We start from the raw sequence: 110,969 nt of genomic DNA on the forward strand, positions 1-110,969 counted from the left end.
GAGAACCCTCCCCCGGCTGGGGAGCCGTGCGCGCCGCCGGACTGTTCAGCCCCCTGACCAACATCGTGCACGGGATCGACCTGCCCGAGGACTGGATCAAGATGCTCGTCGCGGCAGGCGTCACCTTCACCAGCACCCCGGAGAACGAACTGGGCCAAGGACACGGCACACCCATCACCGGGTCACTGCTACGCCTGGACGCGGCGCCCTCCCTGGGTACCGACATCGACATCGCCGTACCCGGCGAGCTCCTCACGGCCGCCCGCATCGCCCTGGCCCACCAGCGCAGCCTGGACCACGCCCAGCACCGACAGACCACAGGCATGCACGCCAACACCGCTTCGGTCACGGCCAAGCAGGCACTGGCCTGGGCCACGGTGGAAGGGGCGAAGGCCCTGGGCCTCGCCGACCGGGTTGGCCGGATCGAGGTGGGCATGCAGGCCGACCTGGTCGCCGTCGACGCCCGGGCCCTCAACCTGTGGCCGGCACACGATCCGGTCGCCACGGCGCTGCACGCCGACATCGCCAACATCGAAGCCGTGATGGTCGCCGGCACCTGGCGCAAACGCGATCACGCCCTGCTCATGTCGCGACTCGATGAGGTCAAGGACCAGCTCCGCGAGTCCGGAGAGCGGCTGTTGCGCAGCATCGGGACCGCAGGCAACGACGGCTGACACCCGCGGCAGCCTTCGAGCAGGAACCAAGCGCCGACAGGCACGGCACGCCGTACTCCTCGGCGCGACGGTCCCCTCCCGGCCCTCTGGACGAGGGGGGCATCGAGAACCTGAGCATGCGCAGGGTCGGCAGTCGCCTCAGGCCTCGTCTCGCAGGTGGGCAAGCCCGCTGAGAAGAAGCTCGAGACCGAAGGAGAACTCGTCCTCGATCGGCACGGGCAACACCCCGGCAACGGTGGCGGTGGCCGGGAACAGGTCCGGATCCACGCTCTGAAAGACGGCCGCCGGCTGTGCATCGTCGGGCTGTCCTGCGCCGCCGTGCCCGTTGACCTGTACGGCGAACCCGAGGACATAGCGGGCCAGGGTCGCGAACGCGTACGCGGCGACTTGCGGCGGGAAGCCGCAGTCGAGCAACACCGCGACGCAGCGCTCCCGCAGTGCCATGGCGTTGGGTCCCAGGGGAATCTGCTCGACCAGCAGGCGCGCCGCGTTCCGGTGCCGGGCCAAGGCGTCGAACATGGTGTGCGCGACCGTCCGCAGCGCCCGCTCCCAGCCCAGAGCGGTGAGTTCGTCGCCGTTCAGCTCCACGCCGCCGAACATGCGGTCCACGACATGGGCGACCAGCGCTGCCCGGTTGTCGAAGTGCCGGTACAGCGTCGCCGTGCCCGAGCCCAGCCGTTGAGCCAGCGTCCGCATCGAGAGGGCCTCCGAGCCCTCCTCGTCCACGATCTGCAGTGCTGTGGCGACGATGCGCTCCAACGGCACCGGCGGCCGCCCCGGAGAACGCCGAGCCGCTGCCGAGTCCGCTCGCGCAGGCACAGGGTCCACCATGGAACGTTCCACCTCCTTGGTCAGCACCATAACAGTAACGCCGTAGCCGATATAGAGGTCGCGGCACGTGGTGGAGAAATGCGCTACACGGGCAGCTGTCGCCTCGACTGCCGTGGACAGGACGCTGACGTTCAGGTGGCCTTCGCAACGCCACGGCCGAATTTCCGCCTGTACAGATCTTGACACCTACTCACCGAGCGGCAAAGAATTCCCGCTGCAAACACAGGAATGAAACGATTCAAAAACGTGGCGTCGCCGCCGCGTCCCCTCCTCCCCGGTGTCCAGGACGCCCCCACCCCCCTCACCGCACCTCGACAGTAGGAGCCCGCATGTCCTCTGTAACGCGCCGGTCCGTCCTGCGCTCGGCCATAGCCGTGGCACTCGCGCCCACCCTCGGCTCGGTGCTGCTGCCGGACCTCACTCCCCCGGCCTCGGCCGCCGTCTCCTGGACCGCGAAGTGGATCTGGGCTCCGTCCAGTTCGACGAACCAGTGGGTGGCGTTCCGCAGATCGTTCACCCTGGGTTCCGCGCCGTCCAAGGCGGTGACGCAGATCGCGGCGGACTCCAAGTACTGGCTGTGGGTCAACGGCACGCTCGTCGTCTTCGACGGACAGCTCAAGCGCGGCCCCGACCGCACCGGCACCTACTACGACGAGATCGACCTCGCCCCGTACCTCACGAGCGGTCGCAACACGGTGGCGCTGCTGGTGTGGTACTTCGGCAAGCAGGGCTTCTCACACAGCAGCAGCGGCAAGGGCGGTCTGCTCTTCCAGTCCGACATCACCACTGGTTCCACCACCACCCGGCTGGTCAGCGACACCAGTTGGAAGCACATCGTCCACCCGGGCTACTCCAACAACACCAGCGGCACCCAGGTCAACTTCCGTCTGCCCGAGTCGAACGTCTCCTACGACGCCCGCAACGCCACCGCCATGACCGCCTGGGAGTCGGCCGGTTTCGACGACAGCGCCTGGAATGCCCCCACCGACTTCGGAGCCGCTGGAGCCGCGCCCTGGAACGATCTCGTCCGTCGGCCGGTCCCTCAGTTCCGGTACTCGGGCCTGAAGTCCTACGGCAACGCGTCGTCGCTGCCGACCACGGGACAGGGCGCCACCGCCATCACGGCCACCTTGCCGTCGAACCTCCAGGTCACGCCCTATCTGAAGGTGGACTCTCCGGCCGGCGCGGTGATCGGCATGCAGACCGACCACTACGCCGACGGCGATGGCCTGACCGGCCTCACGCCCGGGGCGGAGAACAACGTTCGCGCCACCTACGTCTGCACGGGCGGGGTCCAGGATTTCGAGGCGCTGGCCTGGATGAGCGGCACGGCGGTGAAGTACACGATCCCCGCGGGCGTCACCATCCTGGACCTGAAGTACCGGGAATCCGGTTACGACACCGACTTCGCCGGATCGTTCAGCAGCAGTGAGGCGTTCTTCGACACCCTGTGGGGCAAGGCCGCGCGCACGATGTACGTCAACATGCGCGACAACTACATGGACTGCCCCACCCGCGAGCGCGCCCAGTGGTGGGGCGACGTGGTCAACCAGCTCAAAGAAGGCTTCTACACCTTCGACACCCGCTCCCATGCCCTCGGCGCCAAGGCGATCGCCCAGCTGACCGCCTGGCAGAAGCCCGGCGGCGTGCTCTACTCCCCCATCCCCTCCACCATCTGGACCGCTGAGCTGCCCGTCCAGATGCTCGCCTCGGTATGGGCCTTCGGCACGTACCACCTCTACACGGGCAACTCCGACGCCGTCGCCGGCACCTACCCCGCGGTGAAGGCGTACCTGAACCTGTGGAGCCTGGACTCGGCCGGGCTGGTCAGCCACCGCGCCGGGGACTGGGACTGGGAGGACTGGGGCAGCAACATCGACGCCCGTGTCCTGGACAACTGCTGGTACTACCTGGCCCTCGACACGGCGATCACTCTCGCCGGCCTCAGCGGCAACAGCAGCGACGTCGCCGCCTGGCAGGCCAAGCGCGACAGCATCAAGGCCAACTTCGACCGCGTTCTGTGGGACACGTCCAGGAACGAGTACCGCTCACCCGGTTACACCGGCGACACCGACGACCGCGCCAACGGCCTCGCTGTCGTCGCCGGCCTCGCGCCTGCCTCCCGCTACCGGGCGATCACCGAGGTGCTGCGCACTCACCTCAACGCCAGCCCCTACATGGAGTTCTACGTCCTGGAAGCTCTTTACCTCATGGGAGCGGCCACTGTCGCCGAGGAGCGGATGCGCAACCGCTACGCCGCCCAGGTCGCCGACCCCACCTGCTACACCCTGTGGGAGATCTGGGACAAGTCGGGTGGTACCGACAACCATGCCTGGAACGGCGGCCCCCTGTACACCATGTCCGCCTACGCCGCCGGGGTCCGTCCCACCAAGCCCGGCTGGGAGACTTACGACGTCATCCCGCAGACCGGCACCCTCACGAAAATCAACACGGTCACGCCGACCGTCAAGGGTGACATCCGCTTCGGCATCACGCGCGACGGCGACCAGGTCACTCTGACCCTGACCTCCCCGACTGCAACGAGCGCGCGGGTGGGTGTTCCGACGTACCGCGGCTCATCCCCGGTCATCATGGCCAACGGAACCACCGTCTTCACGGGGGGCTCCGCCACCGGCAGCGTCTCGGGCCTCAGCTATGCGAGCAAGGACTCCTCGTACGTCTACTTCACCCTCCAGCCGGGCAGCTGGACGTTCACGGTCACGGGCGCCGGCCGCCTGGACAACCTCGCCCTCGGCCGGCCGGTCTCCAGCAACAGCAGCCTGGAGAACAGCGACTGGGGCCGCAGCCGGCTCACCGACGGCAAGCTCACCAGCGCGGCCGGTGCCAAGGGGTACACCAGCAACGACTTCCCCTCTCCCGACGTCAGCGCGAGCCCCGTCTGGGTGGAGATCGACCTCGGTGCCGACACCGACCTCGACGCCGTACGACTCTTTCCCCGCACCGACACCCCGGCGGTCGGCGGCGGGACAGCGGGCTTCCCCGTCGACTTCACCATCCAGACCCGCCCCGACGGGTCGAACACCTACACCACCGTCCGCACCATCACCGCCGAGCCCAACCCGGGCGGGCTGGTGCAGACGTACGGCTTCACCACCACGACCGCCCGCTACGTCCGTCTGCAAGCCACCAAGCTCGGTGCCCCTCCCGTCGACGAGACCACCAAGTACCGCCTCCAGCTCGCCGAACTGACCGTTCCCACCGCCGCGACCACCGTCACCGCCAACTACACGCTGGAGAACGGTGACTGGGGAAAGACACGCGTCCTCGACGGCAAGCTCACCAGCGTGACCGGCGCCAAGGGCTTCACCAGCATCGACTTCCCCTCCGCCGACGTCAGCGCCACCCCCGTATGGATCGAGATCGACCTCGGCGCCGACCGGGCCATCGGCTCCGTCACTCTTCACCCCCGCACGGACACCGGCGCGGCGGGCGGCGGCACAGCGGGCTTCCCCGTCGACTTCACCATCCAGACCCGCCCCGACGGGTCGAACACCTACGCCACCGCCCGCACCATCACCGCCGAGCCGAACCCGGGCGGAGCCGCTCAGACGTACACCCTCACGTCCGCCGTCGGCCGCTACGTACGCCTGAAGGTCTCGAAGCTCGGCAAGCCCGCCTCGGACGAGACCACCAGGTACCGTCTCCAGCTCGCCGAGATCCGCATCAAGTAGCAGGCCATCCGAACACGGGCGGCGGTCTCCGCCGCCCACCACAGATGGTCACTCACCGTAGCGCGCTCTGCCCTGCAACAGGTGCTGCGCCGCCGCCCCACCCTGACAGACTCCGTAAAGTCAAAGTCGGGGCAGCTCAACACAGACGCCGATACAGCCGGGAATCAGTGCCGATCTTCTCAACGGCCCCTGCCCTTCAGTTCCCTCGTGCCAGAGAGCATCATTGCGGTCGCTGATCGACTACACCGGCACGAGCGGCAGGACTCGGCGGGTAACGTCCAGGAGGACCTGGCAGCGTTCCGCATGTGCGGTGCGTTCTCGGCAGGGCGACGCACCCCTGCCAGCCGGGCCGCCCTGCTGCTGGACAGTGAACCGATCTGGGCCGCTCGACCGCGAATCCCGAGCCCTGACTAGGTCTCCAAGGGCGACCGGGTGGTGTGCGGCACTCCCAGCTTGGCAGCGGAACCGCCTTCGACCCCGCCCTCGGCCACGTCCGCCTGATCGACGGCCTCGTCCCGGCCGATGGCGAGCGGCGGTCACCAAGACCTCTTACAACGTCTTTACCACGCCCAACTTGCAACAGCTGCTGACCGAGCGCGGCATCCGCGAGGTCGTCGTATTCGGCATCCGCACCGAGCAGTGCTGCGAGACGAGCTCGCCCGGCGGTATCCCCGGGCGAGCGTTGTACGGGACGTGCTGTACGTGGTTGACGATCGCGTGGTGACCTCGGGGGCATCGCCATCTGCGATGTACAGAAAACTTGACATCATGTCGCGGCTGTTTGACACTGCCCGTGTCAAGCTTTCTTTACATCGGGAGCGGCAGTGGCATTCGAAGAGAAACGTGCCTGGATCATGGTCCTGGTCACGGTCGCGTCATACGCGGCGTACCTGGGCATCGTCCTGCGGCGGCACGAAGGAGCGGCGCCGCTGGCGCAGACGTCCTATGCGTCCCCGCTGCTGTGGACCGTCGGTGCGGCGATCGTCACGCAGATCGCGCTGAACATCACGGTGGCGATCGTGTCTCCCGAGGGCGCCAACACCAAGGACCAGCGCGACCGGGAGATCCACCGCTTCGGCATGTACATCGGGCAGTCGTTCATCGTGATCGGCGGCGTGGCCGGACTCGTCCTCGCGATGGTCCGCGCCGATCAGTTCTGGATCGCCAACGCCGTCTACCTGGCGTTCGTCCTGTCGGCGATCCTGTCATCCACGGCGAAGATCGTCGCCTACCGGCTGGGCTTCCACCCGTGGTGAGGCCGACCAGGGTCACCAACACGATCCGGGCGCTGCGCTTCGCCCACGGCGAGATGACCCAGGCCGAACTCGCCCGCCGCATCGGCGTGACCCGCCAGACCGTCATCGCCATCGAACAGGGCCGCTACTCGCCCACTCTGGAGATGGCCTTCCAGATCGCCCGAGTGTTCGGCGTCCCACTCGAAGAGGCTTTCCAGTACCCCGGAACCGACGAAACCGGCGAAACCGAGGGAGAGAGCAAGTGAAGGCCATCGTCCAAGACGCTTACGGACCGCCCGAGGACCTGCGTGTCGAAGAGATCGCACAGCCGGATCCCGGTAGCGGCGAGGTGCTCATCCAGGTCCGGGCGGCATCCGTGGACCCGGGCGTCTGGCACCTCACCACGGGCCAGCCGTATCTGCTGCGCGCCCTCGGTTTCGGGCTGCGGGCGCCCAAGGCACGCGTCCGGGGCATGGATGTCGCCGGACGGGTCAAAGCCGTCGGCCCGGACGTCACCCGCTTCCAGCCGGGCGACGAGGTGTACGGCACCTGCGACGGATCGTTCGCCGAGTACGCCTGCGCCAAGCAGGACAGGCTCGCCCGCAAGCCCGGCAACGTCGGCTTCGAGCAGGCGGCCGTCGTCCCGGTTTCCGGCTGCACAGCCCTCCAGGCGCTGCGCGATGTGGGGCGACTGCGGTCCGGGCAGAGTGTCCTCGTCATCGGCGCCGGGGGCGGCGTGGGCACCTTCGCGGTGCAACTGGCCAAGGCCCTCGGGGCCGGCCATGTCACCGGTGTCTGCAGCGACGCCACAGCAGAGCTGGTCCGCTCCCTCGGCGCCGACGAGGTGATCGACTACTCGCGTCAGGACCTCACCGACGGCACCCGCCGCTACGATCTCGTTCTCGACATCGCCGGCAACCGCCCCCTGGCCCGGCTGCGCCGCGTCCTCAGCCCCGGCGGGACGCTGGTCCTGGTCGGCGGTGAGGACGGCGGGAAGTGGTTCGGCGGCATGGGCCGGCTCCTGCGAGCCCTGCTGCTGTCTCCGCTCACCGGCCAGCGCCTCCGCGGCCTCTTCTCCACTCAGAGCCACGACGACCTGCGGCTCCTCGCGGAGCTCATCGAGGCGGGCGCGATGACCCCCGTCATCGACCGGACCTACCCGCTGGCTAACGTCCCCGAGGCCATCGGCTATCTGAGGAGTGGCCGTGCACGCGGGAAAATAGCCGTCAGCGTCTGACAGGAGTCCGGCGCAAACCGCGTGCCCGGCACGAGCGCCTGGCATCCCGCGTCGCGACGTTGCCATCAGGGACTTTGCTGCTCATCTCAGTCGGCCGCGCGGCCCCACGCCACCGGCTCCTTCAGTACCGCCATGCCTCCGAGAGGGAACGACATGCCAGTGTTGCGACAGGCCCGCGTCTCCGACCACGGCACGATCGTCGCATGTGTACAGCAGTGGTGGGGGGATTCGCGTGCCCCCGCGCAGGCCCGCGAGCTATCACTGCTGCTGCCCAAGCTGTTCTTGCAGTTCTTCTCAGGCACCAGCCTGGTCCTGGAGAACGAAGCCGGCGTCAGGGCGTTCCTCATTGGTTTCCACTCCGCCGACAACGACGAAGAGGCGTACATCCACTTCGTGGGAGTGGATCCCAAGCTTCGTGGGCAGGGGGTTGCCCGGCGTCTGTACACCACCTTCTTCCAGCATGCTGCCGACGTCGGCCGCACAGAGGTGCGTGCGATCACCTCGCCGGGAAACAAGGGATCCATCGCCTTTCACCGCGCTATGGGATTCACCCTGGAAAGCGGCGACCGAGAGGTCGATGGTCTGCCCGTACACAGTGACTACGACGGTCCTGGGCAGGACCGGGTGTGCTTTCACAAAAAGTTGGCCCTCTGATCCACGATCACCACTTCCGCACGAGGCAACGACATATAGATACGTATGGATAGGGGCCTGCTGATGAGACTCCCCACGACGGCGCACACGTCCCGCCCCTGGCGGATTCACGAGATCGCCGGTGACTTCCGCGTCGAGGACGTCTGGGCGCTGCCGACACCGGGCGGTCCCCACGACTTCCCGCACCTGGTCCGCCAGATCGCGAACGGGCCGAGAGACGGGGCCACCGCATCCTCCCCCTCCCTCGTGTACCGCCTGCTCTTCGAGGTTCGCTGGAAGCTCGGGAGGGTGTTCGGCTGGGACAAAGCCGACTCCGGCATCGGCACCCGGGTGCCGACGCTGCGCGACCGGTTGCCGGCGGACCTCCGCGAGGGTCCGCGGGGGCCCGATGTCCGTTCGGATCCGTTCACCTCCCTCTACCAACTGCACGACGAGTGGGCGGCCGAGACGGCGAACCGGACCGTGCACGCCGTTTTGCACATCGGCTGGGTCCCGGACGAGGCCGGTGGCCACCGCGGCCAGATGGCCATCCTGGTGAAGCCGAACGGGCTGTTCGGCAGCGCATACATGGCCGCTATCAAGCCCTTCCGGTACATGTTGGTGTATCCGGCGCTGCTTCGAGCAATGGGACGCACATGGCAGGCGAGTGCCGAAGAAAGACGCGCAAAACGTGCGTGAACAGAGCAACTCGGACAGCGCTCTTCACGGCCTCATTGCCGCCGTCACCGAGGCCCCCGCAGCGCCTCCATGGTGTTCGCACGCACTCCCACGCCCAGAACTATGGTGTCCCACCACATACGCCTCTGACCTGCACCTTCCTACGGTGTGGCGACACGCAAACGTCCCCGTCGAACGTCAGGAAGTGGTGCCGATGTCCTCCCCCGCGACCGCTCCACCAGCCCCGTCCAGCCTCCCCCGCATCGTCGCCGCCAGCCTCATCGGCACCACCATCGAGTGGTACGACTTCTTTCTCTACGGCTCTGCCGCCGCGCTGGTGTTCAACAAGCTGTTCTTTCCGGGCTCCGATCCTCTCGTCGGGACGCTGCTGTCGTTCCTGACGTATGCCGTCGGGTTCGCGGCCCGGCCGATCGGGGCGCTGGTGTTCGGGCACTACGGTGACCGGCTGGGGCGCAAGAAGCTGCTGGTGCTGAGTCTGGTGATGATGGGCGGGGCGACCTTCGCGATCGGCCTGCTGCCCACGCACGCGACCGTCGGGAGCGCCGCGCCGGTGCTGCTGACCACGCTGCGTCTGATCCAGGGGTTCGCGCTCGGCGGCGAGTGGGGCGGCGCCGTTCTGCTGGTGTCCGAGCACGGGGACGCGGGGCGGCGTGGCTTCTGGGCCGCGTGGCCGCAGACGGGGGCGCCGGCCGGGCAGTTGCTGGCGACCGGTGTGCTGTCGCTGCTCACCGCCGTGCTCTCGGACGACGCCTTCGGTTCCTGGGGCTGGCGCATTCCGTTCCTGCTCTCCGGTCTGCTGGTGATCGTCGGTCTGTGGATTCGTCTCTCTGTCGATGAATCACCTGTCTTCAAGGAGGCACTGGAGCGGGCCGAGTCCCGGCGGGCCGGTGAGGCGGAGAAGCTTCCGGTCGTGGCCGTGCTGCGGCACCACTGGCGGGACGTGCTCGTCGCCATGGGCGCCCGCATGGCCGAGAACATCAGCTACTACGTCATCACCGCCTTCATCCTGGTGTACGCCACCACGTCGGCCGGTGTGTCGAAGCAGACCGCTCTGAACGCCGTCCTCATCGGCTCGGCCGTGCACTTCGCGGTGATCCCCGCCTGGGGCGCACTGTCCGACCGGGTGGGGCGCCGGCCGGTGTACCTGTTCGGGGCGGCCGGCGTGGGGCTGTGGATGTTCCCGTTCTTCTCGCTCGTCGACACCGGCTCCTTCGGGAACCTGGTGGCGGCCGTGACCGTCGGGCTCGTGCTGCACGGTGCCATGTACGCGCCGCAGGCGGCCTTCTTCGCCGAGATGTTCGCCACCCGGATGCGGTACTCCGGTGCGTCCATCGGCGCCCAGTTCGCCTCGGTGGCGGCCGGCGCGCCCGCGCCGCTCATCGCCACCGCGCTGCTCTCCGACTACGGCAGCTCCACGCCGATCGCCCTCTACGTGATCGCGGCCGCCGTCCTGACGCTGGTCGCCGTGGCGGTGGCCCGGGAGACACGGCACCGGGATCTCGCGGAGGTGGCGGCGGGCGACGGCGAACGCGACTCGGCGAGTGCGGCGGCCGAGGCCCGCACGGTGTGACCTGCGAGAGCACTCGATGACTGCCGACCGGCTCCCCGCGGGGCCGGTCAGCGGCGTTCCGGGGCCGCCAACCGGTGCAGGCGCAGAGCGAGTTGGATCTCCAGGGCACGGGCCGGGGTCTGCCAGTCCTCGCCGAGGAGGCGGCCCACCCGCTCCAGCCGCTGGGCGACCGTGTTCACGTGCACGTGGAGCGCGTCCTTGGTACGGGCCGGGCTCGCCCCGGACGCGAAGTAGGCCTCCAGGGTCTGCAGCAGGTCCGTGCCGCGGCGCCGGTCGTAGGCCACGACGGGGCCGAGGGTGCGCTCGACGAAGCCGCCGATGTCCCGTTCGCCGGCGAGGAGCAGGCCGAGGAAACCGAAGTCCTCGGCTGCCGCGCCCTCTCCGTCCCGGCCCAGCAGGTGCAGCGTCTCCAGGCAGCGGCGGCCCTCGGTGTAGGCGGCGGCCACGGCGTCGGGGCGGGCCGCGAGGTCGGTGACGGGGGCGGAGGCGCCGACGGTGACGGGCTGATGGACGGCCGTGCCGAGGTGCCGGGCGGTGCGGCGGGCCATGTCCGTGGCGGTGTCGCGGGCGGTGAGCGGGAGCAGCAGGACCGTGCCGCCGTCACGGGCTGCGGCCAGGCCGTGCCGGGTGGCGGCGAGGTGGGAGGCGGCGGACCACAGGCGCCGGCGGGCTGCGGCCTCCTCGTCGGCGTCGGCCGCGGGGCCGTCGAGGCGGGCGGCGAGGACGACATGGGTGGCGTCCAGGTCGGCGTGCAGGCGGGCGGCGCGCTCGCGCAGCAGGCGCGGGTCCCGGTCGCGGGCGTCCAGGAGGTCGTCCAGCAGTTCGCCGCGCACGCGCTGTTCCGCCTCGGCCGCCGAGCGGCGGGCCAGCAGGAGCAGCGAGGTGACCATGGCCGCGCGCTCCAGGGTGCGCTGGTCGACGGGGTCGAGGCCGGGATGGCCGCGCAGCACCAGCGCGCCGAGGAGTTCACCGCCCGCGGCCACCGCCGCGATCCAGTCGCTGCCGTGCCGTACGGCGTGCCCCTCGGCGCGGGAGGCCTCCAGCGCCTCGGCGGGTGCCGTGGCGGCCTCGGTGAACTCGACCGTGCCGTCGAGGACTTCGGAGACGGCCGCGGCCACGTCGTGGACCCCGCCGCCGCGCAGGACGAGTTCGGCGAGCCGGTCGTGCACGTCCGAGGCGCGCTCGATGACGGCGCTGCGGTCCCGGATGATCTCGTTGGCCTGCTCCAGGCCGGCCAGGGCCGAGCGGGTCTCGGTGAGCAGGTTGGCGGTGTCGATGGCGGTGGCGGCGAGGGCGGCGAAGGAGCCGAGCAGGGCGATCTGCTCGCGTTCGAACACGCGGGCGCGCCGGTCCGCGGCGAAGAGGACCCCGATGACGTGCGGGCCGAGCATGAGCGGTACGCCGAGGATGGCGACCAGGCCCTCGTCGCGCACTCCGGCGTCGATGGTGAGGGTGTGCTGGAAGCGGGCGTCCTTGAAGTAGTCGTCGGTGACGTACGGCCGCGCGGTCTGGGCGACCAGGCCGCCGAGCCCCTCGCCCATGCCGAGGCGCAGCTGCTGGAAGCGGGCGGAGACGGACCCCTCGGTCACGCGCATGTAGGTGTCGCCGCGGTCGGGGTCGTTGAGGCTGAGGTAGGCGATGTCCGTGCCGAGCAGAGAGCGGGCGCGCTGCACGATGGCCTGCAGCACCGCGTCGACGTCCCGGAGGCCGGCCAGGTCGTGGGCGGTCTCGAAGAGCGCGGACAGCTCCGCCTCGCGCCGCCGGCGTCCTTCCAGTTCCGCGCGCACGCGCAGGGCGAGGAGCTTGGCGTTCTCCAGCGCCGCGATCCGCTCGGCGGGCTGTCCCTCGGCGCGGGCGAGCAGCACCGGCTGCTCGTACGCCTCGGCGGACGCGTCGCGGGCCAGCAGTTCGAGGTACGGGGCCCCCGCACCGGCGCCGGGCTCGTCGGGGGCGCCCCCTGCCGTGGGGCGCTCGGCCGGCTGGACGTGATCGCGAGACATGGTCACAGGATTCCGTATCGGCCACCCGGCCCGTCAGGCCTGTGGAAAACTCCCGGGCCCGGCACGGCGGGCCCGCCCGGTGGGCCGTCGGGCCCGGTCAGTGGGCCGTCCAGCCGCCGTCGAGCACGAGCGAGGTGCCGGTGACGAAGGACGCCTGGGGGCTGCACAGGTAGGCCACCGCCTCGGCGACCTCCTCGGGTTCGATGAGCCGCTGGACGGCGCTGTCCTTGAGCAGGATCTCGGACAGGACGCGCTCCTCGGGGATGCCGTGCGCCGCGGCCTGGTCGGCGATCTGCTTCTCGACCAGCGGGGTGCGCACATAGGCCGGGTTCACACAGTTGGAGGTCACACCGTGGGCGGCGCCCTCCAGGGCGGCCGTCTTGGAGAGGCCTTCGAGACCGTGTTTGGCGGCCACATAGGCGGACTTGAACGCCGAGGCGCGCAGCCCATGGACCGAGGACACATTGACGATCCGGCCCCAGCCCTGCGTGTACATATGGGGCAGGGCGCCCCGGATGAGCCGGAACGGGGCCTCGAGCATCACGGTCAGCACGGTGTGGAAGACGTCGGGCGGGAACTCCTCGAGAGGCCGCACCAGTTGAAGTCCGGCGTTGTTGACCAGGACGTCGGTGCCCGTGGCGGCGCGCTCGGCGGCGTCGAGATCGGTGAGGTCCAGGGCGTGGGGTACGACGGTGCCCGCGAGGTCTCCGGCCCGCCGGGCGTCTTCCGCGAGTTCGTCCAGGCCCGCCGCGTCCCGGTCGACGGCTCTCACCTCGGCCCCGGCAGCGGCGAGCCGCAGCGCGCAGGCGCGGCCGATGCCGCCGGCGGCGCCGGTGACCAGGGCGGTACGGCCGCCCAGGTCGAGGGCGGACGGCTGGGCTGGGCGGTGGGACCCGGGCAGGGGGCTGGACGAGGTCATGGGCCGACCCTAAGCGGAACCCGGCCGTCACCACATGTGGTGCTCACCCATACTTCAGCCAACACTCATGGGGTCGAACCATGTGGGTGCCTCGGACATGGCCTGCTTGATCCGGAACAGTCCGAACTCGTTCAGGTCGGGCAGGGCGTCGACCGGGAACCAGCCCACCTCGAGCGACTCGTCGTCGTTGACCCGGGCCTCGCCGCCCACGGCCCGGCAGCGGAAGGTGATGTCCATGTACTGGCAGATGTCCCCGTTGCCGTACGTGACCGGTTCCAGGGCCTGTACGAGGACGACCCGCTCGGCGACACAGCGCACCGCCGTCTCCTCGAAGACCTCCCGCACGGCGCAGACCGCGGGCTGCTCACCCGGCTCCGGGATGCCGCCGATCACCGACCACCTGCGGGTGTCGGACCGCCGACCGAGGAGCACTCTGTCCTCGTCGTCGAAGACGATCGCGGTAACCCCGGGGAGCCACAGCAACTGCTGGCCGGCGGAGGCGCGGAGCGTGCGGATGAAGTCAGGAGTAGCCATGGACCGACCCTAACGGGCCGGTCCTAGGCCTGCTTGCGCGTTCGGGGGGCGTACGGCGGCCGTACGGCTACGCGCCACCGGCTCGCCGGCCGCGGATCCCGGACCCGACCGCCCAGCCGACGCCGCCCGCGGCGACGACCAGCAGGGCGATCTCCGGGAGGATGCCCAGCCGGGTGGCGGGCGTCTCGGAGGTGCGCAGGGGGATCTTCTGGACGAGGTAGGCGGGCACGAACATGCCGGTCTTCTGGGTGATCTTCCCGTCCGGCATGATGAACGCGCTGACGCCGCTGGTCACCGGCACGGTCACGGTCCGGCTGTGCTCGACGGCGCGGATGCGGGACATGGCGAGCTGCTGGTAGGTCATCTCGCTGCGGTCGAAGGTGGCGTTGTTGCTCGGTACGGAGATCATCTCCGCACCGTGGGTGACGGTGTCCCGCACGGCCCAGTCGAAGGCCGCCTCGTAGCAGGTGGCGAGGCCGACCCTGGCGCCGTCGATGGCGAAGACGCCCGGCTTGCTGCCCCGGCTGAAGTCCTGGCGGACCATGCTGGTCCAGTTCTTGTTCACGGCGCCGACGAGGCCGCGCAGCGGGAGGTACTCGCCGAACGGCTGGATCTGCCGCTTGTCGTAGGTCTGCGTCGGGCCCTTGACCGGGTCCCACAGGATCTGCTCGTTGAGCAGCTTGCCGCCCCTTTCGACGACCCCGCCGACCGATATGGGCACGCCGACCGCCTTGGCGGCGCCGTCGATGACGGCGGCGGCGTCGGGGTTGGTGAAGGGGTCGATGTCGGAGGAGTTCTCCGGCCACAGCACGTAGTCGGGCTTGGGGGCCTTGCCGGCCTTGATGTCGGCGGCGAGCTTGAGCGTCTCGCGCGCGTGGTGGTCGAGCACGGCGCGCCGCTGGGCGCTGAACTCCAGGCCGGCGCGCGGCACGTTGCCCTGGATGACCGCGACGGTGCGGGTGCCGGCCTCGGCCTTGTCGCTGACCAGAGGCCGGGCGGCGACCGCGCCGGCCACGGGGACGGCCACGCTCAGCAGCGCGGCGGCCGCCGCCGCGCGGCGGACCGTACGGCCGCGTCGGCGCTCGGCGATCAGCCGCCCCGCCTCGTACAGGCCGAAGCCGCACAGGACGACCGCGAAGCCGAGCACCGGTGTGCCGCCCACCGCGGCTAGCGGCAGGAAGACGCCGTCCGCCTGCCCGAAGGCGATCTTGCCCCAGGGGAAGCCGCGGAACGGCACGCGCGCGCGTACGGCTTCACCGGCGATCCAGACGGCCGCCGCCCACACGGGCCAGGCCGGCAGCTTGGACACGGCGGCCGTGCCGACGCCGACCAGGGCGACGAAGACGGCCTCGATGGCGACCAGCGCGAGCCAGGGGCCGGGGCCGACCTCCACCCCTGTCCACACCAGCAGCGGGAGCAGGAAGCCGAGCCCGAAGAGGTAGCCGAGGCCCAGGGCCGCCTTCCAGCTGCGGCCGCGCAGCACCCAGGCGAAGCCGGCGAAGGCGGGCAGGGCCAGCCACCACAGGGTGCGCGGCGGGAAGCTGACGTAGAGCAGCAGGCCGCAGAGCGCGGAGGCGGCGGCCGGGACCAGGCGCAGCAAGCGGTTGCCGCGCGCGGTCGGCGCGGAGGGCCGGAGCCGGCCGGACTGGTCCACGGAGGTTGCGGTGACGGTCACCCGGGGAGTGTACGGCGGCCCGCCTCGCTGCCGACAGCGCGGCCCAGCAGGGCCCGGCCGGGGTGGGGCTCGGCCGGAACCGCGACGTTTCTGCGCAACTCATCCACAAAGCGGGCATCAGCCGTTACGGTGATGCCCCAGCCTCAGCGGTGCGGCCGGTGCCGGCGCGTGCGGCGGGGTCTGCCACAGGTCGGGGGACCGGGGTGCGAGGGGCGACGGGTGGGGACGACCGGAACGAGGTCCGTGGCCGGTGCCGGCGGTGCGGGCGGCGCGGACAGGGCGAGCGGCAGGCGAAACGTTTCTGACGGGGCGGGCATGATCCTGCTCGGAGGATGCGCCGCATGGTCGCTGATCACGGCGGCGGCTCATGACGGGCGGCCCGAGGGCGTGCTGCTCGCGGTGCTCGCCGTGGCGGCCGGCTGTGCGGCGGGCCGCATCTCCGGCGCGCTGCTTCCCGTGGCCGCGCCGTGCGCGGGGGCGGTCACCGGGGTCGTGCTGGCCGTGGCCTCGCCCGACCTCTCCCCCGGCCCGCTCTCCGCCGCCCCGCTCGGGCCCGCCGGTGCCACCGCCGCACTGCTGGCGCTGGCCACCGGAGCGGCGTGCTGCGCCGCCTGGGCCGCGCGCGGGCCGGGGCTTCGGCTCGGTCTGCGGCTGCTCGCCGCCGGGATCGTGCTGACCGGGGCCGCCGTGGGCTCGGCCACGGGCTGCGCGGCCGGCGCCGCCGTGCTGCTGTGCTCCCTCGCCGCCGGTGCGATGCCCCACCGGGGCCTCGGGATCGCGGGCCTGGCCCTCGCGGCGGCCCTGGTCGCGGGGGCGGTCTGGGCGCTGGCCGCGGGCGCCCTGCCCTACGGCCCGACCGAGGCGCTGGAGGGCCGGTTCACCCCGCACCGGGTCCAGCTGTGGCAGGAGGCGCTGCGGCTGGCCCGCCAGGACAGCGGCCTCGGTGTCGGCCCCGGCCGCTTCGGGGAGCTGAGCGCCACGGCGTCGCGTACGGTACCGTCCGACGGCACTCCCCACTCGGCCCTGCTCCAGCAAGCGGCCGAACAGGGCCTCGTCGGCGTCCTCCTGCTGGCCGCCGCGTACGGCTGGTCCCTGCACGCCCTGTGGCGCAGCCCGCGCTCCACCCCCGTCGCTCTGACGGTGGGCGCGGCCCTCACCGCCCTGGCCGCCATCGCCTCGACCGGCAACGCACTCAGCTTCACCACGGTCACCGCGGGCGCGGGCCTGCTGGCGGGCTGGGCCACGGCACGGCCGTGGACGGGGGACGGCCCGGAGGCATAAGCGGCATTGCGGCCTCCCCGCGACGTCCGCACCCGGCCACCGCGGCGACTGAGGACGGGGACTGCTGGGCGGACCGGCACGGCGCAAGCGTGGACGGGGAAGTCGAGCGGCACCCCAACGCACCCGCGGCCCGACCTGCGCCCCGGCGCGCCTGTCGGCGAGCGGGGCACGGCACCCCGCGCGCAGGCGCGGCCGGCGAGTCGGCTCGCCCGCCTAGTGAGCCGAGCCCGGTGTGATCGTCCGAAGGCGGGACCTGATGACGCGGACCGCCGACTCCGCGTTGTCCACCGTGATCGTGAAGGTGTGGCCGTCCCACAGGCTCAGCACGACGCCCTCGCCGCGACGGACGACGACCGCGGTGCCCTTCTCGGGGCGCCAGCGATAGCCCCAGCCGCCCCAGTGTCGCGGGGTGACATGGGCGGTGAAGTCGGCGCCGACGACGTCGGTGAGCGGGATCCGGCGGCGCGGCAGGCCGATGTGGCCGCAGCGCACCTCCAGGCACTCCTTGTCGAGCTTGAGGTCGACGTGCACGAAGGCGAGCGTGCCGAAGAGGACCAGCAGGCCGGCCGCGATGCAGCCCACGACGGACATCAGCAGCGGGGCGACGCCGGAGGTCCACGCCGAGTCCACGGCCAGCTCGATGCCGAGGGCCATGCAGGCCGCGCCCACCAGCGCCAGCAGCCACTGCACCCGGTTGGTCGCGCGCCCGACCCAGACGTCGGGGTGCGGGGCGTCCTCGGCGTGACGGTGGTCCCTCATGAGTACGAGGTTACTCAGGTTTCGCTGCGCGGGTACCCGCACGCGGAGGGTGACCGCCCCGGAAGAACCCTTGCGGGCGCAGGTCAGCGGGCGGTGCTGAGGGCCTGCAGCAGACGGCCCTCCGGGTAGGACAGAGCGGTGTCGGGCAGCTCCGCCTCGCGTCCGCTGAGCAGCACGGTGAGCCGGGTCTCGGCCTCGGTCTCCGGGGCGGGCTCGGCGCCGATCCGGCGCAGCGCCTGGGCGGCGACCGCCCCGGCGGATCCGTGCAGGATGAGCGGCGGCCGGCCCGGCTGCTGCACGGCCGTCCGGATCCGCTCGGCGACGAGTTCGTAGTTGGTGCAGCCCATGACGACGGTGGTCACGTCGTCGGGCGTGCGTGCGGCCGCCGCGGCGACGGCGGCGGCGACGGCCGCCTCGTCCGCGTGGTGCACGGCGTCCGCCAGGCCCGGGCAGGGCACCTCGGTGACGGTCACCCCGCCGGCGAACTGTTCGATCAGTCCGCGCTGGTACGCGCTTCCGGTGGTGGCGGGCGTCGCCCAGATCGCGACGTGTCCGCCGCCCGCCGCGGCCGGCTTGATCGCCGGAACCGTACCGATGATCGGCAGGTCCGGTTCGAAGCGCGCCCGCAGTTGCGGCAGCGAGTGCACGGACGCGGTGTTGCAGGCGACGATCAGGACGTCCGGCCGGTGCGCGGCGGCGGCCTCGGCCACGGCCAGAGCCCGCTGTGTGATGTCCTCCGGTGTGCGCGGCCCCCAGGGCATGCCGTCCGGGTCCCAGGAGAGCACGAGATCCGCGTCGGGCCGCAGCCGGCGCACCGCGGCAGCGGCGGGAAGGAGGCCGATTCCGGAGTCCATGAGCGCGATCTTCACCCGGCCACGATAGACGATGGGCTCTTGAGGGCCGGTCCGGTGGGGCAGACTGCGGCCGTGAGCGCGATCGTGTGGACCGCTGTCGTATCCCTCGCCGCCTGGTGCTGGCTGCTGCTGGGTCAGGGCTTCTTCTGGCGCACGGACGTACGACTGCCCCCGCGCCGGGATCCCGGGCAGTGGCCGCCGGTCTGTGTGGTGGTCCCGGCCCGCGACGAGGCCGCCGTACTGCCGGCGAGCCTGCCGTCGCTGCTCGCGCAGGACTATCCGGGGCACGCGGAGGTGTTCCTGGTCGACGACGGGAGCACCGACGGCACCGGGGAGCTGGCCCGCGAGCTGTCCCGGCGCCACGGAGGGCTGCCGCTCACGGTGGACTCCCCCGGCGAGCCGCCCGCGGGCTGGACGGGCAAGCTGTGGGCCGTACGGCACGGCATCGGCCTGGCACGCGCGCGTGGGCCTGAGTATCTGCTGCTGACGGACGCGGACATCGCCCACGAACGGGACAGCCTGCGCGCGCTGGTGGCGGCGGCCCGCGGCGGGGGCTTCGACGTGGTGTCGCAGATGGCGCGGCTGAGGGTGGAGAGCCTGTGGGAGCGGCTCGTGGTCCCGGCGTTCGTCTACTTCTTCGCTCAGCTGTATCCCTTCCGCCGGATCGGCCGGAAGGGATCGCGGACGGCGGCAGCGGCGGGCGGCTGTGTCCTGCTGCGCGCGGACACGGCCGGCCGGGCGCGGATCCCGGACGCCATCCGGCATGCCGTCATCGACGACGTCGCCCTCGCGCGCGCGGTGAAGGACGCCGGCGGGCACGTCTGGTTGGGGCTGGCGGACCGGGTGGACAGTGTGCGTCCCTATCCGCAGCTGCACGACCTGTGGCGGATGGTCTCGCGCAGCGCCTACGCGCAGCTGCGGCACAACCCGCTGCTGCTGGTGGGCACCGTCGTGGGGCTGGCCCTGGTGTACCTGGTGCCGCCCACCGCCGTGCTGGCGGGCGCCGTCACCGGCGATGCGGCGACGGCGCTCGCCGGGGCGGCGGCGTGGGCGGTGATGACGGGGACGTACGTGCCGATGCTGCGCTACTACCGGCAGCCCCTGTGGCTCGCGCCGCTGCTGCCGTTCACCGCGTTCCTCTATCTGCTCATGACGGTCGACTCCGCCGTGCAGCACTACCGGGGGCGCGGGGCGGCCTGGAAGGGCCGTACGTACGCGCGTCCGGGCGCGCTGCCCGACGAGGGCTGACCCCGGCCGGTCATTTGCGCCCCGGTGTCCAGTTCATGCCCCACCCGTAGGCGCGGTCGACGGTCCGCTGGGGGCTCACCCCGCGCTCGGGCACGAGGTACCGCGCCTCGCGCTGGACGACGAGGTCGCCACCGGTGTTGGTGAGGAGGGCGAGGGCGCAGACCGTGGAGGGGACGGTGCACTCGTCCAGGGAGAAGTCGACGGCGGCGCCGTGCTGCGGCTGGAGGGTGACCGTGGCGTGCAGGTCGGCGAAGGAGGCCGCGCCCTCGTAGATGGTGACGAAGACGAGGATGCGCCGAAAGTCCCGTTTGTGGTCGAGGTTGACGGTGAGGTTCTCGCCGCTGGACACCGCGCCGGTCCGGTCGTCGCCGTCGAGGTGGATGTACGGCGGACGGTGCAGGGACCCGAAGGCGTTGCCGAGGGCCTGTACGACGCCCTTGCGGCCGTCGGCGAGTTCGTACAGGGCGCACAGGTCGAGGTCGAGGTTCCCCTGACCCCCTCCCCAGCGGCCGCCCCAGCCCGGAAACTGCTTGCGCACCTGCCAGTTGAGGTTCACCCGCAGGGCTCCGGAGGTGCCGCCCTGCTTGGCGAGCGAGACGGAGGGGGCTGCCTTGGTGAGGGTGACCTTCGACAGGCGCACCGGCGCGGCGGGCGGAGTTGCCGCCGGGGGCTGCGGCGGCGGAGCGGCAGCGGCGGGCGGCGGCGGCAGGGAGACCGGGGCCGCGGCGGGAGGCGGCACCGTCGTGGGCGGTGGAACCGGTGGTGCGGCGGGCGCGGACGGCGGTGCGCCCGGGGGAGCCGGCGGTGCCGCGTGCTGCGGTTCGTCGACGGTGATGCCGAAGTCGGTGGCCAGGCCCTCGAGTCCGCTGCTGTAGCCCTGGCCGACGGCGCGGAACTTCCACGCGCCCTGGCGGCGGTAGAACTCCCCCAGCAGGAAGGCCGTCTCCACGGTCGCGCCGGGGCTGTCGAAGCGGGCTACCACCTCGCCGCCGCCGGCCTCGGTCACCTCGATGTAGAGGCCGGGAACCTGTCCGAAGGTCCCGCCGTCCGCGGAGGCCGCGAGGACGATCCGGTCGATCCCGCTCTCCACGCGCGCGAGGTCCACGACCAGGGTGTCGGTGACACTCCCGCCGGTGGTCCGCTTGCCCTCGTGGCGGACCGCGCCCGAGGGGTGCGCGGGCTGGTTGTAGAAGACGAAGTCCCCGTCGGAGCGGACCTTTCCGGCCGTGAGGAGCAGCGCCGAGGCGTCCGCGTCGGGCACGCCGGGGCCGGAGCGCCAGCCCAATTCGACGCGCAGGGCCGTGGTCGGCACCGGCGCATTCGATCCTTTCGGCATTGTCATGTCCGCCCCCATCGCGTGTCGGCGTCCCGGACGTCGCCGGGCTCACCGGATGATCCTCTACCCGCCCAACCTATTCCCGGGGGGCGGCGAACTCCCATGGGTGACACAGGAAGATCGCCGGTCAACCGTGGGTAACCCTGGAGGAACTCGGCTTTTACACGATCCAAAGCCTGCGCGGCGTCCATTTTTGCCGAGTTCGCTCGGATTGGGGATCCCGAGTCACTGCGGACACGGAAAACAACCCTCTTATCGGTCTCCCCAACCAGCACATCGTGGGCTTAACTTATGTGCCATGACCTCCCCCCGCTCCACTTATGGTGGCGGCTACTACTCCGCCTCCTTCCCGGACACCCCGATCTACGACTCGCTCGTGGCCGAGCGGGGCACCCCGCAGATCGCCCCGATCCGGGTCCCCGCTGCCTACGACTCCGGCAGCAACCTGCCCGCCCTGCCCTCGGCGCTGCCCGCCCTCCCGGCGGCCCCGTCCCAGCAGGCCCCGGGCTACGGCTACCCGCAGGCTCCGCAGCCCTTCCCGCTGCAGCAGGCGCCCACGGCCTACATCCCGCAGCAGGCGAGCGCTCCGCGCGGCTATCCCGGCCCGCAGGCCCCGCAGCAGCCGCGCCCGATGGCCGGCGGCTCGGGGTACGAGGCCATGCGCCCCGCCGCCCCGCGGCCCGGCCCGGCGCCCTACCAGGATCCGTACAACAACCAGCAGTACCGCGGTTACTGACCGGCGTGCCCCGGCTGTCGGTGCCGCCTGGCACGATGGCCTCATGGGGAACGCAGAACTGCAGTCGATCCACGTCCACCCGGTCAAGGCGTTCCGGGGCATCGCGCCCCGGGAGGCCGCGGTGGAGCCCTGGGGCCTGGCCGGAGACCGGCGCTGGACGCTGATCGACGACGGGGGGAAGGTTGTCACGCAGCGCGAGCAGCCGCGTCTCGCACTGGCCGCCGCCGAGCCGTTGCCCGGCGGCGGCGTCCGTCTGTCCGCGCCCGGACGCGAACCGCTGACGGTCGGCGTCCCGGAGCCGGTGACGACGGTGCCGGTGAACATCTTCGGCACGAAGGTCGACGCGGTCCCGGCGTCCGGCACCGTCCACGACTGGTGCTCCTCCTATCTGGGCACCGCTGTCCGCCTGGTCCACATGGACGATCCGGCCACCCGCCGCCCGGTCGACCCCGAGTACGCGCTGCCGGGCGAGACGGTGAGCTTCGCCGACGGCTACCCCCTGCTGCTCACCACCACCGCCTCCCTCGACGCCCTGAACTCCCTCATATCCCAGGGCGATCGCGCCGCCGAGGGCCCGCTGCCCATGAACCGCTTCCGGCCGAACGTGGTCGTCGCCGGCACCGAGGCCTGGGCCGAGGACCACTGGTCGCGGATCTCCATCGGCGAGGTCGCCTTCCGGATCACCAAGCCCTGCGCGCGTTGTGTGGTGACCACCACCGACCAGGACACCGGCGGGCGCGGCCGGGAACCCCTGCGCACCCTGGCGCGGCACCGGAGGGCGGACGGGATGCTGCTCTTCGGCCAGAACCTCGTGCCCCTCTCCCCCGGCACGATCCGGGTCGGGGACCCGGTGCGCGTGCTGCAGTGACACTCGAGGGCGCCGGGGTCTCCTGACCCGTAGCGGGCGGCCGAGGCGGCGGCGTGCCGGAGACCGGCGGCGACGGCTCGGCCGACGGGAACCGGGGGCGGGTCCCGGTCGTTGGCACGACGACACGAGACTTGGCTGAAGGCCCTGGCCGGGAGTGATCTCGCTCTCTCTTGACCCGGGCCGGGGGCGAGCGACTCCGCCGGGGGCTATGACGGAGCTGAGGGGGGTGGGGGACATGCGAGCGATCAGCGGCCTGTGGCGCTGGCGGAGCAATCCGCTGCGCCGTGCGACCGATCTGGCCGAGGCCTGGGTGGCCCTGGTGACACTGGTGCTGATCACTGTGGCCGCGCCCGTGATCGGCTCCCTGGTCGGGGTGGCGGCCGAGGACTCCCTGCAGCGGTCCGTGCGCGAGCAGCAGCACTCCCGCCATCTCCTCACGGCGACCGTGGTGCGCAAGCTGGGCGGCGCCCCGGTGGAAACGGACCCGGACACCAGCGCCGCGCGCGACGCCCGCAGCCGCGTCCTCGCCGACTGGACGGCGCCCGACGGCACCCCGCACCACGAAGCGGCCCTGGTGGACCTGAAGTCCCCTCACAAGGGCGACCACTTCCGGCTGTGGACGGACACGCACGGACGAATAGCGAGCCGCCCGCTGGACTCCCCCACTGCTACGACGCACGCGGTGCTCGCCGGGATCGGCGCGGCCCTGCTGACGGCGGGCCTGGTCGACAGCGGCCGGCGTCTGATCGTCTGGCGCATGGTCCGCCGCAGGTACGCGCGCTGGGACCAGGCCTGGGACCGCGCGGGCCCGGACTGGGGCAAGGCGGGCACCGGCAGTTGACGGCCTTCCGGCTCTGGTCAACCCAGCCCCCGCACGCACGCTACGGTGGAGCGGCCGAGCCGAGTTCGGCATCGACCCGCGGCACACGAGGTGGGGGCACAGCAGCGCCATGGCACAGGGCACGGTCCAGGTGACGCACACCGGCACGTCGCGGTGGCGGCGCCGCACGGGTGAGTACGCTTCGCTCGCCGCCGCCCTGGAGGCAGCCGCCGACGGTGACGTCCTCACCATCGCCCCGGGCACCTACCGGGAGAACCTCGTCGTCCAGCGCGCGGTGACGCTGCGCGGACCCGAGGGTTCGCCGGGGTCGGTGCGCATCGCGCCCGTGGACGGTGTGCCGTTGACGGTGCGGGCCTCCGCGGTGGTGCAGGACCTGCACGTGGAGGGCCAGGACGCGGCCGCACCGGCGCTGCTGGTGGAGGAGGGCACGCCCGAGGTGCGGGACGTGCGGATCGTCACGCGGTCCGCCGCCGGCATCGAGGTGCGCGGCGGGGCGCGCCCGACGGTGCGGCGCTGCACGGTCGACAACCCGGCGGGCATCGGCATCGCCGTACTCGACGGCGGCGGTGGGGTGTTCGAGGAGTGCGAGGTCGTCGCGGCCGGGCAGGCGGGCGTGGCGGTCCGCGGCGGCGCCCACCCGCGCCTGGAGCGCTGCCGGGTGCACCACGCCTCCGGCACCGGGCTGACCGCGACCGGTGAGAACTCGGCGCTGGAGGCGCTCGGTTGCGAGGTGTACGAGGTCCGCGGCTCGGGGGTGCAGGTCACGCAGGGGGCCACGGCCCATCTGACCGACTGCGACGTGCACCGCACCACGGCCGACGGTGTCACGCTCGACACGGACGCGGTGCTCACGCTCGCCGACTGCCGGATCCACGACATCCCGGAGAACGCGGTCGACCTGCGCTCCCGTTCGGTGCTGACGCTCACTCGGACGACGGTCCGCCGGTTCGGGCGCAACGGCCTGTCGGTGTGGGACCCGGGCACCCGGGTGGACGCCAACCAGTGCGAGATCTTCGACAGCACGGGCGACTATCCGGCGGTGTGGGTGAGCGACGGCGCGACCGCGGTGCTCGACGCCTGCCGGGTGCACGACGTGCCGGACGCGCTGTTCGTGCTGGACCGCGGCTCGCGCGCGGACGTGGTGGACAGCGACCTGTCCCAGGTGCGCAACACGGCGGTGTCGGTGAGCGACGGGGCGACCGCCCAGTTGGACGACTGCCGGATCCGGGACGCCGCCACCGGCGCCTGGTTCCGCGACCACGGCAGCGGCGGCACGCTCAGCAACTGCACCCTGGACGGCACGCAGACCGGCGTGATCGTCACCAAGGGCGCCGACCCGGCCATCGACCGGTGCACGGTCGACTCCCCGGCCGAGGCGGGGTTCTACGTGTCCGCGGGCGGCCGGGGCAGCTTCGTCCAGTGCCGGGTCAGCGGCAGCGGCGGCTACGGCTTCCATGTCATCGACGGCTGCCGTACGACGCTGCGCAAGTGCCGTACGGAGCGGTGTGCGCGCGGCGGCTACGAGTTCACGGACGCCGGGCCGGACGCCGGGTCCGGGACGGGCCCGGTGGTGGAGGACTGCACCAGCGACGAGAGCGGCAGCCTCCGGCCGCCGGCACGCGAGACGGCCGTACAGACGGTGTCGCCCTCGCCCGGGCTGCTCGGTTCGATCCCCGGGCAGCGCATCACCGAGCAGGAGCCGCTGATCGCCGCGGCCCCCTCGCCGGAGCCGGCCCGGACGTCGGCGGCCGTGCTCGGCGAACTGGACGCGCTGGTGGGCCTGGAGAGCGTCAAGCGCGAGGTGCGGGCGCTGACCGACATGATCGAGGTGGGCCGGCGCCGGCAGCAGGCGGGCCTGAAGGCGGCATCGGTCAAGCGGCACCTGGTCTTCACCGGCTCCCCGGGCACGGGCAAGACGACGGTGGCCCGGCTGTACGGCGAGATCCTCGCCTCCCTCGGGGTGTTGGAGAAGGGCCACCTGGTCGAGGTCTCCCGGGTCGACCTGGTCGGCGAGCACATCGGCTCCACGGCGATCCGCACCCAGGAGGCGTTCGAACGGGCGCGCGGCGGTGTGCTGTTCATCGACGAGGCGTACGCGCTGTCCCCGGAGGACGGCGGGCGGGACTTCGGCAAGGAGGCCATCGACACGCTGGTGAAGCTGATGGAGGACCACCGGGACGCGGTCGTGGTGATCGTCGCCGGCTACACGGCCGAGATGGAGCGTTTCCTGTCGGTCAACCCCGGTGTCGCCTCCCGCTTCTCACGGACGATCACCTTCGGCGACTACGGGCCCGAGGAACTGCTGAGGATCGTGGAGCAGCAGGCCGACGAGCACGAGTACCGGCTGGCACCGGGCGCGTCGGAGGCGCTGCTGACGTACTTCACGGCGATCCCGAAGGGCCCGGCGTTCGGCAACGGCCGTACGGCCCGGCAGACCTTCGAGGCGATGGTGGAGCGGCACGCCGGCCGTGTCGCCCAGTTCCACGACCCGTCCACCGACGACCTGACCCTCCTGTACGCGGAGGACCTGCCGGAGCTGCCCTGAGGCCCGGGTGATCCCCCGACGGGACCACCCCGACGGCGTCGTTCCGGCCCGAACCGCGTGCCCACCGGTTGCAACGCCACCGTCAGGCGCCTCGGCGGGGCGGTCCTGGACTACGTGGAGCACTCCGCGTGGAAAGCTGCTGCTCCGGCAGTTCCGGGCGGAGCCGGGACAGCAGCCGGGACCGTTCCGCTGCGAAGACCGGGTCCGCCTGGTAGTCGGAGTGGGCGAGGATCGGCGACGGGAGCGGGTGCTCGGGAGTGCGGCCGTAGGCGAGGGGGTCCCTCAGCGGCTCGTGATCGACGGCGGGACCGTGGCCGTCGCCGATCCGGACCGGGCCGCCGATGGGGTCGGTGGCGCGGTAGAGGTTGCGCCAGCAGGCCACGTCGCCGTGCAGGGCGGCCAGTGCGGGCGGGCCGAAGTGGGCCGGGAACCAACGGCCGTAGAGGCGCTCCAGCGGAGAGCCGTAGGTGAGCAGGGCGATCCGCCGGCGGACGGAGGGGCTGAGCTGCCAGGCGGCGGCCGCGGCCAGGACGCTGCCCTGGGAGTGGCCGGACAGGACCAGGCGGCCGCCGGTGCGGCGGGTCCAGGTCGCCATCCGCCAGGTGAGGTCGGGTACCGCGCGCTCGGCGTAGCAGGGCGGGGCGAAGGGGTGCGCGGCGCGGGGCCAGAAGGTGCCGACGTCCCACAGGATGCCGATGGTGCGCCGGGCGGAGGCGTCCCGGTAGGCGCGCCGGCCCCACGTGACGAACAGCAGGAAGCCGAGCCCGACCAGCCAGGAGCCGAGCGCCTGCGACGTTGCGGCCGCCGCCTGGACGAGGTCGTACGTCCGCCGGGCCGCCCCCTCGGGGGGCTTGCCGGTGGCCAGGGAGCCGGCCAGGGCGGCGGCACCCACCAGCAACGTGGCGGCGGAGAGCACGGCGACCACGAGCGGTGCCCGGTCGGTGAGGGTGGCCATGGCCCGGGCGTGCGCGATGCGGCGGGTCCGGGACGGGTCCTCGGGCTCGCCGGGGTGTTCTTGGCGCACGTGGGCGCGCTCGGCGCGGGCCAGCCGCGCGGTGCGCCGGGCGAGTACGGCGGTCAGGGCGAGCAGGAGGAGCAGCAGTGGCGGGATGGCGGACGCCTGCCAGGTGAGCAGCACCGGCGGTCCGTCGAGCAGGGCCCGGGTGCCGTCCAGCCAGTCCGCGACCCGCTGCGCGAGCCCGCCGGACATCACACCGCCGAGCGCGCAGGCGAGCAGCGCGACGGCGGGCCCGCCGAGGCCGCGCATCGCGGCCCGCCGGTCCGGATGCCGGCGGTACAGGTCGTGGGCGACGACGGCGAGGGCGACGACGAGCACGCCCTGGGCCGCCATGAGGGCGCCGAAGGCCGGGTCACCGGGCAGCATCCCGGCGGAGCGCCAGCCGGGCCGCGACCAGCCGGCGTAGACGAGGGCGAGCACCAGCAGGCCGAGGGCGCCGAGCGGCAGGCGCCGCACCAGGTGGCGGTCGAGCGTCCGGTCGAGGCGGTTCTCGCTGCGGCCCCGGCGGCAGACCACGCCCACCACGGCGGCCGTCCCGCCGAGCAGCGCGGCGGCGAGGAGCCAGCTGAGGGTGTCCAGGGCGGCGGGGCCGCCGGAGCGGTGGTCGAACCGGGCGGCGGGTGTGGCGACGGCGGCGGCGACGGTGAGCAGGCCTGCCGCGGTGTGGGCGGCGCGCAGCCGTGCGACCAGGCGGCGCCCGTACCAGAAGCCGGGCCGGGCGAGCGCGCTGCCGTCGGTCTCCGGCTCGGGGTCGCGCTCCATCGGCTGGTGCGACTCGTAGGCGTTCCAGGTGCGGTGCGAGAGGTACCAGAGCAGGGCGGTGAGGACGGTCGGGACCAGCGCGGCCAGGGCGAGGCGGCGGCCGGGCGCGGTCCACCAGGCGTCGCCGGACGCGGCCGGCGCGAGGAAGCCCAGCCAGGAGTGGCGGTGGGCGCAGGCGGCGACGCCGGCGCACTGCCAGGCCACCAGGTCGAGGGCGACCTCGCAGACGGCGGCGACCAGCAGCATGGTGAGGCTGAGGGCGGTCAGTCGTACGAGCAGGCCGTAGAGCCGGACGGTGCGTCGGCGGCCGGGGGCGGCGGGGCGCATCCAGTGGGCGAGGTTGACCACCATGAAGGGCAGGAGGAGCAGCCATAACGCGCGGGTGCCGTCGCCGGAGGTGAGGTTGCACCACACATAGGCCTCCCGCACCGGCTGCTCTCGGCCGCCCCGGCCGGCCGTGGCGTCCTCGGCGCGCCGGAAGACGGCGGCGGTGTCGTCTCCGGTGATCCGGACCGTGCGCGGGTCGCCGAGCATCTTCTCCGGGGTGGTGCCGCCGACTCCGTGCACCAGCAGTTCCAGCTCGGTCTCCGGTGCCGTGGGCCGGGCGGCGGGGCCGTTTGCCGTCCGCCCGGCGCTGTGCCGCTGTGCCCGCTCCACTGTTCCCGCACTTCCCCCGTCAGGTGCCGGCAAGGCCTGTGTCCGTGCGGGTGCAGGATCTCCGTTTTCCGGGCGGTCTACACCTCTCGTCACGGAATCTCCCCGATCCGTGGGACGGTCTGCGGCGGACGGGATGCCCTGGATGTCCACGAATGGCATGTGCGCGGCGTGACAGGTGGTGGCGCAACCGGTCCCCTGCCGTGAAAAGATGGGACGCCCGCACACGGCAGACGGCTGGAACCTCCAGGTCGCGGCAGGTGCGGTGGGCGTGTCGGACGACGGATTCGCGGCGAAAGGACCGGAGCGTACGTGAGCGAGAATCAGAACCTCCTCGCGGAGCAGCGCCGCACCCTGATCCTGGACGAGGTCCGGCGCCGGGGCGGGGTCCGGGTCAACGAACTGACTCGGAAGCTCGGCGTGTCGGACATGACCGTACGCCGCGATCTGGACGCGCTGGCCCGCCAGGGCGTGCTGGAGAAGGTGCACGGCGGTGCGGTGCCGGTGGTGGAGGCGAGCACGCACGAGCCGGGCTTCGAGGCCAAGTCGGGTCTGGAATTGACCGCCAAGGAGGACATCGCGCGGGCCGCCGCCCGGCTGGTCAAGCCGGGGACGGCGATCGCCCTGTCCGGCGGTACGACGACGTACGCGCTCGCGCAGCATCTGCTGGAGGTGCCGGACCTGACCGTGGTGACGAACTCGGTGCGGGTCGCCGACGTCTTCCACGCGGCGCAGCGCACCTCCGGGCAGCGGCAGGGCGCGGCGACGGTGGTGCTGACCGGCGGGGTGCGCACCCCGTCCGACTCGCTGGTGGGTCCGGTGGCCGACCAGGCGATCGCCGCCCTCCACTTCGACCTGCTCTTCCTCGGGGTGCACGGGATATCGGTCGAGGCGGGCCTGTCCACGCCGAACCTGGCGGAGGCAGAGACCAACCGGCGCCTGGTGCAGTCGGCGCGCCGCGTCGTGGTGGTGGCCGACCACACCAAGTGGGGCACGGTCGGCCTGAGTTCCTTCGCGGCGCTGGAGCAGGTGGACACCCTGGTCACGGACGCGGGGCTGCCCACGGAGGCGCGCGCGGAGATCTCCGAGCATCTGAACCGGCTGCTGGTGGCGGGCGAGACGGACGAGGACGAGGACATCTGACGGACGGTCAGCTAGGCTGCCGCCGCACCGCCCCGCCCATCCACAGATCGTGACGAGGGGGTTCGTGGCCATGGCTCACCGTCTGCGCCCGGTGGAGCTCGACTTCACCGGCACCGCCCCCGTACGGCTCGTGTTCACGCGGGACGTCACCGCCGCTCCCGAGGCGGTCCACCGCGCCCTCGCCGAGGACGTGTCCGGCTGGCCCGAGTGGTTCTCGGCGGTGGCGGCGGCCCGGCCGACCGAGAGCGGGCGCCGGGTGCGGTTGCGGGGCGGACTCCGCTTCGAGGAGTCGGTGCTGGTGGCGAAGGCGCCTGAGCTGTACGCCTACCGCGTCGACATCACCAACGCCCCGGGGGCACGCGCCTGGCTCGAGGAGTGGCGGCTCTCCCCGGCCGGCACGGGGACCCGGATCCGGATGACCTTCGCCCTGGACGGGACGGCGGCGTTCCGTCTGGCCTGGCGTCTGGCCCGCCCCGGCGTCGGCCGGGCCTTCCGGCAGGCAGTCGACGCACTGGACCGTCGCCTGAGCGGCTGACGGTCCGCCCAGGCACCCGAGTCACTGAGCGGCCAAGCGTCTGATCGCCTGCCGAGCCGAACCGGCGGCAGCGGGCCCGCTCGGCAGGCCGTCGGCTGCGCCGCCGCGCCGGACCGCGACAGAGCGGCAGGCCGGGGCCGTTCAGGTCGGCCACACCCCCGTCACCAGCAGGGACTCGATCGCCGCCGCGTAGGGGGCGATGTCCAGTCCCTGCTCCTCCAGCCAGGCGTCGGAGTAGTACTTGTCGAGGTAGCGGTCACCCGGGTCGCACAGCAGGGTCACCACGCTGCCCGTGCGGCCCGCGGCCACCATCTCGGAGACGATCTTCAGTGCGCTCCACAGGCCGGTGCCCGTCGAGCCGCCCGCCTTGCGGCCGATGGCCCGCTCCAGGGCGCGTACGGCGGCCACGCTGGCCGCGTCCGGGACCTTCATCATCCGGTCGATCGCGCCGGGCACGAAGCTCGGTTCCATGCGCGGCCGGCCGATGCCCTCGATGCGGGAGCCGCAGTCGCAGGTGACGTCCGGATCGCCGGTGGTCCAGCCCTCGAAGAAGCAGGAGTTCTCCGGGTCGGCGACACAGACGCGGGTGTCGTACTGCATGTAGTGGACGTAGCGCGCGAGGGTCGCCGAGGTGCCGCCGGTGCCCGCGGTGGCGACGATCCAGGCGGGCTCCGGGAACCGCTCCAGTTCGAGCTGGCGGAAGATCGACTCGGCGATGTTGTTGTTGCCGCGCCAGTCCGTGGCCCGTTCGGCGTAGGTGAACTGGTCCATGTAGTGGCCGCCGGTCTCCACCGCGAGGCGGGCGGACTCCTCGTACATCTTCCGCGAGTCGTCCACGAAGTGGCACCGGCCGCCGTGGAACTCGATCAGGCGGATCTTCTCGGCGCTGGTCGTGCGCGGCATGACGGCGATGAAGGGGACGCCGATCAGCTTGGCGAAGTACGCCTCGGAGACGGCCGTCGAGCCGCTGGAGGCCTCGATGACCGGAGCGCCGGGCCGGATCCAGCCATTGCAGAGGCCGTAGAGGAACAGGGAGCGGGCCAGGCGGTGCTTGAGGCTTCCGGTCGGGTGTGTCGACTCGTCCTTCAGGTACAGGTCGATGCCCCAGTGCTCGGGGAGCGGGAAGCGCAGCAGGTGCGTGTCCGCCGAGCGGTTGGCGTCGGCCTGGACCTTGCGGACGGCCTCTTTCAGCCAGTCGCGGTAGGCGGCGTCACTGCGGTCGACGTCGAGGGTGGCGCCGGTCTCGGTGTATGGGGTGGTGCTCACGGCGGTGCTCCTTACGCTGGGCGCCGACGGCGGCTGGCGCGACCGGCACCTCGATCATAGGCACCTTTCGCACCGCCCCTCACCTGCATAAACGCATCTTTGAGCCACTCCAAGGAGGGGCTGGGGCACACCCGTGCGAGGGCGCGGGGGCGCATTGGCGCGTGTGCTCCGGGCGCCGGTCGCGTGCGCCCGTGCGCACTGGTGCTCCCGGCCGCATGGTGGCAGGCTGCACCGTCGGGACGATCGTCCCGACGGGGGCGCACACTGGATCACCGAGACCACCGAGGAAACGACCACCGGAGCGGTCGTACGGCCACGGGCCACGGGCGGTACGGCCGGACACGGGCCGGGGCCGGTCCCGAGCGGGCCGGGCTCCGGCGGGCGAGGCGCAAGGGGGCGGCGAGGGATGGCGGAGCCGGAGTTCACGGCCAAGGGCGTGCGGATCGGCAGGCGACTGCGTTCGCTCACCCGGGCCGGGCAGGTCCGGATCAGCGACGGCAGGCTGGAACTGCTCACCAGTTACGGCAGTGAGATCGACAGCGCTCCGGTGCGGGCGGTACGCGCCTCCAGGCCCTGGTTCGCCGCGGAGGACCGGGCGCTGGCGGACCTCAACGGCAACCGGTACCTGCTGACGCTGGGCGAGCACGACCCCGCTCCGGGCGAGCCGGGGCCGCCGGCGGCGCGGCGGTTCATCGAGGCGGTGCGCCGGGCGGCCGGGCGCGGCGGCTGATTCTTCGCCCGTCGTGGCGAGTTGCGGGAGCGCTTCCGCTGCGTCACGCTGGTCTCACGTCACTCTGGGTTTACCGGCGATAACGCTGCGAACCAGCCCGCCGGCCACGACAGCAGGCGGAGGTTTGGACGCAAGCACCCTGCTGGATCCGTTGTTCTCCGTGTTCTTCCGGTCCCCCGGGACCTCTACATCGGGGAGTCGCAGCAGTGATCAGTCATCCGAGCAGGCACTGCACGGTGGAGCTCCAGGCCCTGCCGTCGCGGATCGGCCAGGTCCGCAGAATCGTATCTGCGCAGTTGCGCTACTGGCATCTGGACCCGTTGATAGACCGCGCCGCGCTCGGTGTGACCGAGCTGCTCAGCAATGTCCACCGGCACGCCCGGCCCGACAAGTCGTGCACCGTGGAGCTGGAGTTGCTGCTCGACCGGCTCACCGTCTCGGTGCGCGACCACGACCCGCGTCTTCCGGTGGTGGCCGACGCGGCGCAGGCGGCGGACGCCTCCCCGCTGGCGACCTGCGGGCGGGGGCTGGCGATGGTGGCCGCGATGAGCGAGAGCTGGGGCGCACGCCCGGACGGCGACAACGGCAAGGTCGTGTGGTTCACGCTGCCCGCGCCGGACGCGGCGCACCGCCCCGCGGCCCGCGCGCCGCGCCGGACCGTCGAGCAGCAGACCGCGGCCCGGCTCACCACCGGCCGGCCTGCGCCTACCCCGGTGGCCGCCGCCGCTCCCGCTCCGGCGCCCGCCGTCGTCCACGCCTCGGCGGCGGCTGCGGCTCCCGCGCGGTCGGTCGTGCACGGCTGACCGGACCGGAGCGCCGCGGCTCAGGGGTACGTCCCACACCCTGAGCCGGACCGGCAAAGCACCGTCTCACTCCGCCGCGATCGCCCGCAGCACGTCCAGGCGCACCGCCCGGCGGGCCGGGCGCAGGCCGGCCAGGGCGCCTGCCGCGAGGCCGACCAGGGCGGCGACGGCCAGCCGCGCCGGCGCCAGGGCGAAGACGAACGCGGTGCCGCTCGCGCCGTCGGAGGCCCGCACCAGCACCCAGCCGAGGAAGGCGCCGAGGACGAGTCCGCCGGCCGAGCCGAACGCGGCGACCAGAACCGACTCCCAGCGGACCATGGCCCGCAGCCGAGCCCGGGTCCGGCCCACGGCCCGCAGCAGGCCGAGCTCCCGGATGCGTTCGTGCAGCGCCAGGGTCAGCGTGGTGGCGATGCCGAGCAGGGCGATGACCGCGGCGAGGGCGAGCAGGGCGTGGACCAGGCTCAGCATCATGGGTGGACTTGCCGGAGCCCGAGGGGCACATGATCGCGGTGAAGCGTCCGGCGGGGAAGTCGACGTCCACGCCGTCCAGGGCGTGCACGGCGGTGTCGCCGGTGCCGTACACCTTGACGGCGCCGGTCACGCGGGCGGCGGTGCGCAGGGCGGTCGTCGGGGTGCTCACGCGGCACCGCCCTTGCGGCCGAACTGCTCCTGAAGGACGGAGAGCCGGCGCCCGTACTCGTCCTCGTCGATCTCGCCGGAGGCGAAGCGGCGGCCGAGGACCGCGAGCGGCGAGTCGCCCGCCGGGCGTCCCCCGTCCAGGGACCGCCAGGGGCCGCCGCGCCCCCGCCACACTGTGCGGCGCAGCAGGGTGACGGCGCCGGCCACGACGACCGCCCAGATCAGCGGGAAGAGGAGGATCCACGGGCCGGGCCCGCCGCCGTGCCAGGTCGCCAGGGTCTGCATCTCGGTTCATCTCCGTTGTCGCATCGGTCTGCGGGTGATGCCACGAGGCTGCCTGCGCGAGGGGGCCCGGGTCGTCGTGCGGCCGGCGGCAGTGCGCGTACCTCCCGGGGAGTACGGGGCGGGGCACGGCTGCTTCCGCGGGACTGGCCCTCTGTAACTACTAGTATGTACAGTCGCCGCATGAGCACCTCGGAACGACTGGTCGAGGCCACCCGCGCGCTGCTGTGGGAGCGGGGGTACGTGGGCACGAGCCCGAAGGCGATCCTGGAGCGCGCCGGGGCCGGCCAGGGCAGCATGTACCACCACTTCAAGGGCAAGCCGGACCTGGCCCTGGCGGCGATCCGGCGGACCGCGCAGGAGCTGCGGGCCGCCGCCGAACGCGTCCTCGACGCCCCGGGCACGCCGTACGAGCGCATCGAGGCCTATCTGCTGCGCGAGCGCGACGTGCTGCGCGGCTGCCCGATCGGCCGGCTGACCATGGACCCGGACGTCATCGCGAGCGACGAGCTGCGCGCGCCGGTGGACGAGACGATCGCGTGGATCCGCGCCCGGATCGCCGGGATCGTCGAAGAGGGCAAGCGCGCGGGGCAGTTCGCGTCCCACCTGAACGGCGAGGACATCGGCGCTGCCGTCCTGGCGACCCTCCAGGGCGGCTATGTGCTGGCCCGGGCGTCCGGCTCGCCCGCCGCCTTCGACGCGGGGGTCCGGGGTCTGCTGTCGCTCCTCGCGCCGCCGACCGCCCTCCCGCAGCAGTGAGTCGACCGCACCCCTCACCACGGAAGGACTTCCCCGTGCACGCCATGCAGTACGAACTGACCCTCCCCGCCGACTACGACACGGGCATCATCCGGTCCCGGGTGGCCCGCGTCGGGCACCTGCTCGACGACTGGGACGGCCTCGGGTTCAAGGCCTACCTCCTGCGGGAGCGCGGGCAGCACGGCTCCCCCGTCCACCAGTACGCGCCGTTCTATCTCTGGAACACCGTGGAGGGCATGAACCGCTTCCTGTGGGGCGGCGCCTTCCAGGGGCTGGTCAACGACTTCGGGCGGCCGCCGGTGCGGCAGTGGACCGGGCTGGCCTACGCCGAAGGCGCGGGCGACGGCGCGCGGTTCGCCGTACGGCGGCGGCTTCCAGTGCCGGACGCGGGCGAGTTGGCCGCCCTGATGGCGGATGCGGCCACCGAGACGGAGCGGCTGGCGGCCGAGGACGGCGCCGTACTGGCGGCGGCGGCCGTGGACCCGCACCGCTGGGAACTGGTGCACTTCTCCCTCTGGGCGCACGATGCACCCAAGGCGGACGGCGACCTCTTCCAGGTACTGCACCTGTCCGCACCCGGCCGGGACCGCCTTCCGCGGGGGCGGCAGTGGTGAGTTCCGCCCGGCCTTGTCAGGTTCCTCCGCCCAGCGCTGCCAGCGGGTCGTCCAGGACCGGCTGCCATGCCAACTCCGCCGCGCCGACGAGACTGTTGTGGTCCAGGGTGCACGGGAGGATGGGGACGCCGCCGCTCTGGCCCCACAGGCTGCGGTCGGCGACGACCGCGCGCAGGCGGTCGGGGTCGGTGTCGAGGAGGGTGCGGTGCAGGCCGCCGAGGATGATGCGGTCGGGGTTGAGGATGTTGACCAGGCCGGCGAGGCCGAGGCCCAGACGGTCGATGAGGGCCTCGGCCGCGGCGCGGACGGCCGGGTCTGCGTAGTGGGTGCGCAGCAGGTCGTTGGCCTGCTGGAGCAGGGACACCTCGGGACCGGGTGCGCGGCCGGCCTCGACGAGCAGGGCCAGCGGGTCCGCCTCGACGTCCAGGCAGCCGCGGCTGCCGCAGTGGCAGGGGCGGCCCTCGGGGTTGACGGTCAGGTGGCCCACCTCCAGCGCCAGGCCCGAACTGCCGGTGTGCAGGCGGCCGTCGATGACCAGGGCGCCGCCCACCCCCCGGTGCCCGGTGGCCACGCACAGCAGGTCCCGGGCGCCCCGGCCGGCGCCGTGCCGGTGTTCGGCGAGGGCGGCCAGGTTGACGTCGTTGCCCGCGAAGGCGGGGCCGGTGATCCCGGCGGCGCGGACGCACTCGGCGAAGATCCGGCGGACCGGGGCGCCCACCGGCCAGGCCAGGTGGAGGGGGTTCAGGGCCAGTCCGTCGGGTTCGGCGACGGCGGAGGGGACCGCGAGGCCCGCGCCCACGCAGCGCAGGCCGGTCGTGCGCAGCAGTTCCGCGCCCGCCTCGACGACCGTGCCCAGCACCTTCGCCGGGTCGGCGTCGACGGTCTCGCAGCCGGGCGCGGTCGCCACGATCCGCCCGCCGAGGCCGACCAGCGCGGCCCGGAAGCCGTCCGCGTGCACCTGCGCGGCAAGGGCCACCGGGCCGTCCTCGGCGACCCGCAGCCGGTGCGAGGGGCGCCCCTGGGAGCCGGACGCGGCGCCCGGCCGGGCGTCCACCCGGATCAGGCCCAGTGCCTCCAGTTCGGCGGCGACCGCGCCGGCCGTCGCCCGGGTGACGCCGAGTTCGGCGGTGAGCACCGCCCGGGTCGGCGCGCGCCCGGTGTGCACGAGCTCCAGTGCGGGTCCGAGCGCGCCGCGCCCCCGGTCCAGCCGCGCCCTCGAGGTGGTCCCTTCCCCCGCCTTCCGGGGGTCCGCCTTGCCGGTCATGAGGGGGAGTCTCCCATGATCCGCAGTCGTCGTGGCCGGTGCGCGTCTACCACCCGCTGACGCGCAGGGTGATGTTCAGCCGCCCGGCCAGCCCCAGCTCCGGCGGGGCCGTCCCCGGACGCACGCGCGGCACGCCGTGGTGGGCGAGCCGGGAGGGGCCGCCGAAGACGAACAGATCGCCGCTGCACAGCTCCACGTCCGTGTACGGCCTGGTCCGGGTCTCGGTGTTGCCGAAGCGGAAGACGCAGCGGTCGCCGAGGCTCAGCGACACCACCGGCGCGTCCGAGCGCTCGTCGCTGTCGCGGTGCATGCCCATGCGGGCCTCGCCGTCATAGAAGTTGATCAGCGCGATGTCGTAGCGCTCGGCGGGGACGGCCTCCGGGCCGAGCGCGTCGGCCACCGCGGCGCGGGCCAGTTCGTCCAGCCAGGCCGGGAACGGCTTGACGGGAGCGCCGTCACCGTCGAGGACCGTACGGGCGTAGACGTACGGATATCCGTGCCGGCCGGGGCACTCGGGGTTGTCCCGGACGGCCCGCCCGCAGTCCGGACAGGCGCGGACGACCGCCCAGTGCCGGCCCAGGCAGACCTGGCGGGCGGTCATCGTGCCGCCGCCCGGGGTGCGCACCGTGCGCAGTCCGGCGGGGGGCCGTGCCCAGGCGCGGCAGGCGGCGAGCAGCGCGCTCTGCCGCTCGGCGGGGAGCCACCGCGGGACGTGCACGGCGCCCGGCGCGACCTGCGTCCGCCCCCGGGGGAAGAGCTCACCATCCATGCCCCCATCCTGCCCGACCGGTGCTGAGCTGCGGCTCGGCTAGCCTGGGGCACGATGAACGACCGCATGACGACTCCGTGGGGCGAGCTCGAGCTGTCCCGCTTCCCCGAGGATCCCCGCGACCGGCTGCGTGCCTGGGACGCCTCCGACGCGTACCTGCTGCGGCACCTGGCCGAGGAGGGGGTGCCGCTCGGCGGCGCGGTCGTGGTGGTCGGCGACCGCTGGGGCGCGCTGGTCACGGCACTCGCGGCGCACGGGCCGACGCAGATCACCGATTCCTTCCTGAGTCAGGAGGCGACCCGGGCGAACCTGGCGCGGGCCGGCGTCGAACCCGGGGCCGTCCAGCTGCTCACCACCCAGGACCCGCCGCCGGGGCGGGTGGACGTGCTGCTGGTGCGCGTACCGAAGAGCCTGGCGCTGCTGGAGGACCAGCTGCTGCGGCTGGCGCCGGCCGTGCACGCCGGGACGGTGGTCGTCGGCACCGGGATGGTGAAGGAGATCCACACCTCCACGCTCCGGCTGTTCGAGCGGATCCTCGGTCCGACCCGCACCTCGCTCGCGCGGCAGAAGGCCCGGCTGGTCTTCTGCACCCCGGACCCGTCCCTGGAGCGGCCCGCGAACCCGTGGCCGTACAGCTACGCGCTGCCCGACGGCATCGGCGCGGCCTCCGGGCGCACGGTGATCAACCACGCGGGCGTCTTCTGCGCCGACCGGCTGGACGTCGGCACCCGGTTCTTCCTTCGGCATCTGCCCGCCGGCCCGGGTGCCGGGCGCGTGGTGGACCTCGGCTGCGGCAACGGGGTCGTCGGTACGGCGGTGGCGCTGGCCGACCCGGAGGCCGAAGTGCTGTTCGTGGACGAGTCGTTCCAGGCCGTGGCCTCGGCGGAGGCGACGTACAAGGCGAACGGGGTGCCCGGGCACGCCGAGTTCCGCGTCGGTGACGGGCTCGCCGGGGTGGCGCCGGACAGCGTGGACCTGGTCCTGAACAACCCGCCGTTCCACTCGCACCAGGCGACGACGGACGCGACGGCCCGGCGGATGTTCTCCGGGGCGAAGCGGGCGCTGCGCCCCGGCGGCGAGCTGTGGGTGATCGGCAACCGGCACCTGGGCTACCACGTCACGCTGAAGCGGCTGTTCGGCAACAGCCGGCTGGTGGCGAGCGACCCGAAGTTCGTGGTGCTGAAGGCGGTCAAGCGCGGCTAGCGGGCGAGGCGTCGCCGGCGAGGACGCCGACGATGCGGGCCACCTCACGGGCCATGGCCTCCCGGCCGACGCTGAGGTAGGTGCGGGAGTCGACGGCCTCGGGGTGGGCGGCCAGGAAGTCCCGGACGGCACCGGTCATGGCCGCGTTGAGGGCGGTGCCGACGTTGACCTTGGTGATGCCGCCGGCGACCGCCGCGAGGAGTCCCCGGTCCGGGACGCCGGAGGAGCCGTGCAGGACCAGCGGGACGGACAGCTCGGCGGAGAGCCGTTCGAGCAGGCCGTGGTCCAGGGTGGCGGTGCGGGTGGTCATGGCGTGCGCGCTGCCGATGGCCACGGCGAGGGCGTCGACCCCGGTGGCGGTGACGAAGTCCCGTGCCTCGGCCGGGTCGGTGCGCGCGCCGGGCGCGTGGGCGTCCAGCGGCGGCCGCCCGTCCTTGCCGCCGATCTGCCCCAGCTCGGCCTCGATCCAGAGCCCTTGTGCGTGGGCCCAGCGCACGGCGGCCCGGGTCGCGGCGAGGTTCTCGGCGTACGGCAGCCGGGCGGCGTCGTACATCACCGAGCTGAATCCGGCGTCGGGTGCCTGGCGCAGCAGGTCGTCGCTCTGCACATGGTCCAGGTGCAGGGCGACGGGCACGCCGGCGCGTTCGGCGGCGGCGACGGCGGCGCGGGCGAGGGGCAGGAGCCGTCCGTAGCGGAACCGGACGGCGTTCTCGCTGACCTGGAGGATTACGGGGGTGCCGGTGGACTCGGCGCCGGCGAGCACGGCCTCGACGTGTTCGAGGGTGATGATGTTGAACGCGGCGACGGCGGACCGGGTCTCGGCGGCGCGGCCGACCAGCTCGCCGGTGGTCGTGAGGGGCACGGCGGGTCTCCCTTTGCGGGGCGGGGTCAGGGGGCGAGGATCACCGAGCGGGTGAGGTGGCGCGGCCGGTCGGGGTCGAGGCCTCGGCGGGCGGCGACGGCGACCGCGAGGCGCTGGACGCGGACGAGTTCGGCGAGCGGGTCGAGCGTGCCCTCGATCCACAGCCCGCCCGTGGCGCCCACCTGTTCGGCGAGTCCGGCCGGCGCCTCGCCGAGGATCCAGGTCGCGGTGCCCTCGGTGGTGACGCTGATCGGCCCGTGCCGGTACTCCATCGCCGGGTAGGCCTCCGTCCAGGACAGCGACGCCTCGCGCATCTTCAGGCCGGCCTCGTGCGCGAGGCCGACGCTCCAGCCGCGGCCCAGGAAGGTGAACTGGGCGCAGTCCACGAGCCCTTCGGGCAGGGGTGCGGTGAGGGCGGTGCGGGCGTCGGCCACGACGGCGCCGGTGTGCAGACCGAAGTGGGCGCGCAGCAGGGTGAGGGCGGTGGTGGCGAACCGGGTCTGGACGACGGAGCGTTCGTCGGCGAAGCCGAGCACGACGAGGTCGTCGGCGGCGCTCCCGACAGGGGTGGCCGGATCGGCGGTGACGGCCGTCGTCCGTGTCGTGCCGCGCACCTGGCCGAGCAGGTCGAGCACTTCGGTGGTGGTGCCGGAGCGGGTGAGGGCGACGATGCGGTCGTAAGCGCGCCCACGCGGGAACTCGGAGGCGGCGAAGGCGTCCGTCTCGCCCTGCCCGGCTCCCTCGCGCAGGGCGGCCGCCGCCTGCGCCATGAAGTACGACGTCCCGCATCCGACGATCGCGACCCGCTCCCCCGGTGCCGGCAGGGCGTCCCGGTGCCGTCCCGCCTCCTCGGCGGCGCGTATCCAGCACTCCGGCTGGCTGGTCAGCTCGTCCACGACATGGCTCATGCCACACCCTCCCCTGGCTGCTCGTTCTTGCAAGGTACAGCGCACTTTCGAGCACAATCAAGCATCGGGACACAGGCCGGGGTGCGTTAAGGTCGCCGGGAGAACGAGGGAACGGAGGCGCGGATGTCCCGGGACGCCCGCTGGAAGGCGCTGCTGGAGCTGCTCGTGGAGCGCGGCCGGCTGGAGGTCGAGGAGGCGGCGGCCGAGCTGGAGGTGTCGGCGGCGACCATCCGCCGGGACTTCGACCAGCTCGCCGAGCAGCAGATGCTGGTACGCACCCGGGGCGGCGCGGTGGTGCACGGGGTGTCGTACGAACTGCCCCTGCGCTACAAGACCGCCCGCCGCGCCTCCGAGAAGCAGCGGATCGCCAAGGCCGTGGCGGATCTCGTCGCGCCGGGCGAGGCGGTGGGGCTGACCGGCGGCACGACGACCACGGAGGTGGCCCGCGCCCTGGCCGTGCGCGGCGACCTGGGCACCGGCACACCGGCGCTGACCGTCGTCACCAACGCCCTGAACATCGCCAACGAGCTCGCCGTACGGCCCCAGTTCAAGATCGTGGTGACCGGCGGGGTCGCGCGTGCGCAGTCGTACGAGCTGATCGGGCCGCTCGCGGACGGGGTGCTGGGCCAGATCACGCTCGACGTGGCCGTTCTGGGCGTCGTCGCGTTCGACGCCACGCACGGCGCGGCGGCGCACGACGAGGCGGAGGCCGCGATCAACCGTCTGCTGTGCGAGCGGGCCGAGCGGGTGGTCGTGGCGGCGGACTCCAGCAAGCTGGGCCGGCGGGCGTTCGCCCGGATCTGCGCGGCCGAGCTGGTGGACACGCTGGTGACGGACGCGGCGGTGGAGCCCGATGCGGTGCGGCGGTTCGAGGAGGCGGGGATCAGGGTGCTCGCCGTGTGAGCGGGACCGGCTGCCGTCGGTCCTCAGATGCCGCCGTGGTCCGCCTTCACGAAGCCCGCGCCGCGCTGGTCGTTGCATCCGGCGGCCGCCCGGTCGTCCGGCTCGGGCCCGGCCTGCTGGGCCTGGAGCGCCACGCTCACGAGGGTCAGGAGCAGGTCGACGTCACTGCTGGCGTCGAGGCGGAGGGTCACCCATTGGGAGCCGGGCACGATCCGTATCGCGTCCGAGGCCTTCAGGTCCTTGGCGAACCGCCGGATGGCCCGGTCGGTGAGCCGCAGGTCGACATCGCGGTCGGAGTGGAAGTGGACGATCTCCCCCTGGGCCGAACCGACCGCCTGTCCCAGGCCGCAGCTCGGCACGGCCTGTATCAGGTCCGGCCAGGTCGCCAGTTGCGCGAGCGCGCGCGAGGCCAACGTCATGGGACTCATCATGACGCGCTCACCCGGCCGCAACCAGCCGGTGCGCAAGCATTAACCGACCTGTATCCGCAGGGGCTTCGGACACCCGCACATGTTTGCGCACCTGGAACAGGGGTCGGGGACGGCCCAGGGAGTGCCGCGCCGGGACGTCCCGTCCGGGGGCCATGGCCAGCACCGAGGCCAGGACCGCCGGCTCGCGGGGCGGAAAATGATGCCTCCTCGGCGGCGGGGGTCCTGCAGACTCGGCGGCATGGAGATCATGGAGTTTCTGCAGACGCTGGACCGGGAGGGGCGGCTGCTGGCCGCGGCCGCCGAGGAGGCGGGAGCGGCGGCCACGGTGCCGGCCTGTCCGGAGTGGCAGGTGAGGGATCTGCTGCGGCACACGGGGGCGGTGCACCGGTGGGCCGCAGCGTTCGTGGCCGAGGGGCACACCACCCCGCGGCCCCTCGATGACGGGCCGGACCTGGACGGCGCCGATCTGGTGGCCTGGTACCGGGAAAGTCACCGCCTGCTGGTGGACACGCTGGCCGCCGCGCCGGCCGACGTGGAGTGCTGGACCTTCCTTCCGGCGCCCTCGCCGCTGGCGTTCTGGACGCGGCGCCAGGCGCACGAGACGACCGTGCACCGGTACGACGCCGAGGCGGCGCGGGGCGGTACGGCGTCGCCGATCGCCACGGACTTCGCCGCCGACGGCATGGACGAGTTGCTGCGCGGCTTCCACGCCCGGCCCAGGAGCCGGGTGCGCACCGAGAAGCCGCGAGTACTGCGGGTGCGGGCGGTGGACGCGGGCGCGGATGCGGTGTGGACCGTGCGGCTGTCCGATCAGCCGCCGGTGACCTCGCGGGACGCCTCCGGTGAAGCGGAGGCCGAACTGGCCGGACCTGCCGAGAGGTTGTACCTCGCGCTGTGGAACCGGGAGCCGCTGCCGAGCGCGACCGGCGATCAGTCGCTCGCGGAGCTGTGGCGGGAGCGCTCCGGAATCTGAACCACAGGGGCGCTCATCGCTCCAGCATCCGGGCCAGCACCGCGCGCTGCACGGGCCGTACCTCGTCGTGCAGCGCGCGGCCCTTGGCCGTGAGGGCCACCCGGACCCCGCGCCGGTCCTCCGCGCACATGGCCCGGTCGACCAGGCCGTCCTTCTCCAGGCGGCCGATCAGCCGGGACAGCGCGCTCTGGCTGAGATGGACCCGCTCGGAGATCTCCTGCACGCGGTAGGAGCAGCCGCCGTCCGCCGCCCCCTCGGACAGCACGTCGAGCACCTCGAAGTCGCTGGCGCACAGGCCGTGTCCGTTGAGCGCCCGGTCCAGCTCGCACTGGGTACGGGCGTGCAGGGACAGGAGGTCCCGCCACTGCTCCACGAGTGCCTGCTCGGCCTTCTTCGCCGCCATGAGCGCACCGTAGCAGAGATCCGCGATTATTGCATTGGAATTAAATGCGTTTGCATCTCATGCGCATGCATGTAGTGTCGTGCCATGACCTCTCCGCTCACCACCCAGGCGTCCGAGGGACGCTGGACCCCCCGGCTGTGGGGCACCCTTCTGGTGCTCTGCGCCGCGATGTTCCTGGACGCGCTCGACGTGTCGATGGTCGGCGTCGCACTGCCGTCCATCGGCTCCGACCTGCATCTGTCCACGTCGACGCTGCAATGGATCGTCAGCGGCTACATCCTGGGCTACGGCGGGCTGCTCCTGCTCGGCGGCCGCACCGCCGACCTGCTCGGCCGGCGCCAGGTGTTCCTGGTCGCGCTCGGCGTCTTCGCGCTCGCCTCGCTGCTCGGCGGGCTCGTGGACTCGGGTCCGCTGCTGATCGCCAGCCGCTTCATCAAGGGCCTGAGCGCGGCCTTCACGGCTCCCGCCGGCCTGTCGATCATCACCACGACGTTCCCGGAGGGCCCGCTGCGCAACCGCGCGCTCTCCATCTACACCACCTGCGCCGCCACCGGCTTCTCCATGGGCCTGGTCCTCTCCGGCCTGCTCACCGAGGCCAGTTGGCGCCTCACCATGCTGCTGCCCGCGCCGATCGCGCTGATCGCCCTGCTCGCCGGGCTGCGGCTGCTGCCGCGCAGCACCCGGGAGGAGAACCACGACGGCTACGACATCCCGGGCGCCGTCATCGGCACCGCGTCGATGCTGCTGCTGGTCTTCACCGTGGTCCAGGCTCCCGACGCCGGCTGGGCCTCCGCCCGCACCCTGCTCTCCTTCCTGGCCGTCGCGGTCCTGCTGACCGCCTTCGTGCTGGTCGAGCGGCGCTCGCCGAGCCCGCTGATCCGGCTCGGCGTGCTGCGCTCGGGCACGCAGGTCCGCGCACAGCTCGGCGCGTTGGCCTTCTTCGGGTCGTACGTCGGTTTCCAGTTCCTGACCACGCTCTACATGCAGTCCCTGCTCGGCTGGTCGGCGCTGCACACGGCGCTCGCCTTCCTGCCGGCCGGCGCGCTGGTGGCGGTGTCCTCGACGAAGGTCGGCTCGATCGTCGACCGGTTCGGCACCCAGCGGCTGATCGCGACCGGCTTCGCGCTGATGGTCCTCGGATACGCCCTGTTCCTGCGCGTCGACCTCGACCCGGTCTACGCGGCCGTCGTCCTGCCGTCCATGCTGCTGATCGGCGCGGCCTGCGCGCTGGTCTTCCCCTCGCTCAACATCCAGGCCACCAACGGGGTCGAGGACCACGAGCAGGGCATGGTCTCCGGGCTGCTCAACACCTCGGTCCAGGTGGGCGGGGCGATCTTCCTGGCCGTCGTGACGGCCGTGGTCACCGCCGCCGCGCCCGCGCACGCCACCCCGCAGGCCGTTCTGGACAGCTACCGGCCGGGCTTCCTCGTCGTCACCGGCATCGCCGTGGCCGGCCTGCTGATCTCGCTCAGCGGACTGCGCGGCCGCCGCAGCCGGCCGTCGGTCGTCGTCGCCAGGTCCACCGCGCTGGAGGCGGAGGCGGAGCGCGTGGTGGTCCGCGACTGAATCCTGGCCCGGTCGATCCTCTCGGCGGGCATCATGAGCCGGGCTCCCCGTCGCGCCGTGCGCGGCAGGGAGCCCGGCGGCATGGGGGGATCCGGGGCCGGCGAGCGGTACCGGACGTCACCGACGGAGGCAGGACATGGAAGCAGGCGCGGACCTGCGTTCGCTGCGCTGGGCGAGTGCTTGGATGTGCGCCACCTTCACGCGCGGCCTGAGCCCCGAGGAAGTGTTCAGCCGGTACGGGGCCGACCCGGACCAGGCGCGTCCGCTGGACGGGGAGGCGGCCGCCGGCCTCGTCCCGGGCGAGCCCGGCGTCTCGCTGCTGCGGAGCGGAAGGCTCGGTATGGACCTTCTGCGTCGAGGAGGACGGCGGCATCCGCACCTGGAGCGAAACGCTCGCGGAGCTGTCCCGGGGCACCGAGACCTACAGCGTGGCGACCACCGAGGGCTTTGACGTCTTCCAATACTGGCGCGACGGCGAGTGTGTCGAGAACTTCGAGCCCCGCATGGAGTCCACCCGGCCCGAACGGACGGCGCCCTGGTGGGACCGGGTGGAGGCGGCGCCGGCCGCGCACCGGGGTGAGGACGCCGGGATGGCGCCCGTGGTGGCCCTCGTACTCGACCACCTCGGCATCGCCCTGGACGACGACACCCTCGCCGGCCCCTGGCCCAGCCCGACGCTCGCCGAGGACGACGTGCCGACGGCGCCGCCGGGTGACACCTACGCGGGCGAGGGACCGGTGCCGCCCCAGCCGCCGCGCGAGGCGTGAACCCGGCGCTCCCGTGGGCACGTTGCGGGTCGAGCCACTGCCGGCGGGCGTGCGGGTCTGTGAGACTGGGGCGTATGGACGCACACGGGGGACGGCGCACTCAGGCCGAACGGGACGCCATGACGGTGGAGATCGGGTACGCGCTGGTCAGTGCCGCCTTCGCGGCGGCCGTGGTGTTCGGGGCCGTGGCGGGGCCGGTGTGGCTCTTCGACCTGCCGCACGTGCTGGAGGCGGTGCTGCTGCGGGTCGGCCTGGCCGTCGCGCCGATCCTGTTCATGGTGCGGGTGGTGAGCGTGCTGCTCCGCTTCCGGCGCCAGGATCAGCCCAGCCGGCCCGGCCGTACCAACCCGGACTCGTAGGCCAGGACGACGCCGCCCGGCGGCGCGCCGACGAGGAACGCCAGGGCAGGCCGCCGGGCTCCCGCGCCACCCCCTCGGCGGCGCGGCCCCACCACGGGGGCCCGTACCGCCACGGCCGCCAGGCCCCGGGCCCACGCTCCTCGTCCATGCCCGCCACGCCAACGGCCACCCGCCTGCGGGGACGTCACCCGGGCGGGGTGGCCGCGCGTACTCCCCGGGGAGTACGGCGCCCCACGCACTCCGGGGGTGCTTCCGCGCGCCGGGTGCCTCGCGGCCGGGACGCCTCAGGGACGGACCAGGCCCACACCTTCGGCGAGCCGGGCGGCCGCGTGGCGGAAGAAGGGCTCCCGGGCCTCCACCAGGCGGTTGAACTGGCCGAACACCTCGAACCCGACGAGTCCGTACAGCTGGGCCCACGCGGCGACGAGGGCCGTGGCCACCTCCGGGGACAGGTCGGGAGCCACATCGGCGGCGAGTCGGCGGGCCTCGGGCTGCAGCTCGGCCGGTACCGGGGTGCGGGCCGCGCCACGTCCCTGGTCGGCGTCGCGGACGATGGCGATGAGCAGGTTGCCGACCCGGGCGGCGGCCGGGACGGTGGCCTCGGGCGCCGAGTAGCCGGGGACCGGGGAGCCGTAGATCAGGGCGTACTCGTGCGGATGCGACAGCGCCCAGCCGCGCACCGCCTCGCACACGGCGACCCAGCGCTCGGCGGGGGCGATGCCGCCGGCGCGGGAGGCGACGGCCCGGCGGTCGGCGGCCTCGGCCGCCTCCCCGAGGGAGTCGTAGGCGTCCACGATGAGGGCGGTCAGCAGGTCGTCGCGGCTGGGGAAGTAGCGGTAGAGCGCGGAGGACACCATGCCGAGTTCACGGGCGACGGCCCGCAGCGAGAGCTTGGCGGCGCCCTCGGCCGCGAGTTGTCTGCGGGCCTCGTCCTTGATGGCGGTGGTGATCTCGACGCGGGCGCGGGCGCGGGCTCCTCGTGCTGTGCTCATGGGTGCAGTGTGCCACCGAACCGGAGCAGTGCACACAAAGGAGAGCAGTGATCCGGACAGTAAGCGGCGACCATGACTGAGATCGGCGCACTAAAAAGAGAGCACCGCTCTTGCTCTGGATCGCCGATCTCGTCCATACTCGTCATCGAGCGAGAGCACCGCTCACACTTTCCGCCCAGGAGGCCGCCGTCATGTCCACGTCCGCGCACGTCAAGAAGCCCGGCTGGTTCACCGTGAACGTCTTCAACCGGGCCGTGGCCTGGCTGACCCGCCGCGGCATCAGCGTCTGGGGCTCCCGGGTCCTGGCCGTCCGCGGCCGCAAGAGCGGCCAGTGGCGCACCACCCCCGTGAACCTGCTGACCGTCGACGGACAGCAGTACCTGCTCGCCCCGCGCGGCCACGTCCAGTGGACCCACAACATGCGCGCGGCCGGCGGCGGCGAGCTGCGCCTCGGCAAGAACGTGGACGTCTTCACCGCGGCCGAGGTCGCCGACGACGACAAGGTCCCGCTGCTGCGCGCGTATCTCAAGCGCTGGAAGGCCGAGGTCGGGGTGTTCTTCGACGGAGTCGGCCCCGACTCCCCCGACGCGGAACTGCGCCGCATCGCCCCCGACCACCCGGTCTTCCGGATCACCGTCACGAACTGACGGTGTCCTCGGCGTCCCCTGCACCCTCGGTGTCCGCCACGGGAGCGCCCGGCCCCCGGTCCATCGCGGTCAGGGCGCGCTGGGCGATCGGGTGGGACCGGACCAGCTCGCCCAGGGACGTGGAGCCCTGGGTGATGTCCCTGAACGCCCGCCAGGCGGGACGGAAGCCGGTGAGGGCGGCGTGGAAGATGCCGGGGCGGCGTTCGAACGCGGCCAGCATGCGCTTGCCGACGCTCATCTCGATGCCGAGCCCCGCCTTGACCGCGAACGCGTAGTTCAGGGCCTGGCGCCGGGCGTCCACGGCGTCGTGCGCCTCGGCGATGCGCACCGCCCACTCGCCCGCCAGCCGGCCCGAGCGCAGCGCGAAGGAGATGCCCTCGCGGGTCCACGGCTCCAGCAGCCCCGCCGCGTCACCGCAGACCAGCACCCGGCCGCGGGAGAGCGGCGAGTCGTCGGCACGGCAGCGGGTCAGATGCCCGGAGGAGATGCTCGGCTCGAAGCCGGCGAGGCCGAGCCGGGCGACGAAGTCCTCCAAGTACCGCTTGGTGGCGGCGCCTTCGCCGCGTGCCGAGATCACTCCGACCGTCAGTGTGTCGCCCTTGGGGAAGACCCAGCCGTAGCTGCCCGGCATCGGGCCCCAGTCGATCAGGACCCGGCCCTTCCAGTCCTCGGCGACCGTCTCCGGCACCGGGATCTCCGCCTCCAGGCCCAGGTCGACCTGGTCCAGCTTCACGCCGACATGGGCTCCTATGCGGCTGGCGCTGCCGTCGGCGCCGACGACCGCGCGGGCCAGCACCGTCTCGCCGCCCTGGAGGACCACGGCGACCGTGCGCCGGTCCGGCACGGCCGAGCCGTGCTGTTCGACGCGCAGCACGGTCACGCCGGTGCGCAGCTCGGCGCCGGCCTTCTGGGCGTGCTCGACCAGCTGCTGATCGAACTCGGGCCGGTTGATCAGCCCGAACAGCATCTGCTGGGAGCGGCGGGTGCGGGTGAACCGGCCGCCCAGCGAAAACGTCACCGCGTGCACCCGGTCGCGGAAGGGCAGCTCGAAGCCGGGCGGCAGCGCGTCGCGCGAGGGGCCGATGATGCCGCCGCCGCACGTCTTGTAGCGGGGCAGTTCCGCCTTCTCCAGCAGCAGCACGCGCCGCCCCGCGACCGCCGCCGCATAGGCGGCCGAGGCCCCCGCGGGTCCCGCGCCCACCACGACGACGTCCCACACCCGCTGCACGTCGTCCGCCGAAGAGTTCTCGCCGCTCACGATGGTCTACTGCTCCGATCAAGCCGCTGCCGCACCTGTCCCCCGCATCCTACGGCGGCTGTCGTCGCAGGCCACTGTGCGAGGATCGGTGTACTCACGCAGTTCAACGTCGCACCCACGAGGAGCGTGCCCATGCCGTCGAATCCGGTCGCCGAGACCGTCGCCTCGCTGCTGCCCCGGGCGAGGGAGGAGCTGACCGAGCTGGTCGCCTTCAAGTCGGTGGCGGACTTCGCGCAGTTCCCGAAGAGCGAGAGCGAGGGAGCCGCGTCCTGGATCGCCGATGCGCTGCGTGCCGAGGGATTCGTGGACGTGGCACTGCTGGACACGCCGGACGGCACGCAGTCGGTGTACGGCTGTCTGCCGGGCCCGGAGGGCGCCAAAACGGTTCTTCTGTACGCGCACTACGATGTGCAGCCGCCCCTGGACGAGGCCGGCTGGACCACCCCGCCGTTCGAGCTGACCGAGCGGGACGGACGCTGGTACGGCCGCGGGGCCGCCGACTGCAAGGGCGGTGTGATCATGCACCTGCTCGCGCTGCGCGCGCTCCGGGCCAACGGCGGCGTCCCGGTGACGGTCAAGGTGATCGTCGAGGGCTCGGAGGAGCAGGGCACGGGCGGTCTCGAGCGGTACGCCGAGGAACACCCTGAGCTGCTGACCGCCGACGCGATCGTGATCGGCGACGCGGGCAACTTCCGGGTGGGCCTGCCGACGGTGACGACCACGCTGCGCGGCATGACGCTGGTCCGCGTCCAGATGGACACCCTCGCCGGCAACCTGCACTCGGGCCAGTTCGGCGGCGCCGCCCCGGACGCGCTCGCGGCGCTGATCCGGGTGCTGGACTCGCTGCGCGCCGAGGACGGCTCGACCACGGTCGACGGGCTCGACGCCACCGCCCGCTGGGACGGCCTGGAGTACACCGAGGAGCAGTTCCGCAAGGACGCCAAGGTGCTGGACGGGGCCGCCCTGATCGGTTCCGGTTCGGTCGCCGACCGCATCTGGGCCCGCCCGGCCGTCACCGTCCTCGGCATCGACTGCCCGCCGGTCGTGGGCGCCACGCCGTCGGTGCAGTCGAGCGCCCGCGCGCTGATCAGCCTGCGGGTGCCGCCGGGTGTGGACGCGGCCGAGGCGACCAAGCTGCTCCAGGCGCACGTGGAGGCCCACACCCCGTGGGGCGCCCGGGTGACCACCGAGCAGATCGGCCAGGGCCAGCCCTTCCGCGCCGACACCTCCAGCCCCGCCTACCAGGCGATGGCCGACGCGATGGCGGTCGCCTACCCGGGCGAGACCATGAGCTACGCCGGCCAGGGCGGCTCCATCCCGCTGTGCAACACCCTCGCGACCCTCTACCCGCAGGCGGAGATCCTGCTGATCGGGCTGAGCGAGCCGGAGGCGCAGATCCACGCGGTCAACGAGAGCGTGTCCCCCGAGGAACTGGAGCGGCTGTCGGTCGCCGAGGCGCTGTTCCTGCGCAACTACGCGGCAGGCTGACGCCTTCTGCCCTGGGCAGAGCGCCCTGGCCCCCGGGCCGGGGCGCTGCCTACGGTCGGCGCATGGACGTCATCGAACTGCTCCCCCGGCTCCATCTCCTGCGCTTCCCCGTCGGGCAGGCGTATCTCTGGCGGGACGGAGAGGAGCTGACGCTGGTCGACGCGGGGACCGTCGGCTCGGGCCGGCCGATCGCCGACGCCATCAAAGACTTGGGCCGCGCGCCGGGGGACGTACGGCGGATCGTGCTGACCCACTTCCACGAGGACCACGCGGGCGGTGCCGGGGAGTTCGCCGCGCTGAGCGGCGCCGAGGTGCTGGCGCACCGGCTCGACGCGCCGTTCGTACGAGGTGACCTGCCCGGTCCGGCCCCGCGGTTCGAGGAGTGGGAGCTGCCGATCCACGCGGAGGCGGCGAGGCGGTTGCCGGAGGGCGAGCCGCTGCGCCCGCGGAGCGTGACGGCCGTGTCGGACGGTGAGGAGCTGGACTTCGGCGGCGGTGCGCGGGTGCTCCATGTCCCCGGGCACACCGACGGCGGCATCGCGCTGTTCCTCCCCGCCGAGGGCGTGCTGTTCACCGGCGACACCGTGGCGGCGTCGCCGGTCGACGCAGCGGTGATGCCGGGCGTGTTCAACCTCGACCGCCCACAACTCCTCGCCTCCTTCCACCGGTTGGCGTCCCTCGACGCGGAGGTGGCCTGCTTCGGTCACGGTGACCCGGTGGTGGGCGGGGCGTCGATGGTCCTGCGCGAAGCGGCGGACAGGCACCCGGCCGACGGCTGATCCTGGAGGCATGACCTCCACGCGCTTCGCCGCCCACGGCCGCGTCTCCGCCGCCCTCGCCCGGCTCGACGACCGGGAGCTGGCCGAACGGGTCGCGGCGGGCGAACCGCTCGGCACGGGGATCGGCGGCAGAGCCGTACGGCTGCTGGTCGACGGCCGGCCGGTGTTCGTGAAACGGGTGCCACTCACGGACCTGGAGCGGCGGCCCGGCAACGAGCGGTCCACGGCGAATCTGTTCGGGCTGCCGCCGTACTGCCACTACGGCATCGGCAGCCCCGGGTACACCGCCTGGCGCGAGCTGGCCGCGCACACGCTGACCACCGGGCACGTGCTGGGCGGCGGGTTCCCGGGCTTCCCGCTGCTGCATCACTGGCGTGTCCTGCCCGGCGAGCCGCAGCCCCTCCCCGAGGAACTGGCCGACGTCGAACGGGCCGTGGCCTACTGGGGCGCGGAGGTGCACGAGCGCATCGAGGCCCTGCGCTCGGCCTCCGCGAGCCTGGACCTCTTCCTGGAGTACGTCCCGCACACCCTGCACGACTGGTTCGACGCCGAGCTGCGCACGGATCGCGCCGACGCGGCCTGCCTGCGGGTGGCCCGTGGCCTGACCAAGCTGACCGACGCGCTGCACACCCAGCGCCTGCTTCACCTCGACGCCCACTTCCACAACATCCTGACCGACGGCCAGGCGCTGTACCTCACCGACTTCGGGCTCGCGCTCGGCGTCGAGTTCCACCTGGACGCCGCCGAACAGGAATTCTTCGCCCAGCACCGGCACTACGACCGCGTCTACACCATCAACCACCTGGTCGTCTGGCTCGCCACCGCGCTGTACGGGTACGGCCGGGACGAACGCGACGAGCAGCTGCGGGCCTGGGCCACCGGTGCCCGGCCCGAGGGCGTCCCCCGGGCCGCCGCCGAACTGCTGGCCCGGTACGCGCCCCTCGCCGTCACCATGGGCGGGTTCAGCCGGCGCCTGGTGCACGACAGCCGGCAGACCCCGTACCCGGAGGCGGAGCTGCTGCGCGCCTACAACAGCTCGATGCTCTCGGCGTAGTGGCAGGCGACCGGGTTGCCGCCGCCCCGGTCGACCAGGGCCGGTACCTCCTCCACACACGCCGTGCGCTCGGTCTCGGTGAGCCGGCCGGCGAACTTGGGGCAGCGGGTGCGGAAGCGGCAGCCGCTGGGCGGACGGACCGGGCTCGGCACGTCGCCCTGGACGGTGATGCGGGTGCGGGCGCGTTCCTTGCGCGGGTCGGGCAGCGGGATCGCGGAGACCAGGGCCTGGGTGTACGGGTGCGCGGGGCGGGCGAAGAGCTGCCGGGCCGGGGCGATCTCCACCAGGCGGCCGAGGTACATCACCGCCACCCGGCCGGCCACGTGCCGCATCACCGACAGGTCGTGCGCCACGAACAGGAAGGACAGGCCGAGTTCGCTCTGCAGATCCATCAGCAGGTTGAGCACGCCGGCCTGGATCGACACGTCGAGCGCCGAGACGGGTTCGTCCAGCACGATGACCTTGGGGCGCAGCGCCAGGGCGCGGGCGATGCCGATGCGCTGGCGCTGGCCGCCGGAGAACTCGTGCGCGAAGCGGTTGCCGTGCTCGGGGTTGAGCCCGACCAGTCGCAGCAGCTCGCGCACCTCGCCGGCGCCGCCGGAGCCGTACCGGCCGTGGATGCGCAGGGGCTCGGCGATGATCTCGTGGACGGAGATGCGCGGGTCGAGGGAGGCGTACGGGTCCTGGAAGACGATCTGCAGGTCGCGGCGGAGCGGGCGCATCTGCCGCCGGGAGAGGTCGGTCAGTTCGTGCCCTGCGTAGCGCACCTGCCCGGAGGTGGCGCGTTCCAGGTTGAGGACCGTGCGGGCGAGGGTGGTCTTGCCGGAACCGGACTCGCCGACCAGGCCGAGGGTCTCGTTCTCGTACAGGTCGAAGGAGACCCCGCACACGGCGTGCACGTCGCCGACCCGGCGGCGGACGACTCCCCGGGACAGCACGGGGAAGTGCTTGACGAGGTCGCGGACCTGGAGGACGGGGGCGCCGGTGCCGCCGTGGCCGGGCAGCGGGGGAAGGAGTGCGGCGGGCGCGGTCATGCGGGGTCCTCCTCGGTGCTCGGGGCGGTGTCGGCGAACCGGGCCAGCGCCTCGGCGTCGGCACCGACCGCGTCGAAGACCTGGTCCGCCCCGGTGCCGGCGAGTTCACCGGCGAAGTGGCAGGCGCTGAGGTGGGCGGCGGGCAGGGAGGGGCGGGGCCCCGGCCGGTCGGCGCCGGGTGACGGCCCCACCGCGGCGAGCGGCGGCTCGGTGGTGTCGCACACCTCCCGGCGCATCGGGCAGCGGGGGGCGAAGGGGCAGCCCGGGGGCAGGTTCAGCAGGGAGGGCGGGGATCCGGTGATGGGGGTCAGGCGTTCCTCGTCGCGGTCGAGGCGGGGCAGGGAACCGAGCAGACCGAGGGTGTAGGGCATGCGCGGTGAGTAGAAGATGTCCTCGACCGACCCGGTCTCCACGATCCGGCCGGCGTACATGACGGCGACCCGGTCGGCGTGCCCCGCGACGACGCCCAGATCGTGGGTGATGAGGACGAGCGCGGCGCCGGTCTCGGCACGGGCGGTCTCCAGGGCGTCGAGGATCTGCGCCTGGACGGTGACGTCGAGCGCGGTGGTCGGCTCGTCGGCGATGATCACGTCCGGGTCGTTGGCCATGGCGATGGCGATGACGACGCGCTGGCGCATCCCGCCGGACATCTCGTGCGGGTAGGCGTCGACGCGCCGTTCGGGGCTCGGGATGCCGACGGTGGCGAGCAGGTCGACGGCCCGTTCGCGGGCGGCCGGCTTCTTCATGTCCGGGTGGTGCCGCAGCAGGGTCTCGGCGATCTGGTAACCCACCGGATAGACCGGGTTCAGCGAGGTCATCGGATCCTGGAAGACCATGGCGATGCCGCTGCCCCGCACGTCGGAGAGCTGGTTGTCGGAGAGCCCGAGCAGTTCGGTGCCCTCGAACCGCACCGAGCCGCGCACCCGCGCCGCGCGGGGCAGCAGGCCCATCACGGCGAGGGCGGTGACCGACTTGCCCGACCCCGACTCGCCGACGATGCCGAGGGACTCGCCCCGCCCGAGCCGGTAGCCGGCCCCGCGCACGGCCCGGACGAGGCCGTCCTCGGTCGGGAACTCCACGCTGAGGCCGGTCACCTCGAGGACCGCGCCGGACTCGTCTCCTGGTCCGATGACCGTCACTGTCGCACCCTTTGCTGCCGGGGGTCGAAGGCGTCGCGCAGGCCGTCGCCGATGAAGTTGATGGTCAGGGCGATGGCGATGATGAACGCGCCGGGGATGTAGAAGAGCCACGGCCGGGTGTCCACGGCCGTCTGCGCCTGGGCGACCAGCAGACCGAGCGAGGTGTCGGGCGGCTGGACGCCGAAGCCGAGGAAGGACAGGGCGGTCTCGGTGAGGATGCCGGTGGCGACCAGGACGGTGGCGTTGACGATGATCGGGCCGAGCGCGTTCGGCAGCAGGTGCCGGAAGATGATCCGCCCGTCCGATGCGCCGAGGGCCCGAGCCGCCTCCACGAACTCCTTCTCGCGCAGCGACAGCACCGTCGAGCGCACGACCCGGGAGACGTACGCCCAGGTCAGTCCGGCGATGACCGCCGCGATCCAGTACCAGGAGCCGCCGCTGCGGGAGGAGATCACCAGGGCGATCGCGAACAGCGGCAGGGTCAGCACGAGGTCGGCGACGCGCATCATCACCGCGTCCACCACCCCCCGGTAGAAGCCCGCGACGGCGCCCCACACGGCACCGACCAGGGTGGAGCCGAGGGCGATCAGAATGGCGATCTTCAGCGAGGTCTGGGTGCCGCGCATGACCTGGGCGTAGGCGTCGTAGCCGGAGGCGTCGGTGCCGAACGGGTGCTTGAGGGACGGGGGCTGGGAGTTGTCGGGGGTGTACTTGCTGTAGGAGTAGTGCCACAGGTGGGGGCCGGCGAACGCCCACAGCACGATCAGCAGGAACACCACCAGGCTGATCATCGCCGCCCGGTGACGCAGGAAGCGACGCAGGACGAGCTGGGTCTGGGTGCGCTGCCGTACCGTGAACTCGCCGTCCAGGCGCGGCGCCCGGCGGCCGGCCTCGGTCTCAGTCATAGCGGATCCTCGGGTCGAGTACGGCGTAGAGGAGGTCGGCGACGAGGTTGAAGCCGATGACGACGACGGCGGACAGCAGCAGCCAGGCCATGGTCCGGTAGACGTCGAGGGTGGTGGCGGCCTGGACGAGCATCTCCCCCATGCCGTGCCACTGGAAGATCGTCTCGGTGACCACGGCGCCGCCCAGGATGATCGCGATGTCCAGGGCGGTGACCGTGGCCAGCGGGATGAGGGCGGTGCGCAGGGCGTGCCGGGTGAGCACCCGGGCCCGGCGCAGGCCCTTGGCGCGGGCGAGCCGGACGTAGTCGCTGCCGAGCACCTCGAGCATGGAGGCGCGGGTGTAGCGGGTCCAGGAGGCGAAGGAGACCAGGGCGAGGGTGATGGTGGGCAGCACGAGGTGGCCGACGCGGTCGGTGAACTCGTGCCAGGGGGTGTCCACGGGGAGGTAGGGCGACTTCTCGCCGATGGTGCCGAGGAACTGGCTGCCGGTCTGCTCGTTGACCCAGATCCCGGCCTGCTTGAGCAGCACCGCGAACCAGAACACCGGCATGGCGAGGAACAGGAAGCCGAGGAAGGTGATGGTGTAGTCGGCGGCGCTGTACTGGCGCAGCGCGCTGAACACGCCGAAGACGACGGCCAGCACGAGGGCGATCAGCATGGCGGCGGCGACGAGGGTGACGGTGACCCGGAAGCGGGTGAACAGGTCGTGCCCGATGTCGAGGTTGGTCTGCACGGACGGGCCCCAGTCGCCGTGCAGCACGCCGGTGATCCAGTTCCAGTAGCGCTCCACGGCGGGCTGGTCGGCGTGGATGTGCCGGGCGAAGGCGGCGACGGCGGCCTTGCTGGGGGCGGGCTGCCGTGAGGTGGCGAAGTTGGCGACCGGGTCGCCGGAGTTGACGACGACGAGGAACACGATGAACGTCGAGGCGATCAGGACGGGTATCGAGACGAGGATGCGGCGCACGGTGTAGGCGAGCATGCGGACTCCTCTCGCAGGCCCCGGCCCCGTGCGGTGCCGGGGCCGGGCACTGGAGTGCTGGTTGCGGCCGGGCTACTTCTTCAGGCCCCAGGCGCCGGTGTTGTACGCCGGGCCCACGTTCGTGGAGTTGTTGCGCATGTTCACGAACCGTGACTGCACGGCGAGGAAGGTCGGCTTCTGGTACAGCGGGAGCACATAGGCGGCGTCGACCATGATCTTGTCCGCCTGATTGAGCAGGGCGGCGGCCTTCGTCGGGTCGGTCTCGCCGACGGCCTGGGCGATCAGCTTGTCGACCTGCTTGTCGCTGTAGCCGCCGTAGTTGCCGCCTCCGCCGATGGCCCAGTTCTGCTGGGCGCCGGAGGTCGGGAAGGGCGCCGCGACCCAGGCGAAGACGATGATGTCGTACTGGTGGCCCGCCAGGACGGTGCCGAGGTCGGCCGCGCCGATCGGCTTGATGGTGACCTTGATGCCGAGGTTCCCGAGGTCGCTCTGCAGGATCTGGCACTCGCTCTGCCGGATCTGGTTGCCGGTGGTGTAGCGGCAGTTGAAGGGTCCCACGGCCTTGCCGTCGGGGGTCTTCAGGGCACTGCCGACACCGGTGAACTTGGCGTCGGTCAGGAGCTTCTTGGCCTTGGCGAGGTCACCGGAGCCCTGGCCGGTGGGCGTGACGAGGTCCTGGTATCCGGCCTGCCCGGGCACGAAGTTGTGGTTGCCGAGCTGCTTGACCGCGGGGTCGAACTGGCCGACGGTCTTGGCGACGACGTCCTTGATGCTGATCGCGGTGAACATCGCCCGGCGCAGCGCGGTGTACTTGCCGAGCACCGGGTTGTGCAGGTTGAGGTCGAAGTGCTCCCAGGTCAGGCCGTTGCCGATGGTGTAGGTGACACCCGGGATGTCCTTGACCTGGTTGACGAGGTCGACCTCGGGCTGCGGGTAGATGCCCTGCACCTCGTTGTTGCGCAGCGCGATGGGCTCCTGGGTGGCGTCCGTGATGACCTTGAAGATCAGCCGCTGCAGGGTGGCCTTCTTCGCGCCCCACCACTTGGGGTCGGGGACGTAGGTGGCGTGGTCGTTGTCGACCCACTGCTGCATCTTGTACGGGCCCGCCGTCGCGTACTTGGTGGGCGGGGTCTTCTGGAAGTACTGCCAGCCCTGGGTGAGCTGGGCTGCGGTCATGTGGGCGGCGTCGCCCGCCTTGGCGCCGGAGAGCTTCTCGGCGACGTGGGCCGGGTAGAGGGGGTAGCCGCCGCCGAAGAGTGACTTCCAGTCGGAGTAGGGCTTGGTCATCACCACGGTGACCGTCCTGCCGCCGTCGGAGCCGGTGACGGACTTGATGCGGTCGTATCCGGCCGTGGACTGCGGCAGGCAGCCCTTGGTCTGCGTGGAGTCGCTCGCGGGCGGCGGCGGGCAGTCCTTGCCGTTGTTGGTGCGCCAGTAGTAGACGAAGTCGTCGGCGGTGATGGGCGTGCCGTCGTTCCAGGACGCCTTGGGGTTGATCTTGTAGACGAAGGTCTGCGGGCTGCTCTTCGTCTGGGTCGCCGAGGTCACCAGGTCGGTGTTGAGGGCGACGGTGAAGTCCGGCTGCGGCACGAAGACCTGGGGCAGGACGACCTCGAGGGCCTCGGCGTTCTCGAAGGTGTTGCCGTTGGTGTCCTGGACGTTCCACTGCTGGATGTTCTTCTCCAGCACGTAGGTGAACGTTCCGCCGGCCTTGGTGGCGCCGGAGTTGCAGGTGTTGGCCCGGCCCGCGGTGGAGCAGGACGCCAGACCGGCCGAGCCGCCGCCCTTGGGCGACGTACCGCCCCCGCCGCTGCTGCAGGCGGCGAGGACCAGGGTGAGCCCGGCGGCCAGGGTGGCTCCCCGCGCCAGGGCCGAGGATTGCGCGCGCATGTCCCTCCTCCGGCCGGCGGATTCCCGGCCTTGTCGCTGCGGCCGGCGGCCGCGAGGAAACTGAGCTGCGCAACGACGTTAGAACGCCTGTGTACCTTCTTCAGGTTCCTGTTCATACCGGGACGGCGACAATTCACCCTCGCTTACCCCTCGGAACCGTCCAGGGCGTGCAAAGTGCTGTGATCACGACCCAGGAACGTCAAAATCCCCGCCAACATCACGAATGCGACGGGGATTTGATCGGCTGTCAGCTGCCGGTGTCCGGTGTCGGGTGTCCGTTCAGGCGGCTTGGCCGGTGACCGGCACGCCGGCCTCCAGATAGAGCGCCGCCCCGCGCTCGCGCGCCCGCAGCGCCCAGCGCAGCCGCTCGTAGCGGACCGGGGGCAGCATGCGGGCGGCCTCCTGTTCGGTCGCGAAGCGCCAGCCGCGCAGCTCCGGGCCCGGCAGCAGCACCCGGGAGGCCTCGGCGGAGTCCAGCCGGCCGCCGTCGAAGAGCAGGCGCAGTCCGCCGTAGCCGGGGGGCGTCGGCCGCTCCCAGTCCACGACGAGCAGCCGGGGCACCTCGCGGAGCGTGATGCCGGTCTCCTCGGCGACCTCGCGCATCCCGGCGCGGGCGGGAGCCTCCCCGCGCTCGACGACCCCGCCCGGGAACTCCCAGCCGGGCTTGTAGGTCGGGTCCACGAGCAGCACCCGGTCCCGCTCGTCGAAGAGGAGCACCCCGGCGGCGAGGGTCTCCGCGGTGGGTTCGGGCGTCTGCACGATGTCGCACGGGGGTACGGCACCGCTGCCGACGGCGTCGGCGATGCGGACGGCGGTCTCGTACGGGGTGAGGGCGCTGGTGTCGACGAGGTGGGCGTCGGCGGTGAGCCAGGAGGCGAGCGCGGCCCGGTAGGGCTCGAGGTGGCCGTCGGACCACTGCCGTGCCCGTATCGCGCCGTCGGACGGGTCGGGCGGGACGTCCCGGCCGGCGATCCGCTCGCGCAGGATCGTTTCGGCCGGGGCGAGGAGCAGATGCCGTACGGCGATCCGGCGAGCGGCGAGGCCGCCGAAGATCTCGTCCCGGTACTCCTGGCGGAGCAGGGTCATCGGGACCACGAGGGTCCCGCCCAGCTCGGCGAGCATCGCGGCGGCCGTGTCGATCACGAGCCGGCGCCAGATGGGCAGGTCCTGGAGGTCGCCGACCTCGGTGAGGTGTTTGGGCGGCAGCAGGTGCGGGAGCGCCGCGCCGATGACCTCGGGGTCGAAGAGCGTGCTGTGCGGGATCAGTTCGATCAGTTCCCGTGCGGTCGTGGTCTTTCCCGCACCGCACGCGCCGTTGATCCAGACGACGGTCACGGACTCCCCCTCTTCTGTTGGCCCCCTGTGGCTTGCCCGCTTCACCCTGCCACGGAAACCACATCCAGTTGAGGGCGCACAGCAGAGTGCCGGCGCCCCCTGCGGCCCGGGACACCGGCATCTGCCTCCGGCAGTACTACGCCTGCTCCGGGGCGTGGCCGTCGGTGGCCGGGCCGTCCTCGGCGGCGTGGTGGGCGGCGGTGTCAGGGGCCCCGGAGACGTTGCGGTCCTGGTGGCCCGCATGGTCCTCGGCGTGCGACGGGGTGACGGCGGCCACGACGAATCCGGTGGCCAGGCTGGCGAGGGCGAGCATGCTGCGCTTCTTCATGCCCCGATCAACTGCGCAGCCGCCCCCGGGTCACGCCCACCGGCCGGAAACCTTGCCGACCGGCCGCGAAACCGTGGGGCCGTGGTGATCACCGGGCGGCTGTCGTCCGGGATCCGGCCCGCCGGCCCGCGACCAGGAGTCGGCACGATGACCAGCACCCGCCCGATCACGACCCGGGACCGGAACGTCAAGCACGACGGCGCCGGGTTGGTGACGCGCTTCGAGGTCGACACGGAGTTCGCCGGCCGCTGTCCGGTCCGGCAGGTCGGGGCTGGATGACGGCAAGACCGGGCGATCCAACACAACCGAACGCCCGGTCTTGCCGTCATCCCACAAAACTCCCGGTCGTCAAGAGCCCTGACGGAATATCGAACAATGTGACGCGGCTCTTCCAACAGAGTCCGACAGGCCCTACCGTAAGCGCGCACCGGTGACACGCACACGCCGTCATTCCACCTGCGAGTCGGAGGAGTGTCAACGATGCGTCACCCCCACCCCCGCACCACCCGCCGAAGACTGCTCGGCGCCCTGGCCGTCGGACTCCTGTGTTCCGCGGGGCTTGCCGCTCCCGCCGCCGCGGCACCGGGCCCACGCCCCGGGGCCGCCCCCCTGGCCGACGGCCTGGCCCCCACCCCGCCGATGGGCTTCAACAACTGGAACTCCACGCACTGCCGCCCCGACTTCAACGAGGCCATGGTCGAGGGGATCGCCGACCTCTTCGTCCAGAAGGGCCTGAAGGACGCCGGCTACCAGTACGTCAACCTCGACGACTGCTGGGCGCTGCCCGGCCGGGACGCGAACGGCAAGCTGGTGCCCGACCCCGCCCGCTTCCCGCACGGCATCAAGGCCGTCGCCGACTACGTCCACGCCAAGGGCCTCAAGCTCGGCATCTACACCAGCGCCGGCATCAAGACCTGCAACAGCGCCGGGTTCCCGGGGGCGCTCGGCCACGAGTACAGCGACGCCCAGCAGTTCGCCGACTGGGGCGTCGACTATCTCAAGTACGACAACTGCAACAACCTCGGCGTCGACGCGAAGCTGCGGTACACGACCATGCGGGACGCCCTGAGGGCCACCGGCCGGCCCATCGTCTACAGCATCTGCGAGTGGGGCGAGAACAAGCCCTGGGAGTGGGCCTCCGGCGTCGGCCAGCTGTGGCGGACCACCGGGGACATCAGCGACAGCTGGAGTTCGATGCTGTCGATCCTGAAGAAGAACCTCCCTCTCGCCCCGTACGCCGGACCCGGCCACTGGAACGACCCCGACATGCTGGAGGTCGGCAACGGCGGGATGACGGACACCGAGTACCGCTCCCACTTCTCCCTCTGGTCGGTGATGGCCGCCCCGCTGCTCATCGGCACCGATCTGCGCAAGGCCTCACGGGCGACCTTCGACATCCTGGACAACAAGGAGGTCATCGCGGTCGACCAGGACCCCCTGGGCAAGCAGGGCACCGTGGTCTCCTCGGCCGGCGGACGCTGGGTGATCTCCAAGGAGATGAAGGACGGCAGCCGCGCGGTCGCCCTGTTCAACGAGTCCGGCTCCGCCCAGCGGATCGCCACCACCGCGAGCGCCCTGGGCCTGCCCGACGCCCCCGCCTACACCCTGCGCGACCTGTGGCAGCACCGCAGCTACCACACCGCGGGCACCGTGGCGGCCACCGTCCCGGCGCACGGCACGGTCCTGCTGCGCGTCGCCGCCGGGCCCGGCTGGGCCGACCTGCCGCCGGCCGTGGAACTAGGTGCCGACGGCGGCCCGTTCGTCGAGGCGGCCACTCAGGCCCCCCTCACCACCGCCGTGACCGACCTGGGCCGGACCCCCGCGCGCCAGGTGTCCGTGTCGCTGACCGGCCCGGACGGCTGGAGCCTGCGCCCGGCCTCCCCGACGACCGCGGACACCCTCGCCGCCGGCGCGTCGCTGCGCACCTCCTGGACGGTCACCGCCCCGGCGGGGACGCCGCCGGGGTCGTACGACCTGTCGCTCAAGGCGAGCTACCGCTCGCCGGACGGAGCGGCCGCGGACGGCACACTGCCGGTGACCGTGACCGTCGTCCTCCCGCCGCCCACCGGGACCTCGTACGTCAGCGATCTGCCGTGGCTCGCGGCGGCCAACGGCTGGGGCCCGGTCGAGCGCGACACCAGCAACGGGGAGAACGCGGCGGGCGACGGCCGGCCGATCACCCTGGGCGGCGTCGGGTACGCCAAGGGGCTCGGCGTCCACGCCGCGAGCGAGGTGTCCTTCTACACCGGCAAGGCGTGCGAGAAGGTCACCGCGGACGTCGGCGTGGACGACGAGAAGGGCACCAAGGGCACCGTCGCCTTCGAGGTGTGGGCGGACGGCACGAGGGTGGCCTCGACCGGCACGCTGACCAACGCGCAGCCCGCCCAGCGGGTCAGCGCCGATGTCACCGGCGCGCAGGTGGTCCGGCTCGTCGTCACCGACGCGGGTGACGGCATCGACTCGGACCACGCGGACTGGGCGGACGCGCGCCTCAGCTGCTGAAGCCGGCACATCGGCCGCTGGGACGACCGCCGGAACGGCTGTGGGAACGGCTGCCGTTCCCGCTGCCGCACCGGCCGCCGGAACCGTTGCGGAAACGATTCTGAGGGGTTTCGGTCCGCCCGCAGGTCACACTCCCGCCGCGGTCGCGTCCCGTCTGCGGGCCAGCGCGGCCGCGGCGGCCCCGACCAGGCCCGCGTCCGTGCCCATCTGGGCGGGCGTGACCGTCAGCCGCCGGACGAAGGACAGGGTCGCGTAGTCGGCGAGCGCCTTGCGCAGGGGTGTGAAGAGGATGTCGCCGGCCTTGCCGACGCCCCCGCCGATCACCGCGATGTCGATCTCCACCAGGGTGGCCGTGGCCGCGATGCCGGCCGCCAGGGCCTGGGCGGCCCGCGCGAAGGAGGCGAGGGCCGCCGGGTCGCCCTCCCGGGCTGCGGCGGCCACCGCGGCCGCCGAGGTGTCGCCGTCCGGGCCCGGCCGCCAGCCCTGCTCCAGGGCGCGCCGGGCGATGTTGGGGCCGCTGGCGATGCGCTCGACACAGCCGCGCGAGCCGCACGGGCACGGGTCGCCGTCGAGGTCGACGCTGATGTGTCCGATGTGCCCGGCGTTTCCGGTCGGGCCGGGGTGGAGCTGTCCGCGCAGCACCAGGCCGCCGCCGACGCCCGTCGAGACCACCATGCACAGCGCGTTGTCGTGGCCGCGGGCGGCGCCCTGCCAGTGCTCGGCCGCGGTGATCGCCACGCCGTCGCCGATCAGCTCGACCGGCAGGCCCCCGGTGGCCGCGCGTACCCGCTCGACCAGCGGGAAGTCGCGCCAGCTGGGCACGTTCACCGGGCTCACGGTGCCGGCCGAGGCGTCCACCGGTCCCGCGCTGCCGATGCCGATCGAACCGGCACGTCCCCACAGCGGCGATCCGGCGAGGTCGCCGAGCACCCCCTCGACGGCCTGCATGACCGTTTCGCCGTCCTGCTGGGCGGGCGTCGGGCGCTGGGCGCGGGCCTGGATCCGTCCGTGGCCGTCCACCAGCGCGCCGGCGATCTTGGTGCCGCCGATGTCCAGGGCCGCCACTAGGTCGGTGTGCATCAGAGTCAGTTCTCCCCGTTGAAAGCTCGGAAACCAAAGAGAGCAGACCGGTCAGGCGGTGGGGGCGCAGGCCGGAGACAGCGGTGGACAGTCTCTCGCGCATCTGACAACGTTGTCCAGGCTCTATGCTCGACGCCACATCCTCATACAAGCCGATCGATCGCCGCATCCCCCGTGGCGGCACCGACGACAGGACAGGACGCCGCATCGTGCCCGAGACCACCCGCCGCGCAGACCGTCCCGCAGACCGACTCGCCGGGGCTCGGTACGGCAACCGGCCGACGATGAAGGACGTGGCCGCACGCGCCGGGGTGGGTCTGAAGACGGTGTCCCGGGTGGTCAACGGCGAGCCCGGGGTCACACCGGACACCGAGCGCCGGGTCCAGGAGGCGATCGACGCGCTCGGCTTCCGCCGCAACGACAGCGCCCGGGTGCTGCGCAAGGGCCGCACGGCGAGCATCGGGCTGGTCCTGGAGGACCTCGCGGATCCGTTCTACGGCCCCCTCAGCCGCGCGGTCGAGGAGGTGGCCCGCGCCCACGGCGCCCTGCTGATCAACGGCTCCAGCGCGGAGGACCCCGACCGGGAGCAGGAGCTCGCGCTGGCGCTGTGCGCCCGCCGGGTGGACGGGCTGGTGGTGATCCCGGCCGGGGACGACCACCGGTATCTGGAGCCGGAGATCAGGGCGGGCGTGGCGACCGTGTTCGTGGACCGGCCGGCCGGGAAGATCGACGCGGACGTGGTGCTGGCCGACAACTACGGCGGTGCCCGCGACGGGGTCGCCCATCTGATCGCGCACGGTCACCGCCGGATCGGGTTCATCGGCGACATGCCCCGCATCCACACCGCGGCCGAGCGGCTGCGCGGCTACCGGGCGGCCATGGAGGACGCCGGGATACCCGTCGAGGACGCGTGGATGTCCCTCGGCGCGACGGATCCGGTGCGGGTGCGCCGGGCGGCCGAGGAGATGCTGTCGGGCCCCTCCCCGGTCACCGCGGTCTTCGCGGGCAACAACCGGGTGACGGTCACCGTGATCCGCGTCCTCGCCGAGCAGCCCCGGCCGGTCGCCCTGGTCGGCTTCGACGACATCGAGCTGGCCGACCTGCTCCGGCCGGGGGTCACGGTCGTCGCCCAGGACGCGGCCGCCCTCGGCCGCACCGCCGCCGAACGTCTCTTCCGTCAGCTGGACGGCACTCTCGTCGCCCCGGAGCGCATCGAACTGCCGACCCGCCTGATCACCCGGGGCTCCGGGGAACTGCCGCCGGCGGACTGATCGGCGCGTCCGCGTCGCTCGGCCGGGTCCGCCGCAACGGGGCCGACGTCTCCTGCGCACCGGACTCCGGGGGCGCGCACGCAGGACGGCGCGGCGCGCGGCCCGGCGGACGCAAAACCGTCCCCGAGCCGTACGCCGCCGACGCCTTCACGTGGCGGATGCCGTCAGGTCGCCGCGGCGCGGAGCCGCGAAGGTCTCCAGGTCGGCCCGGGTCAGGCCGGTGAGGCGGGCGACCTCGGGGAGGTCCAGGGCGCCGCAGTCCAGGCCGCGCAGCAGGTAGCCGCTGAGGGCCTTGGCGGTGGCGGGCTCGTCCATGACGTCGCCGCCGGCGCGGTTGGCATAGCGGGCGAGGCGGGCCGCCGCCTGTTCGAACCCCTCGCGGTAGAAGGCGAAGACGGCCGCGTAGCGGGTCGGGAGGTGGCCGGGGTGCATGTCCCAGCCCTGGTAGTAGGCGCGGGCGAGGGCGCGGCGGGTCAGGCCGTAGTGCAGGCGCCAGGCGTCGTGCACCTTCTCGGCCGGGCCGACGGGGAGCACGTTGGTGGAGCCGTCCGAGACCCGTACGCCGGTGCCCGCCGCAGCGACCTGCATGATCGCCTTGGCGTGGTCGGCGGCCGGGTGGTCACTGGACTGGTGGGCGGCGGAGACACCGAGGCAGGCGCTGTAGTCGAAGGTGCCGTAGTGCAGCCCGGTGGCGCGGCCCCCGGCGGCCTGGATCATGCGGGCGACGGTGGCGGTGCCGTCGGTGGCCAGGATGGCCTGGCTGGTCTCGATCTGGATCTCGAAACCGAGCCGGCCGGCCGCCAGCCCGTGCACCTTCTCGAAGGCCTCCAGAAGCAGCGCGAAGGCGCTCACCTGCTCGGCGTACGTCACCTTCGGCAGGGTCAGCACCAGCCCGTCGGGCAGGCCCCCCGCCTCCATCAGGCCGGTGAGGAAGACGTCGAGGGTGCGGATGCCCCGGTCGCGGACGGCGGCCTCCATGCACTTCATGCGGATGCCCATGTACGGCGCCGCCGTGCCGTTCCGGTACGCCTCGGCGATCAGCCGGGCCGCGCGGGCGGCCGTCTCGTCCTCCTCGGCGTCGGGGCGGGGGCCGTAGCCGTCCTCGAAGTCGACGCGCAGATCCTCGACGGGCTCGCGCTGCAGCTTGGCGCGGACGCGGGAGTACACCGGTTCCGCGAGGTCCTCCGAGAGGCCGAGGACGGCGGCGAAGGAGGCCGCGTCGGGGGCGTGGTCGTCGAGCGCGGCGAGGGCCCGGTCGCCCCAGGAGCGGAGGGTGCCGGCGTCGAAGGCGTCGCCGGGGACGTAGACGGTGTGGACGGGCTGCCGGGTGCCGGGGTCGCCCGGGTAGCGGCGCTCCAGCTCCGCGTCGACCCGTGCGAGGGAGGCGCTGATCTCCTCGCTGACCGCGCCCGCGAGGCTCGTCGCCACCTTCTCCTGCAGACCCATCCCACACCCTCCAGTTTTCCGCTGTACGGAATCAACAATCCGTAGAGTGAAGTTATCCGGGGTGGTCGCGGCTGGTCAACACCCGCCCGCTCCCTGGGCGGCACCCATGCGCCGTCTTCAGGATGCACCGAGGCCCCGGTGACCGCGCCGGTCACCGGGGCCTCGTTCAGCCGGGGGCGGTTCAGCCCTTGCGGGCCTTGATCTCCTCGGTGAGCTGCGGGACGACGTCGAAGAGGTCGCCGACCACGCCGTAGTCGACCAGGTCGAAGATCGGGGCCTCGGCGTCCTTGTTGACGGCCACGATGGTCTTCGAGGTCTGCATGCCGGCGCGGTGCTGGATGGCGCCGGAGATGCCGTTGGCGATGTAGAGCTGCGGCGAGACCGACTTGCCGGTCTGGCCGACCTGGTTGGTGTGCGGGTACCAGCCGGCGTCGACGGCGGCACGCGAGGCACCGACAGCCGCGCCGAGCTGGTCGGCGAGCGCCTCGATGATCGAGAAGTTCTCCGCGCCGTTGACGCCACGGCCACCGGAGACCACGATCGCGGCCTCGGTCAGCTCCGGACGCCCGGTCGACTCACGCGGCGTACGGCCGGTGATCTTCGTGCCGGTCGCCTGGTCCGAGAAGGAGACGGACAGGGCCTCCACCGCGCCCGCGGCCGGGGCGGCCTCCACGGCGGCCGAGTTCGGCTTGACCGTGATGACCGGGGTGCCCTTGATGACGCGGGACTTGGTGGTGAAGGACGCGGCGAACACCGACTGGGTGGCCACCGGGCCCTCGTCGCCGGCCTCGAGGTCGACGGCGTCGGTGATGATGCCGGAGCCGATGCGCAGCGCCAGACGGGCGGCGATCTCCTTGCCCTCGGCGGAGGACGGGACCAGGACGGCGGCCGGGGAGACGGCCTCGTAGGCGGCCTGCAGGGCGTCGACCTTGGGGACGACCAGGTACTCCGCGTACTCGGCGGCCTCGTGGGTGAGGACCTTGACCGCGCCGTGCTCGGCGAGGGCGGCGGCGGTGTCGGCGGCGCCGTTGCCCAGCGCGACGGCGACGGGCTCGCCGATGCGGCGGGCCAGGGTCAGCAGCTCGAGGGTCGGCTTGCGGACGGCACCGTCCACGTGGTCGACGTAGACGAGAACTTCAGCCATGGGATTGCTCTCCTGCGGATTGCGAAGTCTGAGGGGCGGTAAGGGTGTTGAGCCTTAGATGAACTTCTGGCTCGCGAGGAACTCAGCGAGCTGCTTGCCGCCCTCGCCCTCGTCCTTGACGATGGTGCCGGCCGTGCGGGCCGGGCGCTCGTTCGCGGCCTCGACCTTGGTGAACGCGCCGTCGAGACCGACCTCCTCGGCCTCGATGTCCAGGTCGGACAGGTCCCAGGACTCCACCGGCTTCTTCTTGGCCGCCATGATGCCCTTGAAGGACGGGTACCGCGCCTCGCCCGACTGGTCGGTGACGGAGACGACGGCCGGGAGCTGCGCCTCGAGCTGCTCGGAGGCGGCGTCGCCGTCGCGGCGGCCCTTGACCGTGCCGTCCTCGACGGAGACCTCGGAGAGCAGGGTGACCTGCGGGACGCCCAGGCGCTCGGCGACCAGCGCGGGCACGACGCCCATGGTGCCGTCGGTGGAGGCCATGCCGGAGATCACCAGGTCGTAGCCGGCCTTCTCGATCGCCTTGGCCAGCACCAGGGAGGTGCCGATGGCGTCGGTGCCGTGCAGGTCGTCGTCCTCGACGTGGATGGCCTTGTCGGCACCCATGGACAGCGCCTTGCGCAGCGCGTCCTTGGCGTCCTCGGGGCCGATCGTCAGGACGGTGACCTCGGCGTCGTCCGCGTCCTCCGCGATCTGCAGGGCCTGCTCGACCGCGTACTCGTCCAGCTCGGAGAGCAGACCGTCCACGTCGTCGCGGTCGACGGTCAGGTCATCGGCGAAGTGCCGGTCGCCAGTGGCGTCGGGCACGTACTTCACAGTGACAACGATCCTCAAGCTCACGCCGGCTCTCCTACTGCATCGTCATTTCCTGGCTGCCTCTTGGAGGCAGCATAGGCGCCTCAAGCGGCCGATCCCGGTCGGGGCGTCCGCGCGCTCCGAACGAAATATTACTCGTCAGTACACCCAGTTCATGCCCGCTAAGCAAGCGCTTTGAACTGTGACCTTCGCAACGCAGCGTAACCGGAACTCGACCCCTGCGCAGGCCGGAGGAGGGGTGATCAATCCCGCAGGGCGGTGAAGCGGCCCTGGTGGTAGAGGAGGGGACGGCCGGCTCCGGTGGGGTCGCCGAGGACCACTTCGGCCAGCACGATGCGGTGATCACCGGCCGGGACGCGGCCGACGACCCGGCAGACCAGCCAGGCCAGCACGTCGTCCAGGACGGGTACGCCTTCCGGGCCCTCGCGCCAGGCCGTGGGCGCACCGAACCGGTCGGCGCCGCTGCGGGCGAAGGTGGCGGCCAGGTCGCTCTGGTGCTCGCCGAGTATGTGGATGCCGACGTGCTCCGCCTCGGCCATGACCGGCCAGCTCGACGCGCCCGTGCCGATCCCGAAGGAGAGCAGCGGGGGGTCGGCGGAGACGGAGGTGAGGGAGGTGGCGGTGAAACCGACCGGGCCCCGCGCGCCGCTCGCGGTGATGACCGCGACGCCGGCGGCGTGCCGGCGGAAGGCGGAGCGGAGCAGGTCGGGCGAGGCGAGCTGGAAGGTGCCGAGGTCGGGCGAGGCCGTCATGGAGTTGTCCTTCTTCGGGTGGTGAGGAGCGGGGCCGTGGCTGCTCAACAGCCCGGACAGCGCGCGCTCGCGGTGCGGGTCGGGCCGAAGTGGGCCCACCCGGGGTGAAGAAGGAGTTCGCTCGGCATGGGGTCAGGCTGACGACGGCCGACGGGCGCCGTCAAGTTCGTCCCGCGATCCGGGAGATACGTCACCCTGCTCACACGGCCTCCCCGAGGGCTGCGAGGACGTCGGCCTTGCGCGGCTGCCCGGCGGCACGCCGCACCACCCGGCCGGCCGCGTCGAGAACCAGCACGGTGGGCGTCTTGAGGATGTCCAGGTCCCGTACGAGGTCCAGGTGGGCCTCCGCGTCGATCTCCACGTGGGTGACCCCCGGCACCAGGGCGGCGACCTCGCCGAGGATGCGCCGGGTGGCCCGGCAGGGTGCGCAGAAGGCGCTGGAGAACTGCACGAGGGTGGCCCGCTCGCCCAGTTCGGCGCCCAGTTCGGCAGGGCCCAGCCGCTTGCCGTGGTCCCGCCCGCGCACCCGCACTCTCCCGCTCCGCCGCTTGTGCAGCACTCCGTAGGCGCTCGCCACGACGAGCACCGCCACGCACACCACCAGTCCGGTCATCATCTGCCCCAGCGTTCATGAGACTGCAAAGATTCCCGCCTCCCGCATGAGTTTCCGTTGCGGAATGCTTGATTCATGGACATCGATGTGAGGGGGCCGCGCTTCGGAGCGGCCGTGACGACCGGCGTTCTGGCCCTGGCCCTGATCCTGCGCAGCCCCTGGGTGCTGGGCTGGCAGACCCTCGCGTTCGCGCTCGGCGCGGTCGCGGGCGTCCACCGGTCGCCGTACGGCTGGGCGTTCCGCACGGCGGTGCGGCCGAGGCTCGGCCCGCCCAAGGAGTTCGAGCCGCCGCAGCCGCCGCGTTTCGCACAGGCCGTGGGGCTGGTGTTCGCGGGGATCGGGCTCGTCGGGTTCACGGTGGGTCCGCACTGGCTGGGGCTCGCGGCGACCGGTGCGGCGCTGGCGGCCGCCTTCCTCAACGCGGCCTTCGCGTACTGCCTGGGCTGCGAGATGTACCTCCTGCTGAAGCGGGCGACGGTACGCGCGCGGTGAAGAAGGCGCGAAAAAACGGAGGTGGGGCCGACGTGACGAGAATCTCGCCGCCGCCGGGCACCAGGACTGGCTACCCGTCCGTTCTTCGGGCACGATCTGCGAGACGCCGTAAACCTACGGCTGCGTAACTTTCCCGCCGGGAGCCCCCCTTTCCCGAGCAGAGCAGAAAGGGCCCACCCCGCCCATGGCAGAGCTGGTCTACCGTCCCGTCATCGGTCTCGCCAAGACGCTGTTCAAGGCCTGGGACCTGAAGATCGACTGCCAGGGGTCGGAGAACATTCCGCGCTCGGGCGGTGCGGTCCTGGTGAGCAATCACATCAGCTACCTGGACTTCGTCTTCAACGGGCTGGCGGCCCTGCCGCAGAAGCGTCTGGTGCGCTTCATGGCGAAGGAGTCCGTGTTCCGGCACAAGGTGTCCGGCCCGCTGATGCGCGGCATGAAGCACATCCCGGTGGACCGCGAGCAGGGCGAGGCGGCCTACGCGCACGCGCTGGACTCGCTGCGCTCCGGCGAGGTCATCGGTGTGTTCCCGGAGGCCACGATCTCCCAGTCCTTCACCCTGAAGAGCTTCAAGTCGGGCGCCGCGCGCCTGGCCCAGGAGGCGGGCGTGCCGCTCGTCCCGATGGCGGTGTGGGGCACCCAGCGGCTGTGGACCAAGGGGCACCCGCGCAACTTCCGGCGCAGCCACACTCCCATCACCATCCGGGTCGGCGAACCGGTGGAGGCCCCGCGCGACCAGTACGCGGGCGCCATCACCCGCCGCCTGCGCGAGCGCGTGCACGAGCTGCTGGAGGCCGCCCAGCGTGCCTACCCGACGCGCCCCAAGGGCACGGAGGACACGTGGTGGCTGCCGGCCCACCTCGGGGGCACGGCGCCGACGGCGGAGCAGCTGCGCGCCGGCGAGGCCCACTGACACCCGCCGGCGGGTCACCGCACGCCGGCCGATAGGGTTCGCGGTCGTAACGGGAGGGCCTCGGCGCCCTCGTGGGACCACTGCGCGACGGGGGCATGTCGATGCGGCGCTGGACGAAGGCGGCGGTGGCGGTGGCGGCCGTCCTGGCGCTGGCGGGCTGGATCGCCTCGCCGTACGTCAAGGACTGGTGGCTGGTGCGCACCGCGTGCGACGGGGCGCTGCCCGGTGGCGCGGTCCGGCACCTGGCCGCCGACGGAGGGCACTTCACCGAGGCCGAGACGGTCTCGCACCCCGGGCTGGGCGACTACGGCTGCACGGTGCGCTTCGAGGGCGACGGGGACCGCACGCTGGTGGTCCGCATGACCGCGTACACCCGGCGGGACGACCAGGACAGCGTGTTCCTGAGCGCGTTCCCGCGCGAGCGGTCCGCCGCGCTGCGTCCGCTGCCGCAGGGCCTGCCGGGGTTCGCCGACGAGTTCGGCTCCTTCCGCTTCCTGCTGCGCTGCCCGGATCTGGGCCGGGACGCCGAGGGCCGGCCGCGCAGGCTGCTGGTGAGTACCGCCGTCGGTGAGGCCACCGCGCGGACGTCCCACGCGGTGTACGAGACGGTCGTCCCGCTCGTCAACTCCGCCTCTCGGCACCTCGGTTGCGGTGCGACGCCGCTGACGGTGCCGAAGGGGGACGTGACACCGCCGGACCCGGAGCACGAGCCGAAGCCGCTCCCGGTGGACAGGGCGGGCGGCACCGCGTGCGGCTGGGTGGCCCGCGCCCGGGTGCCCGGGGTCGACGCCTGGGAGGTGCGGACGCTCACGAACGACACGGCGCCCGCCGGGCGGTGCGATCTGAGCCGGGGCAGGAACACCCTGGTCTTCGCCGCCTGGTACGGCGACTGGAGCGACCGCGTCGTCTCCTACGACGGCGTGCGCCTGTCATTGACGGCGACGGCCCGCTGCGACGGCGAGGCCGCCAACTTCGCCGTCAGCGGGTCGAAGGACACGCCCGGCCTCGGCACGGCGGAGCGGCGCCGGCTGCTGCAGGCGTTCGCCGAGGACCAGGTCCGGCGGCGCGGCTGCGCCGGGCTGCGCATGACCGGCTGACCCGGCGGCCGGCGGTCCGGCTTCCCGGGACCTGCCGCTCAGACCGTCTCGTTGAAGACCGCGTGCACGTAGGCGTCGTCCAGGATCTGCCGCATGGCCGACGCCCGCTCGGCCGGCACCTTCCGGGCCTCGGCCCAGGCGTCGAACGTGCGGAACATCTGGTGGCGCCCGTCCATCAGGTCACCGTGCACCGGCCCGCTGACCGGGCGCCGGGCGATGGCGTCCGTCGGCGGCCTGCTGCTCAGTCGCCGCCCCGCCGCCCGGTAGGCGCCCCGGGTGTGCCGGCGTACGGCCGCGTCGTAGGAGGCGAGGTCGGCGATGGCTCCCTCGCGGGCGCCGGAGGTCCTGACTCCCATGAGGGTGCCGATGCGCCGGGCGATGTCCTCGAGGTCGTTGTCGGGCCAGGTCCTGGACGTCAGCTGTCCGTCCCGCTTGTCGGGGTGGTAGGCCGGGTCGCCGCCCTCGCGGGTCAGCCGCTCGAGGTAGTGGGCGAGGTAGGCCCGTTCGGCGTCGTAGAGGATCGCGAACGCCTCCGGGTCCTCGGCCAGGTGCGCGAAGAGGTGCTCCGGGTCGGGGCTCAGCGCGCCGGAGTGGTCGAAGCCGAAGTCGGGATGCGCCTCGCCCGGGGCGAGGAAGCGGCCGAAGCGGGTCCAGCCGTGCTCGTCGGGCCGGGCCAGCGCACCGGGGACGGCCGGGGTGTTCGCATCGGGTTCCTCGCCGCCCAGCGCCGTGGTGTCGACGACGTATCCGGCAAGCATGCGGGCCATTCCCGGCTCCGCGCCGGGTGGCACGTCGGCCTGCTGGTACACCGTGGTGACCGCGTAGGCGACGCGGGCCTGGGCCGTGGTGTGCGGCCCGCCGGGGGCCGTGGCCCGGGTCGCGGCGTCCACCACACGGCCGAGCACGCGGCCGCCGTCACCGCACAGCGGTCCGGTGGGCAGCAGCGCCCGCACCGCGTCGTACCGGGACATGTCCTGCCGGGGATCGAGGGCCCCGGTCGCCGTCGCCGGGTCCTTCTCCAAGGCCCGTAGGGATTGCGGCAGTTCGGCGCAGGACCGGCCGCCGCCGCCCCACGCGAGCGGCACGGCGGCGGCCCCCGCGACCAGGACCAGCCCCACGACGGACACGAGCAGCCGCCGCTCCCGCATCCACCCGGGCCGGCCGCCGTGCACCTGTTCGCCGCGCACCGGACCGGGGACGCCCTCCCCGGCCGCAGGTGGCCCCGAGGCGGCAGTCTCCTCCTGGGCCGCCGGCTCGCCCCGTGTGATGCTGTCGTCCTCCGCCGTTCCCCCGTCGCTCATGGGCGGGAGGTTAGCGAGTGTGACGGGGTGGGGGTCAGGCGGGGGTGGCCGCCGGGGACGGGGGCTGCACCTCGACGCGGGCTCCGGGGCTGAACTTCGCCAGGAGTTCGGCGGGTTCGACGGCTGCGGCCTGCGCCTCGGCGACCGGCAGGGGCGCGAGGGTCTCCAGCAGGTAGATGCCGCAGACCGTCTCCTCGGCCAGGCGGGTGCGCGGTCCCTGGCGCCCGTTCCAGCGGCGGCAGGTCACGCCCGCGTCGTCGCGCCGGACGACCTCGCCCGCCTCGGGGTGCGCGACGGTCTCCGCCCCGCCGGAGACGGTCACGAAGTCCTCGTCGCCCGGGGCGCGTACGAGGCGCATGCCGCCCTCGATGCGGTCGAGGTCCTCGCCGCCGACGGGGATCAGCCGGGCGACGCTGACGGCGTTGTAGAGGTCGAACGAGCAGATTGATCCGGGGGAGCCCGGCGTCGGTCAGGGCACGCCCGGCCAGCGCCTCGGCCGAGTTGCGGGTGCGTGACGGCTTGGCCCCGAAGGCGGAGTACGCCATGCGGCCATGTGCGGGTCCTCGTGCGGCGCGCGTCCGCCCAGGCGTGCACCTCAGAGAGTGCTGGGGAGCGTCTTCCACAGGTGCGGCCGGTCCGGGGCGGATTTCAGCGCGCCGAGGACCGCCGGGTGAGGTTCAGCATACAGCACTGGATAGTCCACCTCATTGGACGAAGGATCGGGGATCCAGGCCAGCCGCTCACCGTCCAGGGAGAACTGGGCGTCGACGCCCGGCTTGTTGCCACGGGGATCCTGCCGGTGCCAGGCGCCGTGGAAGCGGACGGCGACCAACCCGTGCACGGCGTGCCCGCTGCCGTCGTCGTGCGCCAGTCGCTGATAGCAGAGCGCCGTGGGGATGTCCTCGGCACGGAGCAGGGCGGTGAGCGCGTGCGCCTTGGCGTAGCAGATGCCGGTGCGCTGCACGATCACGTCGGAGGCGCGCCAGGTCACGCGCGGGTCGCCGGTGTCGGCGGAGTGCGGGACGGCGTCGCGTACGAACTCGTACGCGGCCCGTGCATACCCATACGAGTCAGCTACGCCCTCGGCCAGCCGGGCGGCGGTCTCCCGCACCACGGGATGATGATGGTCGATGGCCTCGTCCGAGGCCAGATAGGCGGAGAGGTCGGCGGTGTTCTGGATCAGCTCCATGACCGCAGAGCATAGGAATGCGATCACCCGACAGTCAATGACTTTTCAGGTGACCGCATACCTATGCATCGCTGTCTAGCGCGCCATCTCCTCCTTGAGCGCGGCCACGAACAGATCGACGTCCTCCTCCGTGGTGTCGAAGGAACACATCCAGCGCACCACGCCGGCGGCCTCGTCCCAGAAGTAGAACCGGAACCGCTTCTGCAGCCGCTCGCTCACGTCGTGCGGCAGCCGCGCGAAGACACCGTTGGCCTGCACCGGGTAGAGGATCTCCACCCCGTGCACCGCGCGGACGCCCTCCGCCAGCCGCTGGGCCATCTCGTTGGCGTGGCGGGCGTTGCGCAGCCACAGGTCCTTGGCAAGCAGCGCCTCCAGCTGCACCGACACGAAGCGCATCTTGGAGGCGAGCTGCATGGACATCTTGCGCAGGTGCTTCATCCGGCGCACCGCGTCCTGGTTGAGCACCACGACCGCCTCGCCGAACAGCGCGCCGTTCTTGGTGCCGCCCAGGGAGAGGATGTCGACGCCGACCGCGTTGGTGAAGGTGCGCATCGGCACGTTCAGGGAGGCTGCCGCGTTCGATATCCGGGAGCCGTCCAGGTGGACCTTCATGCCGCGTGCGTGGGCGTGCTCGCAGATCGCGCGGATCTCGTCGGGCGTGTAGAGGGTGCCCAGCTCGGTGCTCTGGGTGATCGAGACGACCTGCGGCATCGCGCGGTGCTCGTCCTCCCAGCCGTACGCCTGCCGGTCGATCAGCTCGGGGGTGAGCTTGCCGTCCGGCGTGGGCACGGTGAGCAGCTTCAGCCCGCCCATGCGCTCGGGCGCCCCGCCCTCGTCGACGTTGATGTGCGCGCTCTCGGCGCAGATCACCGCGCCCCAGCGGTCGGTGACCGCCTGGAGCGCGACGACGTTGGCGCCGGTGCCGTTGAAGACCGGGAAGGCCTCCGCGGTGGCACCGAAGTGGCTGCGGATGATCCGCTGCAGGTTCTCGGTGTAGTCGTCCTCGCCGTACGCCACCTGGTGGCCGCCGTTGGCCAGGGCCAGGGCGGCCAGCACCTCCGGGTGCGCACCGGCGTAGTTGTCACTGGCGAAACCGCGGATCTCCGGGTCGTGATGGCGACGGGCGTCGGTCCTGGGAGGGTTCACGGCTTCTCGGTCAGCCACAGACGGGTTCCGTTCACTTCGGCGGCGGGCTTGCTCCAGACGCCCTCGATGGCCTCGGCCAGGTCCTTGACGTCCGTGAAGCCCGCGAACTTCGCGTTGGGGCGTTCGGCGCGCATCGCGTCGTGCACCAACGCCTTCACCACCAGGATCGTAGCCGCGGAGGTGGGTCCCTCGGCGCCCCCGGCCTTGCGGAAGTAGTCGCCGAGGGCAAGCGTCCACGCCTCCGCGGCGGCCTTGGCCGAGGCGTAGGCGGCGTTGCCGGCGGTGGGCCGGCTCGCACCGGCGGCGCTGATCAGGACGTACCGGCCGCGCTCGCTGCGCTGCAGCGCCTCGTGGAAGGCGAGGGAGGTGTGCTGGACGGTCTTGACCAGCAGCAACTCCAGGAAGTCCCAGTCGTCGAGGCTGGTCTTGGTGAAGGTCTCGCTGCCGCGCCAGCCGCCGACCAGGTGCACGAGCCCGTCCACCCGGCCGAAGTCCTTCTCGATGTGGGTGGCCCAGTCCCGGGTGGACTGCAGGTCGAGCAGGTCCACGGTGTCGCCGGTGACGGTGGCGCCGCCGGACGCGTACCGGGCCGCGTCCACGGCCTCCGACAGGCGCTGCGGGTCGTTGTCCGCCCCGACGACGGTCGCGCCGGCCTCGGCCAGCCGCAGCAGCGCCGCGCGTCCGGCGGGTCCGCCCGCGCCGGCCACCGCGATCACCGCACCGCTGAGAGCCCCGTTCCCCATGTTCTTCCCCTTAAGCGCAGTGTTCCGGACGCGGTCGCTCACGCGGCGATCCGCTCGGCACCGTCCGCCGTGATGCCCTTGGTGGAGGCGATCACGTTCTTCAGCTTCTTGGACAGGGCCTCATAGAACATGCTGAGCGGAAACTCGTCCGGAAGCACGTCGTCCACGAGCTTGCGCGGCGGCTGGGTCAGGTCCAGGGCGTCCGGACCCTGGGCCCACTTGGAGCCGGGGTGCGGGGCGAGGTAGGTCGAGACCAGCTCGTAGCCGGCGAACCAGTGCACCAGCTTCGGGCGGTCGATGCCGTCCCGGTACAGCGTCTCGATCTCGGCGCAGAGCTGGTTGGTGACCTGCGGGGCACGCTCCCAGTCGATGGAGAGCTTGTTGTCGGTCCAGCGGACGACGTCGTGCTTGTGCAGGTAGGCGAAGAGCAGCTGACCGCCGAGGCCGTCGTAGTTGCGGACGCGGTCGCCGGTCACGGGGAACCGGAACATGCGGTCGAAGAGGACCGCGTACTGCACGTCACGGGCCTGCGGCACGCCGTCCGCCTGGAGCTTCACGGCCTCCTTGAAGGCGGTGAGGTCGCAGCGCAGCTCCTCCAGGCCGTACATCCAGAACGGCTGGCGCTGCTTGATCATGAACGGGTCGAACGGCAGGTCGCCATGGCTGTGGGTGCGGTCGTGGACCATGTCCCACAGCACGAAGGCCTCCTCGCAGCGCTTCTGGTCGTGGACCATCGCGGCGATGTCCTCGGGCAGCTCCAGGCCCAGGATCTCCACGGCGGCCTCGGTCACCCGGCGGAAGCGGGCCGCCTCGCGGTCGCAGAAGATGCCACCCCAGGAGAAACGTTCCGGCGCCTCCCGTACGGCGATGGTCTCCGGGAAGAGGACCGCGGAGTTGGTGTCGTAGCCGGACGTGAAGTCCTCGAAGGTGATGCCGCAGAACAGCGGGTTGTCGTACCGGGTGCGCTCCAGCTCGGCCAGCCAGTCCGGCCAGACCATGCGCAGCACGACCGCCTCGAGGTTGCGGTCCGGGTTGCCGTTCTGCGTGTACATCGGGAAGACGACCAGGTGCTGCAGGCCGTCCGCGCGGTGGGCTGCGGGCTGGAAGGCCAGCAGGGAGTCCAGGAAGTCCGGCACCTGGAAGCCGCCCTCGACCCAGCGGCGCAGGTCCTTCACCAGCGCCTCGTGGTAGGCCGCGTCGTGCGGGAGCAGCGGGGAGAGCTGCTCCACCGCGTCGACGACCCGCTCCACGGCCGCCACGACCTCAGCCTGCCGGGGCGCGCCCTCGGCCTCGAAGTCGATCGATCCGTCCTTCGACTGCCATGGCCGGATCTGCTCCACGGCATCCTTGAGCACGGGCCAGGCCGGGTGCTCGACCACCCTGGTCAGCGGAGGAACCTGCTCCTCCGTAGCCGCCTGCACAAGAATTTCCGTCATGTCCCATCCTCCACAGGAGAACCTCGCGTATGGACACCGTATGCATACCCCGTTTCTCCCAGCAAGAGGCAACTCGGGAAATTATTCTGCCGAGCCCCATGGTCACCGCTGTTTTTCCTGCCTAAAACCGTGACGGCGGTCACTTTCGCCGAGTGGAGGGGGTGGCGTGCGGCACATCCGGGCACCGATCGGATCCGGCCGGTCAATGACGCGGGGACTCGCCCACGCAGGGGTGACCGCGGGGCGGTACGGGCCAGGCGCCGCACGCCCCGCGCCCCGATCCCTCGCGCAGGTGCGGGTTCATCGCGGGACCCGGCCATTAGGCTTCGAGCCTGCCGCGCGGACGACGACGTCCCGTCGGGTCCGCCGGCGCCGAGCCGCCGTCGACGGAAGCGAGTTGAACCTTGAACTTCCTTACCATCGGTCACCGCGGGGTCATGGGTGTCGAGCCCGAGAACACCCTTCGTTCCTTCGTCGCCGCGCAAGCGGCCGGCCTCGACCTGATCGAACTCGATCTGCACCTGAGCAAGGACGGCGCCCTGGTCGTCATGCACGACGCGGACGTGGACCGCACGACCGACGGCACCGGGCCGATCGCCGAGAAGACGCTGGCGGAACTGCGCGCCCTGGACGCGGGCGGCGGCGAGCGCGTGCCGCTGTTCGAGGAGGTCCTGGACGCCGTGAAGACGCCGCTGCAGGCGGAGATCAAGGACGTCGCGGCGGCCCGGGCGCTGGCCGAGGTCATGCACCGGCGGGACCTGGTCTCCCGGGTGGAGGTGTCCTCCTTCCACGACGAGGCGGTCGCCGAGATCGCCCGGCTGGTGCCGGGCGTGCGCACGGCGCTGGTCGCCAGCCGCTACGGCACGGACGTGGTGGAGCGGGCCCGAGCGGTGGGGGCCGCGACCGTCTGCCTCAACATCCGGCGGCTGACACTGGAGATCGTGGAGCACGCGCGCGCGGCCGACCTGAAGATCATCGGCTGGGTGGTCAACACCCAGGACCACCTCAGGCTGGTCCGTGCACTCGGTCTCGACGGGGCGACCACCGACTTCCCCGAGATCAAGCGCACCGGCCGGTTCACGGCGTGAGCGTCAGACCAGTTCCTTGACCAGCAGCTCGAACTGCAGGTCGGCGCGGCGCGGGATGCCGTTGCGCTCGTCGCCGTACGGGAACGGCGCCATCCGTCCCGTGCGGCGGTAGCCGCGGCGCTCGTACCAGGCGATGAGGTCGTGGCGCACCGAGATCACGGTCATGTGCATCTCGGTGGCGCCCCACTCCTCGCGGGCCCGGCGCTCCGCCTCGGCCAGGACCGTCCTGCCGAGGCCCCCGCCCTGCAGGGCGGGGCTGACGGCGAACATGCCGAAGTAGGCGTGCGTGCCGCGGTGCTCGAGCTGGCAGCAGGCGACGATCCCGCCGTCCTGCTCGACGGTCAGCAGCCGGCTGTCCGGCGACTGGACGACCGCCAGCACGCCCTCCGGGTCGGTCCGCTGCCCGTCCAGGATGTCCGCCTCGGTGGTCCACCCGGACCGGCTGCTCTCCCCTCGGTACGCCGACTCGATCAGCGCGACGAGGGCGTCCACGTCGGCGTCTGTGGCGTCACGGAAGGTCGTTCGGGCGGCGGTGGTGTCCATCGGGGTGGTCTCCGATCTGGTGCGCGGCTGAGCAGGTCGAGGGTAACGCTGCCGCTAGGCTCCGGATGCATGGTGCACGTACTCAGTAGCAGGACGCTTCTGCGCCCCACCGACCCGGATCGCTCCCGCGCCTTCTACGGGGAGCAGCTGGGCCTCGCCGTCTACCGTGAGTTCGGTACGGGCCCCGAGCGGGGGACCGTCTACTTCCTCGGCGGCGGCTTCCTCGAGGTCTCCGGCCGTTCCGAGACCCCGCCCTCCCCCGCGCTGCACCTGTGGCTCCAGGTCGCGGACGTGACCGGCGCGCACGAGGAGCTGCGGGACCGGGGCGTCCCGATCGTACGGCCGCCGGTGCGGGAGCCCTGGGGCCTGGTCGAGATGTGGATCGCGGACCCGGACGGCACCCGCATCGTCCTGGTGGAGGTACCCGCCGACCATCCGCTGCGGTACCGGCCGGGGATCTAGGCGATGCTCCCGGTGCGACGGTCCGTCAGGTGCGCAGTGCTCCCATGCGGCCTTCCAGACGGCTGAGCAGGTCGGCGAGGAGCGTGGCCAGTTGGCCCTGGCCGTCGGTGGAGAGGACGGACAGCACGGCGGTCTCGTAGGCGAGTTGCTCCGGGAGGATGCCGTCCACCAGGTCGCGGCCGGAGTCGGTGAGGCGGACGTGGGCGACGCGGCGGTCACGGGTGTCCCCGCGCCGCTCGACCAGCCCGCGTTCGGTGAGTTGCTTGAGCCGCTTGGTGACGGCCGCCCCGGAGGAGAAGGTCTCCCGGGCCAGCTCGCTGGGCGTCAGTTCGTGGCCGGTCCGGCGCAGGGCGCCGAGCAGGTCGAACTCGGGGCGGCTCAGCCCGGCCCGGCGCAGCGGGGCGTCCTCGGCCTGCTGGAGGAGGGCGGCACAGCGGTTGATCCGCCCGATGACCTCCATGGGCCCGGTGTCCAGCTCGGGGTGCACGGCCCGCCACTGCCGGACCACCGAGGCGACGGTGTCACCCAGTACGCCGGCATGCCCGGCGTCGGCCTGTCCGCCGGCCGCGGCCCCACGCCACGGCCGCCCCTCGGTCCGTACGTCCTCGGCAGCCGGCCTTCCCGCGGCGGCGGCCCCGGCACGCCCGGCACCGCCGGCCCCCGGCACGCCCGGTGCCGCTGCCCCCGCAGGCCCGGCGCCGGCGGAAGGTGAACGCCCCGTCACGCCCGCCGGCCCCGGCCGGCGCTCGCCCTGGACCGGGCGGCCCCTTGCCGCGTCGCCCTGCTCCGCCTCAGGGCCGTCACCGGCGGGGCCTGTGCCTCGTCCGTTCGTCGGCGTCATGGCCGTGCGTCCTCCGTCGTCCTGCCCGTGGTCCGCTCCCGCTGCGCGAGCCCCTGGCGTCGTACCGTCGCGGCGAGCGTACGGTGTCCGGACCGTTCGGCGAGAACGACCCGCTCCTCGGGCAGCGCGCGCTGCCGCCACTCCCCCGCGGCCGCGTCGGCGGTGGCGCGCAGATCGGCCAGGGCGGCGGCGAGGGCGCGGCGGGCGGCCTCCAGGGCGCGGGGCGCCGGGTGCGGTTCGGCGAGCAGGCGGGCAGCGTTCTCGCGGGCGCGTTCCACGCCGGTCAGCATCTGTTCGAGACGGTCGCCGGCGCGCCGGTTGGTGACGGCCACCGCGGCGGCGAAGCCGACCAGAGCGCCGACGAGGGTGTCCAGGACCCGCTCGCGGATCAGCAGGCCGGGGTCCTGTGAGCGGCCGAACTCGGTGATGAGCAGGGCCATCGGCGTGACGCAGACGGTGCCGAGCCAGTAGTTGCGGCCGATGAGCGCCTCGGCGCCGAAATTGAGGGCGAGGCAGCTCAGTACCAGCGCGACGGGATGGAGATGGGCGAGCGGGGCGACGGCGGCGAAGACGAGGACGCCGGCGAGGTTGCCGACGACGCGCTGGACGCCCCGGCTCCAGGTGAGGGTGAGGTTGGCCTGGTAGAGCGAGGCGGCGGTGACCAGGGCCCAGTAGGGCCGGCCGACGCCGAGGGCCAGGGTGGCGTACCCGGCGAGGGCGCAGCCGAGCGCGGTGCGGACGGCGAGGGGCGCGAGCGGGGCGAGCCGGTGCCGCAGCGGGCGGCGCGGAGCGGCGAGCTCCGTGTCCACGCCGAGGAGTTCGTCGGCGGACTCGCGCGGGGCCTCGACCCGGGGGATCCGGCCGGTGCCGCGCAGGTCGCGGGCCCAGGCGCGCAGCCGTTCGGGGTCGGTGTCCGCGGGTGCGGCGAGGGCGACCTCGGCGCGGACGAGGAGCCGTTCGAGGGCGCGCCGGGTGCCGTCGGGGCGGGTGCCCGGGGTGAGCAGGGCCTGCCAGGCGGCGTGCACGGCGGCGGCCGAGGCGGCGCGGGCCCGTTCGCGCCCGTCACCGGGGCCGCGGGTGGCCGCGTACCCGGCGGCGGCGTTCAGGGCCCGTGCGGTGGCCCGGCGCTCGGGGCCGTGCGGGCGCAGCAGCCCGGGCGCCATGCCGACCAGCCAGGCCCAGGCGCCCGCCGCCAGGGCCAGTCCGACGTGCCCGGGCACCTGGCCGATGCCCTGCGGTGCGAACAGGGACGCGGAGCTGATGAAGGTGAGCACGACGTTCCCGGGCGGCCCGATCCGGGTGGCGTCGCACAGTGCCTTCTGCACGGCCGCCATGACGGCGCCGACGGTGACCAGCACGACGGCGTCGGTGGTGAGCGACGCGGCCAGCAGAGCGAGGTCCAGGCCGCCGACCATGCCGAGCACCACCCAAGCCAGGGCGCGGGCCCGGGCGGCGTAGGGCCGGTTGTGGGCGTAGAGGGCGCACAGGGATCCGGCCATCGTGTACATCGCCAGATCGAGCCGGCCGAGTGCCAGCAGGAGCAGGTTGGGCGGGGCGACCGCGGCGACCACGCTCAGCGCGGGCTTGAACCAGATGTCGGAGGGACGCCCGAGGCGGAGCACCCCGGTGAGGGGAAGACGGAGGCGGATCGCAGGGGTCATGGCCGCCAACTTAGCAGGTATTTTACTGGTAAATCATTCCGGGGATGGTCGCGCTTACCTGCTGTGCTCCGGCGAGTGCTCCCCGTGTACACCCTTGCGCTCGCGTGCGCTCCGCGTGCCGTGGGCATCGCATCCCTCGACCGACCGTCGGGAGGGGGTGGCAGGTGTGCACGGTCCGGCATGGCCCGCCTGGCTGCTGGTCGCGCTGTGCGCGGCGACCGGGGCCTACTGCCTGCTGCGCATGCGCAGCGGCCTCGAGGAGCAGCGTCGCTCGGCGGGCGGGGAGGCGCTGATGGGCTTCGGCATGGCCGCGATGGCCGTGCCCGGAACCGTGTTCAGCCCGCCGGGCTGGGCGTGGCCCGCGTACGCTGCCGTGTTCGCGGCGGCGGCCCTGCGCGCCCTGTGGGCCGCGCGCAGCAGCCCGCACCATCTGCACCACCTCGTCGGGACGGCGGCGATGATCTACATGTCCCTCGCCATGGCGGCCGCCCCCGCCTCCCCTCACCACGCGCACACCGGCACCGGTGTGCCGCTGGTGACGGGCGCGCTCCTGGTCTACTTCACCGGCTACGTCCTGCTGTCCGGAGCACGCCTGGTGCCCGCCGCCGCCACGGCGGGCAGCGGAACGGTGGCGGTGCGCTGGGGCGACCGTCCGGAGCTGGCGAGGGCGTGCCGGCTGTCGATGGGGATAGGCATGGTGGCGATGCTCCTGGCGATGTGAGCCACCCCGGTCGCGGCCGGGCCAGGGGCGTTGCCTGCGTCACTTCGGCGCCGGGGACCGTACCCGTGAACGGCCCGACGCTCATAGGGTGCTGCCCATGATGGTCCCCGTGGCACTGCTGCTGCTCGGCGCCGTGACGGCGGTGCTGGGCCCGCGGTTGCTCGCGCGGGCCGACTGGCCGGACCGGGAGCCGGTGGTCGCGCTGTGGGCGTGGCAGTGCGTGGTGGCGGGCGTGCTGCTGTGCTGTGCGCTGTCGATGACGCTGAGCGCGGCGGCGGCCTGGCAGGCGGTGCGCGGGCCGGTGTTCGGCACGGCGCCGCGGGCCGTGGTGGACGCCTACGCTCTCGGTACGGCAGGCCCCTGGGCGGCGGCGATCGCGGTGGTGCTCGCCTGCGGCGGCCTGTGGAGCCTGGTGATGCTGGTCCGCGAGATCGTACGGACCCGTGCGCGACGGGAGCGGCGTCGGACGGAACTCCTCGTCCGCGCCCCGCTGTTGCCCGGCGAGGAACCGGCGGCCGGACGGCTGGTGGTCCTGGAGGGCGAGCGGCCGGACGCCTGGTGGCTGCCGGGTACGGCGCCCCGGCTCGTCGTCACCACGGCCGCCCTGCGCCGGCTGAAGGGACGTCAACTGGACGCCCTGCTGGCCCACGAGCAGGGGCACGACCGGGCGCGGCACGACTGGCTGCTGCACTGCTCGGCCGCCCTGGCGGAGGGTTTCCCGCAGGTCCCGGTGTTCGCCGCGTTCCGCGACGAGATGCACCGGCTGGTCGAGCTGGCCGCCGACGACATGGCCTCCCGGCGCTTCGGCCGGCTGACGACCGCCCTGGCACTGGTCGAACTCAACGAGGACAAGGGCGTCTTCGGCCCCGGCCCCACCCCGCTGGCCCACGTTCCGCAGCGCGTGCACCGACTGCTCACTCCCCCGGACCGCCTGCCGCCCCTGCACCGCCTGCGCCTGACGGCGGCGGCCGCACTGCTCCCCGTCGTCCCGCTGGCCGTCGCCCTCGTCCCCGGCCTGCGCGCACTGCACTAGACCGTCCGGCGGACCGTGCCGACGTCGCGGGGTCCGGCACGCAGGTCTGCGGCATCGTCGTCGGTTGCCGACTTCGCCCAGCTCGGCCTCGCTCGCGCGGGCGACCTCCATCGCCCGGCGGCTGCACCCACCACTGCCAGCCCACCGGCGCCGACACGGCTGCCGCTGCTCGAAGCCGGGCTGATCCGCCGGACCAGCCCCAGGCCCTGCCGCCACCAGCCCCCGAGGTGCCGTCGGACTCTGGCCGTGACCCTGCTCGTCGGCGAAGATCGCCGCATGCACCACCAGCCCCGCCGGCCAGTCGCGCCGCCCGTCGAACCACCGCCCCGTCCGCCGGCCCACCGCACCGCGGGCACCGTGGCCGCCGTACTCGCCGTCTGTTGCGCGCTGTTGTCCGCCCTGGTCGCGAGCCGGTGGCGGCCGCTGCTCACCGCGGACGGCGACGTGTCGCGGACCACCCACCGCTGGGCGGTGCGCGAACACGGGACGACCCACGCCTTCCGGGTCCTGACGGACTGGGTCTGGGATCCGCAGACCATGCGCCTGGTGTGCGCGGTCGCCGTGCTCTGGCTGGTGTGGCGTCGCGCGGCCTGGTGGACGGCGGCGTGGCTGGCGGTCACCGTCGCTCTGGCCACGATCCTGCAGCAGTCGGTGAAGGCCGCCGTAGGCCGGCCCCGCCCGGTGTGGCCGGACCCGGTGGACAGCGCCCACTACGCCGCCTTCCCCTCGGGGCACGCCATGACCGCCACCGTCGTGTGCGGGCTGCTGCTGTGGCTGCTGCACCGCCGGCCCGCGGGGCGCGCCCTGTGGCGTACGGCGGTGTCCGTGGCCGTCGTGTCGGTGGCCGGTGCGGGGCTGACCCGGGTGTGGCTGGGCGTCCACTGGCCCTCGGACGTGCTGGCGGGCTGGCTGTTCGGGGCGCTGGTGGTGGCGGTGGCCGTGGCGGTGTACGAATGGCCGCGTGGCGGCGGGGCGCCCCCCACGGCCCCGGTAGAGTCCGGCGCATGACTGCCGTGCTGTTCGACTTCTCGGGGACCCTGTTCCGCATCGAGTCCGCCGAGTCCTGGCTGCGTGCCGTGCTGAAGGAGACCGGCCTGGACCTGCCGGAGTCGGAACTCGCCGTGAAGGCACGCGCGTTGGAGGAGGCCGGGGCGCTGCCCGGCGGGGCGCAACCGCTCGCGCTGCCGGAGGAGCTCGCCGAGGTGTGGGCCGTGCGGGACGAGAGCGCAGCGCTGCACCGGGCCGCCTACACCGGGCTGTCGCGGCGGGTGACGCTGCCCGACCCCGGCCTGCACGACGCGCTGTACGAGCGGCACATGGCCCCGGAGGCCTGGTCCCCGTACCCGGACTCCGCAGAGGTGCTGCGCACGCTGCACAAGCGCGGAATCGGCGTCGGCGTGGTGAGCAACATCGGCTGGGACCTGCGCCCGGTCTTCCGCGAGCACGGGCTGGACGAGTTCGTGGACGCCTACGTGCTCTCGTACGAACACGGTGTGCAGAAGCCCGACCCCCGGCTCTTCTCGGTCGCCTGCGCCCAGCTGGACGTCGATCCGCGACAGGTGCTGATGGTCGGCGACAGCAGGCCGGCGGACGGCGGTGCGGCGGCCCTGGGCTGCCGCGTGCACTTCGTGGACCATCTGCCGGTCGCGCAGCGCCCCGACGCGCTGCTGCCGGTGCTGGATCTGGTCGGCTGAGCCGGAACGGGCCCCGGGGGGAAGGACCGGGGAAGGACCGGGGACCCGCGCCGTCCGTCTGAGACGATCCCCCGTGTCGCCCCAGACGGACGGCAGCTCTGACCGGGCCCCGCGCAGGGCGGTGCCATCCGCGTTGAGTATAGTTGGCTGGCAGCCAGTCAACGCAGGAGTTACAGGATGTCCCCGCGCAGCGCCTCGGTCAATGAAGAGTTGCGGCGGCGTTCCCGGGAACGGCTCCTCCAGGCCGCGGTCGAACTGGTCGACGAGCACGGGTTCGAGGCGACGACGCTGGCCGACATCGCGGACCGGGCGGGCTCGGCGCGTGGGCTGGTGTCGTACTACTTCCCCGGCAAGCGCCAGTTGGTGCAGTCCGCCGTGCACCGGCTGATGCACCGCACCCTGGAGGAGGCGCTGGAGCGCGAGCCGCACACCGAGGACGGCCGGGAGCGGCTGGCCCGGACCATCGACGCGATCCTGGGTCTCGCCCGTGACCGCCCGGTGCTCATGCGCCAGCACATGGCCGGGCTGCTGCAGGCCGAGGGCTTTGTGCAGTGCCCGGAGCAGCGGCGGCTCTCGGAGCTGCTCAGCGACACGGTCGCCCGGTACGGCTCCTCGGACGTGGCGGCCGACTACCCCTTGCTGCGAGCCCTGCTGATGGGCGCGGTGTACGCCGCACTGGTGCCCGGGGTGCCGATGCCCGTCCCGGTGCTGCGGGCGGAGCTGTTCGCGCGCTACCGGCTCGACTGGGAGCTGGGCGTGCCGCCCGGCAGCGACACGGACACGGCGGCGGAGCCGGGCGGGGACCTGTCCCGGTTCTTCGCGACGGGGGAACGGGCCGAGTAGCCGGCCGGACCGGCGCGATCCGCCCGCGGCGCGCCCGGGGTGACGAGGGATCAGTAACTGAGCAGCACATCCCTACACTTCGTCACCATGCGGACACAGAACGTACAGGGCCGGATCACTCCGTCGGCCCCTGCCGCCCCGGGCCGGGCGGTGCCATGCTGGAGCCGTCCGCACACTCGCCTCCTTCCGGTAAGGAGTACCGCCGTGCTGCGTGTCGCCGTCATCGGTTCCGGGCCGAGCGGGTGCTACACCGCCCAGAGCCTGGTCCAGCTCGATCCCGAGGTACGCGTGGACGTGCTGGACCGGCTGCCGTGTCCGTACGGCCTGGTGCGCTACGGCGTCGCCCCGGACCACGAGAAGATCAAGTCCCTGCAGGGCAGCCTGCGCACCGTGCTGGAGCACGAGCGGGTGCGGTTCCTCGGCGGGGTCCGGGTGGGCGGACCCGGGGGACTGCCCGTGGAGCGGCTGCGGGAGCTGTACCACGCGGTGGTGTACTGCGTGGGCGCCGCCGCCGACCGCCGCCTCGGGATTCCCGGCGAGGAGCTGCCGGGCAGCTGGTCGGCGACCGAGTTCGTGTCCTGGTACAGCGCGCATCCGGACGCGGCCGACGCGGGGTTCGTGCGCGGGGTCCGGTCGGCGGTGGTCATCGGTGTCGGCAATGTGGCCGTCGACGTCACACGGATGCTCGTCCGGGGCCCCGGCGAGCTGCGTCCGACGGACATGCCGCAGGCAGCCCTGGACGCGCTCACGGCGAGCGGGATCACCGAGGTCCACATGGCCGGCCGGCGCGGTCCCTCACAGGCCCGCTTCACCACCAAGGAGCTGCGCGAGCTGGGCGGCCTGCCCGATACCGAAGTCATCGTGGACCCGCGCGAGTTGGAGCTGGATCCGGCGTGCGCGGACCCGTCCGCGCTGCCCGCCGCGCAGCGCCGCAACGTGGAGGCGCTGCGCGGCTGGGCGGCCGCTCGGCCCGGGCCGGCCGCGCGCCGGATCCGGCTGCGCTTCTTCCTGCGGCCCGTCGAACTGCTCGCGGACGGCGGCCGCGTGGCTGCCGTGCGCTTCGAGCGGACGCTGCCGGACGGGCACGGCGGTGTGACGGGGACCGGCCGGTTCGAGGACGTGGCCGCGCAGTTGGTGCTGCGTTCGGTGGGGTACCGCGGCGTGCCGCTGGAGGGGCTGCCGTTCGACGCGGCGAGCGGAACCGTCCCGAACCGGGACGGCCACGTCCTGCGCGACGGCGCCGCCTCCCCGGGCGAGTACGTCGCCGGCTGGATCAAGCGCGGCCCGACGGGCGTGATCGGCACCAACCGTCCGTGCGCCAAGCAGACGGCGGTCTCCCTGCTCGCCGAGGCCCCCGCCCTGGTCTGCCGGGAGGTGCCCGAGGACGCGCTCCCTGCATTGCGGGCGGCGGGCGTGGATCCGGTGCCGTGGACGGGCTGGCAGGCGATCGAGCGCGCCGAGGCAGAACTGGGCGCGCGGCTGGGCCGGGGCGTGGTCAAGCTGGCCGACTGGGACGCACTGCTGGGGGCGGCCCGGTCGACGGCGCGGGCGTAGCCGCCCGGCCGACACCGGATCAGGAGACCGGGCGGAGTTGCCCGAAAGGGCTCCCCGCGCCCCGGTCGCCGTGCGTCGTGTCGGCGCTCGTGAACGTCCTCGAGGGACTCGTCGACCAGCTCCCCGACCTCATCCACTCCTGGCGTCGCGTGGTGGGCGAGGCCAGGCCGCCCGGCGCGGCGCTTGTGCCGGGCCGGACGACCCCGATGCCGCCGCCACGGACCCCGGGGCCGCGGCACCTCCTCCTGACCGGCCCCGATGGTCCTCCTCACGTGCGCCGGAACAGCCCCGTGGGCACGGCCGCGGCGAGCACGCCGTACCCCTTCGGGTTCAGGTGCAGCCAGTCCCCGGCCTGCAGGCCGGGCAGCAGCCGGTTGGGCTGCGCGGGGTCCCGGACCGCCCGGTCGAAGTCGATCACCGCGTCGAAGTGGCCGGGCGTGCGGATCCAGGCGTTGACGCGCTGCCGCGACGCCTCCCGCTCCCCCGCCGGGTCGTCGTACAGGGTGCTGCCCCCGAACGGAATGAGCGTCGCGCCGTAGACGCGGATGCCCTGGGCGTGGGCGCGGAGCACGATCTGCCGGTAGCCCGCGATGAGGTCGTCGGTGATCCTGCGCTGCGCCTCGGGGGTCGCCCCGGCGGTTCCGATGTCGTTCACGCCCTCGAACAGGATCATCCAGGACACCCCGCTGCGGGACAGCACGTCCCGGTCGAGCCGGGCCAGCACGTTGGGGCCGAGTCCGTCGTTGAGGACGCGGTTGCCGCCGGCCGCCTGGTTGAGGACGGCGAGGTCCGATGTGGCGGTGCGCTGCTGCAGCCGGTCGAAGAACTGGTCCGGCCAGCGGTCGTTGCCGTTGGTGGTCGAACCCCGGCCGTCGGTGAGCGAGTCGCCGACGACGGCCACCGCCCGGGTGCCGCCCGGCGCCCGCACCTCGACGTCGCTGAGCAGGTACCAGTGGTCGACCGGAGTGGCGTCGGCCAGGTCCTGGTCGCCGGTGTGGTCGCCGTGCAGCAGGTACGAGGTGGTGCGCGACCCCGGGTGCGAGGTGAGCGCCAACGACGGCTGGCCCTGCGCGGTGTACGCCGTGACCGTCAGCTCGGCGCCGGCGGGCAGGTGCAGGTCGACGGGGTCGGAGACGACCTGGGCGCCGACCGGGACGGTCGCCGACTCGCGCCCCGAGAAGGTCACCCGGCGCAGGCTGCCCGGCTCGATCGCGGCGACGCCGGCCCGTCCGTCCCTCGGCAGCGCCACGGTCACCGCGGTGAGCGGCAGCGGGGTGTCGCCGTACGCGTTGGAGAAGCGCAGCCTGAGGCGGTGGCCGCCGGTGGTGACCCGGACGGTCTGCCGCACCGTGGTGTCGGCCAGCACCGACGTGTCTCCGGTGTACGGCGCGGGCGGCAGGTTCGCGGGCTCGGTGAGCTGCGGCATGCCGGTCCAGGTGTTCACCCAGTGGAGGCCCGCTCCGGTGGCCGAGGGAGGCGTCCGGGGCGCCGGCCCGTCGCGCAGGGCCGCCCTGACCGCCGAGGACGTCACGACCAGGACGAGGACGAGGACACAGGTGGTGAGCAGGGTGGCGAGCGACGATCTGCTGGGCGGCTTCACGAATGCCTTCCTGGGAGGAGAGGGCCTGAGGACAGGACTGTGGGCGTGCGCCGGTGGACCGTGCACGGGGTGCCGTTGAGGGTTCGGGCGGTGGGTGGGGCGCTGTTGCCGGTGCGGGTGGCCTGGCACCAGACGCCGCTCGGGTCGTAGACGTACAGCCGCAGGTTGCAGGGGTCCGCCCCGAAGCCGGTGATCTCGGTGAGCGTCGTGGTGGGTGTGGGGGGCACGGTGCTTCGGTCCCTTCTGATCGCGGCTGGGGCGGCGTCGTGCGGGGAACACCGGCATCGTGGCATGGACACGCTGGACCATGGAAGCGCTCCCACTGCACTTCCTCGTGGCCGAAAACAGGGATGCGCGAGGCGTTGACTAGAAAGCGCTTGCCCCTTACGGTCCGTTCATCAGCGTGACCAGGCGGCCCGCACTTGCGGCTTGATCGGTGAGCCCTACTGCGAAAGCGTTCCATATTGCGCACACCGTTCATGTAAGCGATCAGACCCCAGCGGATCTGATCCACTCCCCACTCGGAGGAAGGCATTCGGGACATGACCTCACGAGCACCCGCACGCACCCTGCTGGGCGGACTGGCCACCCTCGGCCTGACGCTTGGCATGGTCATGGCCAGTGGGGCGCCGGCGGACGCGGCCACCTGGCCCACTGCCAACGGCAGCCAGCCCGTCACCAGGACCATCCCGGTCTCCGGCACCAAGGACTACGGGATGAAGCGCCTGTACGGCAGCGGCGACCTGGGCACCGGCGGGCAGAACGAGGACCAGGACCCGATCCTGGACCTCGCTCCCGGCGCCGTCCTGAAGAACGTCATCATCGGTGCCCCCGCGGCGGACGGCATCCACTGCGAGGGCAGCTGCACGCTGCAGAACGTCTGGTGGGAGGACGTCGGCGAGGACGCGGCGACCTTCAAGGGGTCCTCGTCGTCCAACGTCTACACCGTCTCGGGCGGCGGCGCGAAGGAGGCCGGCGACAAGGTCTTCCAGTTCAACGGCGCCGGCACGCTCAACGTCTCCCACTTCGCCGTGAAGAACTTCGGCAAGCTGGTCCGCTCGTGCGGCAACTGCAAGACGCAGTACCGGCGCACGATCAACCTCGACACCATCGAGGCGACGTACAAGGGCACCGCGATCGTCGGCATCAACACCAACTACGGCGACAGCGCGACCCTGCGGAACATCACCGTCGTGGGTGACTCCGGGAAGAAGATCGTCCCCTGCCAGAAGTACATCGGCAACAACACCGGCAAGGAGCCGCCCAAGAACGGCTCCGGGCCCGACGGGACGTACTGCAAGTACTCGTCCTCGGACATCGGCTACAAGTAACCGCCCGCACCGCCGAGGGGCCGTCGTCCGCATGGACGGCGGCCCTTCGCGGCTCACCCGGTGGGGGCCTGCCGCTCCAGGGAGGCCGCCAGCTCGCGCTGGAACCCGGTGTACGCGGTCCGCAGCTCCTCCCCCGGCCAGTCGGCCGGGAGCAGTGCGGGCGGCAGCACGGGGTCGGTGAGCAGGTGGCGCACGGCCGCGGCGAAGGCGGTGAGGCGATCGGCCGGCCGGCGGGCGCCGGCCGCGTGGCCGAGCAGGCCGCGCGCGGTGGCCGCCCAGGTGTCCAGCGGCCACAGGCGGGCGGCCAGCGCGGACGGCGAGCCGTCGGGGCGGGTGGTGCCGGAGAGCGCCACGCGCGCGAGGTCGCGGGGCAGGGCGCGCTCGAGGTTGGCGGGGCGCAGCCACACCCCCTCGCGCAGTTCGGCCAGCCGCAGGGCGGTCAGCCGGGCGCGCAGGCCGGCGCGTTCGGCGGGGCCCCGGCCGGTCGCCGTGATCACCAGCATCTCCCAGTCGCCCTCCCACGCGCGCGTGCGTGGGCGCAGCGCCTCGTCCTGGCGGCGCTGTCGGGCCAGCAGCCGGTCGCTGAGCCGGTACACGGCGTCCGTGCGGCGCAGGTCCCCGGCGGCCACCATGCGGCTCAGCGCGGCGCGGAGCGTGGAGCCGCCGACCCCGAAGGGCTCGACCAGCCGGACCAGGTCCCTCACCGGAAGCTCGGGCGGGTGCGCGCCGAGCAGCAGGCTGAGCACGACCGACCGCGCGGACAGCGGTGGCAGGCCGGTCCCGCCCGGCTCGGCCGACACGTTCATGCGCATGGCCCCGTACTGTACGGGCCGCCCTGGTGTTGCACTATTGCTACAGTCGCAGCAGAAGCGCAACATGGAGCCATGGTCTCGATGAGCGCACAGTCACCGCCGCGGCAGCCGCAGGCCGCCACCCACGACGTCACCAACCAGGCCCCGCCCCTGGCCCCGTACGACGCCTCCGCCGACCGGGCCCTGCTGGAGGGGCTGCGCCGCGAGGGCGCCGGGTGGGCCGAGGAGGACCTGCGGCGGCTGGGCCTGCGCGCCGGCAGCGAGGAGGCCCAGGAGTGGGGTGAGCAGGCGAACCGGCACGAGCCGGAGCTGCGCACCCACGACCGCTACGGCCACCGGATCGACGAGGTCGAGTTCCATCCCGGCTGGCACCACCTGATGCGCACCGCGGTCGCCGAGGGCCTGGCCGGCGCGCCCTGGGCCGACGACCGGCCCGGGGCGCACGTGGCCCGTACGGCGGGCGGGCTGGTGTGGGGGCACACCGAGGCGGGGCACGGCTGCCCGACGTCGATGACGTACGCCGCCGTGCCGGCGCTGCGCGCGCAGCCGGATCTGGCCAAGGTCTACGAGCCGCTGCTGACCAGCCGTGTGTACGACCCCGGGCTGCGCGTGCCCACCGAGAAGGGCGGTCTGCTCGCCGGGATGGGCATGACCGAGAAGCAGGGCGGCTCGGACGTCCGGACCAACACCACGGTGGCCACGCCCACCGATGAGCCCGGCGTGTACACGCTGCGCGGGCACAAGTGGTTCACCTCGGCGCCGATGTGCGACGTCTTCCTGGTGCTCGCCCAGGCCCCGGGCGGGCTCTCCTGCTTCCTGGTGCCCCGGGTGCTGCCGGACGGCAGCCGCAACACCTTCCGCATCCAGCGGCTGAAGGACAAGCTCGGCAACCGGTCCAACGCCTCCTCCGAGCCGGAGTTCGACCGGACGGTGGCCTGGCTGGTCGGCCCGGAGGGGCGCGGGGTGAAGACCATCATCGAGATGGTCAACTGCACCCGCCTGGACTGCGTGATGTCCTCGGCCACGCTGATGCGCAAGACGCTCGTCGAGGCGGGTCATCACGCGCGCCACCGCAGCGCGTTCGGCGCCCGGCTGTTCGACCAGCCGCTGATGCGCAACGTCCTGGCCGACCTCGCGCTGGAGTCGGAGGCGGCGACGACGCTCACACTGCGGCTGGCCGGGGCCGCGGACCGGGCGGTGCGCGGGGACGCCGGCGAGCGGGCCTTCCGGCGGATCGCCACCGCCGTCGGCAAGTACTGGGTCACCAAGCGGGGCCCGGCCTTCACCGCGGAGGCCCTGGAGTGCCTGGGCGGCAACGGGTACGTGGAGGACTCCGGGATGCCCCGGCACTACCGGGAGGCTCCGCTGCTGTCGATCTGGGAGGGCTCGGGGAACGTCAACGCGCTCGACGTGCTGCGTGCCCTGGGCCGGGAACCGGACAGCGCCGAGGCCCTGTTCACCGAACTCGCCCACGCGCGCGGGGCGGACGCCCGCCTGGACGCGGCGGTGGCCGGGCTGAAGGACGAGCTGGCCGGAACCGAGCAGGTGGGCGCGCGCCGGCTGGTCGAGCGCATGGCCCTCGCCCTCCAGGCCTCGCTGCTGGTCCGGCACGCCCCGCACCCGGTGGCGGACGCCTTCTGCGCCACCCGGCTGGGCGGCGACTGGGGGCACGCGTTCGGCACCCTGCCGGCCGGGACCGACCTGGAAGCGATCCTGGAGCGCGCCCTGCCCGGGCGTGTGTGATCCCTCCCCCGGGCGCCCGGAGGCGTCTGCGGCCCGTGGCCGGTGACAGCCGACGGATCGCACACAGTCAGCGCACGGCTGCGCTTCGTTGTCAGTGCCGTGGTGCAGACTCGCGATCAGGTGGCACTCGCCTGGGGAGGACAACGTGTTCACGGGGATCGACGAGGTCGACTGGGCCTCGCTGCACCACGCGTACGGCAGCGCGGAGGACGTGCCCGCACGACTGCGGGGCCTGGCCTCCGCGGACGCCGCCGAGCGACAGACCGCGCTCGACGGGCTGTACGGCACGGTGCACCACGACGGGAAGGTGTACGACTCGACGCTCGCCTGCGTGCCGTTCCTGTTCTCGCTCGCGGCCCGCGAGGCGGTGCCGGAGCGGGGGTGCATCGTGGAGCTGCTGGTCAGCATCGGGGCGCACAGCGGGGAGGCACGCGCGCGTGAGGCGGTGCGGGCGGGCGCGGAGGTGTTCGTGTCCCTCCTCGAGGACGCCGACCCGGGGGTGCGCGGGGCGGCGGCGGGAGCCGTCGTACGGTTCCTCGACGGCCCGGGCCGCGTCCTGGACCTGCTGCGGGAGCGGATCCCGGGCGAGCGGGACGAACGGGTCAGGATCGCGCTCACCGAGGCCCTCGGCCTGTTCGTAGGGCGGCACCCGGCGCACGCCGCCGCCGCGCTGGACGTCCTGACCGCGCAGAGCGCCGCGCCCCACGACCCCGGGCTGCGGCTCGCCGCCCTCGGCCAGCTGGCGCTCGCGGCACCCGAGCGGGTCCCGGCCGACCTGGTGCCGACGACCGTCCGGCTCGTGCGGGACCGCTCGGCGCACCGGGCCCGGGTGCCGGAACAGGCCGGGAGCGACACCCTGGTGGGGCGGATCCGGCGGCTGCGCCCCTCGGACGAGGAGGGCGCCCGGCTGCTGCGCACGCTGCACACGGCGCTCGGCGACCGGACCGGCGCGCGGATCGCGCTGCTGACCGGGCAGTTGGGCAGTCCCGACCCGATGGACCGGTGCAATGCCGTCCGGATGGCGGCGGTGCTGTTCCGCGGCTGGCGCGCCGATCTCGCCGGTCCGGTGGCCCTGCTCGGTGGCCAACTGGGGGCGGAGCAGGAGTGGTTACGAGACGCGGCGGTGTCGGTCCTGTCGGAGCTGTTCGACCTGGCCGCTCCCGCCGCGGACGACCTGCACGCCCTGGTGGCCGCCCGGCCGGACCTGTGGACGCACCGCTGGGAGCGCGGATCTTCCGCCCTGGGCGGCGCGCTCAGGGCGCTCACCCGCGCAGGCGACGCACGGGCGGTCCCGGCCCTGGCGCACCTCCTGGCGGGGCCTCGGGTGCCGGACGGCGCGGGGCACGAGATCGCGCATCTGGGCCCGGCCGCGGCTCCTCTCGCCGCCGCGTTGCGGCACCGGCTGGCCCGGATCCCCCTGGACTCCCCCGCCGCCGGCACGCTCGCCGCCCCGCTGCTGGCCGCGCTCAGGGCCATCGGCGACCGGGACGCGGTACCGGAGGTGCTGCGCCTGCTGTCCGGTGCCCCGGACGGTCTCGGGGCGCGCGAGCGCGTCGCCGGGCAGGCCGTCGACACCCTGGACACACTCGGGGCCGCCGAGGCGGCAGCCCCGGTCCTGAGGGTGCTGCTCCCCACCCGGCACGCGGCCACCGCGGCGGGCGCGCTGTGGTCGGCGGACGGCGACGCCTCCGCCGTACTGCCGGTGCTGGTACGGGAGTTGACGCAGGGGGATCCGGAAGGTCGCCGTACGGCCGCCCGGCACCTGGGCAGACTGGGCCCGGCCGCCCGCCCGGCGCTGGGGGACCTGCGCCGGCTGGCGGCCTCGGGACAGCCTCAGGACCGGGCGTCGGCCGGCTGCGCGCTGTGGCACATCACCGGGGACGCGGCCCCCGTGCTCCCCGTGTTCCGGGCAGCCTGGACCGAGAGCCCCCGCACCCGCGCCCCGATCGCACGGTGCCTGGCCGCCATGGGCCCGGCCGCCGCACCCCTGCGCGACCTGCCGACGGCGGAACTGGCCTCACCACGCCGCCACCTGGCCGCCCGGAACGGACCCGGCAGCCTGCACGACATCCCCGGGGACGAGGCGCTGCTGCGGGCTTGTCGGGAGGCACTGGCAGCGCTGTAGGCGTGCGGCGGCAGCCGCCTCGCAGGGCCGGGGGCCCGGGCAGGGACAGGCGGGCGGGTGGCGCCCGGTGGCGCGGCGTCAGCCGGTCATGCGGCCCCACTGGGGTCCCAGGCGGGCCCATTCCGCGTCCCAGTGGGCCATGCGGCGGCGTTCCAGTCGGGAGCGGAGGGCGAGGCCGCCGACGAAGGGAACGGCGGCGGTGGTCACTCCCACCAGGGCGCCGATCAAGGTGGCGCGGAAGGCGGCCTCGGCGGGAGTGGTGGGACGGCTGACCAGGTGGCCGCGCGGGTCGGTCCAGACGGTGACCGGGGTGCCCGCCTTGCAGCCCGGCACGACCCGGGCCTGCCCGGTGCGGGCCGAGCCGTCGGGGGCGCTCCAGCGCACCTCGGCCCAGACCCGCTCGCCGCCGGAGCCCTCGGAGGCGGACCGCCCGGGGGCCTGCGTGACGACGCGGGCGACGGCGGGATGCCAGTCCGCGCGCTCCCGGGCCAGCCCGTGCTCCACCGAGCGCGCCGCCACGAGACCGGCCAGCACGCCGGTCACGACGGTCAGCAGCCAGGCGGCGAGCAGCACCCAGGCCTCCACCACGTCGGCCCGGCGCCGCAGCGGATTGCGCCGCCAGCGCCACAGCCACACCTTGGGACCACGGAACGCCATCAAAGGCATCCTCCTCACGAGCGCACCGACAGGCCGGACCGACCTCCCATACGGGCGGGGCCGCCCCGTTGCTCACGACGAGCCGTCACCCGACGGTCGCACGAGTCACCCGGTTCCCGCAGGCGCATGCCGCAACAGAACCGGCCGATCTCCGCGGCGAACATACGCCACCGCGCTGACCTGCGATGACACGGCTTGCACGGCTGACTGTCAGTGGTGGGGTGCAGACTGACCGGTATCTGACGACGACCTGGACGAAGACGTCCCGGAGGTGATCGGCATGACCGAGGTCCTGCTCACCGTGGGCACCCGCAAGGGCCTGTTCATCGGGCGGCGGCGCAATGGCACCTGGGAGTTCGACGACCGTCCCTGTTTCAACGCGCAGGCCGTCTACTCGGTCGCCATCGACACCCGCGGCAGCACACCGCGGCTGCTGGCGGGCGGTGACAGCGCGCACTGGGGCCCGTCGGTGTTCCACTCCGACGACCTGGGCCGCACCTGGACCGAACCGGCGCGGCCCGCCGTCAAGTTCCCCAAGGACACCGGCGCCTCGCTGGAGCGCGTCTGGCAGCTGCACCCGGCCGCCGCCGAGCCGGACGTGGTGTACGCGGGCACGGAGCCGGCCGCGCTGTACCGCTCGGAGGACCGCGGGGAGAGCTTCGAGCTGGTGCGTCCGCTGTGGGAGCACCCGACCCGCTCCCGGTGGGTGCCGGGCGGCGGCGGTGAGGGCCTGCACACGGTGCTCACCGACGCGCGCGACCCGCGGGCGGTGACGGTGGCCGTCTCCACCGCCGGAGTGTTCCGCACCACGGACGGCGGGGCGAGCTGGTCGCCGTCCAACTCCGGTGTGTCGGCGGTGTTCCTGCCGGATCCCGACCCGGAGTTCGGCCAGTGCGTGCACAAGGTGGCCCGGGACTCGGGCGACCCGGACCGGCTGTATCTGCAGAACCACTGGGGGGTGTACAGAAGCGACGACGCGGGAGCGCACTGGAGCGACATCGGCGCCGGCCTGCCGTCGACGTTCGGCTTCGCGGTGGCGGCCCATCCGCACCGCGGCGACACCGCGTACGTGTTCCCGATCAACGCCGACGCCGACCGGGTGCCCGCGGAGCACCGCTGCCGGGTCTTCCGCACGGCGGACGCGGGCCGGAGCTGGGAGCCGCTGTCCAAGGGCCTGCCGGCGGAGGACCATTACGGCACCGTGCTGCGCGACGCGCTCACGACGGACGACGCGGACCCGGCCGGGATCTACTTCGGCAACCGCAACGGCGAGGTGTACGCCTCGGCCGACGACGGCGACAGCTGGCAGCAGCTGGCCTCGCATCTGCCGGACGTGCTGTGCGTGCGGGCGGCGGTGATCGGCTGACGTCGCTGTGGCCGGGCCCAGGGCAGTCACTCGGCAACGAGGTGAGCGCGGCGGCGGTCAGCCGGGGCCGACGGTCCGGTCGCCTCGGTCGGCGCCGGTCGTGGCTTGATCGCCGACTCGCCGCCCGCGAGAGATCCTCCGCGGCGGGTGGGCGGTGCGGGCGTCGAGACGCCGAGCAGTCCCACCCGTCGACTGCGGACATGTCGTTAGAGCAACCAAAGGTTGCGCGTTCCGGCGGGTTGCTCTAGCGTGATACGCAACCAAAGGTTGCGAGAGGAGGAGGCGGGATGGAGTACGGCAGCATCGAGCGGGAGATCCACATCGACGCCACGCCCGAGGTGGTCTACGAGGTCATCAGCACGCCCGGACACCTGCGGCAGTGGTGGCCCGACGAGGCAGAACTCGATCCGGTGCCCGGCGCCACCGGGGTCATCTCGTTCGGCGACCGGACCACGTCGCAGGCGCACGTCGTGTCGGTGACGGTGGAGGAGGCCGACCCGCCCCGGCGGTTCTCCTTCCGCTGGGTGTACGACGAGGGTGAGGTCGCGACGCCGGCCAATTCACTCCTGGTGACCTTCGAGCTGATCCCGTCGGGCAAGGGCACCCTGCTGCGCTTCACCGAGACGGGCTTCCGGGAGAAGGGCTGGGAGGCAGCCGTACTCGAGGAGCAGTACCGCGATCACGTGAACGGGTGGGACCACTTCCTGCCCCGCCTCGTCACCTACGTCGCGCGGCTGGTGTCGACGCGATGAGCGCGACCGTGGACGACGAGCTGTGGTCGGCCGTGGGAGACCCGATACGCCGGCGGATGCTCGACCTGCTGCTGACCGGCAGCGGGACGGCGACCACCCTGAGCGAGCAGTTGCCGGTCACGCGGCAGGCGGTCGCCAAACACCTCGGTGTACTCGACCGGGTCGGGCTGGTCCACGGCACACCGTCCGGACGCGAGCGCCGCTACGAGGTCGACGAGGCCCAGCTCGCCCGTGCGGTCGCGCAACTGTCGTCGGTCGGGACCGCCTGGGACGCCCGGCTGCAGCGCATCAAGCACATCGCCGAAGCGATCCAGCGCGACCGGCAGGGCTGACCCTTCCCGAACGCACGCCGCCCCGGCCGAGGCGGCACCGACGACCCGGCGCCCGCACACGGGCGCCCGCACGAGAAAGAGGTACCGAGATGGTGGACATCCTGCACAGGATCGGAGTCACCTCGCCCCCCGACGCCGTCTACGCGGCCCTGACCACGGTCGATGGGCTGGCGGGCTGGTGGACGCAGGACACGGACGGCGACACCGGTGCCGGCGGAGTGATCAGGTTCCGCTTCGAGCCCGGTGGGTTCGACATGAAGGTCTTGGAGACCCGGCCCGCCGAGCTCGTGCTCTGGGAGGTCCTCGACGGTCCCGAGGAGTGGATCGGCACGCGGATCCGCTTCGAGCTCAAGCAGGAGGACGGTTTCACGATCGTGCTGTTCCGGCACGAGGGCTGGAAGGAGCCGGTGGAGTTCATGTACCACTGCAGCACCAAGTGGGCGATCTTCCTGATGAGCCTCAAGAAGCTGGTCGAGACGGGCAAGGGCGAGCCCGCGCCCCACGACGTCAAGATCAGCGACTGGCACTGATCGGTGCAGGGCCAGGCGTTGTCGTACCCGCCGGCTACCGCCGATCGACGCCACCACCTGGCTCGGCGGCAACCCCTGCGCCGGCTGACCCCCGGTGTCCTCCGGTGCGAGGTGCCCCGAGGGGCCATGATGGACCCGTGGACTTCGAGCCGTACCGGGGTGAGCTGGTGGCGTACTGCTACCGGATGCTGGGCTCGTTCCACGAGGCCGAGGACCTGGTCCAGGAGACGATGCTGCGCGCCTGGAAGGCCCGCGACCGCTACGACCGCACACGCGCGTCCGTACGGACCTGGCTGTACCGGATCGCGACCAACGCATGCCTGACCGCGCTGGAGGGGCGGCCGCGGCGGCCGCTGCCGTCCGGGCTGGGCGCGCCGAGCGGGGATCCCGGGGCGCCGCTCACCCCGGCCTTCGACATCCCCTGGCTGCAGCCGTTCCCCGACGCCCGGTTCGACGCCGACGTACGGGCCGACCTGCGGCTCGCGCTGGTGGCGGCGATGCAGGCCCTGCCGCCGCGGCAGCGAGCCGTGCTGATGCTTCGCGAGGTACTGGAGTTCAGCGCCAGCGAGGTCGCCGAGCAGCTCGGGACCACCGCCGCTGCCGTCAACAGCGCACTGCAGCGGGCCCGTGCCGCCCTCGCGGAGGTGGGCGGCGTGGAGGAGGTCACGGAGCCGTCGGATCCCGAGGCACGCGCGGTGATTCAGCGGTATGTGCGGGCGTTCGAGGCGGCCGACGTCCCCGCGCTCGTGCAACTGCTCACCGACGACGCGGTCCTGGAGATGCCACCGGTGCCGTTGTGGTATCGGGGCAGCCGCGACTACGGCCGCTTCATGGAACGCGTGTTCGCGATGCGGGGGACGGGCTGGCGCATGACGCCTCTGGCCGCCAATGGGCAGCCCGCGCTCGCCGCGTACGCGCCGGAGCCCGGCGGCGGGCATCGGTTGCACACCCTGCAGGTCTTCACGGTCACCGGCGGCCGGATCCGGCGCAACGTCGTGTTCGCCGACCCGCAGGTGTTCCAGGCGTTCGGCCTGCCCCGGCAGATTTCTTCCGAGGAATTTCGCGCGACGCGATGAGTGGAGCCGGTGTCGCCGGTATGTACCGGCGAGCATCGACCGAAGCCGAGAGGAAACTCGTCGTGAGCGTCATCGTCATTGAGTTCATCACCCTGGACGGGATCGTGTCCGACCCGGACGGCTCCAGTGGAACCCCGACCGGCGGCTGGGCCTTCCGGCACGGCCCCGAGGCGGTCGCCGGGGACAAGTTCCGGCTCGGAAGCACGCTCGACGACGGGGTGTTGCTGCTGGGCCGTACGACGTGGCAGTTGTTCTCGCGCATCTGGCCCGGACGGGACACCCCGTTCGCCGCACGGATGAACGCGGCACCGAAGCTGATCGCCTCCCGGACGCTGACCGACACTTCGGCATGGGCGAACTCGCGGGTCGTCGACGGCGGCCTCGTCGACGCGGTCGAGCGCGAGCAGCGCGATGTGATCGTCACCGGCAGCCTGAGCGTCGTACACGCGCTGATGGCCGAGGACCTGATCGACGAATACCGCCTGTTGACCTTCCCCACGGTCCTCGGCACCGGCCGGCGGCTCTTCCCCGACGACGGGCCGCGCACCGACCTGGAGTGCGTGTCGGCCGACCGGGTGGGCGCCGCCGTCCTCGCGCAGTACCGGAGGGCGGCACGATGACGGTGCGCTTCCTCGGCCTCCACGAGGCACCGACCGACCCGGAGGCGACTCGACGCCGTCCTCCGACCTGAACGTCTCGGCCAGATCCGGCCTGGTGAGCCAATGCGGCCGTCGCAGCAGCAGGTGCGTCGGGTCCCGGAGGTCCGTTGTCAGAGGGGTGTGTCAGAGTCTGCGCATGCTCGAGATCGTGGTGAAGACGGAGAACTGGGAGCGGCACGTTCGTGTGTCCGCCGAGGAGCTGGCAGGGCTGGTCCGGCGGATCGGTGGCGACGGTGACCGGTTCCTGGTGGTCCAGCGCATACCCGACCTGCCCGACGTCTTCGCCCAGGTCTGGCACAAGGCCGGTGGTGACTACACGCTGGAGTACCGGGACGGTGCCGCTGACCGGCACTTCCAGGCGACGGTCGACGGGCCGGAAGCCGTGATTGCGGCGCTTACCGGCTGGGCCCGGCAGGAGGCCGGATGGGAGGTGGGGCCGGCCTGGTCGCTGCTGGACATGGGGCCCGCCCGCGAGGTGCCGCCGCTCGACCTCGGCGAGGACGAGCGTGAGGAGTTGGAGCGGCGCGTCCGTGAAGTGCTGGTCGGCGGCTACGCCTCGCGCGCCGAACTGGCCGAGCTCGCCGAGGAGTTTCTGGTCACCAAGGACCGTCGGCCCGTCTCGCGCGAGCAGGCACAGGCGCTGGCCGACCGGCTGTGGCTGGAGCGGGTCGCGGAGCAGGCCTCGTGGCGGGGCGAGACGGACCCTGAGCGGCTGACCCGCGCGTTCACCGCCCTTGAGGACAGCGGTATCACGGCCCGCGAGAACTTCACCTGCTGCCGCAGCTGTGGCCAGTCCGAGATCGGCGGTGAAGGCGGGCCCGACGCCCGCGGCTTCGTCTACTTCCACACGCAGTGCACGGACTCCGCCGCGGCCGGCCACGGACTGATGCTGCTGTACGGCGGCTTCGACGGCTCGTCCGAGACCACCGCAGCCATCGGCCACGAGGTCGTGGCCGCACTCGAAGCAGTCGGTCTCCACGCCGAGTGGGACCAGGACCCCGGCCGGGCCATCACCGTCAGCCCCCTGGACTGGCGCCGCCGCCTGGTCGGCTAGGGGCCGGCCGGCGAAATGACGGCCGTGCCCTACGGCAGGCGCCAGTCCACCGGCTGGGCGCCCTGCCGCAGCAGCAGGTCGTTGGCCCGGCTGAAGGGACGGGAGCCGAAGAACCCGCGGTCGGCCGACATCGGGGACGGGTGTGCGGACTCGATCGCCGGAAGGTCCCCCAGCAGCGGCCGCAGATTGCGGGCGTCCCGGCCCCACAGGATGGACACCAGCGGCTGGCCCCGGGCGGCCAACGCCCGGATCGCCTGCTCGGTGACCTCCTCCCACCCCTTGCCGCGGTGGGCGCCCGGGCTGCGCGGGGCCGTCGTCAGCGCCCTGTTGAGCAGCAGCACACCCTGCCGCGTCCACGGCGTCAGATCGCCGTTCGACGGCCTGGGCAGACCGAGATCGGAGTGCATCTCCCGGAAGATGTTCTCCAGGCTGCCCGGCAACGAACGCACCTCCGGCGAGACCGCGAAGCTCAACCCGATCGCCATGCCGGGTGTGGGGTAGGGATCCTGTCCCACGATCAGGACACGGACGTCGTCGAAAGGCTGCTGGAAGGCCCGCAGGACATTCGCCCCGGACGGGAGATAGGTCCGTCCCGCCGCTATCTCGGACCGGAGGAAGTCCCCCATCGCAGCGATGCGTTCAGCCGCAGGTTCGAGAGCCTTCGCCCAGCCTGCCTCAACAAGTTCATGCAACGGTCGTGGTGCCACGGTGCGTCACTCTACTGGCACGCGATGTGCCCCGGCACACACGCGGAAGCCCTCCCCCACGGCCGCCGCCGCGGGCGCTACTCTTCCTCCTCGTCGAGACCTTCGAACCGGTCGAGCAGATCACGCGGCCGGTCACCGGGAAGGAGGGGTGCCTCTTGCGTCCAGGGACCGAGCCACTCCGCCATGGTCACCATGCCTGGTCAGCCCCTCGTCCTCGATCCGCAGACCCCGGAACTCCCGCACACGCCGTCGGCCTGTCGCCCGCGGTCCCGCTCCAGGCACGTCCGCTGCCGGGCCGGCTGATCCAGCAGGGCGGACGGCCGGTGGACCGGCGCCTGCCGTGACCGTCCCCGGTTACCTGGCCGTGGACTCCGGCGGCTCCGGCCTCCGGGTCGCCGTCGGCGTGCGGGGGCGGGAACCGTCGGCCGAGGCGGCTACGGCTGAGCCGGTGCGCACCGGTGACCGGGGGATCGATCCCGCGCACCTGATGACCCAACTGGTGCCGCTCGCCCGTGCGCTGACGGCTCGGGCCGGACTGAGCGAGCCGGCGACGGCAGTCGTCGGCGCCGCCGGGTTCGCCTCCCTGGGCGACGCCCTGCGCGCCGAACTGCCCGGCGCGCTCGCCCGCGAGCTGGGCGTGCGGACCGTGGCGCTCGCCGCCGACGCGGTGACCGCGTACGTCGGCGCGCTCGGACAGCGTCCGGGTGCCGTGGTCGCCGCGGGCACCGGCCTGATCGCGATCGGCACCGACCTGAGCGGCTGGCGGCGGGCGGACGGCTGGGGTCATCTGCTGGGCGACTGCGGGGGCGGGGCCTGGATCGGCCGGGCCGGACTGGAGGCGGCGCTGCGCGCCCACGACGGCCGCGCCGGCGGCTCCGCGCCGCTGCTGGCCTGCGCGCAGGAGCAGTTCGGCCCGGTGCGCGAGCTGCCCGGCCTGCTCTATCCCCGCTCCGACCGCCCGGCCGTGCTCGCCTCCTTCGCGCCCCGGGTGGCCGACTGCGCCCCGCACGACCCGGTGGCCGGCGGCATTCTGCGCGCGGCCGCCCGCGCCGCCGCCGAGTCCGCCGCCGCCGTGTGCCCGGTGTCCGGCGAGCCCGAAGTGGCGCTCACCGGTGGCCTCGCCAAGATGGGTGCCCCTCTTCTCGTACCACTGGCCGAGGAGTTGAGGCAGCGGCTGCCGCACGCCCGGCAGGTGCCCGCAGCGGGTGACCCGCTGCACGGGTGCGTGCGGATCGCGCACGAGTTGGCGGCGGGCCGGCTCACCCTGCCGGCCGAACCCACCCTGCTCTGCGTCTTCACCGCATGAGCGGAACGGGCTGCGCGGCCTCTCGGTGCTCCGGGGTTCCCTGGTTCCGACAAGCGTGATTGACCCTGTTCGGCGCACATCTGTCCGGCACATGCCCGAAACATGCGCGATGAGGACGTAACTCATCAGACAAAACCGGACGGATACCGCTCACCTGCACCCTCCCCGAACAGGGGAGCCCAAGAAGCCAGTAACATGCGGCGCCATGAGCTCCCCCACTGGGCCCGTGTCCGGCCTGCCAGTACGAATGCCGCGACCCCGCCAGCCCGGACGGCACCGCCGACCGGAACCGCTGGTGGCTCCCGAGGGCGCGCCCGCGCTCGTCCTCGCGGTGCCCGGCGTGCCGAGTGCCGCCACGCGCGGCCTCGCCGAGGAGGTCGTGAGCATCGCCCGTTCCGAGCTGCCCGGCCTGGACGCCCGGATCGGGTACCTGGACGGGGACGACGCCGAGTTCCCGAGCCTGAAGGCCGTCCTGTCGCGGGCCGCCGAGGAGCGCACCGCCCGCTTCGAGCAGGCCCTCGCGGCCGGTGTCGAGGTCAAGGAGCCCGACGGCCCGGTCGCCGTCGTCGTCCCGCTGCTGGCCGGTCCGGACAGCTCGCTGCTGCGCCAGATCCGCCAGTCCGTGATGGACAGCCGGGTCGCGGCCGACCTGACCGATGTGCTCGGCCCGCACCCGCTGCTCGCCGAGGCGCTGCACGTGCGCCTGTCCGAAGCGGGTCTGGCTCGCGCGGACCGTGCGCGCCTGTTCACGGTGGCCACCGCGGCGGACGGCATCATCCTGGCTTCCGTGGGCGGCGACGAGGCCGTGCAGGCGGCCGGGATCACCGGCATGCTGCTCGCCGCGCGTCTGGCCGTGCCGGTGATGGCGGCGGCCCTGGACCAGGAGGGTTCGATCGCCTCCGTGGCCGATCAGCTCCGCTCCTCCGGCTCGCAGCAGCTGGCCCTCGCTCCGTACCTGATCGGCCCGGAGATCGACGCCGCGCTGCTCATGGCGGCCGCCGAGGAGGCGGGCTGCGCCACGGCCGAGGCGCTCGGCGCCTACCCAGCGATCGGCAAGCTGGCCCTCGCCAAGTACACGACCGCGCTGGGCATCTCCCCGCAGCAGGCGCAGGGCACGCCGGTCCGCTGACACGGCACGGCACCCGCAGCACGCGAAAGGGCCCGCTTCCCCGGCTGGAGCGGGCCCTTCGCCCTGTCCGGAGCGGCTTGCGGACGGCTCGCGCCGAGTCCCGGGTCAGCCGAAGACCACGCAGGAGGCCGCGGTGACCTCCACGGAGCCGTCGTAGCGGGGCAGGCCCGTCCGCTCGTCCAGGGCGAACCAGGTCACGTCCCCGGAGCGTTCGTTGGCCGCGTAGAGGAAGCCGGCGTGCTCGGCCAGGGCGCGGGGCCAGTGGCCGCCGCACGGCACCGTACCGGTCAGCCGGAGCCCGTCGGCCTGGACCGCGAACACGGACAGCACGTCCTCGCCACGGGTCGCGGTCCACACGAAGCGGCCGTCAGGGGCCACGACGATGCCCGAGGGGTGGGCGTCGCCCGCCGGGGCGCCCGGCAGGACCGGGACCTCGGCGAGCGGCTTCAGGGAGCCGCCGCGCGCGTCCCAGCGGCAGACGGTGACGGTCGGGGTGAGTTCGTTGACCACGTAGGCGTGCTCGCCGTCCGGGTGGAAGGCCAGGTGGCGGGGGCCCGAGCCGGGGCGCAGCGCGAACTCGCGGTGCAGTGCCGGGACGCCGCCGTCCAGGGTGCACACCCGTACCGAGTCCGTGCCGAGGTCGACGCTGACCGCCCACCGGCCGCTGGGGTCGGGCTGCACCTGGTGGGCGTGCGGGCCGCGCTGGCGCCGGTCGTGCGGGCCGGAGCCGGTGTGGTGGAGCACGCCGGAGGGCGCTGCCAGGGTGCCGTCGGGGCGCACCGGTACGGCGGTGACGCTGCCGGAGCCGTAATTGGCGGTCAGGACGTGCCCGGCGTACACGCTGAGGTGCGTGGGGCCGCTGCCGTCGACCGGCACGGCCGGTCCGGCCGGCTCGGGCTTGTCGCCGCGGACGCGGAAAGCGGCGACGGCGCCCTCCGCCGTCTCGCTGACCGCGTACAGCATGGCCCCGTCCGGGGACAGGGCCAGGTACGAGGGGTCGGGGACGGTGCCGAGGCTGCCGGTGAGCGTGAGGGCGCCGCTGCCCGGGTGGACCTCGGCGGTGACCAGTCCGGGACCGCCGGCCGCGGTGAACGACCCGATGAACGCCCTGTACCGCCTGCCGCCCTCTGCCACCGCTGTCCCCTCTCGGTCCGCGCCAGTGCCGACGGTAGCAGTCGATCAGGTTCGGTCTAGACCAAGCGGGGCCGTTTCGCTCAGGCCGACGCGCAGGCACCCACCATGGCTCAGGCCGGCGTCACGGCTCATGCCCCGCCTCATGCCCCGCTCAGGCGCCGACGAGACGGGAGCCCGTGGGGGCGCGCAGGGGCTCGGCCAGCTCGGCGAGCGCGCGTTCGACACCGTGCAGGTGGGCCAGGGCGGGTTCGGCCGGGGCCTCCTCGGGCCGGTGGAGGTCTTCGGAGCCGCCTTCGGTGAGCGCCTCGACCGCGGCCTCCACCCGCCAGCAGGCGGCGGCGAGGCGGGCGTCGTGAGAGGCCTCGGGGTCGGCTGCGACCGCGACCAGGCCGCGGATCTCGCGGGCGCAGTCGTCGAGGAGAGTGAGGACCCGGCGGGCGCGCCGCTTGCGGCCGAGCATCGGGTTCAACGGGTGCACGAGCGGCGCGACCGACAGCCGTACCCGGCCGAGCAGCCCCTCCAGCTCCGCCACGCGGGAGGCCGGGTCGGCGCCGGCCGAGCCGGCCAGCCGGGCGGCCGCCTCCGCGGTGCAGGCGTGCACGCAGCGCAGGGCACGCTGGATCCAGGCGTCGGTGGTGGCGTGGGTCGTGACGGGCAGCACGAACAGCACCGCGAGCACGGCTCCGAGGGCGCCGACGCCGGTCTCCGCCAGGCGCAGGGCGAGCAGGCCGGGGCTCAGGACGCCGAGCAGGCCGTAGAGCAGCTCGGCGAGGAGGGTCACCCAGAGCATCATCCAGGTGTAGGAGACGGCGGCCGTGTAGAAGATGCCGAAGACGCAGACCGCGACCAGGAGGAGGGTGGGCAGGGGCGCGCCGTGCACGGGGACGGCGACGAGGAGCCCCAGGCCGATGCCGACGACCGTGCCGAGGACCCGGCGGAAGCCGCGGACCAGCGTCTCGCCCCGCGAGGCGGTGTTGACGAAGACCCACCAGGTGGCGCCGACCGCCCAGTACCAGCGCTGCCCGGACACCAGTTGTCCCGCGACCAGCGCGAACCCCGCGCCGGTGAACGCCTGCACCGCCTGCCGCGTGGTCACGCGGGCGAGCCCGGTGCCGCCGGGCGGTGCGGGCGCGGTGGCCGGGGGCAGCCGGCGCTCGTAGCACCACAGGCCGAACCGCACCGCTGCGGCGGCGAGCACGGACAGCAGGACGGCGGCGTACAGCTCGGGAAGCTGTCCGGGGGTGGCGTGCAGGAACTGGGCCACGAAGAAGGTCATGAAGGCGAAGACGCCGAGGCTGTGGCCGCGCGGGCCCCAGCGGCGCGCGTACACGCCCGCGCCGACCACGGCGAGGAAGGCCAGGTCCCGCGCCACGGGGAAGGCGTGCAGCTCGGCCGCCGCGGCGAGTACCGGCACGCCGACGGCCGGGAGCAGCGCCGTGGTGACGGCCTGTCCGCGCACGGTGGCGTCGGTGACGGTGAACAGGGCGAGCAGTGCCGCGAGGCCGCCGGTGACGGCGCCGACGAGTGACTGTCCCGCCAGTTCGCACACCACGACCGCCAAGGCGATGCCGAGGACGGCCCGCGCGGCGAAGCGCAGCCGCGCCCGCCCCGGGTCCGGAGCCACGAACATCCTCTTCAGCACTGAGTCCCTCCCCTGGGTACGCCGGGAACACCGGCGGATGCGGCGAACCCGGAGATCACCCGATCACCCGCGATCACGGTGATCACCGGCACAGAAAAGGCGCCGCGGGATCCGCAGCGCCATCGACATGCCCATGAGAGCATCAAAGAGGTCGGTGGCTCAAGTGGCGGCCGGATCACTGGTCCATTGGCACAGTCTCTCGACCCCTCCACCGTCCACGCGCAGGCAAATGGCCCAGGTCGGGCGGCACAGCAGACCCGGGGGATGCTGAGCCATTGGTACTGTCGGCGACATGAGCGTGGACGAACTCGACACCCGCATCCTGCGGCTGCTGCTGGAGCAGCCGCGCACCAGCGTGCGCGAGTACGCCCGGATCCTCGGCGTCGCCCGGGGCACGCTCCAGGCGCGGCTGGACCGTATGGAACGCGACGGCGTCATCACCGGCACGGGCCCCTCGCTCTCCCCGGCCGCGCTCGGTCACCCGGTGCTGGCGTTCGTGCACATCGAGGTCACCCAGGGCCACCTGGACGACGTGGGGGACGCGCTGGCCGCCGTACCGGAGATCGTGGAGGCGTTCTCGATCACGGGCGGCGGGGATCTGCTGGCCCGGGTGGTGGGCCGGGACAACGCCCATCTGGAGGACGTGATCCAGAAGCTGATCAGCTTGCCGGGCGTGGTGCGCACCCGCACCGAGGTGGCCCTGCGGGAGCGGGTGCCGCACCGGTTGCTGCCCCTGGTGGAGTCCGTCGGGCGGGCGGCCCGCGACTGACAGCGGGCATGCTGGAGGCCATGAACACGTTCGGCGCACTCTCGGTCATCTTCGATCTCGACGGAACGCTGGTGGACAGCGAGCCGAACTACTACGAGGCGAGCCGGCAGACGCTGGCCGAGCACGGTGTCCCGGACTTCACCTGGGAGGACAACGAGGCGTACGTCGGCATCGGCAACGCGGACGCGGTCGTCCTCTGGCGGGAGCGCTACGGCCTGCGCGCCCCGGCCGGCGACCTGCTCGCGGAGCTGAACCGTCGCTATCTGCAGCTCGCCCGCACCCGGACGCACACGTACCCGGAGATGCGGAAGTTCGTGGAGTTGCTGGCCGCCGAGGGGGTGCCGATGGCCGTGGCCTCCGGTTCCTCCCCCGAGGCCATCGAGGCCATTCTGACGGGCACGGGACTGGACGCGTATCTGCGGACCGTGGTGTCGGCCGAGGAGGTGGCGCGCGGCAAGCCCGCCCCCGACGTCTTCCTGGAGGCCGCCCGGCGGCTCGGGGCGGAACCGGCCGACTGCGTGGTCCTGGAGGACGCGGCGCCGGGAGCGGCCGCCGCGCACGCGGCCGGCATGCGCTGCATCGCCATCCCCTACGTGGCCGCACAGGCCGACGCCCCCGAGTTCGCCACGGCCGCGCTGCTGCTGCGGGGCGGCCAGGCGGAGTTCACCGCCCAGTCGGCCTACGCCTGGCTCGGCGACTGTGCGGAGGGGGCCGCGGCGGTGCGGGAGGCCTGAGGACCCGGGCCGACGCGTGCGGCAGCGGTTCCGCGGTGCGGGCGGAAGCGGTCCGCCGTGCAGGGCGGAGACACTTCCGCCGTGCGGGAAGCCGGGCGGCTGCTTAGCGTGACCCCATGACCACAGTCCAGGCCCGGCCCGCCCCCGACGACCGGCGGTGGAAGGCGCTCGGAGTCTGTCTGACGGCGGGCTTCATCTCGCTGCTCGACACCTCGATCGTGAACGTGGCGCTCCCCTCGATGGAACGCGGTCTCGGCGCCTCCGAGGCCGACCAGTCATGGGTGGTCTCCGGGTACGCCCTCACCTTCGGGCTCGCGCTGGTCCCGGCGGGCCGGCTCGGCGACATGCGGGGGCGGCGGCAGGCCTTCCTGGTCGGGCTCGCCCTGTTCACGGTGGCGTCGGCGGCGTGCGGGTTGGCGCCCGGTGCTTTCTGGCTGGTGCTGTTCCGGCTGATCCAGGGCGCGGCGGCGGGCATGGTCGCGCCGCAGACCTCGGGGCTGATCCAGCAGATGTTCCAGGGCTCCGAGCGGGCGAAGGCGTTCGGGCTGCTGGGCAGTGTCATCGGGGTGTCGACGGCGGTGGGGCCGCTCGCGGGCGGTCTGCTGATCGACGCCGTCGGCACCGACGACGGCTGGCGCTGGGTGTTCTTCGTCAACCTGCCCATCGGCGTCTTCGCGCTCGTCGCGGGGCTGCGGCTGCTGCCCCGGTTCCCTCCGGCCACGGGGAAGCGGGAGGAGTTCGACCTGTTCGGGGTGCTGCTCCTGGGCTCGGGTGTGCTCGCGCTGATGCTGCCGCTGGTGCAGGAGCAGCAGTGGACCGGCCGGGAGAAGTGGTCGATGCTGCCGGTGGCCGCGCTGCTGCTGGGCGCCTTCTGGGCGTGGGAGCGGCGGCAGGGGCTGCGCGGGCGGGCGCCGCTGGTCGATCTGAGCCTGTTCTCCCTGCGGTCCTTCACGCTGGGCGCCCTGGTCAGTTTCACGTACTTCGCGGGCTTCACGACGGTGTTCTTCGTCCTCTCGCTGTACCTGCAGAACGCCGTCGGCTACAGCGCGCTGGCGGCGGGACTCACCGTCCTGCCCTTCGCGGCCGCCTCGGCGATCGGCGCCGCCATCGGGGGGCGGCTGGTGGTGCGGTTCGGCCGCAGGCTGGTCGTCATCGGGCTGAGCGGGGTGGCGGCGGGGCTGCTCGGCGTAGTGCTCGCGGTGCAGTTCGTGCCGGGGCGGGGGGTGGGCTGGGCCGCGGCGCTGCCGCTGCTCATCGGCGGGATCGGCTCCGGCCTGACGGTCTCTCCGAACACCACCCTCACGCTCACCCGCGTTCCGGTCCACCGCGCCGGCGCGGCCGGTGGCGTCCTGCAGACCGGCCAGCGCGTCGGCTCGGCGGCCGGCATCGCCGTGGTGGGCGCGGTGTACTTCGCCCACCTGGCCAACCACGGCCGCGCGGGCACGGCCCTGCAACTCGGGCTGCTGACCGCCGTGGGAATCACCCTGCTCGCCCTGACACTGGCCGTCGCGGACCTCCGCGA

106 protein-coding genes and 4 pseudogenes (2 of these 110 cut by a window edge) are annotated in these 110,969 nt (G+C 73.0%); 60 read left to right on the forward strand and 50 right to left on the reverse strand.

Annotated elements, in window-relative coordinates:
- Window positions 1-674 carry the 3' portion of an amidohydrolase family protein gene (locus ACZ404_RS01540; RefSeq protein WP_468435241.1) on the forward strand. It extends 652 nt beyond the left edge of the window, so the window shows 674 of its 1,326 coding nt (coding positions 653-1,326); the start codon falls outside the window, past its left edge; the stop codon is at window positions 672-674.
- A 138-nt stretch (window positions 675-812) separates the two neighbouring features.
- Here the strand turns inward: ACZ404_RS01540 and ACZ404_RS01545 are convergent, their stop codons facing one another.
- Window positions 813-1,439 (reverse strand): TetR/AcrR family transcriptional regulator, encoded by a 627-nt coding sequence (locus ACZ404_RS01545; RefSeq protein WP_468435824.1) that lies wholly within the window; start codon window positions 1,437-1,439, stop codon window positions 813-815.
- 395 nt (window positions 1,440-1,834) lie between these two features.
- On the opposite strand from ACZ404_RS01545, the gene ACZ404_RS01550 reads away from it, so the two are divergent.
- The 8 genes from ACZ404_RS01550 to ACZ404_RS01585 all read left to right on the forward strand — a co-directional run bounded on the left by ACZ404_RS01550 (window position 1,835) and on the right by ACZ404_RS01585 (window position 10,571).
- Window positions 1,835-5,197, forward strand: coding sequence for an alpha-L-rhamnosidase-related protein (locus tag ACZ404_RS01550; protein WP_468435242.1), 3,363 nt, complete (start codon window positions 1,835-1,837; stop codon window positions 5,195-5,197).
- A 367-nt stretch (window positions 5,198-5,564) separates the two neighbouring features.
- Window positions 5,565-5,921 (forward strand): cysteine hydrolase family protein, encoded by a 357-nt coding sequence (locus ACZ404_RS01555; RefSeq protein ID WP_468435243.1) that lies wholly within the window; start codon window positions 5,565-5,567, stop codon window positions 5,919-5,921.
- A 100-nt stretch (window positions 5,922-6,021) separates the two neighbouring features.
- The gene (locus ACZ404_RS01560; protein ID WP_468435244.1) at window positions 6,022-6,453 is read left to right on the forward strand and encodes a hypothetical protein; all 432 of its coding nucleotides are present in this window, start codon (window positions 6,022-6,024) and stop codon (window positions 6,451-6,453) included.
- Entirely contained in the window at window positions 6,447-6,698 is a 252-nt protein-coding gene (locus ACZ404_RS01565) for a helix-turn-helix transcriptional regulator (protein ID WP_468435245.1), read from the forward strand. The genes ACZ404_RS01560 and ACZ404_RS01565 overlap by 7 nt, the downstream gene beginning before the upstream one ends.
- Window positions 6,695-7,669, forward strand: coding sequence for an NAD(P)-dependent alcohol dehydrogenase (locus tag ACZ404_RS01570; protein ID WP_468435246.1), 975 nt, complete (start codon window positions 6,695-6,697; stop codon window positions 7,667-7,669). The genes ACZ404_RS01565 and ACZ404_RS01570 overlap by 4 nt, the downstream gene beginning before the upstream one ends.
- Before the next feature lie 153 nt (window positions 7,670-7,822).
- A complete protein-coding gene (locus ACZ404_RS01575) occupies window positions 7,823-8,323 on the forward strand; it encodes a GNAT family N-acetyltransferase (RefSeq protein ID WP_468435247.1) in 501 nt (166 codons plus the stop codon).
- Window positions 8,324-8,386: 63 nt separating this feature from the next.
- Window positions 8,387-9,001: a DUF2867 domain-containing protein gene (locus ACZ404_RS01580; RefSeq protein WP_468435248.1), complete on the forward strand. Its 615-nt coding sequence runs from the start codon at window positions 8,387-8,389 to the stop codon at window positions 8,999-9,001.
- Window positions 9,002-9,194: 193 nt separating this feature from the next.
- On the forward strand, window positions 9,195-10,571 hold the full coding sequence (locus ACZ404_RS01585; RefSeq protein ID WP_468435249.1) for an MFS transporter: 1,377 nt from the start codon (window positions 9,195-9,197) through the stop codon (window positions 10,569-10,571).
- Between the two features lie 47 nt (window positions 10,572-10,618).
- On the opposite strand, the gene ACZ404_RS01590 is transcribed toward ACZ404_RS01585, so the two are convergent.
- The 4 genes from ACZ404_RS01590 to lnt all read right to left on the reverse strand — a co-directional run bounded on the left by ACZ404_RS01590 (window position 10,619) and on the right by lnt (window position 15,699).
- Window positions 10,619-12,571: a helix-turn-helix domain-containing protein gene (locus ACZ404_RS01590; RefSeq protein WP_468435250.1), complete on the reverse strand. Its 1,953-nt coding sequence runs from the start codon at window positions 12,569-12,571 to the stop codon at window positions 10,619-10,621.
- 97 nt (window positions 12,572-12,668) lie between these two features.
- The gene (locus tag ACZ404_RS01595) at window positions 12,669-13,490 is read right to left on the reverse strand and encodes a 3-hydroxybutyrate dehydrogenase (protein ID WP_468435251.1); all 822 of its coding nucleotides are present in this window, start codon (window positions 13,488-13,490) and stop codon (window positions 12,669-12,671) included.
- 54 nt (window positions 13,491-13,544) lie between these two features.
- Window positions 13,545-14,024, reverse strand: a complete 480-nt coding sequence (locus tag ACZ404_RS01600; RefSeq protein ID WP_468435252.1) for an NUDIX hydrolase — start codon at window positions 14,022-14,024, stop codon at window positions 13,545-13,547.
- A 67-nt stretch (window positions 14,025-14,091) separates the two neighbouring features.
- A complete protein-coding gene (gene lnt / locus ACZ404_RS01605; RefSeq protein ID WP_468435253.1) occupies window positions 14,092-15,699 on the reverse strand; it encodes an apolipoprotein N-acyltransferase in 1,608 nt (535 codons plus the stop codon).
- A gap of 315 nt (window positions 15,700-16,014) precedes the next feature.
- Between lnt and ACZ404_RS01610 the strand changes: the two genes are divergently transcribed.
- The gene (locus ACZ404_RS01610; RefSeq protein WP_468435254.1) at window positions 16,015-16,980 is read left to right on the forward strand and encodes an O-antigen ligase family protein; all 966 of its coding nucleotides are present in this window, start codon (window positions 16,015-16,017) and stop codon (window positions 16,978-16,980) included.
- A gap of 213 nt (window positions 16,981-17,193) precedes the next feature.
- Here ACZ404_RS01610 and ACZ404_RS01615 read toward each other — a convergent pair whose 3' ends face one another.
- Complete coding sequence (locus tag ACZ404_RS01615) at window positions 17,194-17,739, reverse strand: hypothetical protein (protein WP_468435255.1); 546 nt, start codon at window positions 17,737-17,739, stop codon at window positions 17,194-17,196.
- 83 nt (window positions 17,740-17,822) lie between these two features.
- Window positions 17,823-18,608, reverse strand: a complete 786-nt coding sequence (locus ACZ404_RS01620; protein ID WP_468435256.1) for a glutamate racemase — start codon at window positions 18,606-18,608, stop codon at window positions 17,823-17,825.
- A gap of 57 nt (window positions 18,609-18,665) precedes the next feature.
- On the opposite strand from ACZ404_RS01620, the gene ACZ404_RS01625 reads away from it, so the two are divergent.
- Window positions 18,666-19,841, forward strand: coding sequence for a glycosyltransferase (locus ACZ404_RS01625; RefSeq protein WP_468435257.1), 1,176 nt, complete (start codon window positions 18,666-18,668; stop codon window positions 19,839-19,841).
- Window positions 19,842-19,851: 10 nt separating this feature from the next.
- Here the strand turns inward: ACZ404_RS01625 and ACZ404_RS01630 are convergent, their stop codons facing one another.
- Window positions 19,852-21,183, reverse strand: coding sequence for a TerD family protein (locus ACZ404_RS01630; RefSeq protein WP_468435258.1), 1,332 nt, complete (start codon window positions 21,181-21,183; stop codon window positions 19,852-19,854).
- Between the two features lie 292 nt (window positions 21,184-21,475).
- Between ACZ404_RS01630 and ACZ404_RS01635 the strand changes: the two genes are divergently transcribed.
- The 4 genes from ACZ404_RS01635 (at window position 21,476) to ACZ404_RS01650 (ending at window position 26,167) form a co-directional block, all read left to right on the forward strand.
- On the forward strand, window positions 21,476-21,913 hold the full coding sequence (locus ACZ404_RS01635; protein WP_468435259.1) for a DUF6643 family protein: 438 nt from the start codon (window positions 21,476-21,478) through the stop codon (window positions 21,911-21,913).
- Between the two features lie 43 nt (window positions 21,914-21,956).
- Window positions 21,957-22,781 (forward strand): MOSC domain-containing protein, encoded by an 825-nt coding sequence (locus ACZ404_RS01640; protein ID WP_468435260.1) that lies wholly within the window; start codon window positions 21,957-21,959, stop codon window positions 22,779-22,781.
- Between the two features lie 235 nt (window positions 22,782-23,016).
- On the forward strand, window positions 23,017-23,622 hold the full coding sequence (locus ACZ404_RS01645; protein WP_468435261.1) for an Rv1733c family protein: 606 nt from the start codon (window positions 23,017-23,019) through the stop codon (window positions 23,620-23,622).
- A 109-nt stretch (window positions 23,623-23,731) separates the two neighbouring features.
- Complete coding sequence (locus ACZ404_RS01650) at window positions 23,732-26,167, forward strand: right-handed parallel beta-helix repeat-containing protein (protein WP_468435262.1); 2,436 nt, start codon at window positions 23,732-23,734, stop codon at window positions 26,165-26,167.
- A gap of 82 nt (window positions 26,168-26,249) precedes the next feature.
- Here the strand turns inward: ACZ404_RS01650 and ACZ404_RS01655 are convergent, their stop codons facing one another.
- Complete coding sequence (locus tag ACZ404_RS01655; protein WP_468435263.1) at window positions 26,250-28,604, reverse strand: hypothetical protein; 2,355 nt, start codon at window positions 28,602-28,604, stop codon at window positions 26,250-26,252.
- Between the two features lie 309 nt (window positions 28,605-28,913).
- Between ACZ404_RS01655 and ACZ404_RS01660 the strand changes: the two genes are divergently transcribed.
- Both ACZ404_RS01660 and ACZ404_RS01665 read left to right on the forward strand, forming a co-directional pair.
- A complete protein-coding gene (locus ACZ404_RS01660) occupies window positions 28,914-29,744 on the forward strand; it encodes a DeoR/GlpR family DNA-binding transcription regulator (RefSeq protein ID WP_468435264.1) in 831 nt (276 codons plus the stop codon).
- Between the two features lie 70 nt (window positions 29,745-29,814).
- Window positions 29,815-30,279: an SRPBCC family protein gene (locus ACZ404_RS01665; RefSeq protein ID WP_468435265.1), complete on the forward strand. Its 465-nt coding sequence runs from the start codon at window positions 29,815-29,817 to the stop codon at window positions 30,277-30,279.
- Between the two features lie 141 nt (window positions 30,280-30,420).
- Here the strand turns inward: ACZ404_RS01665 and cds1 are convergent, their stop codons facing one another.
- Complete coding sequence (cds1, locus tag ACZ404_RS01670) at window positions 30,421-31,545, reverse strand: L-cysteine desulfhydrase Cds1 (protein WP_468435266.1); 1,125 nt, start codon at window positions 31,543-31,545, stop codon at window positions 30,421-30,423.
- Window positions 31,546-31,951: 406 nt separating this feature from the next.
- Between cds1 and ACZ404_RS01675 the strand changes: the two genes are divergently transcribed.
- Both ACZ404_RS01675 and ACZ404_RS01680 read left to right on the forward strand, forming a co-directional pair.
- Window positions 31,952-32,275, forward strand: a complete 324-nt coding sequence (locus ACZ404_RS01675) for a hypothetical protein (RefSeq protein WP_468435267.1) — start codon at window positions 31,952-31,954, stop codon at window positions 32,273-32,275.
- Window positions 32,276-32,481: 206 nt separating this feature from the next.
- Entirely contained in the window at window positions 32,482-33,078 is a 597-nt protein-coding gene (locus ACZ404_RS01680; RefSeq protein ID WP_468435268.1) for an ATP-binding protein, read from the forward strand.
- 66 nt (window positions 33,079-33,144) lie between these two features.
- Here the strand turns inward: ACZ404_RS01680 and ACZ404_RS01685 are convergent.
- From ACZ404_RS01685 to ACZ404_RS01695, 3 genes and pseudogenes are all read right to left on the reverse strand, one after another.
- Window positions 33,145-33,549, reverse strand: a pseudogene (locus ACZ404_RS01685) (FtsX-like permease family protein); the annotation flags it as partial.
- 1 nt (window position 33,550) lies between these two features.
- Window positions 33,551-33,718, reverse strand: a pseudogene (locus tag ACZ404_RS01690) (ABC transporter ATP-binding protein); the annotation flags it as partial.
- Complete coding sequence (locus tag ACZ404_RS01695) at window positions 33,715-34,002, reverse strand: SHOCT domain-containing protein (RefSeq protein ID WP_468435269.1); 288 nt, start codon at window positions 34,000-34,002, stop codon at window positions 33,715-33,717. The pseudogene ACZ404_RS01690 and the gene ACZ404_RS01695, both read right to left, overlap by 4 nt.
- Window positions 34,003-34,182: 180 nt before the next feature.
- On the opposite strand from ACZ404_RS01695, the gene ACZ404_RS01700 reads away from it, so the two are divergent.
- Both ACZ404_RS01700 and ACZ404_RS01705 read left to right on the forward strand, forming a co-directional pair.
- Window positions 34,183-34,758, forward strand: coding sequence for a TetR/AcrR family transcriptional regulator (locus ACZ404_RS01700; RefSeq protein ID WP_468435270.1), 576 nt, complete (start codon window positions 34,183-34,185; stop codon window positions 34,756-34,758).
- A gap of 35 nt (window positions 34,759-34,793) precedes the next feature.
- Window positions 34,794-35,372, forward strand: a complete 579-nt coding sequence (locus ACZ404_RS01705) for a DUF4865 family protein (RefSeq protein ID WP_468435271.1) — start codon at window positions 34,794-34,796, stop codon at window positions 35,370-35,372.
- Window positions 35,373-35,388: 16 nt separating this feature from the next.
- Here ACZ404_RS01705 and ACZ404_RS01710 read toward each other — a convergent pair whose 3' ends face one another.
- Window positions 35,389-36,636 (reverse strand): ROK family protein, encoded by a 1,248-nt coding sequence (locus ACZ404_RS01710; protein ID WP_468435272.1) that lies wholly within the window; start codon window positions 36,634-36,636, stop codon window positions 35,389-35,391.
- 46 nt (window positions 36,637-36,682) lie between these two features.
- The gene (locus ACZ404_RS01715; RefSeq protein WP_468435273.1) at window positions 36,683-37,405 is read right to left on the reverse strand and encodes an alpha-ketoglutarate-dependent dioxygenase AlkB family protein; all 723 of its coding nucleotides are present in this window, start codon (window positions 37,403-37,405) and stop codon (window positions 36,683-36,685) included.
- 66 nt (window positions 37,406-37,471) lie between these two features.
- Here ACZ404_RS01715 and ACZ404_RS01720 point away from each other — a divergent pair, with 66 nt between their 5' ends.
- Entirely contained in the window at window positions 37,472-38,608 is a 1,137-nt protein-coding gene (locus ACZ404_RS01720; RefSeq protein ID WP_468435826.1) for a methyltransferase, read from the forward strand.
- Here the strand turns inward: ACZ404_RS01720 and ACZ404_RS01725 are convergent.
- Both ACZ404_RS01725 and ACZ404_RS01730 read right to left on the reverse strand, forming a co-directional pair.
- Window positions 38,595-39,470, reverse strand: a complete 876-nt coding sequence (locus tag ACZ404_RS01725) for a class II fructose-bisphosphate aldolase (protein WP_468435274.1) — start codon at window positions 39,468-39,470, stop codon at window positions 38,595-38,597. The genes ACZ404_RS01720 and ACZ404_RS01725 overlap by 14 nt on opposite strands.
- 26 nt (window positions 39,471-39,496) lie before the next feature.
- Window positions 39,497-40,378: an SIS domain-containing protein gene (locus ACZ404_RS01730; protein ID WP_468435275.1), complete on the reverse strand. Its 882-nt coding sequence runs from the start codon at window positions 40,376-40,378 to the stop codon at window positions 39,497-39,499.
- 123 nt (window positions 40,379-40,501) lie between these two features.
- Between ACZ404_RS01730 and ACZ404_RS01735 the strand changes: the two genes are divergently transcribed.
- Complete coding sequence (locus ACZ404_RS01735; protein WP_468435276.1) at window positions 40,502-41,281, forward strand: DeoR/GlpR family DNA-binding transcription regulator; 780 nt, start codon at window positions 40,502-40,504, stop codon at window positions 41,279-41,281.
- Window positions 41,282-41,304: 23 nt separating this feature from the next.
- Here the strand turns inward: ACZ404_RS01735 and ACZ404_RS01740 are convergent, their stop codons facing one another.
- The gene (locus ACZ404_RS01740; protein WP_468435277.1) at window positions 41,305-41,700 is read right to left on the reverse strand and encodes a luciferase domain-containing protein; all 396 of its coding nucleotides are present in this window, start codon (window positions 41,698-41,700) and stop codon (window positions 41,305-41,307) included.
- Window positions 41,701-41,950: 250 nt separating this feature from the next.
- Here ACZ404_RS01740 and ACZ404_RS01745 point away from each other — a divergent pair, with 250 nt between their 5' ends.
- The gene (locus ACZ404_RS01745) at window positions 41,951-42,685 is read left to right on the forward strand and encodes a maleylpyruvate isomerase family mycothiol-dependent enzyme (RefSeq protein ID WP_468435278.1); all 735 of its coding nucleotides are present in this window, start codon (window positions 41,951-41,953) and stop codon (window positions 42,683-42,685) included.
- Window positions 42,686-42,698: 13 nt separating this feature from the next.
- Here the strand turns inward: ACZ404_RS01745 and ACZ404_RS01750 are convergent, their stop codons facing one another.
- Complete coding sequence (locus ACZ404_RS01750; RefSeq protein WP_468435279.1) at window positions 42,699-43,088, reverse strand: MarR family winged helix-turn-helix transcriptional regulator; 390 nt, start codon at window positions 43,086-43,088, stop codon at window positions 42,699-42,701.
- Window positions 43,089-43,172: 84 nt separating this feature from the next.
- Between ACZ404_RS01750 and ACZ404_RS01755 the strand changes: the two genes are divergently transcribed.
- The 3 genes from ACZ404_RS01755 to ACZ404_RS01765 all read left to right on the forward strand — a co-directional run bounded on the left by ACZ404_RS01755 (window position 43,173) and on the right by ACZ404_RS01765 (window position 45,780).
- Complete coding sequence (locus ACZ404_RS01755) at window positions 43,173-44,654, forward strand: MFS transporter (RefSeq protein WP_468435280.1); 1,482 nt, start codon at window positions 43,173-43,175, stop codon at window positions 44,652-44,654.
- 371 nt (window positions 44,655-45,025) lie between these two features.
- Complete coding sequence (locus ACZ404_RS01760; protein ID WP_468435828.1) at window positions 45,026-45,421, forward strand: hypothetical protein; 396 nt, start codon at window positions 45,026-45,028, stop codon at window positions 45,419-45,421.
- Between the two features lie 74 nt (window positions 45,422-45,495).
- Window positions 45,496-45,780: a DUF6332 family protein gene (locus tag ACZ404_RS01765; protein WP_468435281.1), complete on the forward strand. Its 285-nt coding sequence runs from the start codon at window positions 45,496-45,498 to the stop codon at window positions 45,778-45,780.
- Between the two features lie 284 nt (window positions 45,781-46,064).
- On the opposite strand, the gene ACZ404_RS01770 is transcribed toward ACZ404_RS01765, so the two are convergent.
- The gene (locus ACZ404_RS01770; protein ID WP_468435282.1) at window positions 46,065-46,772 is read right to left on the reverse strand and encodes a TetR/AcrR family transcriptional regulator; all 708 of its coding nucleotides are present in this window, start codon (window positions 46,770-46,772) and stop codon (window positions 46,065-46,067) included.
- 191 nt (window positions 46,773-46,963) lie between these two features.
- Between ACZ404_RS01770 and ACZ404_RS01775 the strand changes: the two genes are divergently transcribed.
- Window positions 46,964-47,419: a nitroreductase family deazaflavin-dependent oxidoreductase gene (locus ACZ404_RS01775; RefSeq protein ID WP_468435283.1), complete on the forward strand. Its 456-nt coding sequence runs from the start codon at window positions 46,964-46,966 to the stop codon at window positions 47,417-47,419.
- On the opposite strand, the gene ACZ404_RS01780 is transcribed toward ACZ404_RS01775, so the two are convergent.
- Window positions 47,409-48,677, reverse strand: coding sequence for a geranylgeranyl reductase family protein (locus ACZ404_RS01780; RefSeq protein WP_468435284.1), 1,269 nt, complete (start codon window positions 48,675-48,677; stop codon window positions 47,409-47,411). The genes ACZ404_RS01775 and ACZ404_RS01780 overlap by 11 nt on opposite strands.
- Before the next feature lie 132 nt (window positions 48,678-48,809).
- Between ACZ404_RS01780 and ACZ404_RS01785 the strand changes: the two genes are divergently transcribed.
- From ACZ404_RS01785 to ACZ404_RS01795, 3 genes are all read left to right on the forward strand, one after another.
- A complete protein-coding gene (locus tag ACZ404_RS01785; RefSeq protein ID WP_468435285.1) occupies window positions 48,810-50,165 on the forward strand; it encodes a M20/M25/M40 family metallo-hydrolase in 1,356 nt (451 codons plus the stop codon).
- A 62-nt stretch (window positions 50,166-50,227) separates the two neighbouring features.
- Window positions 50,228-50,944: an MBL fold metallo-hydrolase gene (locus tag ACZ404_RS01790; RefSeq protein ID WP_468435286.1), complete on the forward strand. Its 717-nt coding sequence runs from the start codon at window positions 50,228-50,230 to the stop codon at window positions 50,942-50,944.
- A gap of 10 nt (window positions 50,945-50,954) precedes the next feature.
- A complete protein-coding gene (locus ACZ404_RS01795; RefSeq protein ID WP_468435287.1) occupies window positions 50,955-51,998 on the forward strand; it encodes a BUD32 family EKC/KEOPS complex subunit in 1,044 nt (347 codons plus the stop codon).
- On the opposite strand, the gene ACZ404_RS01800 is transcribed toward ACZ404_RS01795, so the two are convergent.
- From ACZ404_RS01800 to ACZ404_RS01830, 7 genes are all read right to left on the reverse strand, one after another.
- Complete coding sequence (locus ACZ404_RS01800) at window positions 51,971-53,032, reverse strand: ABC transporter ATP-binding protein (protein WP_468435288.1); 1,062 nt, start codon at window positions 53,030-53,032, stop codon at window positions 51,971-51,973. The genes ACZ404_RS01795 and ACZ404_RS01800 overlap by 28 nt on opposite strands.
- Entirely contained in the window at window positions 53,029-54,171 is a 1,143-nt protein-coding gene (locus ACZ404_RS01805; protein ID WP_468435289.1) for an ABC transporter ATP-binding protein, read from the reverse strand. The genes ACZ404_RS01800 and ACZ404_RS01805 overlap by 4 nt, the downstream gene beginning before the upstream one ends.
- Window positions 54,168-55,076 (reverse strand): ABC transporter permease, encoded by a 909-nt coding sequence (locus ACZ404_RS01810; protein WP_468435290.1) that lies wholly within the window; start codon window positions 55,074-55,076, stop codon window positions 54,168-54,170. Before ACZ404_RS01810 ends, ACZ404_RS01805 begins: the two co-directional genes overlap by 4 nt.
- Window positions 55,069-56,055 carry an ABC transporter permease gene (locus ACZ404_RS01815; protein ID WP_468435291.1) on the reverse strand — a complete coding sequence of 329 codons (987 nt, stop codon included), beginning with the start codon at window positions 56,053-56,055 and terminating at the stop codon, window positions 55,069-55,071. Before ACZ404_RS01815 ends, ACZ404_RS01810 begins: the two co-directional genes overlap by 8 nt.
- Window positions 56,056-56,127: 72 nt before the next feature.
- Entirely contained in the window at window positions 56,128-57,945 is a 1,818-nt protein-coding gene (locus ACZ404_RS01820) for an ABC transporter family substrate-binding protein (protein WP_468435292.1), read from the reverse strand.
- 279 nt (window positions 57,946-58,224) lie between these two features.
- Window positions 58,225-59,280: an NUDIX hydrolase gene (locus ACZ404_RS01825; RefSeq protein ID WP_468435293.1), complete on the reverse strand. Its 1,056-nt coding sequence runs from the start codon at window positions 59,278-59,280 to the stop codon at window positions 58,225-58,227.
- Window positions 59,281-59,416: 136 nt separating this feature from the next.
- Window positions 59,417-59,608, reverse strand: coding sequence for a hypothetical protein (locus tag ACZ404_RS01830; protein ID WP_468435294.1), 192 nt, complete (start codon window positions 59,606-59,608; stop codon window positions 59,417-59,419).
- 174 nt (window positions 59,609-59,782) lie between these two features.
- On the opposite strand from ACZ404_RS01830, the pseudogene ACZ404_RS01835 reads away from it, so the two are divergent.
- Window positions 59,783-59,878 (forward strand): annotated as a pseudogene (locus ACZ404_RS01835) (ADP-ribosylation/crystallin J1); the annotation flags it as partial.
- Between the two features lie 210 nt (window positions 59,879-60,088).
- Window positions 60,089-62,110, forward strand: a complete 2,022-nt coding sequence (locus ACZ404_RS01840) for an NPCBM/NEW2 domain-containing protein (RefSeq protein WP_468435295.1) — start codon at window positions 60,089-60,091, stop codon at window positions 62,108-62,110.
- A 126-nt stretch (window positions 62,111-62,236) separates the two neighbouring features.
- On the opposite strand, the gene ACZ404_RS01845 is transcribed toward ACZ404_RS01840, so the two are convergent.
- Window positions 62,237-63,190, reverse strand: coding sequence for an ROK family protein (locus ACZ404_RS01845; protein WP_468435296.1), 954 nt, complete (start codon window positions 63,188-63,190; stop codon window positions 62,237-62,239).
- Window positions 63,191-63,399: 209 nt separating this feature from the next.
- Between ACZ404_RS01845 and ACZ404_RS01850 the strand changes: the two genes are divergently transcribed.
- Window positions 63,400-64,461, forward strand: a complete 1,062-nt coding sequence (locus tag ACZ404_RS01850) for a LacI family DNA-binding transcriptional regulator (RefSeq protein WP_468435297.1) — start codon at window positions 63,400-63,402, stop codon at window positions 64,459-64,461.
- A 147-nt stretch (window positions 64,462-64,608) separates the two neighbouring features.
- Here the strand turns inward: ACZ404_RS01850 and ACZ404_RS01855 are convergent, their stop codons facing one another.
- The 5 genes from ACZ404_RS01855 to ACZ404_RS01875 form a co-directional block, all read right to left on the reverse strand.
- The gene (locus ACZ404_RS01855; RefSeq protein ID WP_468435298.1) at window positions 64,609-65,907 is read right to left on the reverse strand and encodes a DUF6986 family protein; all 1,299 of its coding nucleotides are present in this window, start codon (window positions 65,905-65,907) and stop codon (window positions 64,609-64,611) included.
- Between the two features lie 181 nt (window positions 65,908-66,088).
- Complete coding sequence (locus tag ACZ404_RS01860; RefSeq protein ID WP_468435299.1) at window positions 66,089-67,051, reverse strand: electron transfer flavoprotein subunit alpha/FixB family protein; 963 nt, start codon at window positions 67,049-67,051, stop codon at window positions 66,089-66,091.
- Window positions 67,052-67,105: 54 nt separating this feature from the next.
- Complete coding sequence (locus tag ACZ404_RS01865) at window positions 67,106-67,891, reverse strand: electron transfer flavoprotein subunit beta/FixA family protein (RefSeq protein WP_468435300.1); 786 nt, start codon at window positions 67,889-67,891, stop codon at window positions 67,106-67,108.
- Window positions 67,892-68,109: 218 nt separating this feature from the next.
- A complete protein-coding gene (locus ACZ404_RS01870) occupies window positions 68,110-68,619 on the reverse strand; it encodes a flavin reductase family protein (protein ID WP_468435301.1) in 510 nt (169 codons plus the stop codon).
- Between the two features lie 199 nt (window positions 68,620-68,818).
- Window positions 68,819-69,232 carry a thioredoxin family protein gene (locus ACZ404_RS01875; protein ID WP_468435830.1) on the reverse strand — a complete coding sequence of 138 codons (414 nt, stop codon included), beginning with the start codon at window positions 69,230-69,232 and terminating at the stop codon, window positions 68,819-68,821.
- A 75-nt stretch (window positions 69,233-69,307) separates the two neighbouring features.
- Between ACZ404_RS01875 and ACZ404_RS01880 the strand changes: the two genes are divergently transcribed.
- The 3 genes from ACZ404_RS01880 (at window position 69,308) to ACZ404_RS01890 (ending at window position 71,734) form a co-directional block, all read left to right on the forward strand.
- Window positions 69,308-69,724: a DUF4395 domain-containing protein gene (locus ACZ404_RS01880; protein WP_468435302.1), complete on the forward strand. Its 417-nt coding sequence runs from the start codon at window positions 69,308-69,310 to the stop codon at window positions 69,722-69,724.
- A 184-nt stretch (window positions 69,725-69,908) separates the two neighbouring features.
- The gene (locus ACZ404_RS01885; RefSeq protein ID WP_468435303.1) at window positions 69,909-70,637 is read left to right on the forward strand and encodes a lysophospholipid acyltransferase family protein; all 729 of its coding nucleotides are present in this window, start codon (window positions 69,909-69,911) and stop codon (window positions 70,635-70,637) included.
- 71 nt (window positions 70,638-70,708) lie between these two features.
- Window positions 70,709-71,734: a hypothetical protein gene (locus tag ACZ404_RS01890; protein WP_468435304.1), complete on the forward strand. Its 1,026-nt coding sequence runs from the start codon at window positions 70,709-70,711 to the stop codon at window positions 71,732-71,734.
- 38 nt (window positions 71,735-71,772) lie between these two features.
- Here the strand turns inward: ACZ404_RS01890 and ACZ404_RS01895 are convergent, their stop codons facing one another.
- The 6 genes and pseudogenes from ACZ404_RS01895 to ACZ404_RS01920 all read right to left on the reverse strand — a co-directional run bounded on the left by ACZ404_RS01895 (window position 71,773) and on the right by ACZ404_RS01920 (window position 77,549).
- Entirely contained in the window at window positions 71,773-73,035 is a 1,263-nt protein-coding gene (locus tag ACZ404_RS01895; protein ID WP_468435305.1) for a hypothetical protein, read from the reverse strand.
- 34 nt (window positions 73,036-73,069) lie between these two features.
- Window positions 73,070-73,624: pseudogene (locus ACZ404_RS01900) on the reverse strand (B3/B4 domain-containing protein); the annotation flags it as partial.
- A gap of 6 nt (window positions 73,625-73,630) precedes the next feature.
- Window positions 73,631-74,224, reverse strand: coding sequence for a transglutaminase-like domain-containing protein (locus ACZ404_RS01905; RefSeq protein ID WP_468435306.1), 594 nt, complete (start codon window positions 74,222-74,224; stop codon window positions 73,631-73,633).
- 75 nt (window positions 74,225-74,299) lie between these two features.
- Complete coding sequence (locus tag ACZ404_RS01910; RefSeq protein ID WP_468435307.1) at window positions 74,300-75,370, reverse strand: threonine aldolase family protein; 1,071 nt, start codon at window positions 75,368-75,370, stop codon at window positions 74,300-74,302.
- The gene (locus ACZ404_RS01915; RefSeq protein ID WP_468435308.1) at window positions 75,367-76,113 is read right to left on the reverse strand and encodes an SDR family NAD(P)-dependent oxidoreductase; all 747 of its coding nucleotides are present in this window, start codon (window positions 76,111-76,113) and stop codon (window positions 75,367-75,369) included. The genes ACZ404_RS01910 and ACZ404_RS01915 overlap by 4 nt, the downstream gene beginning before the upstream one ends.
- Window positions 76,114-76,151: 38 nt before the next feature.
- Window positions 76,152-77,549, reverse strand: coding sequence for a DUF6421 family protein (locus tag ACZ404_RS01920; RefSeq protein ID WP_468435309.1), 1,398 nt, complete (start codon window positions 77,547-77,549; stop codon window positions 76,152-76,154).
- Between the two features lie 404 nt (window positions 77,550-77,953).
- On the opposite strand from ACZ404_RS01920, the gene ACZ404_RS01925 reads away from it, so the two are divergent.
- Window positions 77,954-78,637: a glycerophosphodiester phosphodiesterase gene (locus ACZ404_RS01925; protein WP_468435310.1), complete on the forward strand. Its 684-nt coding sequence runs from the start codon at window positions 77,954-77,956 to the stop codon at window positions 78,635-78,637.
- 3 nt (window positions 78,638-78,640) lie between these two features.
- Here ACZ404_RS01925 and ACZ404_RS01930 read toward each other — a convergent pair whose 3' ends face one another.
- A complete protein-coding gene (locus ACZ404_RS01930; RefSeq protein ID WP_468435311.1) occupies window positions 78,641-79,180 on the reverse strand; it encodes a GNAT family N-acetyltransferase in 540 nt (179 codons plus the stop codon).
- Between the two features lie 69 nt (window positions 79,181-79,249).
- Between ACZ404_RS01930 and ACZ404_RS01935 the strand changes: the two genes are divergently transcribed.
- Complete coding sequence (locus tag ACZ404_RS01935) at window positions 79,250-79,642, forward strand: VOC family protein (RefSeq protein ID WP_468435312.1); 393 nt, start codon at window positions 79,250-79,252, stop codon at window positions 79,640-79,642.
- Window positions 79,643-79,667: 25 nt separating this feature from the next.
- Here the strand turns inward: ACZ404_RS01935 and ACZ404_RS01940 are convergent, their stop codons facing one another.
- Both ACZ404_RS01940 and ACZ404_RS01945 read right to left on the reverse strand, forming a co-directional pair.
- A complete protein-coding gene (locus ACZ404_RS01940; protein WP_468435832.1) occupies window positions 79,668-80,171 on the reverse strand; it encodes a MarR family winged helix-turn-helix transcriptional regulator in 504 nt (167 codons plus the stop codon).
- 308 nt (window positions 80,172-80,479) lie between these two features.
- Window positions 80,480-82,144, reverse strand: a complete 1,665-nt coding sequence (locus ACZ404_RS01945; protein WP_468435313.1) for an FUSC family protein — start codon at window positions 82,142-82,144, stop codon at window positions 80,480-80,482.
- Between the two features lie 166 nt (window positions 82,145-82,310).
- Between ACZ404_RS01945 and ACZ404_RS01950 the strand changes: the two genes are divergently transcribed.
- The 6 genes from ACZ404_RS01950 to ACZ404_RS01975 all read left to right on the forward strand — a co-directional run bounded on the left by ACZ404_RS01950 (window position 82,311) and on the right by ACZ404_RS01975 (window position 87,989).
- Complete coding sequence (locus ACZ404_RS01950; protein WP_468435314.1) at window positions 82,311-82,865, forward strand: DUF5134 domain-containing protein; 555 nt, start codon at window positions 82,311-82,313, stop codon at window positions 82,863-82,865.
- Window positions 82,866-82,962: 97 nt separating this feature from the next.
- A complete protein-coding gene (locus ACZ404_RS01955) occupies window positions 82,963-83,898 on the forward strand; it encodes a M56 family metallopeptidase (RefSeq protein WP_468435315.1) in 936 nt (311 codons plus the stop codon).
- Between the two features lie 276 nt (window positions 83,899-84,174).
- Window positions 84,175-84,906, forward strand: a complete 732-nt coding sequence (locus ACZ404_RS01960) for a phosphatase PAP2 family protein (protein ID WP_468435316.1) — start codon at window positions 84,175-84,177, stop codon at window positions 84,904-84,906.
- A complete protein-coding gene (locus tag ACZ404_RS01965; RefSeq protein ID WP_468435317.1) occupies window positions 84,903-85,592 on the forward strand; it encodes an HAD family hydrolase in 690 nt (229 codons plus the stop codon). The genes ACZ404_RS01960 and ACZ404_RS01965 overlap by 4 nt, the downstream gene beginning before the upstream one ends.
- Window positions 85,593-85,769: 177 nt before the next feature.
- Entirely contained in the window at window positions 85,770-86,435 is a 666-nt protein-coding gene (locus ACZ404_RS01970) for a TetR/AcrR family transcriptional regulator (protein WP_468435318.1), read from the forward strand.
- Window positions 86,436-86,639: 204 nt separating this feature from the next.
- The gene (locus tag ACZ404_RS01975) at window positions 86,640-87,989 is read left to right on the forward strand and encodes an FAD-dependent oxidoreductase (RefSeq protein ID WP_468435319.1); all 1,350 of its coding nucleotides are present in this window, start codon (window positions 86,640-86,642) and stop codon (window positions 87,987-87,989) included.
- Window positions 87,990-88,257: 268 nt separating this feature from the next.
- Here the strand turns inward: ACZ404_RS01975 and ACZ404_RS01980 are convergent, their stop codons facing one another.
- Both ACZ404_RS01980 and ACZ404_RS01985 read right to left on the reverse strand, forming a co-directional pair.
- Window positions 88,258-89,589 (reverse strand): SGNH/GDSL hydrolase family protein, encoded by a 1,332-nt coding sequence (locus ACZ404_RS01980; protein WP_468435320.1) that lies wholly within the window; start codon window positions 89,587-89,589, stop codon window positions 88,258-88,260.
- Window positions 89,586-89,816, reverse strand: a complete 231-nt coding sequence (locus ACZ404_RS01985) for a hypothetical protein (RefSeq protein WP_468435321.1) — start codon at window positions 89,814-89,816, stop codon at window positions 89,586-89,588. Before ACZ404_RS01985 ends, ACZ404_RS01980 begins: the two co-directional genes overlap by 4 nt.
- Window positions 89,817-90,131: 315 nt before the next feature.
- On the opposite strand from ACZ404_RS01985, the gene ACZ404_RS01990 reads away from it, so the two are divergent.
- Window positions 90,132-90,920, forward strand: coding sequence for a pectate lyase (locus ACZ404_RS01990; protein WP_468435322.1), 789 nt, complete (start codon window positions 90,132-90,134; stop codon window positions 90,918-90,920).
- A 53-nt stretch (window positions 90,921-90,973) separates the two neighbouring features.
- Here the strand turns inward: ACZ404_RS01990 and ACZ404_RS01995 are convergent, their stop codons facing one another.
- Window positions 90,974-91,732, reverse strand: a complete 759-nt coding sequence (locus ACZ404_RS01995) for a PaaX family transcriptional regulator C-terminal domain-containing protein (RefSeq protein ID WP_468435323.1) — start codon at window positions 91,730-91,732, stop codon at window positions 90,974-90,976.
- 81 nt (window positions 91,733-91,813) lie between these two features.
- Between ACZ404_RS01995 and ACZ404_RS02000 the strand changes: the two genes are divergently transcribed.
- Together ACZ404_RS02000 and ACZ404_RS02005 are read left to right on the forward strand one after the other, a co-directional pair.
- A complete protein-coding gene (locus ACZ404_RS02000) occupies window positions 91,814-93,475 on the forward strand; it encodes a DNA alkylation response protein (RefSeq protein ID WP_468435324.1) in 1,662 nt (553 codons plus the stop codon).
- Between the two features lie 145 nt (window positions 93,476-93,620).
- A complete protein-coding gene (locus tag ACZ404_RS02005) occupies window positions 93,621-95,600 on the forward strand; it encodes a HEAT repeat domain-containing protein (RefSeq protein ID WP_468435325.1) in 1,980 nt (659 codons plus the stop codon).
- Window positions 95,601-95,678: 78 nt separating this feature from the next.
- On the opposite strand, the gene ACZ404_RS02010 is transcribed toward ACZ404_RS02005, so the two are convergent.
- A complete protein-coding gene (locus tag ACZ404_RS02010; protein ID WP_468435326.1) occupies window positions 95,679-96,257 on the reverse strand; it encodes an Rv1733c family protein in 579 nt (192 codons plus the stop codon).
- 280 nt (window positions 96,258-96,537) lie between these two features.
- Between ACZ404_RS02010 and ACZ404_RS02015 the strand changes: the two genes are divergently transcribed.
- From ACZ404_RS02015 to ACZ404_RS02045, 7 genes are all read left to right on the forward strand, one after another.
- Complete coding sequence (locus ACZ404_RS02015) at window positions 96,538-97,623, forward strand: WD40/YVTN/BNR-like repeat-containing protein (protein ID WP_468435327.1); 1,086 nt, start codon at window positions 96,538-96,540, stop codon at window positions 97,621-97,623.
- 287 nt (window positions 97,624-97,910) lie between these two features.
- Window positions 97,911-98,375, forward strand: a complete 465-nt coding sequence (locus tag ACZ404_RS02020; RefSeq protein ID WP_468435328.1) for an SRPBCC family protein — start codon at window positions 97,911-97,913, stop codon at window positions 98,373-98,375.
- Complete coding sequence (locus tag ACZ404_RS02025; RefSeq protein WP_468435329.1) at window positions 98,372-98,707, forward strand: ArsR/SmtB family transcription factor; 336 nt, start codon at window positions 98,372-98,374, stop codon at window positions 98,705-98,707. The genes ACZ404_RS02020 and ACZ404_RS02025 overlap by 4 nt, the downstream gene beginning before the upstream one ends.
- Before the next feature lie 89 nt (window positions 98,708-98,796).
- Window positions 98,797-99,237 (forward strand): SRPBCC family protein, encoded by a 441-nt coding sequence (locus ACZ404_RS02030; protein WP_468435330.1) that lies wholly within the window; start codon window positions 98,797-98,799, stop codon window positions 99,235-99,237.
- Between the two features lie 137 nt (window positions 99,238-99,374).
- Window positions 99,375-100,313 carry a sigma-70 family RNA polymerase sigma factor gene (locus ACZ404_RS02035; protein ID WP_468435331.1) on the forward strand — a complete coding sequence of 313 codons (939 nt, stop codon included), beginning with the start codon at window positions 99,375-99,377 and terminating at the stop codon, window positions 100,311-100,313.
- A gap of 62 nt (window positions 100,314-100,375) precedes the next feature.
- Entirely contained in the window at window positions 100,376-100,933 is a 558-nt protein-coding gene (locus ACZ404_RS02040; protein ID WP_468435332.1) for a dihydrofolate reductase family protein, read from the forward strand.
- Window positions 100,934-101,108: 175 nt separating this feature from the next.
- On the forward strand, window positions 101,109-102,026 hold the full coding sequence (locus ACZ404_RS02045) for a DUF6891 domain-containing protein (RefSeq protein WP_468435333.1): 918 nt from the start codon (window positions 101,109-101,111) through the stop codon (window positions 102,024-102,026).
- Window positions 102,027-102,055: 29 nt separating this feature from the next.
- Here the strand turns inward: ACZ404_RS02045 and ACZ404_RS02050 are convergent, their stop codons facing one another.
- Window positions 102,056-102,733 carry a uracil-DNA glycosylase gene (locus tag ACZ404_RS02050; protein WP_468435334.1) on the reverse strand — a complete coding sequence of 226 codons (678 nt, stop codon included), beginning with the start codon at window positions 102,731-102,733 and terminating at the stop codon, window positions 102,056-102,058.
- 340 nt (window positions 102,734-103,073) lie between these two features.
- Here ACZ404_RS02050 and ACZ404_RS02055 point away from each other — a divergent pair, with 340 nt between their 5' ends.
- Both ACZ404_RS02055 and ACZ404_RS02060 read left to right on the forward strand, forming a co-directional pair.
- Window positions 103,074-104,039, forward strand: coding sequence for an N-acetylglucosamine kinase (locus ACZ404_RS02055; protein ID WP_468435335.1), 966 nt, complete (start codon window positions 103,074-103,076; stop codon window positions 104,037-104,039).
- Between the two features lie 205 nt (window positions 104,040-104,244).
- Entirely contained in the window at window positions 104,245-105,168 is a 924-nt protein-coding gene (locus ACZ404_RS02060; RefSeq protein WP_468435336.1) for a sirohydrochlorin chelatase, read from the forward strand.
- Between the two features lie 105 nt (window positions 105,169-105,273).
- On the opposite strand, the gene ACZ404_RS02065 is transcribed toward ACZ404_RS02060, so the two are convergent.
- Window positions 105,274-106,302 carry a lactonase family protein gene (locus ACZ404_RS02065; RefSeq protein ID WP_468435337.1) on the reverse strand — a complete coding sequence of 343 codons (1,029 nt, stop codon included), beginning with the start codon at window positions 106,300-106,302 and terminating at the stop codon, window positions 105,274-105,276.
- 151 nt (window positions 106,303-106,453) lie between these two features.
- Window positions 106,454-107,944: an FUSC family protein gene (locus ACZ404_RS02070; protein WP_468435338.1), complete on the reverse strand. Its 1,491-nt coding sequence runs from the start codon at window positions 107,942-107,944 to the stop codon at window positions 106,454-106,456.
- Between the two features lie 292 nt (window positions 107,945-108,236).
- Here ACZ404_RS02070 and ACZ404_RS02075 point away from each other — a divergent pair, with 292 nt between their 5' ends.
- From ACZ404_RS02075 to ACZ404_RS02085, 3 genes are all read left to right on the forward strand, one after another.
- Window positions 108,237-108,713 carry an Lrp/AsnC family transcriptional regulator gene (locus tag ACZ404_RS02075; RefSeq protein WP_468435339.1) on the forward strand — a complete coding sequence of 159 codons (477 nt, stop codon included), beginning with the start codon at window positions 108,237-108,239 and terminating at the stop codon, window positions 108,711-108,713.
- A gap of 20 nt (window positions 108,714-108,733) precedes the next feature.
- Window positions 108,734-109,447: an HAD family hydrolase gene (locus ACZ404_RS02080; RefSeq protein WP_468435340.1), complete on the forward strand. Its 714-nt coding sequence runs from the start codon at window positions 108,734-108,736 to the stop codon at window positions 109,445-109,447.
- Between the two features lie 116 nt (window positions 109,448-109,563).
- On the forward strand, window positions 109,564-110,969 hold the 5' portion of the coding sequence (locus ACZ404_RS02085) for an MFS transporter (protein WP_468435341.1). It continues 97 nt past the right edge of the window; the window shows 1,406 of its 1,503 coding nt (coding positions 1-1,406); its start codon is at window positions 109,564-109,566; the stop codon falls past the right edge of the window.

Source organism: Streptomyces sp. NPDC030798 (assembly GCF_055572275.1).

Excerpts from the sequence above, each read along its gene's own strand:
- ACZ404_RS01610 (WP_468435254.1), top strand. The coding sequence starts at position 16,015 with ATGATCCTGCTCGGAGGATGCGCCGCATGGTCGCTGATCACGGCGGCG.
- ACZ404_RS01795 (WP_468435287.1), top strand. The coding sequence starts at position 50,955 with ATGACCTCCACGCGCTTCGCCGCCCACGGCCGCGTCTCCGCCGCCCTC.
- ACZ404_RS01860 (WP_468435299.1), bottom strand. The coding sequence starts at position 67,051 with ATGGCTGAAGTTCTCGTCTACGTCGACCACGTGGACGGTGCCGTCCGC.
- ACZ404_RS02075 (WP_468435339.1), top strand. The coding sequence starts at position 108,237 with ATGAGCGTGGACGAACTCGACACCCGCATCCTGCGGCTGCTGCTGGAG.
- ACZ404_RS01750 (WP_468435279.1), bottom strand. The coding sequence starts at position 43,088 with ATGGCGGCGAAGAAGGCCGAGCAGGCACTCGTGGAGCAGTGGCGGGAC.
- ACZ404_RS01810 (WP_468435290.1), bottom strand. The coding sequence starts at position 55,076 with ATGACTGAGACCGAGGCCGGCCGCCGGGCGCCGCGCCTGGACGGCGAG.
- ACZ404_RS01830 (WP_468435294.1), bottom strand. The coding sequence starts at position 59,608 with ATGAAGAAGCGCAGCATGCTCGCCCTCGCCAGCCTGGCCACCGGATTC.
- ACZ404_RS01720 (WP_468435826.1), top strand. The coding sequence starts at position 37,472 with ATGACGACTCCGTGGGGCGAGCTCGAGCTGTCCCGCTTCCCCGAGGAT.
- ACZ404_RS02020 (WP_468435328.1), top strand. The coding sequence starts at position 97,911 with ATGGAGTACGGCAGCATCGAGCGGGAGATCCACATCGACGCCACGCCC.
- ACZ404_RS01800 (WP_468435288.1), bottom strand. The coding sequence starts at position 53,032 with ATGACCGCGCCCGCCGCACTCCTTCCCCCGCTGCCCGGCCACGGCGGC.
- ACZ404_RS01665 (WP_468435265.1), top strand. The coding sequence starts at position 29,815 with ATGGCTCACCGTCTGCGCCCGGTGGAGCTCGACTTCACCGGCACCGCC.
- ACZ404_RS01815 (WP_468435291.1), bottom strand. The coding sequence starts at position 56,055 with ATGCTCGCCTACACCGTGCGCCGCATCCTCGTCTCGATACCCGTCCTG.
- ACZ404_RS01995 (WP_468435323.1), bottom strand. The coding sequence starts at position 91,732 with ATGCGCATGAACGTGTCGGCCGAGCCGGGCGGGACCGGCCTGCCACCG.
- ACZ404_RS02080 (WP_468435340.1), top strand. The coding sequence starts at position 108,734 with ATGAACACGTTCGGCGCACTCTCGGTCATCTTCGATCTCGACGGAACG.
- ACZ404_RS01765 (WP_468435281.1), top strand. The coding sequence starts at position 45,496 with ATGGACGCACACGGGGGACGGCGCACTCAGGCCGAACGGGACGCCATG.
- ACZ404_RS01575 (WP_468435247.1), top strand. The coding sequence starts at position 7,823 with ATGCCAGTGTTGCGACAGGCCCGCGTCTCCGACCACGGCACGATCGTC.
- ACZ404_RS01895 (WP_468435305.1), bottom strand. The coding sequence starts at position 73,035 with ATGAGCGACGGGGGAACGGCGGAGGACGACAGCATCACACGGGGCGAG.
- ACZ404_RS02010 (WP_468435326.1), bottom strand. The coding sequence starts at position 96,257 with ATGGCGTTCCGTGGTCCCAAGGTGTGGCTGTGGCGCTGGCGGCGCAAT.
- ACZ404_RS01955 (WP_468435315.1), top strand. The coding sequence starts at position 82,963 with ATGATGGTCCCCGTGGCACTGCTGCTGCTCGGCGCCGTGACGGCGGTG.
- ACZ404_RS01960 (WP_468435316.1), top strand. The coding sequence starts at position 84,175 with ATGCACCACCAGCCCCGCCGGCCAGTCGCGCCGCCCGTCGAACCACCG.
- ACZ404_RS01785 (WP_468435285.1), top strand. The coding sequence starts at position 48,810 with ATGCCGTCGAATCCGGTCGCCGAGACCGTCGCCTCGCTGCTGCCCCGG.
- ACZ404_RS02060 (WP_468435336.1), top strand. The coding sequence starts at position 104,245 with ATGAGCTCCCCCACTGGGCCCGTGTCCGGCCTGCCAGTACGAATGCCG.
- ACZ404_RS01585 (WP_468435249.1), top strand. The coding sequence starts at position 9,195 with ATGTCCTCCCCCGCGACCGCTCCACCAGCCCCGTCCAGCCTCCCCCGC.
- ACZ404_RS01915 (WP_468435308.1), bottom strand. The coding sequence starts at position 76,113 with ATGGGGAACGGGGCTCTCAGCGGTGCGGTGATCGCGGTGGCCGGCGCG.
- ACZ404_RS02045 (WP_468435333.1), top strand. The coding sequence starts at position 101,109 with ATGCTCGAGATCGTGGTGAAGACGGAGAACTGGGAGCGGCACGTTCGT.
- ACZ404_RS01700 (WP_468435270.1), top strand. The coding sequence starts at position 34,183 with ATGAGCACCTCGGAACGACTGGTCGAGGCCACCCGCGCGCTGCTGTGG.
- ACZ404_RS01990 (WP_468435322.1), top strand. The coding sequence starts at position 90,132 with ATGACCTCACGAGCACCCGCACGCACCCTGCTGGGCGGACTGGCCACC.
- ACZ404_RS01730 (WP_468435275.1), bottom strand. The coding sequence starts at position 40,378 with ATGAGCCATGTCGTGGACGAGCTGACCAGCCAGCCGGAGTGCTGGATA.
- ACZ404_RS01965 (WP_468435317.1), top strand. The coding sequence starts at position 84,903 with ATGACTGCCGTGCTGTTCGACTTCTCGGGGACCCTGTTCCGCATCGAG.
- ACZ404_RS01710 (WP_468435272.1), bottom strand. The coding sequence starts at position 36,636 with ATGACCGGCAAGGCGGACCCCCGGAAGGCGGGGGAAGGGACCACCTCG.
- ACZ404_RS01930 (WP_468435311.1), bottom strand. The coding sequence starts at position 79,180 with ATGGACACCACCGCCGCCCGAACGACCTTCCGTGACGCCACAGACGCC.
- ACZ404_RS01770 (WP_468435282.1), bottom strand. The coding sequence starts at position 46,772 with ATGAGCACAGCACGAGGAGCCCGCGCCCGCGCCCGCGTCGAGATCACC.
- ACZ404_RS02000 (WP_468435324.1), top strand. The coding sequence starts at position 91,814 with ATGAGCGCACAGTCACCGCCGCGGCAGCCGCAGGCCGCCACCCACGAC.
- ACZ404_RS01590 (WP_468435250.1), bottom strand. The coding sequence starts at position 12,571 with ATGTCTCGCGATCACGTCCAGCCGGCCGAGCGCCCCACGGCAGGGGGC.
- ACZ404_RS01640 (WP_468435260.1), top strand. The coding sequence starts at position 21,957 with ATGGGGAACGCAGAACTGCAGTCGATCCACGTCCACCCGGTCAAGGCG.
- ACZ404_RS01875 (WP_468435830.1), bottom strand. The coding sequence starts at position 69,232 with ATGACCGGACTGGTGGTGTGCGTGGCGGTGCTCGTCGTGGCGAGCGCC.
- ACZ404_RS01775 (WP_468435283.1), top strand. The coding sequence starts at position 46,964 with ATGTCCACGTCCGCGCACGTCAAGAAGCCCGGCTGGTTCACCGTGAAC.
- ACZ404_RS01905 (WP_468435306.1), bottom strand. The coding sequence starts at position 74,224 with ATGGAGCTGATCCAGAACACCGCCGACCTCTCCGCCTATCTGGCCTCG.
- ACZ404_RS02025 (WP_468435329.1), top strand. The coding sequence starts at position 98,372 with ATGAGCGCGACCGTGGACGACGAGCTGTGGTCGGCCGTGGGAGACCCG.
- ACZ404_RS01745 (WP_468435278.1), top strand. The coding sequence starts at position 41,951 with ATGGAGATCATGGAGTTTCTGCAGACGCTGGACCGGGAGGGGCGGCTG.
- ACZ404_RS01870 (WP_468435301.1), bottom strand. The coding sequence starts at position 68,619 with ATGACGGCCTCGCCCGACCTCGGCACCTTCCAGCTCGCCTCGCCCGAC.
- ACZ404_RS01600 (WP_468435252.1), bottom strand. The coding sequence starts at position 14,024 with ATGGCTACTCCTGACTTCATCCGCACGCTCCGCGCCTCCGCCGGCCAG.
- ACZ404_RS01650 (WP_468435262.1), top strand. The coding sequence starts at position 23,732 with ATGGCACAGGGCACGGTCCAGGTGACGCACACCGGCACGTCGCGGTGG.
- ACZ404_RS01550 (WP_468435242.1), top strand. The coding sequence starts at position 1,835 with ATGTCCTCTGTAACGCGCCGGTCCGTCCTGCGCTCGGCCATAGCCGTG.
- ACZ404_RS01755 (WP_468435280.1), top strand. The coding sequence starts at position 43,173 with ATGACCTCTCCGCTCACCACCCAGGCGTCCGAGGGACGCTGGACCCCC.
- ACZ404_RS01840 (WP_468435295.1), top strand. The coding sequence starts at position 60,089 with ATGCGTCACCCCCACCCCCGCACCACCCGCCGAAGACTGCTCGGCGCC.
- ACZ404_RS01845 (WP_468435296.1), bottom strand. The coding sequence starts at position 63,190 with ATGCACACCGACCTAGTGGCGGCCCTGGACATCGGCGGCACCAAGATC.
- ACZ404_RS01635 (WP_468435259.1), top strand. The coding sequence starts at position 21,476 with ATGACCTCCCCCCGCTCCACTTATGGTGGCGGCTACTACTCCGCCTCC.
- ACZ404_RS01970 (WP_468435318.1), top strand. The coding sequence starts at position 85,770 with ATGTCCCCGCGCAGCGCCTCGGTCAATGAAGAGTTGCGGCGGCGTTCC.
- ACZ404_RS01945 (WP_468435313.1), bottom strand. The coding sequence starts at position 82,144 with ATGACCCCTGCGATCCGCCTCCGTCTTCCCCTCACCGGGGTGCTCCGC.
- ACZ404_RS01580 (WP_468435248.1), top strand. The coding sequence starts at position 8,387 with ATGAGACTCCCCACGACGGCGCACACGTCCCGCCCCTGGCGGATTCAC.
- ACZ404_RS01790 (WP_468435286.1), top strand. The coding sequence starts at position 50,228 with ATGGACGTCATCGAACTGCTCCCCCGGCTCCATCTCCTGCGCTTCCCC.
- ACZ404_RS01630 (WP_468435258.1), bottom strand. The coding sequence starts at position 21,183 with ATGACAATGCCGAAAGGATCGAATGCGCCGGTGCCGACCACGGCCCTG.
- ACZ404_RS01695 (WP_468435269.1), bottom strand. The coding sequence starts at position 34,002 with ATGCAGACCCTGGCGACCTGGCACGGCGGCGGGCCCGGCCCGTGGATC.
- ACZ404_RS01855 (WP_468435298.1), bottom strand. The coding sequence starts at position 65,907 with ATGGGTCTGCAGGAGAAGGTGGCGACGAGCCTCGCGGGCGCGGTCAGC.
- ACZ404_RS01615 (WP_468435255.1), bottom strand. The coding sequence starts at position 17,739 with ATGAGGGACCACCGTCACGCCGAGGACGCCCCGCACCCCGACGTCTGG.
- ACZ404_RS01645 (WP_468435261.1), top strand. The coding sequence starts at position 23,017 with ATGCGAGCGATCAGCGGCCTGTGGCGCTGGCGGAGCAATCCGCTGCGC.
- ACZ404_RS01920 (WP_468435309.1), bottom strand. The coding sequence starts at position 77,549 with ATGACGGAAATTCTTGTGCAGGCGGCTACGGAGGAGCAGGTTCCTCCG.
- ACZ404_RS01820 (WP_468435292.1), bottom strand. The coding sequence starts at position 57,945 with ATGCGCGCGCAATCCTCGGCCCTGGCGCGGGGAGCCACCCTGGCCGCC.
- ACZ404_RS02015 (WP_468435327.1), top strand. The coding sequence starts at position 96,538 with ATGACCGAGGTCCTGCTCACCGTGGGCACCCGCAAGGGCCTGTTCATC.
- ACZ404_RS01675 (WP_468435267.1), top strand. The coding sequence starts at position 31,952 with ATGGCGGAGCCGGAGTTCACGGCCAAGGGCGTGCGGATCGGCAGGCGA.
- ACZ404_RS01880 (WP_468435302.1), top strand. The coding sequence starts at position 69,308 with ATGGACATCGATGTGAGGGGGCCGCGCTTCGGAGCGGCCGTGACGACC.
- ACZ404_RS01740 (WP_468435277.1), bottom strand. The coding sequence starts at position 41,700 with ATGACGTTGGCCTCGCGCGCGCTCGCGCAACTGGCGACCTGGCCGGAC.
- ACZ404_RS01735 (WP_468435276.1), top strand. The coding sequence starts at position 40,502 with ATGTCCCGGGACGCCCGCTGGAAGGCGCTGCTGGAGCTGCTCGTGGAG.
- ACZ404_RS02030 (WP_468435330.1), top strand. The coding sequence starts at position 98,797 with ATGGTGGACATCCTGCACAGGATCGGAGTCACCTCGCCCCCCGACGCC.
- ACZ404_RS01935 (WP_468435312.1), top strand. The coding sequence starts at position 79,250 with ATGGTGCACGTACTCAGTAGCAGGACGCTTCTGCGCCCCACCGACCCG.
- ACZ404_RS01595 (WP_468435251.1), bottom strand. The coding sequence starts at position 13,490 with ATGACCTCGTCCAGCCCCCTGCCCGGGTCCCACCGCCCAGCCCAGCCG.
- ACZ404_RS01885 (WP_468435303.1), top strand. The coding sequence starts at position 69,909 with ATGGCAGAGCTGGTCTACCGTCCCGTCATCGGTCTCGCCAAGACGCTG.
- ACZ404_RS01715 (WP_468435273.1), bottom strand. The coding sequence starts at position 37,405 with ATGGATGGTGAGCTCTTCCCCCGGGGGCGGACGCAGGTCGCGCCGGGC.